103 protein-coding genes and 1 pseudogene (1 of these 104 running past the window's edge) are annotated in these 115,343 nt (G+C 72.5%); 52 read left to right on the top strand and 52 right to left on the bottom strand.

From position 1 onward, the window contains the following. From ACL02T_RS22785 to ACL02T_RS22645, 29 genes are all read left to right on the top strand, one after another. A protein-coding gene (locus ACL02T_RS22785; protein WP_412832776.1) for a thiolase family protein crosses the window boundary here: on the top strand, positions 1-451 show its end. 716 nt of this gene lie to the left of the window's left edge; the window shows 451 of its 1,167 coding nt (coding positions 717-1,167); the start codon falls outside the window, past its left edge; the stop codon is at positions 449-451. After that, complete coding sequence (locus tag ACL02T_RS22780) at positions 451-855, top strand: Zn-ribbon domain-containing OB-fold protein (protein ID WP_412832775.1); 405 nt, start codon at positions 451-453, stop codon at positions 853-855. Before ACL02T_RS22785 ends, ACL02T_RS22780 begins: the two co-directional genes overlap by 1 nt. After that, positions 852-1,610 carry an SDR family oxidoreductase gene (locus ACL02T_RS22775; protein WP_412832774.1) on the top strand — a complete coding sequence of 253 codons (759 nt, stop codon included), beginning with the start codon at positions 852-854 and terminating at the stop codon, positions 1,608-1,610. The genes ACL02T_RS22780 and ACL02T_RS22775 overlap by 4 nt, the downstream gene beginning before the upstream one ends. 35 nt (positions 1,611-1,645) lie before the next feature. Then, positions 1,646-2,422, top strand: coding sequence for an enoyl-CoA hydratase/isomerase family protein (locus tag ACL02T_RS22770; RefSeq protein ID WP_412832773.1), 777 nt, complete (start codon positions 1,646-1,648; stop codon positions 2,420-2,422). A gap of 13 nt (positions 2,423-2,435) precedes the next feature. Continuing rightward, positions 2,436-3,185: an SDR family NAD(P)-dependent oxidoreductase gene (locus ACL02T_RS22765; RefSeq protein WP_412832772.1), complete on the top strand. Its 750-nt coding sequence runs from the start codon at positions 2,436-2,438 to the stop codon at positions 3,183-3,185. A 77-nt stretch (positions 3,186-3,262) separates the two neighbouring features. Next, the gene (locus ACL02T_RS22760; RefSeq protein ID WP_412832771.1) at positions 3,263-4,045 is read left to right on the top strand and encodes an aspartate/glutamate racemase family protein; all 783 of its coding nucleotides are present in this window, start codon (positions 3,263-3,265) and stop codon (positions 4,043-4,045) included. 29 nt (positions 4,046-4,074) lie between these two features. Further along, positions 4,075-5,253 (top strand): acyl-CoA dehydrogenase family protein, encoded by a 1,179-nt coding sequence (locus ACL02T_RS22755; RefSeq protein ID WP_412832770.1) that lies wholly within the window; start codon positions 4,075-4,077, stop codon positions 5,251-5,253. A 10-nt stretch (positions 5,254-5,263) separates the two neighbouring features. Beyond that, complete coding sequence (locus tag ACL02T_RS22750) at positions 5,264-6,439, top strand: acyl-CoA dehydrogenase family protein (protein WP_412832769.1); 1,176 nt, start codon at positions 5,264-5,266, stop codon at positions 6,437-6,439. Positions 6,440-6,700: 261 nt separating this feature from the next. Continuing rightward, positions 6,701-7,912 (top strand): cytochrome P450, encoded by a 1,212-nt coding sequence (locus ACL02T_RS22745; RefSeq protein WP_412832768.1) that lies wholly within the window; start codon positions 6,701-6,703, stop codon positions 7,910-7,912. 82 nt (positions 7,913-7,994) lie between these two features. Continuing rightward, positions 7,995-9,506 (top strand): aldehyde dehydrogenase family protein, encoded by a 1,512-nt coding sequence (locus ACL02T_RS22740; protein WP_412832767.1) that lies wholly within the window; start codon positions 7,995-7,997, stop codon positions 9,504-9,506. A 70-nt stretch (positions 9,507-9,576) separates the two neighbouring features. Continuing rightward, complete coding sequence (locus ACL02T_RS22735) at positions 9,577-10,689, top strand: Zn-dependent alcohol dehydrogenase (protein WP_412832766.1); 1,113 nt, start codon at positions 9,577-9,579, stop codon at positions 10,687-10,689. A gap of 38 nt (positions 10,690-10,727) precedes the next feature. Next, positions 10,728-11,087, top strand: a complete 360-nt coding sequence (fdxA, locus tag ACL02T_RS22730; RefSeq protein ID WP_412832765.1) for a ferredoxin — start codon at positions 10,728-10,730, stop codon at positions 11,085-11,087. A gap of 46 nt (positions 11,088-11,133) precedes the next feature. Beyond that, positions 11,134-12,486 (top strand): FAD-dependent oxidoreductase, encoded by a 1,353-nt coding sequence (locus ACL02T_RS22725; RefSeq protein WP_412832764.1) that lies wholly within the window; start codon positions 11,134-11,136, stop codon positions 12,484-12,486. A gap of 4 nt (positions 12,487-12,490) precedes the next feature. Next, the gene (locus tag ACL02T_RS22720) at positions 12,491-13,450 is read left to right on the top strand and encodes a PDR/VanB family oxidoreductase (protein ID WP_412832763.1); all 960 of its coding nucleotides are present in this window, start codon (positions 12,491-12,493) and stop codon (positions 13,448-13,450) included. Positions 13,451-13,526: 76 nt separating this feature from the next. After that, the gene (locus ACL02T_RS22715; protein WP_412832762.1) at positions 13,527-14,705 is read left to right on the top strand and encodes a thiolase family protein; all 1,179 of its coding nucleotides are present in this window, start codon (positions 13,527-13,529) and stop codon (positions 14,703-14,705) included. Between the two features lie 244 nt (positions 14,706-14,949). Next, entirely contained in the window at positions 14,950-15,696 is a 747-nt protein-coding gene (locus ACL02T_RS22710) for a glucose 1-dehydrogenase (protein ID WP_412832761.1), read from the top strand. A 74-nt stretch (positions 15,697-15,770) separates the two neighbouring features. Continuing rightward, positions 15,771-16,052, top strand: coding sequence for a hypothetical protein (locus ACL02T_RS22705; RefSeq protein WP_412832760.1), 282 nt, complete (start codon positions 15,771-15,773; stop codon positions 16,050-16,052). Continuing rightward, positions 15,980-16,402: a hypothetical protein gene (locus tag ACL02T_RS22700; protein ID WP_412832759.1), complete on the top strand. Its 423-nt coding sequence runs from the start codon at positions 15,980-15,982 to the stop codon at positions 16,400-16,402. Before ACL02T_RS22705 ends, ACL02T_RS22700 begins: the two co-directional genes overlap by 73 nt. Before the next feature lie 750 nt (positions 16,403-17,152). After that, positions 17,153-17,992: an MlaE family ABC transporter permease gene (locus ACL02T_RS22695; RefSeq protein ID WP_412832758.1), complete on the top strand. Its 840-nt coding sequence runs from the start codon at positions 17,153-17,155 to the stop codon at positions 17,990-17,992. A gap of 37 nt (positions 17,993-18,029) precedes the next feature. Then, positions 18,030-18,860, top strand: coding sequence for an MlaE family ABC transporter permease (locus ACL02T_RS22690; RefSeq protein ID WP_412832757.1), 831 nt, complete (start codon positions 18,030-18,032; stop codon positions 18,858-18,860). Positions 18,861-18,914: 54 nt separating this feature from the next. Beyond that, positions 18,915-19,763 (top strand): ABC transporter ATP-binding protein, encoded by an 849-nt coding sequence (locus tag ACL02T_RS22685; protein WP_412832756.1) that lies wholly within the window; start codon positions 18,915-18,917, stop codon positions 19,761-19,763. Position 19,764: 1 nt separating this feature from the next. Further along, positions 19,765-20,991: an MlaD family protein gene (locus tag ACL02T_RS22680; RefSeq protein WP_412832755.1), complete on the top strand. Its 1,227-nt coding sequence runs from the start codon at positions 19,765-19,767 to the stop codon at positions 20,989-20,991. Beyond that, positions 20,988-22,367 (top strand): MlaD family protein, encoded by a 1,380-nt coding sequence (locus ACL02T_RS22675; RefSeq protein ID WP_412832754.1) that lies wholly within the window; start codon positions 20,988-20,990, stop codon positions 22,365-22,367. Before ACL02T_RS22680 ends, ACL02T_RS22675 begins: the two co-directional genes overlap by 4 nt. 2 nt (positions 22,368-22,369) lie before the next feature. Further along, entirely contained in the window at positions 22,370-23,641 is a 1,272-nt protein-coding gene (locus ACL02T_RS22670) for an MlaD family protein (protein WP_412832753.1), read from the top strand. Then, the gene (locus tag ACL02T_RS22665; RefSeq protein WP_412832752.1) at positions 23,638-25,050 is read left to right on the top strand and encodes an MlaD family protein; all 1,413 of its coding nucleotides are present in this window, start codon (positions 23,638-23,640) and stop codon (positions 25,048-25,050) included. Before ACL02T_RS22670 ends, ACL02T_RS22665 begins: the two co-directional genes overlap by 4 nt. Continuing rightward, positions 25,047-26,375, top strand: coding sequence for an MlaD family protein (locus tag ACL02T_RS22660; protein ID WP_412832751.1), 1,329 nt, complete (start codon positions 25,047-25,049; stop codon positions 26,373-26,375). The genes ACL02T_RS22665 and ACL02T_RS22660 overlap by 4 nt, the downstream gene beginning before the upstream one ends. Beyond that, a complete protein-coding gene (locus ACL02T_RS22655; protein WP_412832750.1) occupies positions 26,372-27,664 on the top strand; it encodes an MlaD family protein in 1,293 nt (430 codons plus the stop codon). The genes ACL02T_RS22660 and ACL02T_RS22655 overlap by 4 nt, the downstream gene beginning before the upstream one ends. After that, on the top strand, positions 27,661-30,009 hold the full coding sequence (locus tag ACL02T_RS22650) for an RND transporter family protein (protein WP_412832749.1): 2,349 nt from the start codon (positions 27,661-27,663) through the stop codon (positions 30,007-30,009). The genes ACL02T_RS22655 and ACL02T_RS22650 overlap by 4 nt, the downstream gene beginning before the upstream one ends. Then, positions 30,006-31,061: a peptidyl-prolyl cis-trans isomerase gene (locus tag ACL02T_RS22645; RefSeq protein ID WP_412832748.1), complete on the top strand. Its 1,056-nt coding sequence runs from the start codon at positions 30,006-30,008 to the stop codon at positions 31,059-31,061. Before ACL02T_RS22650 ends, ACL02T_RS22645 begins: the two co-directional genes overlap by 4 nt. A gap of 51 nt (positions 31,062-31,112) precedes the next feature. On the opposite strand, the gene ACL02T_RS22640 is transcribed toward ACL02T_RS22645, so the two are convergent. The 6 genes from ACL02T_RS22640 to ACL02T_RS22615 all read right to left on the bottom strand — a co-directional run bounded on the left by ACL02T_RS22640 (position 31,113) and on the right by ACL02T_RS22615 (position 37,571). Continuing rightward, positions 31,113-32,747 (bottom strand): flavin-containing monooxygenase, encoded by a 1,635-nt coding sequence (locus tag ACL02T_RS22640; protein ID WP_412832747.1) that lies wholly within the window; start codon positions 32,745-32,747, stop codon positions 31,113-31,115. Between the two features lie 102 nt (positions 32,748-32,849). Beyond that, positions 32,850-33,791 (bottom strand): MBL fold metallo-hydrolase, encoded by a 942-nt coding sequence (locus ACL02T_RS22635; protein WP_412832746.1) that lies wholly within the window; start codon positions 33,789-33,791, stop codon positions 32,850-32,852. Between the two features lie 54 nt (positions 33,792-33,845). Next, on the bottom strand, positions 33,846-34,610 hold the full coding sequence (locus tag ACL02T_RS22630; protein WP_412832745.1) for an SDR family oxidoreductase: 765 nt from the start codon (positions 34,608-34,610) through the stop codon (positions 33,846-33,848). Beyond that, the gene (locus ACL02T_RS22625; RefSeq protein ID WP_412832744.1) at positions 34,607-35,758 is read right to left on the bottom strand and encodes a thiolase family protein; all 1,152 of its coding nucleotides are present in this window, start codon (positions 35,756-35,758) and stop codon (positions 34,607-34,609) included. Before ACL02T_RS22625 ends, ACL02T_RS22630 begins: the two co-directional genes overlap by 4 nt. 220 nt (positions 35,759-35,978) lie before the next feature. Then, complete coding sequence (locus ACL02T_RS22620) at positions 35,979-36,320, bottom strand: SDR family oxidoreductase (protein ID WP_412832743.1); 342 nt, start codon at positions 36,318-36,320, stop codon at positions 35,979-35,981. A 120-nt stretch (positions 36,321-36,440) separates the two neighbouring features. Beyond that, positions 36,441-37,571 carry an epoxide hydrolase family protein gene (locus ACL02T_RS22615; protein ID WP_412832742.1) on the bottom strand — a complete coding sequence of 377 codons (1,131 nt, stop codon included), beginning with the start codon at positions 37,569-37,571 and terminating at the stop codon, positions 36,441-36,443. Positions 37,572-37,624: 53 nt separating this feature from the next. On the opposite strand from ACL02T_RS22615, the gene ACL02T_RS22610 reads away from it, so the two are divergent. Next, on the top strand, positions 37,625-38,509 hold the full coding sequence (locus tag ACL02T_RS22610) for a MaoC family dehydratase (RefSeq protein ID WP_412832741.1): 885 nt from the start codon (positions 37,625-37,627) through the stop codon (positions 38,507-38,509). On the opposite strand, the gene ACL02T_RS22605 is transcribed toward ACL02T_RS22610, so the two are convergent. From ACL02T_RS22605 to ACL02T_RS22580, 6 genes are all read right to left on the bottom strand, one after another. Next, a complete protein-coding gene (locus ACL02T_RS22605) occupies positions 38,461-39,684 on the bottom strand; it encodes a cytochrome P450 (protein ID WP_412832740.1) in 1,224 nt (407 codons plus the stop codon). The genes ACL02T_RS22610 and ACL02T_RS22605 overlap by 49 nt on opposite strands. Before the next feature lie 82 nt (positions 39,685-39,766). Further along, complete coding sequence (locus ACL02T_RS22600) at positions 39,767-40,957, bottom strand: LLM class flavin-dependent oxidoreductase (RefSeq protein WP_412832739.1); 1,191 nt, start codon at positions 40,955-40,957, stop codon at positions 39,767-39,769. A gap of 235 nt (positions 40,958-41,192) precedes the next feature. Then, positions 41,193-42,221 (bottom strand): ABC transporter permease, encoded by a 1,029-nt coding sequence (locus ACL02T_RS22595; RefSeq protein ID WP_412832738.1) that lies wholly within the window; start codon positions 42,219-42,221, stop codon positions 41,193-41,195. Beyond that, on the bottom strand, positions 42,218-43,747 hold the full coding sequence (locus ACL02T_RS22590) for a sugar ABC transporter ATP-binding protein (RefSeq protein WP_412832737.1): 1,530 nt from the start codon (positions 43,745-43,747) through the stop codon (positions 42,218-42,220). Before ACL02T_RS22590 ends, ACL02T_RS22595 begins: the two co-directional genes overlap by 4 nt. Before the next feature lie 5 nt (positions 43,748-43,752). Further along, a complete protein-coding gene (locus ACL02T_RS22585) occupies positions 43,753-44,898 on the bottom strand; it encodes a sugar ABC transporter substrate-binding protein (RefSeq protein ID WP_412832736.1) in 1,146 nt (381 codons plus the stop codon). A gap of 332 nt (positions 44,899-45,230) precedes the next feature. Further along, positions 45,231-46,040 carry a crotonase/enoyl-CoA hydratase family protein gene (locus tag ACL02T_RS22580; protein WP_412832735.1) on the bottom strand — a complete coding sequence of 270 codons (810 nt, stop codon included), beginning with the start codon at positions 46,038-46,040 and terminating at the stop codon, positions 45,231-45,233. A gap of 173 nt (positions 46,041-46,213) precedes the next feature. Between ACL02T_RS22580 and ACL02T_RS22575 the strand changes: the two genes are divergently transcribed. The 5 genes from ACL02T_RS22575 to ACL02T_RS22555 are packed head-to-tail and all read left to right on the top strand — an operon-like array spanning position 46,214 to position 51,584. Then, complete coding sequence (locus ACL02T_RS22575) at positions 46,214-47,023, top strand: nuclear transport factor 2 family protein (RefSeq protein WP_412832734.1); 810 nt, start codon at positions 46,214-46,216, stop codon at positions 47,021-47,023. Continuing rightward, positions 47,020-47,973 carry an alpha/beta hydrolase gene (locus ACL02T_RS22570; RefSeq protein ID WP_412832733.1) on the top strand — a complete coding sequence of 318 codons (954 nt, stop codon included), beginning with the start codon at positions 47,020-47,022 and terminating at the stop codon, positions 47,971-47,973. Before ACL02T_RS22575 ends, ACL02T_RS22570 begins: the two co-directional genes overlap by 4 nt. Beyond that, positions 47,958-48,794, top strand: a complete 837-nt coding sequence (locus ACL02T_RS22565) for a 3-hydroxyacyl-CoA dehydrogenase family protein (protein ID WP_412832732.1) — start codon at positions 47,958-47,960, stop codon at positions 48,792-48,794. Before ACL02T_RS22570 ends, ACL02T_RS22565 begins: the two co-directional genes overlap by 16 nt. A gap of 59 nt (positions 48,795-48,853) precedes the next feature. After that, positions 48,854-50,032, top strand: a complete 1,179-nt coding sequence (locus ACL02T_RS22560) for an acyl-CoA dehydrogenase family protein (protein WP_412832731.1) — start codon at positions 48,854-48,856, stop codon at positions 50,030-50,032. 13 nt (positions 50,033-50,045) lie between these two features. Further along, positions 50,046-51,584, top strand: a complete 1,539-nt coding sequence (locus ACL02T_RS22555; RefSeq protein ID WP_412832730.1) for a long-chain-fatty-acid--CoA ligase — start codon at positions 50,046-50,048, stop codon at positions 51,582-51,584. A 5-nt stretch (positions 51,585-51,589) separates the two neighbouring features. Here the strand turns inward: ACL02T_RS22555 and ACL02T_RS22550 are convergent, their stop codons facing one another. After that, the gene (locus ACL02T_RS22550; RefSeq protein ID WP_412832729.1) at positions 51,590-52,504 is read right to left on the bottom strand and encodes an MBL fold metallo-hydrolase; all 915 of its coding nucleotides are present in this window, start codon (positions 52,502-52,504) and stop codon (positions 51,590-51,592) included. Between the two features lie 104 nt (positions 52,505-52,608). Between ACL02T_RS22550 and ACL02T_RS22545 the strand changes: the two genes are divergently transcribed. From ACL02T_RS22545 to ACL02T_RS22525, 5 genes are all read left to right on the top strand, one after another. After that, positions 52,609-53,262, top strand: a complete 654-nt coding sequence (locus tag ACL02T_RS22545; RefSeq protein WP_412832728.1) for a TetR/AcrR family transcriptional regulator — start codon at positions 52,609-52,611, stop codon at positions 53,260-53,262. Between the two features lie 296 nt (positions 53,263-53,558). Continuing rightward, complete coding sequence (locus ACL02T_RS22540; protein WP_412832727.1) at positions 53,559-54,752, top strand: ABC transporter substrate-binding protein; 1,194 nt, start codon at positions 53,559-53,561, stop codon at positions 54,750-54,752. Positions 54,753-54,762: 10 nt separating this feature from the next. After that, complete coding sequence (locus tag ACL02T_RS22535; RefSeq protein WP_412832726.1) at positions 54,763-55,629, top strand: branched-chain amino acid ABC transporter permease; 867 nt, start codon at positions 54,763-54,765, stop codon at positions 55,627-55,629. Then, a complete protein-coding gene (locus ACL02T_RS22530) occupies positions 55,622-57,490 on the top strand; it encodes a branched-chain amino acid ABC transporter ATP-binding protein/permease (RefSeq protein ID WP_412832725.1) in 1,869 nt (622 codons plus the stop codon). Before ACL02T_RS22535 ends, ACL02T_RS22530 begins: the two co-directional genes overlap by 8 nt. Then, positions 57,487-58,218 carry an ABC transporter ATP-binding protein gene (locus tag ACL02T_RS22525; RefSeq protein WP_412832724.1) on the top strand — a complete coding sequence of 244 codons (732 nt, stop codon included), beginning with the start codon at positions 57,487-57,489 and terminating at the stop codon, positions 58,216-58,218. Before ACL02T_RS22530 ends, ACL02T_RS22525 begins: the two co-directional genes overlap by 4 nt. 244 nt (positions 58,219-58,462) lie before the next feature. Here ACL02T_RS22525 and ACL02T_RS22520 read toward each other — a convergent pair whose 3' ends face one another. The 4 genes from ACL02T_RS22520 to ACL02T_RS22505 form a co-directional block, all read right to left on the bottom strand. After that, positions 58,463-59,617, bottom strand: a complete 1,155-nt coding sequence (locus tag ACL02T_RS22520) for an acyl-CoA dehydrogenase family protein (RefSeq protein WP_412832814.1) — start codon at positions 59,615-59,617, stop codon at positions 58,463-58,465. A gap of 24 nt (positions 59,618-59,641) precedes the next feature. Continuing rightward, positions 59,642-59,839 carry a ferredoxin gene (locus tag ACL02T_RS22515; RefSeq protein WP_412832723.1) on the bottom strand — a complete coding sequence of 66 codons (198 nt, stop codon included), beginning with the start codon at positions 59,837-59,839 and terminating at the stop codon, positions 59,642-59,644. After that, positions 59,836-61,068 carry a cytochrome P450 gene (locus ACL02T_RS22510; protein WP_412832722.1) on the bottom strand — a complete coding sequence of 411 codons (1,233 nt, stop codon included), beginning with the start codon at positions 61,066-61,068 and terminating at the stop codon, positions 59,836-59,838. The genes ACL02T_RS22515 and ACL02T_RS22510 overlap by 4 nt, the downstream gene beginning before the upstream one ends. 83 nt (positions 61,069-61,151) lie before the next feature. Beyond that, positions 61,152-61,643 carry an ester cyclase gene (locus ACL02T_RS22505; RefSeq protein ID WP_412832721.1) on the bottom strand — a complete coding sequence of 164 codons (492 nt, stop codon included), beginning with the start codon at positions 61,641-61,643 and terminating at the stop codon, positions 61,152-61,154. A gap of 186 nt (positions 61,644-61,829) precedes the next feature. On the opposite strand from ACL02T_RS22505, the gene ACL02T_RS22500 reads away from it, so the two are divergent. Together ACL02T_RS22500 and ACL02T_RS22495 are read left to right on the top strand one after the other, a co-directional pair. Next, positions 61,830-62,612: an IclR family transcriptional regulator gene (locus ACL02T_RS22500; protein WP_412832720.1), complete on the top strand. Its 783-nt coding sequence runs from the start codon at positions 61,830-61,832 to the stop codon at positions 62,610-62,612. Further along, positions 62,609-63,778, top strand: a complete 1,170-nt coding sequence (locus tag ACL02T_RS22495) for a CaiB/BaiF CoA transferase family protein (protein ID WP_412832719.1) — start codon at positions 62,609-62,611, stop codon at positions 63,776-63,778. The genes ACL02T_RS22500 and ACL02T_RS22495 overlap by 4 nt, the downstream gene beginning before the upstream one ends. Before the next feature lie 64 nt (positions 63,779-63,842). Here ACL02T_RS22495 and ACL02T_RS22490 read toward each other — a convergent pair whose 3' ends face one another. Next, positions 63,843-65,054 (bottom strand): CaiB/BaiF CoA transferase family protein, encoded by a 1,212-nt coding sequence (locus ACL02T_RS22490; protein WP_412832718.1) that lies wholly within the window; start codon positions 65,052-65,054, stop codon positions 63,843-63,845. Positions 65,055-65,258: 204 nt separating this feature from the next. Between ACL02T_RS22490 and ACL02T_RS22485 the strand changes: the two genes are divergently transcribed. Beyond that, the gene (locus ACL02T_RS22485; RefSeq protein WP_412832717.1) at positions 65,259-65,951 is read left to right on the top strand and encodes an alpha/beta hydrolase; all 693 of its coding nucleotides are present in this window, start codon (positions 65,259-65,261) and stop codon (positions 65,949-65,951) included. A gap of 50 nt (positions 65,952-66,001) precedes the next feature. Here ACL02T_RS22485 and ACL02T_RS22480 read toward each other — a convergent pair whose 3' ends face one another. From ACL02T_RS22480 to ACL02T_RS22435, 10 genes are read right to left on the bottom strand one after another with little or no spacing between them, the layout of a single operon-like run. Continuing rightward, positions 66,002-67,141, bottom strand: a complete 1,140-nt coding sequence (locus ACL02T_RS22480; RefSeq protein ID WP_412832716.1) for an Rv3169 family protein — start codon at positions 67,139-67,141, stop codon at positions 66,002-66,004. Positions 67,142-67,152: 11 nt separating this feature from the next. Next, positions 67,153-67,512, bottom strand: coding sequence for a hypothetical protein (locus ACL02T_RS22475; RefSeq protein ID WP_412832715.1), 360 nt, complete (start codon positions 67,510-67,512; stop codon positions 67,153-67,155). Then, a complete protein-coding gene (locus tag ACL02T_RS22470) occupies positions 67,509-68,510 on the bottom strand; it encodes a phosphotransferase family protein (protein WP_412832714.1) in 1,002 nt (333 codons plus the stop codon). The genes ACL02T_RS22475 and ACL02T_RS22470 overlap by 4 nt, the downstream gene beginning before the upstream one ends. Further along, positions 68,507-69,703 (bottom strand): acetyl-CoA hydrolase/transferase family protein, encoded by a 1,197-nt coding sequence (locus tag ACL02T_RS22465; protein ID WP_412832713.1) that lies wholly within the window; start codon positions 69,701-69,703, stop codon positions 68,507-68,509. The genes ACL02T_RS22470 and ACL02T_RS22465 overlap by 4 nt, the downstream gene beginning before the upstream one ends. Beyond that, a complete protein-coding gene (locus tag ACL02T_RS22460) occupies positions 69,700-70,575 on the bottom strand; it encodes a cyclase family protein (protein WP_412832712.1) in 876 nt (291 codons plus the stop codon). The genes ACL02T_RS22465 and ACL02T_RS22460 overlap by 4 nt, the downstream gene beginning before the upstream one ends. Then, on the bottom strand, positions 70,572-72,200 hold the full coding sequence (locus ACL02T_RS22455) for a class I adenylate-forming enzyme family protein (RefSeq protein ID WP_412832711.1): 1,629 nt from the start codon (positions 72,198-72,200) through the stop codon (positions 70,572-70,574). Before ACL02T_RS22455 ends, ACL02T_RS22460 begins: the two co-directional genes overlap by 4 nt. Continuing rightward, the gene (locus tag ACL02T_RS22450; protein ID WP_412832710.1) at positions 72,197-72,961 is read right to left on the bottom strand and encodes a crotonase/enoyl-CoA hydratase family protein; all 765 of its coding nucleotides are present in this window, start codon (positions 72,959-72,961) and stop codon (positions 72,197-72,199) included. The genes ACL02T_RS22455 and ACL02T_RS22450 overlap by 4 nt, the downstream gene beginning before the upstream one ends. Positions 72,962-72,980: 19 nt before the next feature. After that, positions 72,981-73,352, bottom strand: a complete 372-nt coding sequence (locus ACL02T_RS22445; protein ID WP_412832709.1) for a Zn-ribbon domain-containing OB-fold protein — start codon at positions 73,350-73,352, stop codon at positions 72,981-72,983. Positions 73,353-73,354: 2 nt separating this feature from the next. Further along, the gene (locus tag ACL02T_RS22440) at positions 73,355-74,515 is read right to left on the bottom strand and encodes a thiolase family protein (protein WP_412832708.1); all 1,161 of its coding nucleotides are present in this window, start codon (positions 74,513-74,515) and stop codon (positions 73,355-73,357) included. After that, the gene (locus ACL02T_RS22435; RefSeq protein WP_412832707.1) at positions 74,512-75,810 is read right to left on the bottom strand and encodes a flavin-containing monooxygenase; all 1,299 of its coding nucleotides are present in this window, start codon (positions 75,808-75,810) and stop codon (positions 74,512-74,514) included. Before ACL02T_RS22435 ends, ACL02T_RS22440 begins: the two co-directional genes overlap by 4 nt. A gap of 182 nt (positions 75,811-75,992) precedes the next feature. On the opposite strand from ACL02T_RS22435, the gene ACL02T_RS22430 reads away from it, so the two are divergent. Continuing rightward, complete coding sequence (locus ACL02T_RS22430) at positions 75,993-78,065, top strand: acetate--CoA ligase family protein (protein ID WP_412832706.1); 2,073 nt, start codon at positions 75,993-75,995, stop codon at positions 78,063-78,065. On the opposite strand, the gene ACL02T_RS22425 is transcribed toward ACL02T_RS22430, so the two are convergent. The 5 genes from ACL02T_RS22425 to ACL02T_RS22405 form a co-directional block, all read right to left on the bottom strand. After that, positions 78,058-79,176 carry a nitronate monooxygenase gene (locus ACL02T_RS22425; protein WP_412832705.1) on the bottom strand — a complete coding sequence of 373 codons (1,119 nt, stop codon included), beginning with the start codon at positions 79,174-79,176 and terminating at the stop codon, positions 78,058-78,060. The two genes, ACL02T_RS22430 and ACL02T_RS22425, sit on opposite strands and share 8 nt — an antisense overlap. A gap of 246 nt (positions 79,177-79,422) precedes the next feature. Continuing rightward, the gene (locus ACL02T_RS22420; RefSeq protein ID WP_412832704.1) at positions 79,423-81,039 is read right to left on the bottom strand and encodes an amidase; all 1,617 of its coding nucleotides are present in this window, start codon (positions 81,037-81,039) and stop codon (positions 79,423-79,425) included. A gap of 139 nt (positions 81,040-81,178) precedes the next feature. Further along, positions 81,179-81,961, bottom strand: coding sequence for a GntR family transcriptional regulator (locus ACL02T_RS22415; protein WP_412832703.1), 783 nt, complete (start codon positions 81,959-81,961; stop codon positions 81,179-81,181). A gap of 65 nt (positions 81,962-82,026) precedes the next feature. Beyond that, entirely contained in the window at positions 82,027-83,394 is a 1,368-nt protein-coding gene (locus ACL02T_RS22410) for an alpha/beta hydrolase domain-containing protein (RefSeq protein WP_412832702.1), read from the bottom strand. 157 nt (positions 83,395-83,551) lie between these two features. Continuing rightward, a complete protein-coding gene (locus tag ACL02T_RS22405; protein WP_412832701.1) occupies positions 83,552-84,589 on the bottom strand; it encodes an alcohol dehydrogenase catalytic domain-containing protein in 1,038 nt (345 codons plus the stop codon). 135 nt (positions 84,590-84,724) lie between these two features. Between ACL02T_RS22405 and ACL02T_RS22400 the strand changes: the two genes are divergently transcribed. Continuing rightward, positions 84,725-85,528 carry an acyl-CoA thioesterase domain-containing protein gene (locus tag ACL02T_RS22400; protein WP_412832700.1) on the top strand — a complete coding sequence of 268 codons (804 nt, stop codon included), beginning with the start codon at positions 84,725-84,727 and terminating at the stop codon, positions 85,526-85,528. 20 nt (positions 85,529-85,548) lie between these two features. Here ACL02T_RS22400 and ACL02T_RS22395 read toward each other — a convergent pair whose 3' ends face one another. From ACL02T_RS22395 to ACL02T_RS22330, 14 genes and pseudogenes are all read right to left on the bottom strand, one after another. Next, entirely contained in the window at positions 85,549-86,097 is a 549-nt protein-coding gene (locus tag ACL02T_RS22395) for an ABC transporter permease subunit (RefSeq protein WP_412832813.1), read from the bottom strand. A 293-nt stretch (positions 86,098-86,390) separates the two neighbouring features. Then, positions 86,391-86,717, bottom strand: coding sequence for a hypothetical protein (locus tag ACL02T_RS22390; protein WP_412832815.1), 327 nt, complete (start codon positions 86,715-86,717; stop codon positions 86,391-86,393). A 67-nt stretch (positions 86,718-86,784) separates the two neighbouring features. Next, a pseudogene (locus ACL02T_RS22385) lies at positions 86,785-86,907 on the bottom strand (tyrosine-protein phosphatase); the annotation flags it as partial. Positions 86,908-87,041: 134 nt separating this feature from the next. Then, on the bottom strand, positions 87,042-88,508 hold the full coding sequence (locus ACL02T_RS22380; RefSeq protein ID WP_412832699.1) for an aldehyde dehydrogenase family protein: 1,467 nt from the start codon (positions 88,506-88,508) through the stop codon (positions 87,042-87,044). Positions 88,509-88,532: 24 nt separating this feature from the next. Continuing rightward, positions 88,533-89,642 (bottom strand): NDMA-dependent alcohol dehydrogenase, encoded by a 1,110-nt coding sequence (locus ACL02T_RS22375; protein ID WP_412832698.1) that lies wholly within the window; start codon positions 89,640-89,642, stop codon positions 88,533-88,535. A 135-nt stretch (positions 89,643-89,777) separates the two neighbouring features. Beyond that, the gene (locus ACL02T_RS22370) at positions 89,778-91,349 is read right to left on the bottom strand and encodes a helix-turn-helix domain-containing protein (protein ID WP_412832697.1); all 1,572 of its coding nucleotides are present in this window, start codon (positions 91,347-91,349) and stop codon (positions 89,778-89,780) included. 40 nt (positions 91,350-91,389) lie between these two features. Next, positions 91,390-91,899: a hypothetical protein gene (locus ACL02T_RS22365; RefSeq protein WP_412832696.1), complete on the bottom strand. Its 510-nt coding sequence runs from the start codon at positions 91,897-91,899 to the stop codon at positions 91,390-91,392. Positions 91,900-91,913: 14 nt separating this feature from the next. After that, entirely contained in the window at positions 91,914-93,089 is a 1,176-nt protein-coding gene (locus tag ACL02T_RS22360; protein ID WP_412832695.1) for a phosphotransferase family protein, read from the bottom strand. A gap of 30 nt (positions 93,090-93,119) precedes the next feature. After that, a complete protein-coding gene (locus ACL02T_RS22355; RefSeq protein ID WP_412832694.1) occupies positions 93,120-94,139 on the bottom strand; it encodes an NAD(P)H-dependent flavin oxidoreductase in 1,020 nt (339 codons plus the stop codon). Beyond that, on the bottom strand, positions 94,136-95,779 hold the full coding sequence (locus ACL02T_RS22350; protein ID WP_412832693.1) for an AMP-binding protein: 1,644 nt from the start codon (positions 95,777-95,779) through the stop codon (positions 94,136-94,138). The genes ACL02T_RS22355 and ACL02T_RS22350 overlap by 4 nt, the downstream gene beginning before the upstream one ends. Before the next feature lie 30 nt (positions 95,780-95,809). Next, positions 95,810-97,699 carry an AMP-binding protein gene (locus ACL02T_RS22345; RefSeq protein ID WP_412832692.1) on the bottom strand — a complete coding sequence of 630 codons (1,890 nt, stop codon included), beginning with the start codon at positions 97,697-97,699 and terminating at the stop codon, positions 95,810-95,812. Then, positions 97,692-98,480, bottom strand: coding sequence for an SDR family NAD(P)-dependent oxidoreductase (locus tag ACL02T_RS22340; RefSeq protein WP_412832691.1), 789 nt, complete (start codon positions 98,478-98,480; stop codon positions 97,692-97,694). The genes ACL02T_RS22345 and ACL02T_RS22340 overlap by 8 nt, the downstream gene beginning before the upstream one ends. A gap of 683 nt (positions 98,481-99,163) precedes the next feature. After that, positions 99,164-100,504 (bottom strand): MFS transporter, encoded by a 1,341-nt coding sequence (locus tag ACL02T_RS22335; RefSeq protein WP_412832690.1) that lies wholly within the window; start codon positions 100,502-100,504, stop codon positions 99,164-99,166. Positions 100,505-100,592: 88 nt separating this feature from the next. Then, positions 100,593-101,492, bottom strand: coding sequence for a PaaX family transcriptional regulator (locus ACL02T_RS22330; protein WP_412832689.1), 900 nt, complete (start codon positions 101,490-101,492; stop codon positions 100,593-100,595). 117 nt (positions 101,493-101,609) lie between these two features. Between ACL02T_RS22330 and ACL02T_RS22325 the strand changes: the two genes are divergently transcribed. From ACL02T_RS22325 to ACL02T_RS22315, 3 genes are read left to right on the top strand one after another with little or no spacing between them, the layout of a single operon-like run. After that, positions 101,610-102,773, top strand: a complete 1,164-nt coding sequence (locus ACL02T_RS22325) for a 2-hydroxyacyl-CoA dehydratase subunit D (protein WP_412832688.1) — start codon at positions 101,610-101,612, stop codon at positions 102,771-102,773. A gap of 21 nt (positions 102,774-102,794) precedes the next feature. After that, positions 102,795-104,177: a 2-hydroxyacyl-CoA dehydratase subunit D gene (locus tag ACL02T_RS22320; protein WP_412832687.1), complete on the top strand. Its 1,383-nt coding sequence runs from the start codon at positions 102,795-102,797 to the stop codon at positions 104,175-104,177. Beyond that, positions 104,174-105,115 (top strand): acyl-CoA dehydratase activase, encoded by a 942-nt coding sequence (locus ACL02T_RS22315; protein ID WP_412832686.1) that lies wholly within the window; start codon positions 104,174-104,176, stop codon positions 105,113-105,115. The genes ACL02T_RS22320 and ACL02T_RS22315 overlap by 4 nt, the downstream gene beginning before the upstream one ends. A 62-nt stretch (positions 105,116-105,177) precedes the next feature. Here ACL02T_RS22315 and ACL02T_RS22310 read toward each other — a convergent pair whose 3' ends face one another. Further along, entirely contained in the window at positions 105,178-106,542 is a 1,365-nt protein-coding gene (locus ACL02T_RS22310) for an alpha/beta fold hydrolase (RefSeq protein WP_412832685.1), read from the bottom strand. A 186-nt stretch (positions 106,543-106,728) separates the two neighbouring features. After that, entirely contained in the window at positions 106,729-108,387 is a 1,659-nt protein-coding gene (locus ACL02T_RS22305; protein ID WP_412832684.1) for an AMP-binding protein, read from the bottom strand. Between the two features lie 105 nt (positions 108,388-108,492). Between ACL02T_RS22305 and ACL02T_RS22300 the strand changes: the two genes are divergently transcribed. Beyond that, positions 108,493-109,995 (top strand): AMP-binding protein, encoded by a 1,503-nt coding sequence (locus ACL02T_RS22300; protein ID WP_412832683.1) that lies wholly within the window; start codon positions 108,493-108,495, stop codon positions 109,993-109,995. Here the strand turns inward: ACL02T_RS22300 and ACL02T_RS22295 are convergent. Both ACL02T_RS22295 and ACL02T_RS22290 read right to left on the bottom strand, forming a co-directional pair. Further along, on the bottom strand, positions 109,983-110,150 hold the full coding sequence (locus tag ACL02T_RS22295; RefSeq protein ID WP_412832682.1) for a hypothetical protein: 168 nt from the start codon (positions 110,148-110,150) through the stop codon (positions 109,983-109,985). The genes ACL02T_RS22300 and ACL02T_RS22295 overlap by 13 nt on opposite strands. Then, a complete protein-coding gene (locus tag ACL02T_RS22290) occupies positions 110,102-110,353 on the bottom strand; it encodes a MaoC/PaaZ C-terminal domain-containing protein (RefSeq protein ID WP_412832681.1) in 252 nt (83 codons plus the stop codon). The genes ACL02T_RS22295 and ACL02T_RS22290 overlap by 49 nt, the downstream gene beginning before the upstream one ends. A gap of 165 nt (positions 110,354-110,518) precedes the next feature. On the opposite strand from ACL02T_RS22290, the gene ACL02T_RS22285 reads away from it, so the two are divergent. Both ACL02T_RS22285 and ACL02T_RS22280 read left to right on the top strand, forming a co-directional pair. Beyond that, positions 110,519-111,700 carry an acyl-CoA dehydrogenase family protein gene (locus ACL02T_RS22285; protein ID WP_412832680.1) on the top strand — a complete coding sequence of 394 codons (1,182 nt, stop codon included), beginning with the start codon at positions 110,519-110,521 and terminating at the stop codon, positions 111,698-111,700. A 2-nt stretch (positions 111,701-111,702) separates the two neighbouring features. Beyond that, positions 111,703-113,658, top strand: coding sequence for an AMP-binding protein (locus ACL02T_RS22280; protein ID WP_412832679.1), 1,956 nt, complete (start codon positions 111,703-111,705; stop codon positions 113,656-113,658). Positions 113,659-113,707: 49 nt separating this feature from the next. On the opposite strand, the gene ACL02T_RS22275 is transcribed toward ACL02T_RS22280, so the two are convergent. Further along, positions 113,708-114,463 (bottom strand): FadR/GntR family transcriptional regulator, encoded by a 756-nt coding sequence (locus ACL02T_RS22275; protein ID WP_412832678.1) that lies wholly within the window; start codon positions 114,461-114,463, stop codon positions 113,708-113,710. 99 nt (positions 114,464-114,562) lie between these two features. Here ACL02T_RS22275 and ACL02T_RS22270 point away from each other — a divergent pair. Beyond that, positions 114,563-115,343: acyl-CoA dehydrogenase family protein (locus ACL02T_RS22270; RefSeq protein ID WP_412832677.1), on the top strand; the 781-nt coding region annotated here is incomplete at its 3' end.

The following is a 115,343-nucleotide window of genomic DNA, read 5'->3' as shown; positions in this document are numbered from 1 at the left end:
GGGATACGGCGAGACCGCGGCGTTCTTCAGCCTGACCCAAGCGCCCAGCCTCGTGCGCTTCGAGCACATCACCACGGCCGCCGAGCGCGCCGTCACCCAGGCCGGCGTGACCCTCGACGACGTCGACTTCGTCGAGTTCTACGACCCGGCGACCATCGTGCCGCTGATCCTGCTGGAGGACATCGGCTTCTGCGCCAAGGGCGAGGCCGGCGCCTTCGTCGCGGACGGCATGGCCGACCTCGGCGGGAAGCTGCCGATGAACACTCACGGCGGCACCCTGGCGTTCCGGCACCCCGGAATGGGCGCCGCACTGGACTCCGTGGTCGAGGCGGTCGTCCAGCTGCGCGGACAGGCCGGCGAGCGCCAGGTCGCGGGGGCCGAGATCGGGCTCGTGCACGGCCAGGGTAGCTGGCTGGCGAACAACGGCTTCCTGATCCTGGGGAGGGCATGATGAGCGCCGACTCGATCCGGGTGGACCCGGCCGTGGACGTCGACGACTTCTTCTGGGGTGAGTGCGCCAAGCGGGTCTTCTGGCTGCAGCGGTGCGCCGACTGCGAGCGCTGGCAGTACTACCCGCGCACGCTGTGCTCGCACTGCTGGTCCAGCGCGCTGGAGTGGCGCAGGCCCTCGGGCCAGGCGACCGTGCAGACCTTCAGCGTCGTGGAACGCGGCAGCGGCGGGTTCGCGGCCCTGGCTCCCTACGTCGTCGCGCTGGTCGAACTCGCCGAGGGGCCGACGATGATGACCAACGTCGTCGGCGCCGAGCCGGGCGAGATCAGCATCGGGATGGCGCTGCAGCTGGACTTCGACGAGCGCAACGAGCGCATCGTCCCGGTATTCAGGCCGACCGCATGAGCGGGAAGGTTCTCATCACCGGAGCCAGTGCGGGTCTCGGGGAGGGCATGTCTCGGATATTCGCGGCCCGCGGAGCCGACCTGGCCATCGCGGCCCGCAGGCTGGACCGGCTTGAAGAGCTCCGCGACGAGCTCGAGTCGAGGCATCCGGGGCGCAAGGTCGTGCCGATCCGGATGGACATCACCGACGCGGACTCTGTCTTCGCGGCGTTCGACCAAGCCGAAGCGGCGCTGGGCGGTCTCGATCGGATCGTGGTCAACGCCGGGCTGGGCAAGGGGTCCCGACTGGGTTCGGGGCGGTTCGACGCCAACCGGGACACCGCGGTGACCAACTTCGTCGGCGGCATCGCGCAGTGCGAGGCGGCGATGCGCGTGCTGTACCGGCAGGGACACGGCCAGCTCGCCGTCATGACGTCGGTGGTGGCGGTGCGGGGCATGGCGGGCCCGATGAACGTGTACGCGGCGTCCAAGGCAGCCCTGGTCCGCCTGACCGAGGGGATCCGCAGCGACGTCGCGGCGAAGAAGCTCCCCATCACGATCACCCTCCTGCGCCCCGGGTACATCGACTCGGAGATGCAGTCGCGCACCGGCAAGCCGCCGCACCGGCTGATGGTCGACAGCGACCGGGGCTGCCGGGCCCTGGTGGACGCCATCGAGCGGGGCGCGCGGGACGTCTGCGTGCCGCGGTGGCCGTGGTCGGCCTTCTCGCTCGCCCTGCGCGTGCTGCCCTCCGGCATTGTGCGCCGCATCGTCTAGGACGCCTGCTCCTCCGGTCCGAAAGGCAATCACTGATGGCTTTCCAGTACGTGCGACTCGAGCGCATCGGCGCCACGGGTGTCGTCACGATCGACAACCCCCCGGTCAACGCGCTCCATCCCGACGTGGCGGCCGAGATCGAGGACGCGGCCCGCGAGATCGCCGAGGACACGACACTGCGGTCGATGATCCTCACCGGTACTGGCAGGTGCTTCGTCGCGGGCGGTGACATCAAGTACTTCACCACGATCGACAGCGAGGGCGCCGCCCGGATGGCGCTGCGCGTGCAGAAGATGCAGGAGTTCCTGTTCGGCCACCGCGTGCCGGTGATCGTCGCGGTCAACGGGCACGCCCTCGGCGGCGGCCTGGAGCTGCTGCTCTCCTGCGACATCGCGATCGCCGAAGAGCACGCCAAGATCGGCGTGACGGAGGTGCGGCTCGGGCTGATCCCCGGCGCGGGCGGCACCCAGATGCTGTTCTCCTCGCTGCCCGTCGGCACGGCGAAGCGACTGCTGTTCACCGGGGACCGGCTGGACGCGGCCGAGTCCCACCGGCTGGGTCTGGTCGACCAGGTCTGCCCGACGGGTGAGTCCCTGAAGGCCGCGCTGGAGATCGCCGAGCGCATCAACACCGCGGGTCCGCTGGCGGTCGAGGCCGCCAAGAAGTCGGCGAACTTCGAGCTCCGGCACTCCCTCGACGAGGGCCACCGCCGCGAGGTCGAGATCTTCTCGGAGCTGTTCAAGTCCGAGGATCACCGCGAGGGAATCACGGCATTCCTCGAGAGCCGCACCCCCGAGTACAAGCGCCGCTGACGAGAGGATCACCATGACCGGGAACCTTCGGACCGCGGTGGTCACCGGGGGCGGTGGCGGCCTGGGCGCCGCCATCTGTCGCCGGCTCGCCGACGACGGTGTGCACGTCTGCGTCGTCGACATCGCCGCCGATACCGCCCAGACGGTGGCCGACGCCATCGTCGCGGCCGGGCTGAGCGCCTCGGCGCACGCGTGCGACGTCGCCTCGTCGGTGGATGTCGAGGCCCTGGCGGCGGATGTCGCCCACCGCTTCGGTGACGTGAGCATCCTGGTCAACCTCGCCGGTGCCGTGCGCAACGCGGTGCTGTCGAAGCTGACCGACGAGGACTTCGACCTGGTCCTGAGCACGCATCTCACCGCAACCATGCACACCGTGCGCGCGTTCGCGCCCGCGATGAAGCGGCAGGGCTACGGCCGGATCGTCAACACCAGCTCGGTCGCGGCGCGGGGGACCGTCGCCGGGATCAGCTACAGCGCGGCCAAGGGGGGCATCGAGGGCCTCACCCGCTCCGCGGCGGTCGAGCTGGCCCGGCACGGGGTGACCGTGAACTGCATCGAGCCCGGGGTGATCGCCACCGGCATGTTCCTGTCGACCCCGCAGGAGTTCCAGGACACGCAGGTGGGGCGGATCCCGGCCCGCCGCGCGGGGCGACCGGAGGAGGTCGCGGCGTGCGTGGCGTTCCTGGCGTCACCGGAGTCCAGCTACGTCACCGGGCAGACGCTCACCGCGTGCGGCGGCCTGTCGGTCGGCGTCCTCACCTAACACGCGGCGCCCTTTGACCTGGCCCGTCGCGGGCCCTAGAATCGAACGGGCGCTTGATTTATGATCGGAGCAATGACATGCGACTGGCCGTCGTCCACATCAACGCCGAACGTGGGTCCGAGCCGTACACCGAAGCCGTGACGAAGCTGTTCGACCGGGTGAAGCGGCCGGACACCGAGATCGAGCACCGCTGGGCGAAGCTCAAGCGGGCCACGGACACGGTGTTCGGGTACCCGTACCTGCTGAACTCCATCGACGTCATCCACAACCTGCTGGACGCGGCGCGTTCGGGGGCGGACGGCGTCATGGTCGCCTGCAGTGGCGACCCGGGCATCACCGAGGCGCGCACGCTCGTGGACGTGCCGGTCGTGGGTCCGTGGGAGGCCACGCTGCACCTCGCCGCGTCGTACGCCTACCGCTTCGGCGTCGTCACCGTCGAGGACCGGGCATGGGGGGAGACCTGCCACAGCCTGGTGGCCAAGAACGGCCTGCTCGACCGCTGCGTCGGCGTCGAGCGCATCGAGACGCCCTCGCTGAAGGCCTTCACCGAGGGCTTCGGGCCCAACCCCGACTTCGTGGTCGAGGACATCCGCACCCAGGCGAACACGCTCGTCGAGAAGGGCGCGGGGGCGATCGTCATCGGCAGTGCCGGCCTCAGCACGATCGCCGGGACTGCGGGCCTGACGCAGCTCGACGGCGGGATCCCCGTCTTCGAGACGCTGAGCATCGGCCTCAAGATGCTCGAGCTCCGGGTCGACCTGACCCAGAAGGGTGGGCTCCCCCCGACCAGTCTCACCGGGCAGACCCAGCGGCTGGCCGACAAGGACACCGACCGGGTCCGCGCACTGTTCGGGCTCTGACAATCCGGCCGACCGAGGGAAGAGACATCATGACAAGCGACTCTGCCGCCTACTCCCTGCTGACCGAGGAGGAGCGCGAGTTCCAGCGCGTCGTCCGCCAGTTCATGGAGAGGGAGGTCCGCCCCATCGTCGCCGACATGGAGCGTGCGGGCCGTCCGCCCCAGGAGCTGTTGAAGAAGATGGGGGAGCAGGGCATCCTCGGCTGCTTCGCGCCCGAGGAGTACGGCGGCGGCGGCGGGAGCCTGATGACCCGCGCGATCGTCGCCGAGGAGACGGCGCGGGTGGACGCCGGCCTCGACGCCACCCTGTTCGTCAGCATCAGCCTCATCAGCCGCCACCTGCTCAAGCGCGGCACCGAGGAGCAGAAGCAGCGCTACCTGGTGCCCCTGCTCGCCGGGGAGGCCTCCGCCTCGATCTGCCTCACCGAGCCGCACGGCGGGTCGGACGCGCTCAGCCCCAAGACCCGCGCGGTCAAGGACGGCGACCACTGGGTCATCAACGGGTCCAAGACCTTCATCACGAACGCGCCGATCTCGGACGTCTTCATGGTCTTCGCCCGCACCAGCGGCGAGAACCGGCGGGCCAAGGGCGGGACCGCGTTCCTGGTCGACCGGGACACCCCCGGCCTGACCATCGGACAGCCGTTCGACAAGCTCTCGCTGCGCAGCTCGCCCACCGCCGAGGTGTTCCTGGACAACGTCCGGGTGCCGGAGAGCCAGGTCTTCGGCGAGGAGGGCCAGGGCTTCTACTACATGCTCGAGGGCCTGGACTACGAGCGGGTCTTCGAGGGCGCGTCCAACACCGGCATCGCGCAGGCCTGCCTCGACCTGGCGGTGGACTACGCCACCGATCGCCAGGTCTTCGGCGAGCACCTCGCCAGCTACCAGATGATCCAGGACAAGATCGCCCGCATCGCCACCGGCGTGGAGATGTCGCGCGTGATGTTCTACCACCTCATCAGGACCCTCGAGCGGGGCGAGGACTGCACCCGCGCGGCGTCGGTGCTCAAGCTCTACAGCTCCGAGGCCGCGGTCGAGGCCTCGCGGGAGGCCGTGCAGATCCTGGGCGGCTACGGGCTGATGGAGGAGTACCCGGCGGCGCGGCTCTACCGTGACGCCAAGCACCACGAGATCGGCGCGGGCACCAGCGAGATCATGAAGATCATCATCGCGCGCGAGACCCTCAAGGCCGCCGGCAAGGCGAAGTGACGGTGCGCAAATGACGGCCGTCGAGACCAGCAGATACCTCACCGACGAGGTCCTCGAGCTGCGGAAGGTGTTGCGCCGCTTCGTCGAGGACAAGATGCCCCGCGAGAAGGCCGCCGCCTGGGACAAGGCGGACGAGTTCCCGCGGGACGTGCTCGACGCGCTCTCCGAGCTCGGGGTGGCGGGTCTCGCCATCCCCGAGGAGTACGGCGGGATGGGCCGGGACGTCCACGCGACGCTCATGGTCATCGAGGAGCTGTCTCGGCGCAGCATGGCCGTGGCGGTGCCCTACATCATGGCCAGCTGCTACGCGGGGATGACGGTGGTGGAGTGCGGGAGCGAGGAGCAGAAGAAGCGGCTGCTCCCCGAGATCGCCGAGGGACGCATGCTCTTCGCGTACGGCTGGAGCGAGCCCGACATCGGCGCGGACCTGGCCAGCGTGAAGACGACAGCGCGGCGTGAGGGCGACGAGCTCGTCATCAACGGGGCGAAGCGCTTCTGCACCGGCGCGGGCATCAGCGACTACATCTACACGCTGGTGAACTCCGATCCGGGTGGGAAGCGCTACCGCAACCTCAGTGCCGTGCTCGTGCCGCCGACTGCGCCCGGGGTGACCATCACGGCGATGGACGCCATGGGACTCAAGGGCACCAAGACCGCTGACGTCCACTTCGACGAGGTCCGCGTCCCCGTCGAGAACCTGATGGGGGGTGAGGACGCCTGGAACAACGGCTGGTCGCTGATCACGGGCGCCGGCCTGGACATCGAGAAGCTCGAGGTCGCCGCGATGGCGCTCGGCCTCGGCCTCGCCGCGTACGACGACGCGAGGCTGTACGCCGAGGAGCGCTCGCAGTTCGGTGTGCCCGTCGTGCAGCACCAGTCCGTGGCGCACCTGCTCGCGGACATGCGTTCGCGGCTCTACGCGGCGAGGCTCGTCCTCGACGACGCGGCCGCGATGGCGAACCGCCACGAGCGGTGCGGCGTCGAGACCTCGATGGCGAAGCTGTTCGTCACGGAGTCCTGCAAGTCGGTCGTCCTGGACGCCCAGACGGTCCTCGGGGCCTACGGGTACGTCAAGGACTTCGACATCGAGCGCTACGTGCGGGACGTGCTGGTGATGCCGATCATCGGCGGCTCGTCGGCCATCCAGCGCAACAACATCCACAAGTGGGCGCGGACGACCAAGTAGGACGAGCGCGTAGTGCATGTCCGGGACGGCCGATCCGGCCGCCCGGACATGCGAGCGTCCACGGTGAGTACGCGTACCCGTCTGCTCCATTCGGGTAGCGGAGCAGGTAATTTCCACGTCCCCGCCGAGACCGGGCGGTGAGACGGTCATCACGCACACGGGGTTGCTGCTTCCCACTGTCAGTCCCGTCCGTCCACGGCACAAGTCCGCGTAGAGCGGACCGTCGGGCTTCAGATCTCAATGAGGAGAAGCGAGAGGTACATGACCACCACCACTGTCCCGCCGCGCCCGCAGGTGACCTCCCCGGAGTTCGTCGAGGACCCGCACAAGTACTACCGCATCATGCGTGATCACTACCCGGTGCTGCGTGACGAGGCGTCGGGCTACTACTTCGTCTCCCGGTTCGAGGACGTCGCCCGCGTCTACAAGGACTCCGAGGCGTTCAGCAACGAGAACTACGGCTTCCAGATGGAGCCGGTCATCGGGCGCACGGTCATCCAGATGTCGGGCCGCGAGCACACGATCAACCGCAAGCTGATCACGCCTGCGCTGCGTGGCAACTACCTCGAGGAGCTGTTCCCCGAGGTGGACCAGATCGCGCGCGACATGGTCGCGCAGTTCCCCGAGTCGGGCACGGTCGACCTGATCGAGGACTTCACCAAGTGGTTCCCGATCAACGTGATCGTCAAGATGCTCGACCTCCCCAAGGACGGGCTGCCGAAGTTCCACGACTGGTACTCGTCGCTGATGGCGTTCCTGGCGAACCTGACGAACGACCCGGAGATCCACGAGTGGGGCATGCGGACCCAGCGTGACTACCCGGCGTACATCCTGCCGATTATCGCCGAGCGCCGGGCGAACCCGGGCGACGACCTCATCTCTCGGCTCACCCAGGTCGAGATCGAGGGTGAGGTGATGTCGGACGAGCGCATCAAGGCCCTCATCGGGCTGCTCCTCATCGCGGGCGGCGAGACCACCGACAAGGCCATCGCCTCCACGATCAAGCACCTGATGGAGAACCCGGACCAGCTGGAGGCCGTCCGCAACGACCGCAGCCTGGTCCAGGCCGCGATCGTCGAGAACCTCCGCTACCACCCGCCGGTGCAGATCATCCTGCGCACGGCGACGGCCGACGTGGAGGTCTCCGGCGAGGTCATCCCGGCGGGGAGCGTCGTGGGCGTGGTGAACGGCGCCGCGAACCGCGACGAGCGGCGCTTCGCCGACCCGGACAAGTTCGACATCTTCCGGACCGACATCTCGACCCAGAACGCCTTCCTCGGCTCGGCCGACCACATCGCGTTCGCGCTGGGGCGGCACTTCTGCATCGGGTCGCTGCTGGCCAAGCGGGAGGCGGAGACGGCGATCAACCTGGTCCTCGACCGCTTCCCGACGCTGGAGTACGCCGACGGGTTCGAGCCGAAGGACGTCGGGCTGTTCACCCGCGGCCCGGACAAGCTCGTCGTCAAGCTCTGACCCACGCCGCCGGGTGCCGCCTCCTCCGGTCCGGACGGAGGCGGCACCCGATGGCCCGGCTCGTCTCGAAAGGCACGCTGACATGACTGTCCCGCACTACCAGATGTTCATCGACGGCCAGTGGGTCGACGCCGAGGAGCGGTTCCACCTGCTCAACCCGGCCACCGAGGAGCTCGTCGCCACCGCGGCCAAGGGCACCACGGAGCACGCGGACCTCGCGGTCGCCGCCGCCAAGAAGACCTTCGAGTCGGGTGTGTGGCGCGACCAGAGCCCGGCCGCCCGCGCCGCCGTGCTCGACAAGCTGGCGGACGCGATCCAGAGCCGCGGCGCCGAGCTGACCGAGCTGGGCACCCTCGAGGGTGGCTTCCCGCTCAAGCTGTCGGCCGCGTTCAACGAGATCATGCCCGTCGCGAACATCCGCTACTTCGCGGACCTGCTGCGCGGGTACGAGTTCGAGCGGCCCGGCCCGCTCGTCGGCCCGCCGCTCGTCGGCGGTGTCATCCGCCGCGAGCCGATCGGCGTCTGTGCCGCCATCGTGCCGTGGAACTTCCCGCTCCCGCTCGCGGTGTGGAAGGTCATCCCGGCGCTGGCCACGGGCAACTCGGTCGTGCTCAAGACCGACGAGAAGACCCCGATCGGCTCGCTCGAGCTCGCCAGGGAGCTGCAGGCCGCGGGCCTGCCCGACGGCGTGTTCAACGTCGTGACCGGCGAGGGCCGGGACGTGGGCGCCCACCTCGTCGCCCACCCGGACGTGCGGAAGGTGTCCTTCACCGGCTCCACCGACGTCGGCCGCCAGATCGTCCGGGACGCGGCGTCGAACCTGAAGAAGGTCACCCTCGAGCTGGGCGGCAAGGGCGCGAACATCGTGCTCGACGACGCCGACGTCCGCCTGGCGGTGGACGGGTCGATCTGGGCGTTCATGATGCACTCCGGCCAGGCGTGCGAGTCGGGGACGCGGCTGCTGCTGCCCTCGTCGCTGCACGACGAGTTCGTGGCCCGCCTGGTGGAGCGGCTCCAGACGCAGGTCATGGGCGACCCGCTGCAGCTGACCACCGACGTCGGCCCGCTGATCAACGCCGCTCAGCGCGAGCGCGTCCTCGGGTACATCGAGACCGCCAAGGTGCAGGGCGCCAAGGTCGTCCTCGGCGGCGGCACGCCCTCCGGCGAGCAGTTCGCCAAGGGTTTCTGGGTGGAGCCCACCGTCCTCACCGACGTCACGAACGACATGACCGTCGCGCGCGAGGAGGTTTTCGGCCCGGTCCTGTCCGTCATTCGCTACGACTCGATCGACGAGGCGATCAAGATCGCCAACGACACCGAGTACGGCCTGGCCGCGGGTGTCTGGGGCCGCGACCTCAACCGTGCCCTCGAGGTCGGCCGCAAGCTCGATGCCGGCTCCGTGTGGATCAACGACTGGCACCTCGCCAACAGCGCGTACCCGTTCGGCGGCTACAAGCAGAGCGGACAGGGCCGCGAGCTCGGCGCCGGTGCCTTCGACGAGTACACCGAACAGAAGTCCCTGCAGATCGGTCTCGAGCCGAAGCTCGAGAACCGGGCGTACGCGCTGGTCCTGTCCAGCCCCGCCGCCCCGTAACACCCGGCCGAAGCACGTTCGGCCGTCCTCTCGCCCCCGCGAAGCTCGTTCACCCAGTGGAGAACAGACGATGAAGTCCAAGGCAGCAGTTCTGCACGAAGCAGGCAAGCCGTTCGAAATCGAGGAGCTGGAGGTCGTCGCGCCCGACGACTACGAGGTTCTCGTCCGCTACGACTACTCCGGCCTGTGCCACTCCGACCTGCACATGGTCAAGGGCCACCTGCCCTTCCGCGCACCGATGGTGTTCGGGCACGAGGGCTCCGGCGAGGTGCTCGAGGTGGGCACCAAGGTTCGCGACCTCAAGCCGGGCGACCACTTCGTGGCCTCGTTCTTCCCGGTCTGTGGACGGTGCCGCTGGTGCGCCACCGGCAACTCGCGCCTGTGCGACTTGGGGGCCCACGGACTCGACGGGTTCCTGCCCGGTGGCCGGTTCCCGTTCAAGGGCGCCAGCGGCGACTACGGCTCGATGATGACCGTCGGTACGTTCAGCCAGTACGCGACCGTGCCGGTCGACTCCGTGATCAAGATCGACGACGACCTGCCGCTGGACAAGGCGGCGCTCGTCGGGTGCGGCGTCCCGACCGGCTGGGGGTCCGCGGTCAACTCCGCGAACGTCCGCCCCGGCGACACCGTGGTCATCTACGGCATCGGCGGCATCGGGACGAACGCGGTGCAGGGTGCCGCCTACGCGGGTGCCCAGCACCTGATCGCCGTGGACCCGGTGGCGTTCAAGCGGGAGAACGCGGAGAAGTTCGGCGCCACCCACGCGGTCGCCACGGCTGAGGAGGCCCAGGAGCTCGTCACGCAGCTGACCCACGGCGTGGGCGCCGACAGCACCATCATCACGATCGACCAGCTCACGAGCGAGGTCGTCCGGAACGCGGCGGAGGCCACGTCCAAGGGCGGCACGATCGTGGTCACCTCGATGGGGCAGTACGAGGACAACACGATCGAGCTCTCGGGCGTGCAGCTGGCCCTGTGGAGCAAGCGGATCCAGGGCTCGCTCTACGGCGGGTGCAACCCGGTGTACGACATCCCGAAGCTGCTCGACCTGTACCGCAGCGGGCACGTGAAGCTCGACGAGCTGATCACCCAGACGTACTCGTTGGAGCAGGTCAACCAGGGCTACGAGGACCTGGACGCGCACAAGAACATCCGCGGCGTGATCGTGCACGAGCACTGAGTTCGGCCGTCCGGTCCGCCGTCAACGAGGAGGCGACAATGGCCTACGTCATCACCAGTACCTGCATCGACGTGCTCGACAAGAGCTGCATGGACGTCTGTCCTGTCGACTGCATCTACGAGGGCGCGCGCAAGCTCTACATCCAGCCGGACGAGTGCATCGACTGCGGGGCCTGCGAAGGTGCCTGCCCGATGAGCGCGATCGCCTACGAGGAGTCGGTGGCGCCGGACGAGCTGATCCATGTCGAGGACAACAGGGCGTTCTTCTTCGACGTCCTGCCGGGTCGGGAGGAGCCGCTGGGTGAACCCGGCGGCTCTCCCGACGTCGGCAGGGTGGGGGTGGACACCCCGTTGGTCAGCTCCGCCCCCCAGGGGCAGAACATCCCGACGGCGCCGTGACGACGCCGTCGCACATCAGGACACCGGAGCAGGGAGGGCGGCGAGGATGCCCAGCGTGAACGTCGCGGTCGTCGGCTCGGGGCCGGCCGGGATCTACGCGGCCGGCGAGCTGGTCCGCAAGACCGATGCCGCCGTCGACGTCATCGACCGCATCCCGGCGCCGTACGGCCTGGTGCGCTACGGCGTCGCACCGGACCACCCGCGGATCAAGGCCGTGGTCAAGAGCCTGCAACGCACCCTGGAGCACGAGCGGGTCCGCTTCCTGGGCAATGTCGAGTTCGGCCGGGACATCGACCGCGCCTTCCTCGACGCGCACTACGACGCGACGATCTACGCGACCGGCGCGCTGCACAGCAAGCCACTCGGCATCGAGGGCGAACAGCTCCCGGGAAGCCGGTCGGCGTCGGACTTCGTGTCCTGGTACAACGGCCATCCCGACGCGGCGGGCGGGTTCGACCTCGACTCGTCGGCCGCGGCGGTGGTCGGTGCGGGCAACGTCGCACTGGACGTCGCCCGGCTGCTCACGCGCGGGGTGGGATCGCTCTGCGCGACCGACATCCCGTCGTCGGTGCTCGAGGCGTTCGCCGCCAGTCGCGTCCGCGACGTACACATCCTGTGCCGGCGCGGTGCGGCCGACGCCAAGTTCACCACCAAGGAGCTCCTCGACCTGCACGACCTCCGCGGCGTGGGTGTTCTGGTCGACCCGGGCGATCTCCAGGACCTCGGCTCCGGCGCTGCGGACTCCGGCGAGGCCGCCTCGCCGAACGTGGAGCTCTTCCGGGCCTGGGCCGCCGACGCCGCAGCCCAGCAGTCCGAGCCCAGCCGCATCCACATCCACTTCTGGGCCCGTCCTGTCGCGATCCAGGGCGGGGACCGGGTGGAGTCGATCCGTATCGAGCGCATGGAACGGACCGATGAGGGCACGATCCATGGGACGGGTGAGTTCCGCACCCTCGGCGTCGGGCTGGTGCTGAGCTCCGTCGGCTACCGGAGCAACCCGCTGCCCGGGCTTCCGTACGACCTCGCGCGCGGGGTCCTGCCGAACGTGGCGGGTCGGGTCGTGGACGAGGACGGAAACCACATTCCCTCGCTCTACGTCACCGGATGGCTCAAGCGCGGCCCGCAGGGTGTCATCGGCACCAACAAGACCTGCGCCGCCGAAACCGTCGCCGCCGTCATCGAGGATCTCGCGGGCCGGTCCGCGCGGAGCGGGACGGCTGCTGTCGACCACGGGCTGACTGCGCTCGGCGCCGAGGTCATCGACTACGGCGGCTGGCGCCGCATCGACGCCCAGGAGCTGGCTCGGGGACAGGAGTCCGGCCGGGACCGGGCGAAGATCTGCGAGTGGGCGGAGCTCCGGGCCGTCGGCGCGGGGCACCTCGCCGAGACCGGACGGTGACCTCGTGACGACACAGCACTCCGAGCCCGAGCACACGGTGGTCGTCTCCGACCGGCAGGCGGCCGCCGACGGTGTCGTGGCGCTGACCGTGCAACGCGCGGACGGGGGAGCGCTCCCCGCCTGGGAGCCGGGCGCGCACGTCGACCTGGTCCTGGACGCGGGCCTGGAGCGGCAGTACTCGCTCTGCGGCGACCCCGCGCAGGCCGACCGCTGGCGGCTCGGGATCCTGCGTGAGCCGGAGGGCCGCGGCGGATCGGCCTTCGTACACGACAAGCTCGCGGTCGGGGACACCGTCACCGTGCGGGGACCCCGCAACCACTTCCGGCTCGAGCGCGCGCCGTCGTACCTCTTCGTCGCGGGCGGGATCGGCATCACCCCCATCCTGGCGATGATCACCCGAGCGCACCGCGAGGGCGCGGACTGGCGGCTGTGGTATGGCGGGCGGCGGGCCGAGTCGATGGCCTTCCAGGAGGAGCTCGCCGCCTACGGCGACCGGGTGCGGTTCTGGCCCCAGGACGTGCACGGCCTGCTCCCGCTCGACGACGTGCTCGCCGGCCTCGATGCCGACACCCTCGTCTACAGCTGCGGGCCGGAGGCGCTCCTCGAGGCAGTGGAGGCACGCGCCGTCGGCTGGCCAACCGGGGTGCTCCATCTCGAGCGCTTCTCCCCCAAGGAGGTCGGTGAGCCGGTTCGCCGATCGGCGTTCCGTGTCGTGTGCGAGCAGTCCGGTGTCACGGTCGAGGTGACGCCGGACCGCACCATCCTGGAGGCGCTGGAGGCGGCGGGCGTCTTCATCGACTCCTCATGCCGCGAGGGCACGTGCGGCACCTGCGAGACGGACGTCCTCGGCGGACACATCGAGCACCGCGACTCGGTCCTCACGCCCGACGAGCAGGCCGCCGGCGACCGGATGATGGTCTGCGTCTCGCGGGCCTTCGGCGACGAGCTCGTGCTCGACCTCTGACCACCCCACCCATGCTCGCCGACCCCTGGCCGGCGCGCCCTACCGCCTGGGCTGTCCCACGCCCGAAGGAGTACCCGTGAACGCAGTGATCGTCGATGCCGTCCGCAGTGCATCCGGGAAGGGGAAACCCGGGGGGCAGCTCTCCGAGCTGCACCCCGCGGAGCTCCTCTCCCAGGTGCTGCGCTCCCTGGTCGACCGCACCGGCATCGACCCCGCCCTGGTCGACGATGTGATCGCCGGCTGCGTCACCCAAGCTGGTGAGCAGGCCGTCAACGTCGCCCGCAGCGCCGTCCTCGGCGCGGGCCTCCCCGAGCACGTGCCCGCCACGACGATCGACCGCCAGTGCGGGTCGAGCCAGCAGGCGGCCCACTTCGCGGCGCAGGGCGTGCTGTCGGGCGCCTACGACGTCGTCATCGCGTGTGGTGTCGAGTCCATGAGCAGGCTGCCCATCGGCACGGCGACCCTCGGGCAGGACACCCTCGGCCCGGCGGTGGCCCGGCGCTACCCGGACGGCCTGGTGAACCAGGGCGTCTCCGCCGAGCTCATCGCGGCCCGCTGGAAGCTGAGCCGCGCTGAGCTCGACGCCTACTCCGCCCGTTCGCACGAGCGGGCCGCTGCGACGGCCGCCGCGGGCGGCTTCGCGAACGAGATCGTCCCGGTCGCCGTGCCGGGCGCGGACGAGGTCCTGCGGGACGAGACCGTCCGGCCGACCACGACGGCCGAGGGCCTCGCCGGTCTGCGCCCCTCCTTCGTCGACGACGCGCTCGGCGCTCGGTTCCCGGAGGTCGACTGGAGCATCACCCCGGGCAACTCGTCGCCCCTCACCGACGGCGCTTCGGCGGTCCTGATCATGAGCGAGCGCCGGGCCGAGGAGCTGGGACTGCGACCGCGGGCACGGTTCCACGGCTTCGCCGTGACCGGCAGTGACCCCCTGCTGATGCTGACCGGCGTGATCCCGGCGACCGAGAAGGTCCTCGCCCGAGCCGGCCTCGCGGTGAACGACATCGACGCGTTCGAGGTCAACGAGGCGTTCGCGCCCGTCCCCCTGGCCTGGCAGCAGGAGTTCGGGGTCGACCCGGACAAGCTCAACCCGCGCGGTGGCGCCATCGCTCTCGGGCACCCGCTCGGCGCGTCCGGGACGCGGCTGCTGACGACCCTGGTCAACCACCTGGAGCAGACCGGTGGGCGCTACGGGCTGCAGACGATGTGCGAAGGCGGCGGCATGGCGAACGCGACGGTCGTCGAGCGCCTCTGACCCATCTGTTCCCGTCACCGACCATCGGTCGGCAACGAGGAGACGTGCGGGCGCTCGGGCCGTGCACTCCGGCCGGTCCCGAGCGTTCCGATCGTGTTCGACACGGTAGTGAACGTTCGACGCTGCCCTGGTGAACCGGCCCCCGCGGCGGGGATGGTCCCGGGGCGGCGGAGGCGAGGCATCCGGTGGCTCGAGACGGCGGACAGCCGTGTCCGAGCGGGCCGGACGGATCGAAGGAAAGGCGATGAACATGACGAAGCAGCTCGAGAACAAGGTGGCCGTGGTCACCGGTGCGGGATCCGGGATCGGTGCCGCCATCGCCGCCGCTCTCCACGCGGCCGGCGCGAAGGTGGTCGTCTCCGACATCTCCGGGGCGCAGGAGGAGACCGCCAAGGGGCTCGGGGACGGCGCCGTCGCAGTGCACGCGGACGTGTCCCAGGGTGCGGACGTGCAGCAGCTGCTCGACGCCGCGGTGTCGAACTTCGGCACGCTCGACATCATCTGCAACAACGCGGGCATCGACGGAGAGCTGGGCCCGCTCGGCGAGTGCAGCGAGGAGAACTACGACCGCATCATGGGCATCAACGCCCGTGGCGTGTTCCTCGGCATGCGCTACGGCATCCCGAAGCTGATCGAGCACGGCGGCGGGTCCATCATCAACACCGCCTCCATCGCCGCGAACGTGGCGTTCCCGACGATGCCGGCCTACTGCGCCTCGAAGGGGGCCATCGTCTCGATGACCCGGACGGCGGCGGCCGAGTACGGCGCGGCCGGTGTGCGCATCAACGCCATCTGCCCTGGGGTGACCGCGACGGCGCTGGTCGACCGGCTGCCCCAGGAGATGATCGCGGGCGCGACCGCGGTGACGCCGATGCAGCGTGTCGGCACCGCGGAGGAGATGGCGGGCGCCGTGGTGTACCTCGCCAGCGACGCGGCCTCCTTCGTCACCGGCGCGTTCCTCTCGATCGACGGCGGCTACACGACGCTGTAAGGCATCTCGGCATCGGGCACGAGTGCCGAGACCGCCTGATCCGCTGAAGACCGTCGACTGCACAGCGCACACGAGTGACCGCCGGGTTCGAGGACGCGGCGTCTGTCGAGGCGGGCGCGGACGTGGTGTCGGGCCCGGTGTGGGACTCCGACGTCGTGCTGATGATCAACGCGCCGCAGCCGGACGAGATCGGCAAGCTGCGCGGGGTCGACGCTGATCGCGATGCTGGCGCCGCGGTTCGAGAGGAGCGGGTCGCCGCGCTGGTCGAGCGCGGGGTCAAGCCATGGCGGCGGCGCAGGGCGGCGACGTCGAGGGCTCGGTGGCCGGGGACGTCGTCACGACCGACCACGGCGTGACGATCATCGGCTACACCGACCTGCCGGCCCGGCTGCCGGCGCAGGCCTCGCAGGCTCTACGGCACCAACGTGCTGAACCTGCTCAAGCTGATGGCCCCGGCAAGGACGGGCACCTTCAGCTCGACCTGAACGACATCGTGGTCCGGGGGATCACCGTGGCGCACGCGGGGGAGACGCTGTGGCCGCCGCCCCCGGTGTCGGTTTCGGCCGCGCCCGCGGCCCAGCCCGCGGCCGCACCGGTGGAGAAGGAGCCGGAGAAGGAGCGCTCGCCGCTGGCCCGGGCCGCGGTCGGGGTCGTCGGCGCGCTGGCGCTGTTCGGAGTCACGGGGTTCGCCCCTCGGCGCCGCTGATGCTGCCGGGCACTCCTCGCCGCCTTGAAGACCCCCGTCGGCTGACGGAGTCGGCCCCGTCGCGGGTCTGGTCCAGCGGGGATCGTCAACAGCGCACCGCTAGGCCATTCGGGCGAACACAGGTAATTTACACGTCCCCATCCGGCCCTCACGGATGAGATTCTTCTCAGCACGACGGGTAGTCGCTCCCCGCTGTCTCCCGTCATGATCGGCGAACCACCGTCCCCGCGGTACGTCGAACTTCACGGTCTCAATGAAGAGAGGCGAGAGGTTCATGACCACCACCATCGGCCTGTGCGCCCTGCCGCGAGCCTGTACGCGCTCGTCGCGGACTCGTCCGGGTGCTGCTGAGCCGAGCACGGCCCTGTGCGGTCGAGCTCGTCGTCGACGGCTTCGCGCCCGCGCGCGTCGGGCACCCGATGCAGGGACCGCCCGGCATCCCTAGCCGTTCGTGCTCGGTGAGGTGTCCCCTCGCGACCTCCCCGATCCCCGCCGGCGGAGTGTCGCGGTCCCGTCCACGCACCCCCGCTCGTCGGCCCGACGCAGGCTCGTCAGCCCGTCGCCGACGTCTCCCCCTGGCTCGACCATCGCTCCCCACGACTCGGTCGCCCCAGCACGGACTCCGCCGCGCGCGGAGTCCGGTGCCGTCGTTCCCCCGTTCGTGCCCGACCCGAGTTCCCGTCTCGGTCGGGACGGCGGTGGGACGCGACCGCCCACGGCGCTCGAGCTTGAACGACAGGACAGCGCTCCATGACAGTGCATCCCGCAACCGCGCCCGCGGCACCACCCCGACGCCGCCTCCCGCGCCCCGCCGGTCCGCTCCGTGGCCTGCTCGAGCAGATCGGGCACATGGGCGTGCTGCTCGGCCAGCTCGTCTCGACGGCCGTACGCAATCCCCGCGGGTACTGGGCTGACGTCCGTGACGACACCGCCTACGTCATCCGCAAGGTCTTCCTGCCCACGACGATCACGGTCCTCGGCTACGGCTTCCTGATCGTCACCTTCGCAATCTCGATCCTGCTGTTCCTCGGCGCACCGAACCGGCTCGGCGGGGTCTACCTCGGCTTCGTGATCCGCGAGACCGCGCCCTTCCTCACCGGCACCGTGATCGCGGGCGTGATCGGCACGGCCACGACCTCGGAGATCGGCGCCCGCAAGATCCGCGAGGAGTTGGACGCGCTGCGGGTGCTGGGCCAGGACCCCGTCCGGATGCTGGTGCTGCCCCGCGTCATCGCGATCACCGTCGTCACCGCCGCGATGAACATCTACGTCATCGCGTTCCAGGTGCTCGAGGGCCTGCTCGGCACGGTGATCCTCGGCGACACCTCCGCGGGGGCGTTCACCGCCAGTTTCCTGGACAACATCACCCTCGCCGACCTGCTCGCGACGGTACTCAAGATGGCCCTGATCGGGCTGCTCATCGGGGTGGTCTGCGCGAGCAAGGGGCTGACCGCGCGGGCGGGCGCCGAGGGCGTCGGCCGGGCGGTGAACCAGGCGGTCGTCATCTCGGTCCTGGCCGTCTACATCGTCTCGGTCGTCTTCAACATGATCCTTCTCGGGTCGAACCCCGACATCACCGTCTTCCGCTGACCGCTGCGTCACCGGCCCGCCCGAACGAGGACTCATCGTGACTGTCACGGACCCCGCCGCGCCGTTGCGGCGCCGCACCGCTCCCGCGAACCCGTCGAACCTGCTCGAGGAGATCGGCGACCTGCTGCGGTTCTCCGGCACGGTGCTGCGGACCCTGCCGAACGCCTTCCGCTACCCGACCGAGATCCTGCGCCAGGCCGGGATCATGATCCTCTCCAGCTCCTTGATCCTCTGGGCCTTGCTGCTGACCGGCGGGGTCCTGGTCGCCGAGGTGGGGGAGTACCTGCTGACCGCCGTCGGCGCCCAGGGATACATCGGCTTCTTCAACTCGGCGGGCATCAACAAGGTCACCTGCCCGATGTTCTTCGGGTACATCGTCGCCGCCAAGATCGGCTGCGGCATCGTGGCCGAGCTGGGCTCCATGCGGATCAACGAGGAGATCGATGCCATGGAGGTCATGGGCATCGACTCGCGCGCGTACCTGATCGGCACGCGCGTGATCGCCTGGATCCTCGCCGGCCCCTTCCTGTTCCTGATCGGGACGGGGCTGGGCTTCGTCGCCGGCTACGTCACCAGCGTCGAGATCTACGGCACTGCTTCCGCGGGCGCCTACAACGAGACCTTCTGGGCCTTCACCACCCCGGCCGACCTGCTGCTGCGCTCACTGGTCTGGGCGATGCTGCCGACGACGGTGATCATCCTGTCCTCCTGCTACTACGGATTCACCGCGAAGGGCGGCCCGGTCGGCGTCGGGGCGAACACCGCGCGCTCGATGGTCGTCAACGTGATCGTCGTCAGCATCCTGGGCGGCGCCGTGCTCTTCCAGTTCTTCTACGGGACCGGCGTGATCGTTCCCATCGCCAACTAGTCGTCGCCCCCACCGCACACGGCGCCACGCCGCTCCGCTCCCCAAGGAGAGACCATGACGGGGCCCCACCCCCCTCACCGATCTGACCACGACCTGCACACCACGCCGATAGGGATACCGGCCGCGCCGGTCGGCCTGGCCGAGTCCGAACCGCACCCGGTGGAGGTCCGCAACCTCCATCGCGCCTTCGGCTCGTTCCAGGTTCTGCGCGGGCTGGACCTCGTGTTCGCCCGCGACGCCGTCACGACCATCCTCGGCCCGTCCGGCACCGGCAAGAGCGTGCTGCTCAAGCACATCGTCGGGTTGCTCGAGCCCGACGACGGCGAGGTCCGGGTGTTCGGCCAGGACATCTGGTCGATGTCCGAGGGCCAGCGCACCGAGCTGCGCAAGCGCTTCGGCGTGCTCTTCCAGGACGGTGCGCTGTTCGGGTCGATGAACCTCTACGACAACGTCGCCTTCCCGCTCCGGAAGAACACCGACATGTCAGAGAAGGACATCAAGGAGATCGTCACCGCCCGGCTGCAGGAGGTCGGGCTCTCCGCCTCGCTGCACAAGTCGCCCGGAGAGATCTCCGGCGGGATGAAGAAGCGCGCAGGCTTCGCCCGGGCACTGGTGATGAACCCGGACATCGTGCTGTTCGACGAGCCGGACTCCGGCCTGGACCCGGTCCGCACCCGGCTGCTCTGCGAGCTCATCCGCTCGATGCACCGCGAGCACCGGGGCACCTACGTGATCGTCACGCACGACATCCGCACCGCCCGCAACGTCAGCGACTACATCGGTGTGCTGTGGCAGGGCAGGCTCGTGCACTACGGCCCGACCGAGGAGGCCTTCAACTCCCCGGACCCGTTCGTGCGCCAGTTCCTCGCGGGTGACGCCGTCGGACCGCTGGGGATGGACTGAGATGGGGCGCCGAACCCTGTTCGCCCTGGCCGCTGCGGTCGTGGTGATCGGCCTGCTCGCGGGGAGCTTGATCGTCCGCGGGAACTCGTCGACGGTGCAGCTGTCGATGCCGTCGGCCGCGCAGCTCGTCGCGGGCTCGCCCGTCTGGATCGACGGCGCGAAGGTCGGCTCCGTCGACGTGCTGGAGGCCCGGGACGGACGAGCGGTCGCGACGCTGGACCTCGACCACGGCGTCACCCTGCACGAGGGCACGACGGCCCGGGTCGAGTGGAAGTCGGTGCTCGGCGAGCGGGTCGTGGCGCTCACGCCCGGCCCGGAAACCAACGCCGAGGTCCCCGACGGCGGCCTGCTCGAGGTCCCGGCGACCCAGATCGAGGTCGACCAGGTCCTGGCCGCCCTCGACGAGCCGACGCGCGAGCAGCTCAAGGGGCTGTTCGCCCAGCTCGCGAACACCATGAAGGGCAACGAGGCCGACCTGCGCCAGACCCTGGCAACGGCGGGTCCCGCCGTCGACGCCCTCGGCCAGGTGCTGCAGGCCGTCGGCAGCGACGGGCCCGCGATCCGGGCGCTGGTGAGCCAGCTGCGGGAGCTGACCACGGCGGTCAACGAGCGCCGCGACGACCTGGCGGCGACCATCGGTGACCTCTCGACGTTCACCGGCCGGGTCGCAGAGCAGCAGGAGCAGCTACGGGCCGGGCTCGGCGAGCTGCCGAGCACGCTGGACCAGGCCACGGCCACCCTCGGGAAGGTCCCCGGTGCGGCCGAGCAGGTCGTCCCGCTGCTCGACGACCTGCGCCCGGCTACCGCCGGGCTGCCCGGCGTGGCCGCCGACCTCGGCCCGGTGCTGTCGGACCTGCGGCCGGCTGTCGCCGACCTGCGGCCCGCGCTCAGCGCGCTGGACCAGCTGCTGGACTACACCCCCGGCCTGATCGACACCGCCCACCAGGTGCTGCCGCCCGTCCGACAGGCGGTGGACACGCTGCGGCCCGCCGTGGAGTTCCTGCGGCCCTACACCCCGGAGTTCGCGGGCTGGCTCGCCAACTGGAACTCCCAGTACGCCGCCTACGACTCGCAGGGGCACGTGTGGGCGGGTCTGATCGCGCCCGGACCCGCCGGCATCAACGAGAGCCAGGTGCTGCTGCCGCCGCTGAAGAAGCCGCTGGAGCCCCCGCCGGGTGGCGCGGTGAACCAACCCTGGACCGACGCCAACGGGAGCCCGATCTCATGAGCACCGCCCGTTTCCGCCCAGCCGCCCTCCTGGTGGCCCTGGGCCTCGCGGTCACGGCGACCACCGCGGCGGCGACCGCACCGGATTCCGACGAGACCGTCACGGCCGTGTTCACCGACGCCAGCCCGTTGGTGCCGGGCAACGAGGTGCGCACGGCGGGGGTCACCGTCGGTGAGGTCGATTCCGTCGAGCTGCAGGACGGCGTCGCCCGCGTAACGATGACCCTTCGGTCGTCCGTGCTGCCCCTGCACACCGACGCCCACGCCACCATCACCGACAAGGACCTGCTCGGCGAGCGGTACGTCAAGCTCGAGCGCGGGACCCCGTCCGCGCCGACGATGGACGACCCGGTCGTCATCCCGAAGGAGCAGACCGGCCGGGTCGTGGACCTCCAGGAGGTCCTCAACGCCGCCGACGACCCCACGGCCACTGCACTGGCTGCCCTGGTCACCACCTTCGGGGAGGGCGTGGAGGGTCAGGGTGTCGCCACCGCGGACGTGATCAGCGCGCTTGCGCCCGCCATGCGCCAGACCGACGAGCTCGGCAGCCTGTTGTCGGACCAGAACGAGCTGCTGAGCAGGCTGGTCGGCAACGTACAGCCGGTGGCAGGCGCGCTCGCCGCCGACCGCGGCGGCAAGCTCGACAGGCTGGTCGGCTCGGCGGAGAGCTCGCTGAGCGCCGTCGCGGCGGACCGGCAGGCCGTCGAGGATTCGCTGCGGAGGCTCCCCGGCACGCTGGCCGACGCCCGCCGGACCCTGTCCCAGGTCGCCGGCGTGTCCGACGCCACGACCCCCACGCTGGCGGGGATCCGGCCGACCACCGACGACCTGCAGACGATCTCCACCGAGATCACCGCGTTCGCCGACGCGGCCGACCCCGCGCTGGCCTCTCTGCCGCCGGTGCTGGACCGGGCGAAGGCGATGCTCGACGAGGCGCGGCCGTTCGTCGACGACCTCGCGCCCTCCGGCCCGGACCTCGAGTCGATCACCCGCGGATACCGGCCGCTGTCCGACGAGGCGCTGACCGGCCCGCACCTGACCGACCTGATGGAGTTCCTCAAGGGCTGGGCGCTGTCGACCACCGGGTACGACGCCATCGGCCACTACTTCCGGGCCTCGGTCCCGGCCACGCCGAAGGCGCTCGGGCAGATCGCGGGCGGCGCCGTCCCCGGCGCCCCGGTCGCGCCGGTGCCCGACCTGCCGCTCCCGCAGCCGGACAACCTGCCGCTGCCCGGGCACGGCCCGATCCCGCCCGAGGGCCCCACCAGCCCGAACGACAACCACGCCGCGCCCCCCGCCGACGGCACAGACAGCGCCACCGGGCTCACCGGTCGACAGGAGACGGACATGCTGGGCCAACTGCTTGGAGGGCGGTGACCATGGCACGGATCGAGATGCGCCGCGCGCACACCGCACGCGTCGTCGGCCTCGTCATGCTGGGTGCGGTCGCCGTGGTCCTCTACCTCGCCACGACCGTCCACGAAGGACTACCGGGGGCGACCGTGACTGCGGTCAAGGTCGCCTTCACCGACATCGACTCGCTCGAGGTCGGGGACCAGGTACGCGAGAACAGCGTGCGCGTCGGGCGGGTGAGCGACATCGAGCTGGTCGGTGACCAGGCCGTCGCCACCCTGGAGCTCGAGGGCGAGCGGGACGTCTACCGGGACGCGCGCGCCGCAGTGTGGGACCTCTCCTCGCTCGGCACCAAGTTCGTCGAGCTGTACCCGGGTAGCGCGCCTTCCGGCGCGCTGGGGGAGGACGTGCTGCCCGCGGGGCAGAACGTCGACTCCGCCGACCTCTACAAGGTCCTCGACGTGCTCGACCCGCCGACCCGCGAGGCCACCACCAGCGCAATCCGCGAGCTCGGCGGCGGCGTCGCCGGTCACAGCCAGGACCTGCACGACCTGTTGGCCTCCGGCGCGGACCTGCTGACCGACACCGGGACCATCGCCGGAACGCTGTCCGACCCGCAGGCGGGCCTCGTGGACACCCTGCGGGCCACCGACCGGCTCGCGGCCCGGTTCGCGGGCCGGGACCAGCAGATCGCCGACCTGGTCGGGCAGACGGCGGACACCTTCGACGCCATCGCGGTCGACGGGTCGAAGCCGCTGCACGACACACTGGAGACCCTGCCCGGCACACTGGACCAGGCCCGCGCGGCCTTCGCAGCGCTCGACGCCCCGCTGGCCGACACCCAGTCGGCCATGACGGTCGTCCGGCCCGGAGCCGAGGCGCTCGGAACCGCGACGCCGGACCTGCGCGGGGTGCTCACCGAGGGCCCGCGGCCGCTGGACAAGGTGCCCGGCGTGGCCGAGGCGGCGGAACCCGCCGTCGAGGACCTCACCGCCACCTTCGCCGACGCGCGCCCGCTGGCTCCGAAGCTCACCGAGGCGATCCGGGACGTCCGATCGCTGGTCGGGGACCTCTCGCCCTACGCGGTGGAGACCGGCCAGTTCTTCGCCCGCGGCCACAACTTCGTCGGTGACGAAGTGGCCCCCGGCATCCACTACGCGCGCCTCGGCGTCGCCCCGGGAGCGGGCTCCGCGCTCGGTGCCGTGACCGAGGGCGACATCACGGGCCGCAACCTCTACCCCGCACCGTTCGAGGCCCAGAACGACCGCTACGCGGGCCCCTTGGGAGGTGGCCGGTGACCACGCAGACCGTCCAGGACCGGCCCGCTCCGGCAGGCAGGCCGCGCCGACCACGGCGCAGGCTGTCCCTGGGGGCCCTCGGCCTCGTCCTCGTGCTGCTGACCGTCGCCGCGGTGGTCGCGGTGTACAACAAGGAGCGGATCGGCACGGTGCTCGCCGGCGGCGAGACCGTGCACGCCGAGTTCGCTCGCGAGTACAAGCTCACCACGTACCGCACGGACGTGAAGATGAGCGGCGTCGTGATCGGCACTGTCACCGGTGTCGAGCAGACCGAGCACGGCACGTCGGACGTCACGATGCAGATCCAGGACTCCGCGGTCGAGCTGCTCGGCGACCAGCCGACCGCGCATATCCGGCCGACGCTGGTACTCGGCGGCGCCTACTACGTCGACCTCGTGCCGGGTGGCCGGGGGACCTTCGAAGGCACCATTCCGGTCGAGCGCACGGCACTGCCGGTCGAGCTGGACAAGGTGCTCGGCGCCTTCACCCCGGACGCCCGCACAGGCATGCAGGCGGCCATCGGCCAGACCGAGGCCACCCTGCGTGAGGGCGGCGCCGAGGCGACCAACGACCTGCTCGCGCAGGCGCCGGGCACACTCGGCCCGGCGGGCGAGGTGCTGCAGGGCGTGCTCGGCACCCAGCCCGAGCGCGACCTGCGCGACGTGGTCCGCGGGTTCGAGCACACCGCGGACGTGCTGACCCGCAACGACGGCCAGGTGCAGGACATCCTTGCTTCGCTGCACGGCACGACCGCGGCGCTCGCGGCCGCGTCCGCGCCCGTCGCCGACTCGGTCGCCACCCTGCCGGAGACCCTGCGGGTCACCCGGAGTGGACTGGCCGACCTGGACGGCACGCTGGACCGGCTGACCACGACCGCGGAGTCCTTCCGGCCGTCGGCCCGCGAGCTGGAGCCGCTGGTCTCCCAGCTCGGGCCGGTCCTGCGGGACACCCGTCCGCTGCTCGCCGACCTGCGGCCCACGCTGCAGGAAGCCCGCCCGCTCGTCGAGCGGCTCGTGCCGACCGCCCAGGACACCACCGCGGTCCTCGAGGACCTGCGCGGCCCGGTGCTCGACCGTCTCAACGGTCCCATCACCGAGACGGTGATGTCGCCCTGGAAGGGCGAGGGCCCCTACGCGGGTGGCGGCAACAGCGGTCACACCTTCTACGAGGAGACGGCCTACCTGGTAGCCAGGGCCTCCTACATCTACCGCTTCCGCGACCTCAACGGCGGCATCGCGCGGTTGACCCCAGGAACCGGCCTCAACGCCGTGGGCGGCTCCGCAGTGCCGATGAGCCTCGAGCAGTACCTCGAGACGCTCGGGTTCACGCCGCCCGGTCCGGAGATCGACGCGGGGCGCGGCGTCGCCGTGCCGAACCCGCTCGCCGAGCAGCCGGGAGGCACCCGATGAAGGCGCCCACGTTCTCCCCGGGCCGGGCCTGGGAGCGGCTCCGGTCGGTGCCCGGCCTCGGCCGGGACGTCATCGCCATCGCCGCGTTGATCGTGGTCGCGGTCGTCGCGACCGGGGTGATGCTGTCCCGCACGCAGTTCGTGCCGCCCTGGGCGGAGCGGACGCTGATCTGGGCGGAGTTCCAGGAGGCGCCTGCCGTCAACCCGGAGAGCACGCACAAGGTCACGATGGCGGGCGTGGAGGTCGGCAAGATCGTCGACTGGCGCCCGACCGACCACGGCACGGCGGAGCTGCAGCTGCGCATCGAGCCGGGGCACCAGGTCTACGACAACGCCCACGCGGTGCTCCGCTCGGTCAACCCGCTCAACGAGATGTACGTCGAGATCAACCCCGGCGGGCCCCCCGGCTCGCCGCTGCCCGAGGACGGGGTCATCCCTGTGGGGCAGACCGAGCGGCCGGTGCAGCCGGACGAGGTGCTCGCGCACCTCGACGACCGCACCCAGATCGCGCTGACCAGCCTGCTCACCGAGTCGGACGCCGCGCTGGCCCGGGCGCCGCAGGAGCTGCCGGAGGGCCTGCGGGCCACGTCCGACACCCTCGGCGGCGTCCGGCCGGTCGTCGAGGCCCTGCAGCAGCGGCGCCAGCAGCTCGCCGAGCTGACGACGGCGCTCGGGCAGATCTCGAACGCCGTGGGGGGCAACGACGAGCGGCTCGCCCGCCTCGCCGACGCCACCCAGCAGACGCTGGCCACCCTGGCCGGCAACGACGGTGACCTGCGGGCGAGCCTGGAGCAGCTGCCCGGGCTCAACGACGAGCTGCGCCACGCGCTCAGCAGCACCCAGCAGCTCACCGACCAGCTCGACCCGACGCTGGACAACCTGCACCGCGCCGCTGACGACCTGCCGGAGGCGCTCGACCGGCTCACCGGCACCGTCGGGGAGTTCGGGTTCACGGTCAAGGCAGCCCGCCCGGTGGTGGAGCAGGCGCGCCCGTTCGTGGCGGACCTGCGGCCCTTCGTGGAGCAGGTGGACCGCGCGCTCGACGACGCCCTGCCGGTCACCGACAGGCTCGACGGCGACACCGCGATCGTGACCTCGTACCTCAGCGACGTGTCGGCGTTCGTCTACAACACCTCGTCGGTGTTCAGCCTGCAGGACGAGCAGGGCGGATTCATCCGCGGCCACGTCATTGTCGTGCTCCCGGACGGCAACGCGTTGCCCGGCGGCGGGGGCGGCTACCCGCTCGACGAGACCACCGGCGGCTCGCCGGACGACCCGGGCCCGCTCGGCGGCATGCTGCCCGGCACCGAGGAGGGTGGACGATGAGACGACTCGACCGGAAGGCGGGAACGGCCCTGGGCATCACCGGGGTGTTCCTGGCCGGGGCCGTTGCGATCTTCGGCTACCTGCTGACGGGCACCGGTATCCGGATCCCGCTGCTGCAGGCGGAGCCCTACACCGCATCGGTCGACGTCGCGGACGTCGACAACCTGGTGACCGTCGGCAAGGTGCGGATCGCCGGGGTGCAGGTCGGCGAGGTGGAGGAGGTCACGCCGCTCGACGGGAGCCGGGCACGCGTCGTCTTCTCCGTCGACCCCGCGGCGGCCCCGCTGCACGAGGGCGCGGGCGTCCGGATCGGCGAGCGGTCGCTCGTCGGTGAGACCGCGCTGGAGATCACTGACGGCAGCGGGCCGCAGCTGGCGAGCGGGTCGCAGCTGCCCGACGAGGCGGTGCAGGCCAGCACCCAGCTGCGGGACCTGCTGGCCAGCGTCGACGAGCCGACCCGCGCGTCGATGTCAACCGCGCTGGACTCGCTCGGCGCGGGCACCCAGGGCGCGCACGGCGACGTCAGCGCGGTGCTGGCGGGCCTGGGCAAGCTCGGCCGGGAGGGCCACACGGCCACGGACGCGATCGCCGCGCAGTCCGAGGACCTCAAGGCGCTGGTCGCCGAGACCGGCACGTTGATGCAGACCCTCGACGCCCAGGAGGGGCAGATCGCCTCCATGGTGTCCGACGCCGACCGGCTCACCAAGGCCACGGCGGACCAGCGGCAGAGCATTGAGGACACGATGCGCCGGCTGCCGGGCGTGCTGACCACGGCGGGGTCGGCCACCGCTGCGTTGACGGATGTGGCGCACTCGCTGGCCCCCGTGGCGGCGGACCTGAACGCCGCGGCTCCGGGCCTGGACGAGGCACTCCGCCAGCTTCCCGACACCACGCGCGACGTGCGAGGGCTGCTGCCGGCACTCGACGGGGCGCTCGACGCGGCTCCGCCGACGCTGGACCGGGTGCCCACGCTCGGTGAGGACGTCCGGTCGTTGTCCCCGGTGGCGGTGGACATGCTCCGTGAGGTGAACCCGATGCTGAACTACCTCGCCCCCTACGGGCGGGACTTCGCGGCGTTCATCGCGAACTTCAACAGCGTGATCGGCCACACCGACGAGGCAGGTTTCCACTACCTGCGCCTGCAGCCGAGGATCAACGAGCGCTCGATCCAGTCGCCCGTGAACTTCGGGATCAACACCTACGAGAACCCGTACCCGGCACCCGGGGCGGGCCTGGACGTGGGGCCCTTCGAGGGCGAGTACCCGCGCGTGGAGCGTGCACCCCGGTGAGGCTCACGCTGCGGGGTACTCCGCGTGCCCTCGGGCGCCGGGTCCGGCGGCTTCGGCCGCCGGACCTCCGGCGCACGGTGCCCGGGCGGCGGTCGCTGGTCGCCGCGCTGGTGCTCACCCTCGTGGCGGGCACGGTCGTGGCCGGTCTGCTGCGGCTGCGCGCCGACACGGGTCCGGACTCGTTCCTGCCCGCGGGCGACCCGGCGCTCGAGGCGCTCACCGAGACGGCCCGCTCCTTCGGGGGCGACCCGCTCGTGGTGCTCGCGGAGTCCGCGCAGCCGCGGCGGCTGCTCGATGCCGAGCAGCTGCCGAACCTGGTCAAGCTCGAGGGCGAACTGGCGGCCCTGCCCGACGTCGCCGTCGTCTACGGGCCGGGGACGGTCCTCAACCAGCTGGCGGGGGCCGGTCGCAACTTGATCGCGACCCTCGCAGGTCGCCGTGACGCCGTCGTCGCGGAGGCACGGGCCCGGGCCGAGGCCGACGGCGAGGGGCCCGAGGCGGTCCAGGCCGCGGGCGAGGGGGCCGCGGGCGAGTTCGACCGGCGCTACGTCGGGCTGCTCGTCCGCGGTCTCCCCGCCGGGCTGCCGACGCTGCGCAACGGCAACTTCGTCTCGGCGGTGGCGTTCGAGGCCGGCGGGGCCCCGCGCCCGCAGTGGCGGTTCGTCATTCCGAGCCCCGAGGCCGTCGCGATCCTCGTCCGGCCTCGAGAGGGACTGGACCAGGCGGGCACCGAACGGCTGTCGGCCGCCGTCTCCGATGCGGTCGCCGCCGCGGGCCTCGACACCGTCCGCACCACGGTGACGGGCACCCCGGCGCTGGCCGCCGCGCTCGGCGAGCAGGTCCGCCAGGAGATCCCGCTGCTCGGCGGGATCGCCGTCGGGCTCATCGCCGCCTGCTACCTGCTCGTGCCGTGGCTGCCGGGGGCGCGCCGAAGCCGGCTGCTCCCGCTGGCCGCCACCCTCGGGGCCACTGCGGTCGTCCTGGCCGCCTTCGGCTGGCTCGGCCGCCCGCTCACCCTCGGTGTGGTGGCCTTCCTGCCGATCCTGGTCGGCGTCGGCAGCGACTTCCCGGCGTACCTGACCCGGGGTGCCTCGGCACGCCGGGTGCTGGTCACCGCCCTGGCCGCGGCCGCGGGATTCGCCTCGTTGGCGATCTCGTCGGTCCCGTCGATCCGCGAGCTGGGCCTCGCCCTGGCCGCGGGGGTGCTGGTCGCGGTCGGCATCGCCGTCGTGCTGCAGCGGCTGCGCCGTACCGAGGTGGTGGAGGCCGAGAACGGCGAGTCTCCCGTCCCGCCCCGCTGGGCCGCCCGCCCGACCTGGCGGCGGATGGTGCTGCTCGGTGTCGTCGGCGCGGTCGCCGCGTCCGGCTGGGCGCTGCTGCCGCGGCTCGACGTCGAGGCGCGGCCCGACCAGCTCGCGGCGGGCCTGCCCGCGGTCGACGACGCCGAGCACGCCGAGCAGATGCTGGGCTCGGCAGGCGAGGTCCGGGTGGTGCTGCACGGCCCGGACGTCTACACGCCCGAGGCGCTGGACTGGATGAACCGCGCCCAGCAGCGGATCGTGGTCGGGCACGGCGACGAGATGCGTCCCATCGTCGGGCTGCCGGGGCTGTTCGCCTTCCTCGGCGACAGCCCGACCGCGCCGCAGATCGCCGCCGCGCGGGCTCTGATGCCCGACTACCTGACCGCCGCGGTCGCCCGCCTCGACGGCACCGAGGCGGCCATGAGCTTCGGGGTCGGGCTCGGGGACCTGGCGAGCCAGGACGACCTGTTCAACCAGGTCCGGGCCGAGCTCCCGGAGCCTCCGGACGGGTACGAGGCCGAGGTCGTCGGGCTGCCCGTCGCGGTGGCCGAGGGCTATCGGATCGTCTTTGACGACCGCCACCTGGGGAACCTGGTGGGCATCGCAGCGGCCGCCGTGGTGCTGCTGATCGGCCTGCGCCGGCGCTTCGACGCCGTGCGGGCCGTGCTCGCGGCGCTGCTGGCGACCGGGTTCAGCCTGGCGGTGAGCTGGGTGTTGGGCATCCCGCTGACCCCGTTGACCGCGGCGCTGGGCTCGCTCACGGTGGCCACCGCGTGCGAGTTCACCGTCGTGCTGGCCTCGGTCCGGGGCCGGGTCCTCGCTCGGACCGTCGCCGCGGCCGCCGCCGCGGCCGCGCTCGGCTACGCCGCGCTCGCCATGTCCGGCCTCGCCGTGCTGCGGCAGTTCGGCCTGCTGCTCGCGGCCACCGTGGTCCTCTCCCTGGTCGCGGCGAAGCTCGTGGTGACCCTGCTCCCCGACGCGTCCGACCCCCCGGCCGCCCTCGCACCCCGCACCGAACCTGCCCCCGAAGAGGTGACCGTATGAAGATCCCGAGCGTGAGGTCCGTCCGCCTGCCCCAGGGGCGCGTCGGCCGCATCGGCCTGGCCGCCGGTGCGGTCGTGGTGGTGGCCGCGCTGGTGGTGGGCGGCATCCGCTGGTTCACCGCGCTGCCCGCCGACGCCGCCTTCCGGTCCGTGGGGACCACAGTCACCGAGGCGCAGCTCGCCCAGCGTCTCGAGGCCCTGGAGGCCCTCTACGGCATTCGCGCCCCGTCCGACCCGGACGGGGCGGACCGGTTCCGGCGCGAGTCGGCCAAGGCGGTGGCTGTGGACATGGCCGTGCAGCAGGCGGCCGCGGAGCGCGGCATCGTCACCGCCGAGCTGCAGGCGCGCGGCGAGCTCGACAAGATCATTGCCGACAAGGGCCCTGACGGCAGGAAGCAGTTCGTTGCGCTGCTAGGTCAAGTCGGGGCGTCCGAGCAGGACGTCGTGGATGAGCTGGTGCGCCAGGACACCACCCGGCGGCTCTACGACGACGTGACCAAGGGTCTGCCCGAGGTGACCGAGGACGACCTGCACAAGGCGTTCGACGAGCGCCGCGACCTGATGGCGGTCCCCGAACAGCGTCACGTGCGCAACCTCGTGGTGCGGACGAAGGAGGACGCGGACGCGGCGCTCAAGCGGGCCGTCGGCGGCGAGGACTTCGGCGCCGTCGCCCGCCAGGTCACACTCGACGGCAGCACCCGCGACTCCGGGGGCGACCTCGGTCTGGTCGCCGCCGACCAACTCGAGAACGGTTTCGCCGCGGCTGCGTTCGGGGCGGCGCCGCAGGCCTTCTTCGGGCCGGTGCAGACCCGCTTCGGCTGGAACGTCGGGCAGGTCACCGAGATCGTCCCGGCGAAGCCTCTGAGCTTCGAGCAGGTGCACGAGGACCTGCGCACCACCCTCGCATCGGAGCGGGCGCTGTCGACCTGGCAGCAGTTCCTCACCGACCGGATCGCCGACGCGGACATCGAGTACGCCGACGCCTACCGGCCCGCGGATCCGGACAGCCCACCGGTCGCATCGGGCGCCTCCGCCGGCCCCGCACCGCGCTGACGACGCGGATCCCACCCGGCCGGGCCGCCCCGCGTGCCCGGCCGGGTGGCGTCACCCCTGCGAGGAGGAGACCGAGGACGACGCCGAGGGCACCCGCAGCCGGATCCCGCGGTAGCCGTCGGCGGCGACCCGCTCGCAGATCCGCCGGTAGCCGCGCACCCCGCCGACGAAGGGGGTGAACACCCGCGGCTTCCCCGGGACCTCGTCGCCCATGTAGTACGACTTCGCCCGCGGGTAGAGGGTGGCCTCGGCCCGGGTGTTGACCTCGCGCACCCAGTCCCGCTGGGCCTGCTCCTCGGCCTCGATCTCGTCCGCGCCGATCTCGCGAGCGTGGGCCAGCAGGTCAGCCAGCCAATCCACGTGCTGCTCGATCGACAACAGCACGTTGCTCAGCAGCGAGGGGCTACCGGGGCCCGCGATGATGAACATGTTCGGGAAGTCGTGGACCGTGAGACCGAGGTAGGTCTGTGGGCCCGCCGCCCAGGCCTCGCGCAGCGTACGCCCGCCGCGGCCGGTGATCCGCGGCGCGAGCAGGGCACCGGTCATCGCGTCGAACCCGGTCGCGAACACGACCACGTCCAGGTCGTGGGCGAAGTGCTCGGTGGCAAGACCGGTGGGAGTGAACCCGGTGATCGGGTCCGACTTGATGTCCACCAGCGTGACGTTGGGGCGGTTGAAGGTCTCGAAGTAGCCGGAGTCGACGGGAGGCCGTTTGGCGCCGAAGGGGTAGCCGACCGGTGTGAGCAGTCGGGCCATCTCGGGTGACTCGACCTTGTCGGCGATCTTGCGACGGATGAAGTCCGCCGCGGTGTCGTTGGCCTTCTCGTCGAGGATCAGGTCCGGGTACGCCAGCAGGAAGCCGAAGCCCGCGGTCTTCCACTGCTCCTCGTAGTGGGCGTCCCGCTCGGCGGGGTCGACATCCAGGGCCGAGATCTTGGTCGGGACGAAGCCGAGCCCGCTGGGGGAGTTGCGCGCCTGCTCGCGTCGGGCGGCGTACGCCGCTTTGACCCGGGCGTCCTCCTCGTCGCTGATCGGCGCGTTGTTCGCCGGGATCGAGAAGTTCGGCGTGCGCTGGAAGATCGTGACATGGGCGGCTTCGCGCGCGATGATCGGGATCGACTGGGTGCCGGACGATCCGGTGCCGATCACTCCCACCCGCTTGCCGCTCAGGTCGACGCCCTCCCGGGGCCAGCGGGCGGTGTGCAGGACGGTGCCCCCGTAAGCGTCCTGACCGGGCAGCTCCGGGTCCTTCGGCACCGACAGCTGGCCGGTGGCCATGATCAGGTACTGCGCGTCCCAGGTGTCCCCGGTGTCCGTCGCGACCGACCAGCGGTGCGTGTCCTCGTCGTAGGCGGCGTCCGTCATCCGGGTGTGGAAGCGGATGTCCCGCAGCAGGTCGAACCGCTCGACGACGTGGTCGACGTATCGAAGGATCTCCGGCTGGGTGGCGTAGCGCTCGCTCCAGCGCCACTCCTGCTCGAGCTCGGGGGAGAACGAGTACGAGTAGTCGTAGCTCTCGACGTCGCACCGGGCGCCCGGATAGCGGTTCCAGAACCACACCCCGCCCGCTCCGGCACCCGCCTCGAGCACCACCACCTCGAGCCCCTGCTCACGCAGGGTGTGCAGGGCGCGGAGGCCGGCGAACCCTGCCCCGACCACCACCACGTCGATCCGTCGCTGCGTCATGACGACCTTTCCTGCGCCCGCCGACTCGCGTCGGCGCCAGTTCGTTCCCATCGCCAGTCTGAACGTTCGACCCGAGATAGTCAACAGTTGTGTTGATGCCGGTCAGGCGTGGCACGAGAGGGGACGTCCGCCGTTGAACTCCACCATCTCGCGCACCGCGCCCGGGACGTCGATCGGCGCTCCCGGCGCCGCGCCGCGGAGTTCGGCGTAGGCCCGGTGCAGATTGCCGACCAGTCGCTCGCGGTCCAGCCACTCGGCGTACGGACCGAGGTCGGTCCGGCGGGCGAGCTCCAGCGGGCTCAGTCCGGCCCGCTCGCCCTCGCGTGCGATCCGTTCGACGAAACGCAGGTAACCGAGCACGTCGTCGATCAGCTCGGGTCCCGCGACCTCGCCGTGCCCGGGGATGATCGTGGTGGCGCCCAGCGGCCGCAGAACCTCCTCGCACACCCGGATCGCGCCGGTCACCGAGCCCATCACCAGGAACGGCGTGCCGCCGTGGAACAGCAGGTCCCCCGCGAACAGCACGCGCTGCTCGGGCAGCCAGACGATCGAGTCGTTCGTGGTGTGTGCAGCCACACCCACGTGCCGGACCTCACACCGCAGATCGTCCACCCACAGGTCGACGCCCTCGGTGTAGGTGAGGAACGGGGGAGCCAGGACGATCTCGCCCCACTCCACCGGCTCCCAGATCCCCGGCCAGTTCGGGTGCCCCGCCGCGAGCACCTCGCGCCGGGTGCCCTCGTGGCCGACGATCGTGGCGCCCGGGAACAGCCAGTTCCCGTGCGTGTGGTCGCCGTGATGATGGGTGTTGACCAGGGTGCGCACCGGCGCGTCCGTCACGCTCGCGATAGCCTCGAGGTAGGCCCGGGTGCGCCGCTCGGTGGAACACGAGTCCACGCTGACGGCGCCGTGCCTGCCCACCAGCAGTCCGGTGTTGTTGATCCACCAGGAACCATCCGGCTGGACGTAGGCGTGGACCCCGTCCGCCACCTCCACGAGCCGTCCCGGGGCGGTGGCGACGTCGTCGTGCGTGCTCGAGCTCATCGATCCTCCTTCGGTCAACCGCGGCGTTGACAACGGGGTCATCGTCGCACGGCCCTACCAGCCGACGGCACCGCCGTCGACCAGCAGGTTCGCCCCGGTGCAGTAGGACGCGGCGTCGCTGAGCAGGAAGACCGTCGGCCCCACCATCTCCTCGGGTTCGGCCATGCGGTTCATCGGGATGTCCGGGATGTACTGCTTGACGTGCTCCCAGACCTCGGAGGACTTCGCCATCGGCGTGGCCGTGTAGCCGGGGCTCACGGCGTTGACCCGGATGCCCCGCTGCGCCCACTCCAGCGCAAGGGACGTGGTCAGCTGCAGCACGCCCGCCTTCGCCGCGTTGTAGTGCACCTGGGTGAGACCGCGGTTGGCGATCACGGCGGAGATCGAGCCGATGTTGACGATGCTGCCGCCGCCATGGGCGAGCATCGCGCGCCCCTCGGCCCGGCAGGACAAGAACACCCCGGTCAGGTTGATGTCGACGAGCCTGCGGAACTGCTCGACGGACATCGACTCGGCCGGGGCGCCGTCGTTGATCCCGGCGCAGTTCACGGCGTAACGCAGGGGGCCGAGCTCGCGCTCGACACGCGCCACGGTCTCGTCCACCGCCGCGTCGTCGGTGACGTCCACGGGGCAGGCCAGCGCCCGTCGCCCGGCGCCCTCGACGGCGGCGACGGCCCGGTCGAGGCCCTCGCCCGCGCGGTCGGCACAGGCGACGTCCGCTCCCGACGCGGCGAGACCGACCGCCACGGCGGCGCCGATGCCCCCCGCCGCGCCGGTCACGAACGCGACGCCGGTGAGCCCGAAGTCCGGAGCGCTCACAGCAGCTCGAGAATGGTGGCGTTCGCCTGGCCGCCGCCCTCGCACATCGTCTGCAGGCCGTAACGGATCCCGTTGTCCCGCATGCGGTGCAGCATCGTCGTCATGATCCGGGCGCCGCTGCCACCGAGCGGGTGGCCCAGCGCGATGGCGCCGCCGTCCGGGTTCACCAGGGTCGGGTCCGCCCCGATCTCGGTGAGCCAGGCCAGCGGGACCGGCGCGAACGCCTCGTTCACCTCGAAGGTGCCGATGTCCGACAGTGCCAGGCCGGACTTCTCCAGCGCCTTGCGGGTGGCGGGGATCGGCGCGGTCAGCATGAGCACCGGGTCGTCCGCAGCCAGCACCGCGGTGTGGACCCGGGCGAGGGGGCGCAGGCCCAACTCGGCGGCCTTCTCGCTGGTGGTGATGAGCAGCGCGGCGGACCCGTCGGAGATCTGCGACGAGTTGCCCGCGGTGATCACGCCGCCCTGGTCCTGCTCCTTGAAAACGGTCTTGAGCTGGCCGAGGCCCTCCAGGGTGCCGCCGCGGCGGATGCCCTCGTCCTTGGCCACGACGGTGCCGTCCTCGGTGGTGACGGGAGCGATCTGTGCGTCGAACCGGCCCCCGTCCTGCGCCGCCGCGGCCCGCTCGTGGCTCTGCAGCGCGAGCTCGTCGCACTGGCTGCGGCTGAAGCCCCACTTCTCGGCGATCAGCTCGGCCCCGACGCCCTGGTTCGGGGCCACGCCGTAGCGTGCCGCGAAGCGAGGGCCCAACGGGTCCTGGTCGATCAGCGACGAGAACATCGGCACCCGCGTCATCGACTCGACGCCGCCCGCGACCACGACGTCGTAGTGACCGCTGATCACTCCGGACGCGGCGAAGTGCACCGCCTGTTGCGAGGAACCGCACTGGCGGTCGACGGTGGTGCCGGGCACGGACTCCGGCCAGCCTGCCGCGAGCACGGCGGTGCGGGCGATGTCGAGCGTCTGCTCGCCGACCTGCATCACACAGCCCCACACCACGTCGTCCACCGCGGCCGGGTCCACGCCGCTGCGCGCGGCCAGCGACTCGAGCACGTGGGCGGACAGGTCGGTCGGGTGGACTCCCGCCAGCCCGCCCTTCCGCTTGCCGACCGGCGTCCGGACGGCCTCGACGATGACGGCATCACGCACGGTGGTTCCCCTCTGGTAGAGCGACTCGGGAGGGGTCGTTACCCATCCCGTCCTTGTGTAACAGCACGGCCGAACGGAGTCAACATTACTGTTGAATACGCGGCGTCCGCGCGCTCAGCAGCCGACGCAGAGGCCAGGCCGAGGTCGCCCACGGTCAACCGGAATGACGGCGCCCCGCGGCCGCCGTTCGACGGCCACGGCCCTGGTCGGATCAGCATGGCTACCCCGCCCTTCGTGGCCACGTACGGCGCCAGGTTCGGTGCGGCGAAGTGCCCATCGCCGACGCGACGTTCACGATCGCGCCCGGCAGCCCGGCAGCCCGGCAGCCCGGCAGCCCGGCCGCCCGGCCTTGCGCAGGTCTGCCCCGAACAGCCGCGACATCTGCACGGTCCCGGCCGGGGTTCGTGTCCAGCACCTGCCGCCGGTCCTCGTCGGCCAGGTCCTCGAACGCGGCGCGGCGCCTGATCCCGGCGCTGTTGACCAGTCCGGAGGCTACCTCGCCCCGCTCGGCGAGGTCGGCGAACACCGCCGCGCCGTCCTCGTCGAGATCGAGGACGAGCACGGGCTCCCGCGCTCGGCGAGCAGCCGGGCCACCGCTTCGCCGCTGCCGGAGGCTCCGCCCGTCACCAGGACCGGGCCGGTCGTGTCCGTCATCATCGTCTGCCTCCTGCTCGGTCGGGGCTCAGCGCAGCCCGCGGAAGAAGTCCCGCAGGTCGGTGATCAGCGTCTCGGGCTGTTCGAGCCCGGAGAAATGGCCGCCCACGGAGTGTTCGCGCCACTGCCGGATGTCGGTCAGCTTGGGCTCCGCGTCCGCACGGGGCACCCGGACGTGCTCCTTCGGGAAGATGGAGCAGGCGGACGGCACGTTGACCGTGTCGTCCGGCATGCCCTGGAAACTCTCCCAGTAGATCCGCGCCGACGACGCGCCCGCGTCGGGCAGCCAGTAGAGCATCACGTTGTCCAGCAGGGCGTCCCGCGGCACCGCCTTGGCGGGATCGCCCTGGCAGTCGGTCCAGGCGTAGAACTTCTCGGCGATCCACGCGAGCTGGGCGACGGGGGAGTCGGCCAGTCCGTAACCGAGGGTCTGGGGGCGGGTGGCCTGCTGGGTCAGGTAGCCCATGCCGTTCGCGGCGAAGTCCGCCGCGCGCTCGGCTCCCGCCTGCTCGAAGGCACTCAGCCCGCGGTCCGGGTCGGGCTGGGCGGCGAGATCGACCAGCGGGATCGTCATGTGCACGCCGAGCACGTGGTCGGCGTCGACCGCGCCGAGCCGGGCGGTGATGACCGCACCCCAGTCGCTGCCGTGCGCCCCGTAGCGAGGGTAGCCGAGCCGGTCCATCAGCACTGCCCACGCGTCCGCGATCCGCTGGACGTTCCAGCCGCCGTCGGCGGGCTGGGGGCTGAACCCGAACCCAGGCAGGGAGGGGATGACCACGTCGAACGCGTCCGCGGGGTCCGCCGGGTCGGTCAGCTGCTCCACCAGGTCGACGTACTCGCGAATCGACCCGGGCCAGCCGTGGGTCAGCAGCAGCGGCACCGCCCCCGGGTGCGGGGAGCGGGCGTGCAGGAAGTGGATGCGGGCACCGTCGATCTCGGTGGTGAACTGCCCGATGCCGTTGAGCCGCGCCTCGAACGCGCGCCAGTCGTACCCCGAGGCCCAGTACCCCGCCAGCTCCTGGACGTAGTGCAGCGGAGCGCCCTGGGACCAGTCGGCCACGGTCTCCGCCCGGGGCCAGCGGACCCGGCCGAGCCGCGCCCGCAGGTCGTCGAGGTCCGCGTCGGGGACGGCGAGGGTGAACGGTTCGACGGTGGTCATGCCGTCTCCTTCTCCTTCTGGTGTGTCAACTCAATCGTTGACACACTGGGGTCATGCTGGATCCGCGAGCGGTGGGAACGAGTACGTCCGAGGTCCGGGTGGCCTGGACGGCCGACGCGTGCATGCTCTACGCGCTGGGGGTGGGCGCCGGGGTGGACGACCTGGCCTTCACCACCGAGAACACCGAGGGCCGCCCGCTGCGGGTGCTGCCCACCATGCCCGCGCTGTACGGTGCGGGCACCGAGCACTTCGCCCTCGTCGGCGAGTTCGACTGGGCCCGGGTCGTGCACGCGCGCCAGCGGCTGAGCCTGCACGCCCCGCTGCGACCGGGCGGCGAGGCGGACGTCACCACCACGATCACCGGCATGCTGGACAAGGGGTCCGCGGCGATCCTGCAGACGACCACCGCCGGCGTCGACCCGGCCACGAGGCGCCCGGTGTTCACCGGTGAGTCCGAGGTCTTCCTCGGTGGCGCGGGCGGCTTCGGCGGGGAGCGGGCACAGCGGGTGCGGCTTTCCGACCCGGACCGGGCCCCCGACCACACCGTGACCTACCGGACCGCCCCTGAGCAGGCGCTGTGGTACCGGCTGTCCGGGGATCGGCACCGGCTGCACTCCGATCCCGCCTTCGCGGCTGCCGCCGGATTCCGCATCCCGATCCTGCACGGTCTGTGCTCCTTCGGTTTCGCCGGCCGGGCCCTGCTCGCCGCGGTGGCGGGCGGCGACCCGGACCGGCTGCGGATGGTGGAGGCGCGGTTCGCCGCCCCGGCCGAGCCGGGGGACGAGCTGGTGGTGGAGGTCTGGGAGGGCCCGGAGGCGGCCTTCCGGGTCCGCACCGGCGCCGGGACCGTCGTGCTGGCGGACGGCCGGTACCGCTGCGTCCCCGAGGATCAGGCCGGTGTGTACTCCACCCACAGCGACTCGGGTGCCCGGGTGTAGAGGCCCACGTCGCGCGGAGTGAACCCCGACGCGAACCGCATCTCCGGCATGAGGTCGAGCAGCAGGGACACACCGGTCTCGACTTCTGCCTTGGCCAGCATCGACCCCACGCAGAAGTGCCGGCCGTGGCCGAACGCCAGGTGTCTGCTGGACCCGCCGAAGGCCCGGCCGACGTCGAGGTCCTCCCGGAAGATGTCGAAGCGGTCCGGATCGGCGAAGCGCCGCTCGTCCCGGTTCGCCGCGCCGATCACGCAGGCGACCGTGCTGTTCGCCGGGATCGTCCCGCCGTCCGGGATCTCGACCTCCTCCTCGGCCGTTCGCAGCACGATGTTCACCGGTGGGGCAAAGCGCAGCGTCTCCGCGAGTGCGTTCGTGATCAACGAGCGGTCGGCGCGGACGGCGGCCAACTGCACGGGGTTCTCGAGCAGGTTCTTGAAGATGCTGGCGATGACCTTGTCGGTCGTCTCGCCGCCCGCGATGAGCAGCAGGGCGACGAATGACCGGATCTGGTCGTCGGTCATCCGCTCGCCGTCGATCTCGGCGGTGCACAGCCGGGAGAGCAGGTCCTCGCCGGGGTCTGTGCGGCGCTCGGCGATGATGGGGAGGATGTACTCGGGGAACTCCCGCTTGGTCCGCTCGCCCCAGGCGATCACCTCGGGGTCCTGCGTGATGTTCGACAGGAACGCCATGAACGACGAGTACCAGTCGTGGAACCGGCGGTGGTCGCCCTTCGGCAGCCCCAGCATCGACGCGATGACGTTGATGGGGAACCAGCGGGTGAACGAGTCGACGAGGTCGACCCGACCGCCCTCGGGGAAGGCGCCGATCAGGTCCCGCGCCGTCTGCTCGATGACCGGCAGGAACCGGGTTCCGAGCTCCTTGCCGCGGAAGGCCGGGGCGACCAGCGCGCGTTGCGTGGCGTGCTCGCGCCCGGTCATCGCGCCGAGCGAACGGCCGATCACCGGCTCCATCTGCCACTCCTGGTGGCGGGTGGAGAATGCGGCGCCGCCGAGCGCCTCGGAGACGTCGGCGTGGCGGCTGAGGAACCAGAAACCGCTGGCCTCGTGGTGGATCAGCGGGAACTCGTCCCGCATCCGGCGGAAGAAACCGGGCGGGTCCGCCTCGTAGGCGGGGGAGAGGATGTCGGGTGGGCTGGCCGAGACGGGTGTGCTCACGGGACCTCGATGTCCGTCAGTGGGGCTCGCGTTCGGTCCGGGGGACGGCGGCGGCCCGGGGAGCGGGCCGCCGCCGCGAGGGTCACACGCTGCGCGCGGAGTCCTTGGCCGCCCGCTCGGCGGCGTGCTTCTCCTTGAAGGCGTTGATCGCGTCCCAGTGGCGCGCCGTCAGCGGCTCGCGGACGCTGCGGGTCCAGGCCTCGTTCGCGAGCAGTCGCCTGGTGGTGCCGCGGAACTGCGGCGCGACGTAGTTCGCGAACAGGTGGTAGTGGTGCAGCGTCTCCTCCCACGGCGCCCAGTTGTGGGCGAACATCAGGTAGGCTCCGAAGCCGCCCTTGGATTGCTCCTGCAGACGCTCGATCTGCTGGATCGCGTCGTCGACCGTGCCGATGACGCCCATCCCGGACTCGATGACGAAATCGATGCGTTCCTTCGTCGACTTCCCCTCGACCTGGAGCTGTGGGGCCGAGGCGGTGTGCTGCAGGTAGTCGAACCACGCGTCGATGCCGTGGGCCACGTCCTTGATCGCCTGGTCCTTGGTGTCGGCGATGTGCATCGGTCCGACGAGTCGCCAGCCCTCGCGACTGGGGGTGGTGCCGTGCTCCTTGGACATCTCCTCGACGACGTCCCAGTGCAGGGCCAGGGCGTCGAAGCCCTCCTTGCTCATGGTGGCGCCGATGGAGATCATGCCCAGCCCGTGCTTGCCGACCAGGCGCGGGCCCGACGGCGACACGATGGCCGCCGTGGCGACCTCGAAGTGCGGGTCGCTGTAGCAGTCCAGCTGCAGGCGGGCCTCGTGGAGCTTGTAGCGGTCGGTCTCGATGGTGATCGGCTCGTCACTGGTGAGCAGGTGCATGAGGACCGCGACGTCGGTCTCCAGCGCGGAGCGGGTGTCCTTCGGGTCGATGCCCAGCATGAGGGCGTCCGTGGCCAGCGCGCCAGGGCCCACCCCGAGCATCGCTCGCCCGCGGGTCATGTGGTCCAGCTGCGTCATCCGGTCCGCGACCAGGAACGGATTGTGGTACGGCAGTGACACGACGCCGGTGCCCAGCTTGATGTGCTTGGTGACCTGCGCGCAGTGCGCGATGAACAGGATCGGGTCGTTGATCAGCTCGACGCCGCAGGAGTGGTGCTCGCCGAACCAGGCCTCGTCGAAGCCCATCTGGTCCAGCCGGACCACCAGCTCGGTGTCGCGCTGGAGGGAGTACGTCGGGTCCTGTCCGACGGGTACGTGGTGCGGGGGAAGGAAGATGCCGAAACGCATCCGAGACATGCGAGCTCCTTTGCTGACGACCGTGTCGGCCGGTCACCCGACCGCGACGGGCGGGTCGAGCGGGGAGTGGGTCCGCCTCCTCGTGATTCTCGACACGCGTCGAAGGATTGTCAACAGTTAAGTTGATCCGACGGCCCGAGAGTGCCCGAGGGGCTTCCGGATGCGTCCTGCGCGCCGAGTCGGACCAGGACGATCAACCAGACCGTTGATTCTGTGGTTCATGGGGTGCCTACCATCACACAGGGCCGGGCCCCACGGTACGGCGCCGCGAAGCGAGGGCCACCGCGACCACCAGGGCCAGCCCGTTGAAGATGCCGGTCACGAACGCCTCCGCGCCCGCCAGCTGCAGGCCCTTGACCCCGACCGCCAGCAGGTACACCGCGATCACGGTGCCCGGCACGTTGACCCGGCCCGGGTACACCTGGGTCGCGCCGAGGAAGGCGGCGGCAAAGACCGGCAACAGGTACGGCGCGCCGACGTCGTGTGTCCCTACGCCGAGCTTGGCCGCGAGCAGCATGCCTGCCAGCGCGGCGAGCGCCGCCGAGGACACGAGCGCACCCAGCACGAAGCGGGTGGTCCGCAGCCCCGCCAGCCGCGCTGCCTGCGCGTTGCTGCCCGTGGCGTACAGGTAGCGCCCGACGGGGGTGTGCTCGAGCACCACCCACAGGACCGCGGCCAGCACGACCAGCAGCAGCACCGGGACGGGGACGCCGAGGACCTGGCTCTGGCCGAACGCCAGGAAGCCGGGGGAGAACCCGCGGACGATGGGCTGCCCGCCCGTCACCCAGAACGCGCAGCCGGTGATCACGCTTCCGGAGCCGAGCGTCGCGACGAACGAGTTGACGTGCAGCCGGACGACCGCGACGGCGTTGACCAGGCCGATCAGCAGACCGGCGAGCAACGCGACGAGAAGCGAGGGCGCGACTCCCCAGCCCGAGCTCTGCATCTTCGCCACCAGGACCAGGGACAGGGTCATCGTCGACGGGATGGAGATGTCGAACGCGCCGGTCGCCATCGGCACCACCAGGGCGAGGGCGAGCATCGCAGTGATGGCCTGCTGGTCGGCGACCGTGCGCAGCGTCGTGACAGTGAGAAACGTGCTGGGCTGCCACAGTCCGAACACGACGATCAGGACGGCCGCCAGGTACAGGCCGCTGAAACGTCCGAACCCCAGGGAGACGCGGCGGCGCGCCGCGGTCCGTGCGGTCCCGGGGGCGCGGTCGGGCATCGCCGATCCGCGGGACTCGGTGTCGGGCAGCGTCATCGGGACCCTCCTTCGGTGGCGGACAGGCAGGCGGCGGTGAGGGAGTCCGGATCCAGCGGGCGCCGGAGCTCGCGGACGACCCGGCCCTCGACCATGACCAGCACGCGGTCGGCCAGCTCGGCGAGCTCGTCGCTGCTCGAGCACGCCACGACCACGCCCGCCCCGGACCCGGCGAGCGCGCGGATCCGGCCGTGCAGGTCGTGCTGGGCGCCGACGTCGACGCCCTGGGTCGGCTCGTCGAGCAGCAGGACCCGGGGTCGGCGGCGCAGGGCTCGGGCGAGGACGACCTTCTGCTGGTTGCCGCCCGAGAGCGTGCCGATCTCGGCCCCGCCGCGCCGGGGTCGGACGTCGAAGCGCGCGAGCGTCTCGTCGACCTCCCGGTTCTCACGCCCACGGTCGAGCAGGCCGCCCCTGGTGAGCGAGGTCAGGTGCGAGATCGTCAGATTGGTCCGCACCGGCATGCCGATCAGCAGCGCGTTCGCGACCCGGCGCGCCGGGACGTAGGCGCCCCCCGCTGCGATCACCGCGTCCGGTCGGTGGCCGGGCACGGTCGTCTCGCCGATCTGCAGGTGCCCGGTGCGTTCGAGGTCGCCCGCCAGCAGGCGGACGAGGTTCTCCCGCCCCGAGCCGGTGATCCCGGCGATGCCGACGATCTCGCCCGCCCGCACCGCGAGGTCGACCCCGGCCACCCTCGGTCCGGCGATCCCCTCCGCCCGGAGCACCTCGGTCCCGGCGGCGTCCTCGCCGGCCCGGACGCCAGACGACGCAGGCGCCCGCCCCGTCATCAGCTCGACCAGCCGGTCCTCGGTCAGCTCGCCGGTGTCGTCGGTGCGCACCACCGCCCCGTCCCGCAGCACCGTGACGCGCTGCGCGAGGCGGAACACCTCCCCGAAGTGGTGCGAGATGAACAGTACCGCGATGCCGCTCGCCGCCACGGTCTCCACCAGCGAGAACAGATGGTCGATCTCCGGCGCGGGGAGGTTGGCCGTGGGTTCGTCGAGCACGAGAACCGTCGCGGTGCCGTGCCGGTGCGACAGCGCCCGAGTGACGGCGACCGCGGTGCGCTCGCTCATGCTCAGTGAGTCGACCGGGGCGCGGACGTCGATGTGGTCGTAGCCGAGCGTGGCCAGCGCCCGGCTGGCCGTGGCCCGCTCCCGCGGCCAGCTGATCCACCCGGTCGGCCCGGTGTGGAAACCGGGTCCCAGTGCGAGGTTGTCGGTGATGGACAGGGCGCCGACGAGCCCGAGATCCTGGTGCACGAAGCGCAGCCCGGCCGCGCCACCGCCCGCGAGCGGGACGCCGCCCACCTCGACCGAGCCACCCGGGTCCGGGTCGTGCACACCGGCGAGGATCTTGACCAGGGTCGACTTGCCGGAACCGTTCTCGCCGACGAGGGCGTGGATCTCGCCGAGGCGGAGGTCCAGGTCCACCGCCCGGAGGGCGGAGGTGCCCTCGAATGACTTGGACAACCCGCGGATGCGCAGGGCGGGAACGGCGTCGACGGCATCACGTCGCGTGGCGGACACCGCGCTCAGCCGATCCGCCACATGGCCCGGTACGCCTCGTCGATGCCCGGGTAGCCGATCCAGTAGCCGTTGGCGTCGAATACGGCGCCGCCGACGGTCTCCGGGGTGAGCAGCTGCGCGGGGATCGGCGCCTGCTGGGCGCCGGCCAGGTCATCGCCGGTCATCGCCCTGATCATCAGGTCGGTTTCCTTCCAGGCGAGGGCGGGTCCGGAGTCGGTCGCCCAGAAGGCGTCCCGGCCGGTGCGCAGGCCCTCGAACTGGTCCGGTCCGGGGATCGCCCCACCCACCTTGACCTGGTCGGCCAGCCCGGCGGTGCGGAGCGCGGCGTCCACGCCGAGCGTCGACTCGCCATAGCCGAAGATCACGTAAGTGGCGTCCGGGTTGGTCTGCAGCGCGCTGACGACCATGCCGGGGACGTTGGTGCCGATGTCGGAGAACTCGTAGTCGTTGACGGTCATCCGGCACTCGGGGCACCACTGCCCGAGCCACTTCTCCAGACTCGCCTGGTAGGTGGTGAGGATCGGCTGGCTCGGCACCGTCCAGGCCTCGACATTGGCGGTGCAGTTGCTGTCCGAGACCAGGAACGCCGCGGTGAGCTTGCCGATCACGTCGTTGCTCTGCTCGTCCCGGACGGTGCCGACGATCGCCGGATCGGTGTTGTTCGGCACCGACTCGACGACGACGGGAACCTCGCGGTTCAGCGCCTGCTGGAGGGGTTCGCGAACGGTCGCGGGGTCGTAGCCCGAGTAGAACAGCGCGTTCGGGTTCTGTGCCAACGCCTGGGTCATCGCCTTCGCCGGGCCCTCCGGGGTGCCGTCGGCCACGACCCGGTCGACGCTCCAGCCGAGTAGCTCCGCGGCCACGGCGCGGTTGTCGTTGGTGGCCTTGGCGATCGGGACCGGAGTCTCGATCGCGGCGATCCGCTGCGCGGCGGGGATGGGCTTGGTGAGCGGGAGATCGTAACCGACCCCGACGGGGTTCGCGGAGTACTGCGCGACGACCGATCTGGCCTCGGCGAGACCGGGACAGGACCCGGCAGTGGCCGTGGACGAACCGGTGGACGCGCCGGTGCCGCAGGCCGTGAGGCCGAGGCTCGCGGCGGCCAGGGCGGCGGCCGCGATCCGGGCAGGGCGGGAGAGTCGGGCAATCACGTCGTCGCCTCCGTTGGCGTGCACGAGGGGTGGACCTGCCTGGGCCAGGGCGAAGACGGAGTGCGGTGTGGGTGCCCTGGCGATCGGCCCGGATGGATTGTGCGGAAGGTCGCACACCCTGTCAACGATGGAGTTGACCACTCCGGTCCCCGTGCCGCGGGCTCCCACGCGCCGGGCCTCGGAGGGACGCCTCGTTCTCGGGACGGCGTGGAACTCGCTCGCCTTCGCGAGGACCGCGATCGAGGTGAGGCGGCCGATCTCCGTCCTACCGGCCCCGGTGCCGCGGACGTGCTTCGCCCGTCGGTCGCCCCTTGCGGATGAGGACGAGGCGCTCAGCGACCCTGCCACTGCGGGCGTCTGCGTTCGGCGAAGGCCGAGGCGCCCTCGCGGGCGTCGGCCGACTCGACGATCCGGTCGAGCTCGGCCTGCTGGCGCTCCCAGATCTCGGTGGAAGGCCAGTCCGGCGACTCCACGATGATGCGTTTGGTCGCCTCGACCGCGAGGGGGGCGTTCCGCGCGATCCGCGCCGCGAGCGCGACGGCGGCGGCGAGCGCTCCACCGGGTGGGGTCAGCTCGCCGACCAGACCCCAGGTATGCGCGTCGACCGCGCCGAAGCGGTCCCCGGTCAGCGCCAGCCGCATCGCGACCTGCCGGGGCACGCGGCTGGGCAGCCGCAGCAGCCCGCCGGAGCCCGCGATCAGACCGAGGGTCACCTCCGGGAGGCCGAACGAGGCGTCCTCCGCGGCGACGACGAGGTCGCAGGCCAGCACGAGCTCGCACCCGCCCGCCAGGGCGTAGCCCTCGACGGCGGCGACGAGCGGCTTGCGCGGCGGCGCCTGGGTGAGCCCGCCGAAACCACGGCCGGGGATCTCGGGCTTGTCCCCGCGCAGGAAGGCCTTCAGGTCCATCCCCGCGCAGAACGTGCCGCCCGCGCCGGTGAGGACGCCCACGGCGAGGCCGGGATCGGAGTCCAGCAGGGCGAGTGCGGCGCCGAGGGCCCGGCTCGTCTCGCCGTCGACGGCGTTGCGGGCCTCGGGTCGGTCGAGGGTCATGACCAGCACGCCGTCCGCGAGCCGGTCGGTCCGGACCGGCCCGTCCGCGGTGACGGTCTCACTGGTGTCGTCGCCGATCGTCCCGCTCACGCCGACCTCCGCGCTCCGTCGCACCGGCGGGCCGCCGGTGGCTCCTGGACGTCAACGGTGTCGTTGAGCACGAGGGGTGTCAAGCGGTCCGCAGCTTCGCGTTCCGGGGTGGGGCGGTCCGCTGGACAGGACTGGCCGCGTGCTCAACACTAGAGTTGACGACAGGAGGGCTCATGGGCGAGTCGGAGATCGCGATCCACCCGATGGCAGGCCTGATGCGCCGGTTCGCGGTGGACTGGCTGGACCGGGCCGACGTGGCGGTGACCGAGGAGATCATGGCTGCGGGGTACACCGTCCACATCGGCGGCGTGGTCCTGGAGGGCCGCGAGGCCTATGCGCCGGCGACCGCCGGACAGCTGGCGCAGTTCCCCGGGCTGACCATCACCGTGCACGACGTGCTGTACGCCGCGGGCGACCGGGCCGCGCTGCGGTTCACCGAGCACGGCGCATCGGCCAAGGGCGGCGCCGCGGCCTGGCGCGGGATCGGGCTCTTCCGCGCCGAGGGCGGGCAGTTGGTGCACAACGTGGTGGAGGAGGACTACCTGGCGCGGCGCCGCCAGCTCGTCGGCGGGGTCGCGGACCCCGTCGACCCGCCGATGGTGGCCCCGTGGACCGAGCCGGTCGGGGAGCCGGACCCGGACGCCGAGAAGCAGGTCCGGGCCTGGCTGGAGGCGCTCGGGCCAGTCGGCCCCGGGGTGACCTGGGACGACGCCCGCCTCGGGGACGCCCCCGACCCGTTGCTGGAGGTGTCGGGCTGCGAGGTCCGGGAGGTCTTCTCGGCGGGTGGGCGGGTGGCTTTCCACGCCGTCCAGCGCGGTCGGTACGCGGGCGGGCTCCCGGACGTCGACGCCGCGGTCGGGCGGGCGGCCGAGCTCAGCATGGTCGGGCTGGTCGCCCCCGGGCCGGACGGGGTGGTCACCGGGCACGTGGTCCGCGACCGGCTGGGGCTGCGCCGGGTCCTGAGCAAGGCGACCAGGGCGTGACGCCCAGCCGGCGGAACCCGGCGCCGGAGGTCGTGGACCTGCTCGACCGCCTGCGGGACAAGGGTATGCGGACCTATCCCGAGGTCGGGGTGCTGCGGGCGCGCGGGATCGTGGAGTCCTCGCGCTGGATGCAGGGCGAGAGGCGGGACGGCGTCGCGACGCGGGACCTGTTGGTGGGCGGTGCGGCCGGACGGCTGCCCGCCCGGGTGTACGACCCGGGCGTCGGGGCGGGCGCGCCGCTGGTCGTGTACCTCCACGGCGGCGGCTGGGTGACAGGCAGCGTCGCGGTGGCGGACCGGCCGTGCCGCGAGATCGCCGCGGCGAGCGGTGCCGTGGTCGTCTCGGTCGAGTACCGCCGGGCCCCCGAGACGCCGTTTCCCGGCCCGGTCGAGGACGCCCTGGCGGCGACGGCCTGGGCGGCGGAGCACGCGGCGGAGCTCGGCGGGGACCCGGCGCGCCTGGTCGTGGCCGGAGACAGCGCGGGCGGCAACCTGGCCGCGGCGACCGCGCTGATGGCCCGCGACCGGGGCGGCCCGACCATCGCCCGCCAGGTGCTCGTCTACCCGGTGCTCGAACCGCCGGACCCGGTCGCGCACCCCTCGTACGCGGAGAACGCGGAGGGCTTCATGCTCACCGCGGCGGACATGGCGTGGTTCTGGGCGCACTATCTCGACGGCGCGGCGGTCGTGCCGGAGGCGGCCCCGCTTCGGGCGCCCGACCTGGCGGGGCTGCCGCCCGCGTCGATCGCGGTGGCCGGGCTGGACCCGCTGCGCGACGAGGGGATCGTCTACGCCGAGCGGTTGCGGTCCGCGGGGGTGGACGTCCGGCTGCGCGAGTGGGAGGGACTGGTGCACGGTTTCCTCTGGATGGCGGGCGAGCTGCCGCAGGCGGCGGACCTGGTGTCCTGGATCGGCGACGAGCTGAAGGGGGCGACGTGGGCGTCGCGGTGATCGGCGGTGGCACGATGGGGCAGGGGATCGCCTACGTGTTCGCGGCGGCGGGGGTCCCGACCACGGTCGTCGAGCCGGAGTCGGCCCGGGCCGACGTGCTGGTCGGCACGCTGGCCGACCGGGCCCGGACGGGCGCGGAGCGGGGCAGGCTCGACCGGGCGGCGGCCGACGCACTGCCCGGACTGCTCACGGTGGTGAGCTCGGTCGACGCGCTCGCGTCCGGCCTCGAGCTGGTGGTGGAGTCCGTGCCCGAGGTCCCCGCGCTGAAGCGGGAGGTCCTCGCGGCGGCGGAGAAGCGGGAACCGCGGCTGCTGGCCACCAACACCAGCTCGATCTCGATCGACGCCCTGGCCGCGGGGCTGGCTCGCCCCGCGGACTTCCTGGGCATGCACTTCTTCAACCCGGTGTGGTCGCTGCCGCTGGTGGAGGTCGTGCGCGGAGCGGCGACGGCGGAGGCGGCGGTCGTCTCCGCACGGGCGCACGCCGCCGCGATCGGCAAGGAGTCGATCGTGGTCCGGGACGTGCCGGGCTTCGCCACCAGCAGGCTGGACAACATCGCGGCCTTCGAGGCCATGCGGATGCTCGAAGAGGGGGTCGCCGAGGCGGAGGACATCGACAAGGCCGCCGTCCTCGCCTACGGGCACCCGATCGGGCCGCTGCGGCTCAGCGACGTGGTCGGCCTGGACGTGCGGCTGGACATCGCGCGGCACCTGTCGACGGTGTACGGCGAGCGGTACGCACCGCCCGCGCTGCTCGAGCGCATGGTCGCCGAGGGGCGGCTGGGCCGCAAGACCGGACAGGGTTTCTACGACTGGACCTGACGTTGACGGCGGGCCGTGGCCCGCAGTAGCGTCAACAGCACTGTTGAAAGGGAGGCGACGTGGCCGGCGGACGCGTGCAGGACGACCTGCTCATCGACACCGACGAGCGTCGACAGCTGCGGGAGAGCGTGGCGAAACTCGTCGGGCGGTACGGCCGCGGCTACTTCCAGGAGGTGACGCGCAAGGGCGAGAAGCCGGACGCGCTGTGGACCGAGATGGGTCAGGCCGGCTACCTCGGCGTCCACCTGCCGGAGGAGTGGGGCGGCGGCGGTGGCGGCCTCGTCGACCTGGCGATCGTCATCGAGGAGACGTCCGCCCAGGGCTGCCCGATGTTCATGCTCGTCATCTCCCCGGCGATCGCGGGCTCGCTGCTGGCGGCCCACGGGTCGGAGGAGCAGAAGCGGGAGTGGCTCCCGGGGATCGCGGCGGGCACCAAGAAGATCGCCTTCGCGATCACGGAGCCGGACGCGGGCACGAACACGCACAACATCAGCACGACCGCGCACGCGGACGGCGACGGCTGGCGGATCCGCGGGCAGAAGTACTGGACGTCCGGGATCGACGAGGCGGACGCGGTGATCGTCGTCTGCCGCGGTGTCGAGCCGGGCCCGAACGGCAGGCACCCGATCTCGATGTTCCTGGTGCCGACCGGCACGCCGGGGCTGTCCTTCCAGAAGATCGACTCGGCCCTGCAGATCCCGGAGAACCAGTTCACCACCTTCTTCGACGACGTGCCGGTGACCGAGGAGAACCTCGTCGGAGTCGAGGGCGCCGGGCTCAAGCAGGTGTTCGCGGGGCTGAACCCCGAGCGCGTGACCGCGGCGAGCCAGGCCAACGGTATCGCGCGCTACGCGCTGTCCCGGGCGGCGCGCTACGCCGCGGAGCGGACCGTCTGGTCCACACCGATCGGCGCGCACCAGGGGGTGTCGCACCCGCTGGCGAAGGCCTTCGTCGACGTGCAGCTCGCTCGGCTGATGACGATGCACGCCGCCGAGCTGACCGACGCCGGGGCGGATGCGGGCAGCGCCTCGACGATCGCGAAGTACGCCGCCGGGGAGGCCGTCGTCCAGGCGCTGGACCAGGCCATCCAGGTTCACGGCGGCAACGGCCTGTCGAACGAGTACGGCCTGTCCGACCTGTGGTTCACGGCGCGGATGTTCCGGACCGCGCCGGTCAGCCGCGAGATGGTGCTCAACCATGTCGCCCAGCACAACCTCGGCCTGCCGAAGAGCTACTAGTCAGGGGGCGACGATGTCGATGACGACGGACCCGACCACGATCCCGCTGGACGCCTCGCTCGGGGACCTGCTGACCCGGGTCGCCGGCCTCGGCGCGGACCGGCCGGCGGTGACCCTGGGGGAGCGCACCCTGACCTTCGGGCAGCTCGAGGCCCGGGCGAACCAGGTCGCCCGGGCACTGCGCCGCAGCGGTCTGGAGCCCGGCGACCGGCTGGCGGTGCTCCTGCGCAACACCCCGGAGTTCCACGAGCTGCTGTTCGGCGCGGCCCGCGCGGGCGTGGTGCTGGTGGCCCTGAACTGGCGGCTGGCACCGGCGGAGATCGCCGAGATCCTGGCCGACGCCGAGGCGGGTGTCGTCGTCGCGGGGGAGCGGGAGGTGGCCCTCCTCCCGCCCGACCTCGCGGACCCCGTCGTGCTGGGGAGCGGTTACGAGCAGTGGGTCGAGCGGGAGTCCCCCTCACCGCCCGAGCATCGCGCCGAGCCCGACGACGTGGTGCTGCAGCTCTACAGCTCGGGCACCACGGGCGTGCCCAAGGGCGCCCGGCTGACCCACGCCAACCTCGCCTGGACCCCGAAGATGGGCCGCGAGTTCTACGGAATGGGTCCGGACTCGGTCAACCTGGTGCCGTCCCCGTTGTTCCACATCGGAGGGACCGGCTACGGGCTCACCACGCTGGGACAGGGCGGTCACACGATCCTGCTCCCCGAGGTCAGTCCCACCGTGATGGTCGACGCGATCGAGCGGCACCGGGTCACGCACGCCTTCGTGGTCCCGGCGATGATCCAGACCATCCTCGCCTCGCCGCGCATCGGTACGGCCGACCTGTCCAGCCTGGAGTGCATCGCCTACGGCGGGGCCCCGATGACCGAGGCGCTGCTGACCCGGGCGATGGACACGCTGGGGTGTGGTTTCCTCGCGGTCTACGGGATGACCGAGACCGCGGGCACGGTGGTGACCATGGCCCCCGAGGACCACGACCCCGGGGGACCCCGGTCGCACCTGCTCCGCTCGATAGGGCGGCCGCTGCCGTGGATGGAGCTCGAGGTCGTGGACCCGGCGACCGGCACGGTCGTGGAGCCGGGGCGGGTGGGGGAGATCCGGGTGCGCGGCGGGCAGAACATGCCGGGGTACTGGCACCGGCCGGAGGAGACCGCGGCCACCCTCACCCCGGACGGCTGGCTGTGCACCGGGGACGCCGCCTACCGGGACGAGGAGGGCTACCTCTACCTCCACGACCGGATCAAGGACATGATCATCTCCGGTGGGGAGAACATCTATCCCGCCGAGGTCGAGAATGCGGTGGCGGCCCATCCGGCCGTGGCGGACGTCGCGGTGATCGGCGTGCCGTCGGAGCGGTGGGGGGAAACGGTCAAAGCGGTCGTCGTCCCGGTCGCCGGGGCCGAGGTGGTCGAGGCGGAGATCATCGAGTTCGCCCGCGGCAGGCTCGCCCACTACAAGTGCCCGACGTCGGTGGACGTGGTAGACGTGTTGCCGCGCAACGCCTCCGGGAAGGTGCTGAAGAAGACGCTGCGCGCCCCGTACTGGCCGTGAGCCGCTCAGGCGGTGCAATGCAGCGGGCACCCGCCGTTCAGGGTCACCATGTCCCGCATGGCGGCCCGGACGTCGATCCGGGCGCCGGGCGACGCGCCGTCCAGCTCGGCGTAGGCGCGGTGCAGGTTGCCGACGAGCCGCTCGGGCTCGCGCCACGCGGCGTAGTCACCCAGGTCGGCCTCCCGGGCCGCCGCGAGCGGGCTCAGGCCCGCCGCCCGGGCGCGCCCGGCCAGGTCGAGCACGTACCGCAGGTACCCGGCCACCTCGTCGACGACGCCCGGCCCGGTGACCGGCCCGTGTCCGGGGACGACCGTGGTGGCGCCGAGCGGACGGAGGACTTCGTCGCACACCGCGAGCGCACCGGCGACCGAGCCCATCACCGCGAACGGGGTTCCCCCGGCGAACAGGAGGTCTCCCGCGAACAGCACGCCCTGCTCCGGCAGCCAGACGATGCTGTCGTTCGTGGTGTGCGCGGGCCGGCCCACGTGCCGGACCTCGCACCGCGTGTCGTCCGTCCAGAGTGTGATCCCGTCCCGGTAGGTGACGGTCGGCGGCGCGAGCTCGACGTGGCCGAAGTCGATCGGCTCGAACACGTCCCCGCCGCGCGGTGGGCCGGACCGCAGGATCTCGCGCCGGGTGTCCTCGTGCCCCACGATCGTCGCGCCCGCGAACAGGTGGTTGCCGTAGGTGTGGTCACCGTGGTGGTGGGTGTTCACGAGCGTGCGCACCGGGGCGCGCGACACCCCGGCGACCGTCGCGAGCAGGGCGCGGGTGCGGCGCTCGGTGGCGCAGGAGTCGACCGCGGTCACCCCGGACCGGCCGACGAGCAGGCCGGAGTTGTTCACCCACCACCCGCCGTCCGGCTGAACGTAGCCGAACACCCCGTCGGCGATCTCGATCAGCTCGCCCAGTAAGCCCATGTGGGCCAGCCTGCCACAACACATGTGTTGACGCCGGGAGTCGGGGCCTCCTCAGCGACTCCGGCTCGGTATCATCGGCGGTCACGTGCGGAGAGGGAGACCGGATGACGAGCGGCATCGGCAGGCGGCGCGCCGCGGCGCTCGATGAGGGCAGCGCTGCTTACCAGGAGCGCCGGGCCGAGATCATCAGGGCCGCGGGCGCGATCTTCAAGCGGGATGGCTACCGCGGCACCAAGATCGGCGACATCGCCGAGGTCATGGACATGGACCGGGCCACGATCTACTACTACGTGGGCTCCAAGGAGGAGCTGTTCCAGCAGGCGGTCGGGGACGCGGTGGAGAAGAACTGCCTGCGGGCGGAGGCGATCCTGCACGGGCCCGGCACCCCGGCGGACAAGCTGCGAACGCTCGTCACCGAGCTGATGGTCTCCTACGCGGACGCGTACCCCTATCTGTACGTGTACATCCAGGAGGATCTGACCAAGCTCTCGAAGCGCTCACAGTGGGCGCGCTCGATGAGCCGCTTCAACAAGCGGTACGAGAACGCCGTCGTCGCGATCGTCGAGGACGGCATGGAGGACGGCTCCTTCCACGTCGACACACAGCCGTGGGTGGTGGCCTACGGGATCATCGGCATGGTCGCGTGGACCAACCGCTGGTTCAATCCGCACGAGTCCAGCGTGTCCGCGCAGGAGATCGGGGCGGCGTACGCCGAGACCTTGATCGGTGGCCTGGTGCGAGACGTGGGATTGAACTGACCTGAGCCACGTCGTCGGATCCCGTGCTGCGTGCTTCCGACCTTGACAGGGTCGACACCCCTTCCTAGCCTTCCGTTTCGGGAACCGAGATTCGGAAACGAGAAGGCGCCCCACTTCACTGTCCACGGTGGCGCCCCGTACCGGACCGGCCCGACGATCGCGGTGTCCGCTTGGAACCGGCTCCCTCGGTACGCACGGCTCGGCCGTGGGTGAGCGCCGGCCCACACGCGGCCGCGGCCCCAACGACGGGAGACGGGTGAGCGATGAGGACCGGCAGAGTCGGCGCGAGGTGGGCGGTGCTCCGCACCACGGCGGTGGTCGCGATGGTGATCGCCGTGGTCGCGGCGTGCGGAGGTTCGGGTGGTGGGGCTGTCGAGTCCTCGGCCCCGTACAAGGTCGGTGTGCTTCTCGGTCTCACCGGGGCGTACGCATCGGTCTCCGAACCGGAGCAGAAGGCGTTGCAGCTCTACGCGGACCGCGTCAACGCTGCGGGCGGGATCAACGGGCATCCCCTGCAGCTGGTGGTCGCGGACACCGGCAGCAACGAGACCGAGGCGGTCAACCAGCTGCGCAAGCTGGTGACCCAGGAGCAGGTCGTGGCGGTGCTCGGACCGAGCTCCAGCGGTGAGGCAGCGGCCCTGCGGCCGATCTCTGCCCAGCTCAAGACTCCGGTGCTGGCGATCGCGTCGGCGAACTCCATCATCGAACCCGCCGCCGAGTCGACCTACATGTTCAAGGAGTTCCCGGACAGCACCGACTCGCTGCGCGCCCAGCTCAAGTACGCGCAGGAGCAGGGCTGGACCCGGATCGCGATGCTGTCGTCGAACAACGGCTACGGTCAGGACCCGGCGAAGGCGCTGCCGCAGGTCATCGGTGAGTTCCCCGGCCTGCAGCTGGTCGGCTCGGAGGTGTTCTCGCCGACGGCGACGGACGTCACGGCCCAGCTCTCCGCGCTGCGGGGCGGCAACCCGGACGCGCTGCTCGTGTGGTGCGTCAACCCGGCCAACGCCGTCGTCGCGCGCAACGTGCGGGACTCCGGCTTCCCGGCCCACCTGCTCCAGGCCCCTGGCGCCGCCAGCTCGGAGTACCTGCACCTCGGCGGGAGCTCCGTCGAGGGCACCCTGCTGCAGGGCTCGAAGGTTCTGGTCGCGGACCAGGTCGCCGCGGACGACCCGCAGCGCGGCGTGCTCACGGACTTCGTGGCGGCCTACAAGGCGGCCTACGAAGGCGAGGCGCCCTCCCAGTACGCAGCCAGCGGATGGGACTCCGCAATGCTGCTCGCCGAGGCGATGAAGACGATCCCTGCCCAGACGAGCGCGGTGCAGGACATCCGGGAGTCCATCCGGACGGGACTGGAGGGCCTGAAGGGGATCTCGGGCAACCTCGCGGTCTACAACTACAGCGCGCAGCGCCACGGCCCGACGGGCATCGAGGGGCTCGCGATCATCCGGGTGCAGAACGGCGCCTTCACCCTCGTCCAGTCCTACTGATCGGCCTCTCGTGAACCTGCTCCAGGACGTCTTCACCGGTCTGTCGGTCGGCCTCGTCTACGGGATCGTGGGTGCGGGCTTCGTCCTCATCCACCGGATCACGGGCATGGTCAACTTCGCTCAGGGCGAGCTGGCGATGGTCGGCGGGTTCGCCGCCGTCGTCGGCTCGCGGGCGCTGCCGCCGATCCTCGCGGCGGTGTTCGCCGCCCTGGTCGGCGCCCTCTTCGGGCTCCTGCTCTACGTCGCGGTGGTCCATCCGCTGCGCCGCCACGGGCTGCTGGTCCAGACCATCGCGACGCTCGCAGCAGCCCTGGTCGTGCGCTCGCTCGCCCAGCTGGTGTTCGGGTCGCAGCCCTACGCGATGCCGCCCTTCACCGAGGGCGGCCCGCTGCACATCGGCCCCGCGGTCGTGGCCTACCAGACGCTGTGGCTGCTCGGCCTGTCGATCGTGCTCGCGCTCGGTCTGAAGCTCCTGCTGGACCGGTCGACCACCGGGCGCGCGCTGAGCGCGTGCGCGGTCAACCGGTACGCGGCCGGCGTGGTCGGTATCAGCGTCGTGCGCATGGCGATGATCGCCTTCGCGCTCAGCGGGGCGCTGACCGCCTTCATCGGCGCGGTCGGCGCGCCGCTGACCTTCGCCAGCGCCGCCGCCGGTTTGGGGTTGTCCCTGAAGGCGTTCATCGCCGCGGTGCTCGGCGGCTTCGACCGGATCGGGCTCGCCGTCGTCGGCGGCGTGCTGGTCGGCATCGTCGAGTCCTTCGTCGCCTCGTCGATCTCCACGGCCTACCAGGAGGTCGTCGTGTTGCTGCTGTTGGTGGTGTTGTTGATCGCTCGCCCGAGCGGCCTGACACGGTTGCGGGTGAGTGAGCGTGTCTGACCTCTCGACCTCGCCGTCGACGGCGGTCTCGGCGGCGTCGGCGCCGGCCTGGCGACGACCCGCCGGGGTCGTCGCCTACCTTGTGGTCCTCGCCCTGGTGCCGCTGGTCGCGGACCCCTACACGCTGGGCCTCGCCGCCACGGTGGGGATCGACGCGCTGCTGGCGATGGGCCTGGTGCTCGTCACCGGGTTCGGTGGCCAGTTCTCGCTCGCCCAGGCCGCGTTCTTCGGGCTCGGCGCCTACGGCAGTGGCCTGCTGACCGCGAACGCGGGGTGGCCGCCGGTCGCCGCGCTCGTGGTCTCGGCGGCGTTCACCGTCGGCCTCGCGTACCTGCTCGGTCGACCGATCTTCCGGTTGCGCGGACACTTCCTCGCCATGGCCACTCTCGCGCTCACCCAGATCTTCTCGCTGGTGGTCAACAACCTGGGGCTGACCGGCGGCGCGACCGGCTTCGGCGGCATCCCGCCGTTCGGCATCGGGTCCCTCGTCTTCGACGGGCTGGAGAGCCAGTTCCTGCTGGTGTGGGGCATCGTCGGGCTGGCGCTGTGGTCAGTGCTGCGGATCCGGCGCAGCCGGGACGGGCGGGCGCTGCGCGCCGTGCGGGCCCACGAGGCAGCCGCGGCGGCGAGCGGGGTGGACGTCGGCTGGGCCAAGACGCGGGTCTTCGCGGGCTCGGCATTCCTCGGCAGTGTCGCGGGGTCGGTGTTCGCCCACCAGCTGCTCTACCTCAACCCGGCGCCGTTCGACGTGCTGCGCTCGATCGACATCCTCTCCATCGCGGTCATCGGCGGGCTCGCCTCGCCGTGGGGCGCTGTGGCCGGGGCGATCGTGATGACGCTGCTGCGCAACGGCATCGAGACCGCGCTTCCCGCGGTGTTCGGCGCAGGCTCGGTGGGCCCGGCGGAGACGCTGGTCCTCGGCATCGTGCTGGTCCTGGTCCTCGTCATCTGGCCGAGCGGGATCGTGGGCGGCGTGTCGGTGCTGTGGCACGGGATCCGGGCCCGCCGGCGTCCGACGGTGGACGAGACTCCACCCCTGGCGCCGCCCGCCCCGCCGCCCACGGAGCGCCGCCCGATCGGACCGGCCGTGGTGGAGGCACGCGGGCTCGTCAAGGACTTCGGCGGGGTGCGTGCCGTGGACGGGGTGGACCTCGTTGCGCACGCGGGGGAGGTGCTCGCCGTGATCGGACCGAACGGGGCGGGCAAGTCGACCCTGCTGAACCTGGTCTCCGGCAACCTGCGCCCGACCTCGGGGACGGTCAGCCTGGGCGGCACGGCGGTCACCGGCCGCGCAGCGCACGTGTTCGCCCGCCACGGCATGGCGCGCAGCTTCCAGACGCCGAGCCTGTTCGGCGACATGTCGGTGCGGGAGACCGTGATGGTCGGCGCGCACCTGGTGGGGCGGACCGGGATGCTCCAGGCGGCCCTGCCCACCCCGTCCGCCGTGCGTGAGGAGCACCGGATGGGCGAGAGCGCGGACCGCGCCCTGGCCGAGATCGGGCTCGCGTCGCTCGCCGAGCAGCGCGTCGACACCCTGTCGCTGGGCAGGCAGAAGCTGGTCGAGGTGGCGCGGGCACTGGCCCGGGAGCCATCCGTGCTGCTGCTCGACGAGCCGGGCGCGGGCCTCAACGGCTCCGAGAAGGCCGAGCTCGCTGCGACGCTTCTGCAACTGCGGGAACGCGGGCTCGCCATCGTGGTGATCGAGCACGACATGGACTTCGTGATGTCCGTGGCGGACCGCGTCCAGGTGATCCACTTCGGTGCGACGCTGCGCGTGGGCACCCCGGCCGAGGTGCAGGACGACCCCGCAGTGGTCGAGGCCTACCTCGGCGCGTCCCCGACCCGGAAGGCGGCCCGATGACGGCGTTGGAGGTCCAGGACCTCGAGTTCGCCTACGGGCGGGCCGAGGTCCTCCGCGGAGTCTCCCTGTCCGTGCGGCCCCGTGAGATCGTCACGATCATCGGGCCGAACGGAGCCGGCAAGTCCACCCTGCTCAACGTGGTCAGCCGGGCGCTCCGGCCCCGGTCCGGTCAGATCCTCGTGGACGGCGAGGACACCACCGCACTGGCCCAGCCCGCGCTCGTCCGGAAGGGGCTCGTCCTGGTGCCCGAGGGCAGGCAGGTCTTCGCCTCCCTCGCGGTCGAGGACAACCTCGTCCTGGGGCGGTACGTCCGCCGGCGGGAGAAGGGCCTCGACGACGACCTCGAGCACGTCTACACACTGTTCCCGCGGCTGCGCGAGCGCCGCCGCCAGCTCGCGGGCACCCTGTCCGGAGGCGAGCAGCAGATGCTCGCGATCGGTCGGGCGATGATCGTGGCGCCACGGGTCATGCTGCTCGACGAACCCAGCCTCGGTCTGGCACCCCAGATGGTGGAACGCATCATGGACGCCCTCGCCACGCTCCGCGAGGAGGGGCTGACGATCGTGCTGGTCGAGCAGAACGCGCGCGCGGCGCTGGAGCTGGCCGACCGCGGCTACCTGCTCCGCTCCGGCACGGTGGTCCGGGAGGGGACCTCGGCCGAGCTGGCCGCCGACCCCGTGGTGCAGGAGGTCTATCTGGGCGGGTCCGCGGTCCGCGACACCCGCTGAGCGAGCGACTCCGAGGCCGCGGGCCGCGGAGGCCGCGGAGCGAGACCCCCTCCGCGGGCCCGGTGGTCGAACCGGGCGGTGGCTCCGCCGCCGTCACGAGACGACCGTCGGGCCCGTCGTCGTGGGCGCGGGCCCGCCCGACCGGCACACGGATCGGGCCCGGCCCCACGAGGGGACCGGGCCCGTGACGAGGGGAGCCGGCGGGGTGGGCGACACGGTCCCCGTGCCCGCCCACCCCACCGGCTCAGGGACGTCGGGCGTCCTTGACCAGAGCACGCCCGATGATGTGCTTCATGACCTCGATCGAACCGCCGCCGATCCGGGTCATCCGGGCGTCGACGAAGGCGCGGGCGATCGGGTACTCCGTCATGTAGCCCCAGCCGCCGAACAGCTGGAGACACTCGTCCATCACCCGGCCCTGCAGCTGGGTGGTGGTCATCTTGACCTTGGCCGCGTCCACCGCGTCGAGCTCGCCGCGGACGTGCAGCTCCAGGCAACGGTCGACCAGGACACGCTGGGCGAGCGTGTCCGAGTGCAGCTGGGCCAGGACGAACTGCGTGTTCTGGAAGTCCGCGAGGGTCTTCCCGAACATGTCCCGGTCCCGGCAGTAGTCGATCGTCCACTGCAGCGCCGCCTCGGCGGACGAGACCGCTCGCACGGCCTGGACCAGCCGCTCCTGGGCCAGCTCCGTCATCAGGTGGACGAACCCGCGGCCCTCCTCGCCGAGGAGGTTCGCGGCGGGCACGCGCATGTCCGAGAAGAACAGCTCGGCGGTGTCCTGGGCCCGGCACCCGATCTTGTCCAGCTTCCGACCCCGCTGGAAACCCGGGGTGTCGGTCTCCACGAGCAGCAGGCTGACGCCGCGCCCGCCGGGGGTGTCGTTGGTGCGGCACGCGAGCACGAGCAGGTCCGCGGTGTGGCCGTTGGTGATGAACACCTTCTGGCCGTTCACCACGTACTCGTCGCCCTCACGGCGGGCGGTGGTCCGCAGGTTCTGCAGGTCGCTGCCGCCCGAGGGCTCCGACATCCCCACCGCCGTCACGACCTCACCGGAGAGCATCCGCGGCAGCCAGCGCCGCTTCTGCTCCTCGGTGCCGAAGTGCACGAGATAGGGCGCGATGATGTCCGACTGAAGGTAGAAGGTCGGGGCGACCGCCCCGACCCGGGCCATCTCCTCGATCATCACCGCGTGGTACAGGAAGTCCCCGCCCCCGCCGCCGTACTCCTCGGGCACCGACGGGCAGAGCAGGCCGATCTTCCCGGCCGCGAGCCAGACGTCCCGGGGGACGATCCCGGCCTCCTCCCACTCGGCGTAGTGGGGGAGGACCTCGTCGGCGATGAACCGTCGGACGGTGTCGCGGTAGAGGTCGTGTTCGGCCGTGAAGAGCGTGCGGGGTATCACGGGGCTCCTGGTTTCTGCCTGCTAGTCCGTCAGTCGGATGGCCTGCTCCGGGCAGGCCGCCGCGCCTTCGCGCGCCGCGCCCTCCTGCCCGGGAGCGACCGCGACCATGGTGCCGATCGCGGCGTTCAGCCCGTCGTCGTCGAGGTCGTAGACCGCCGGGGCGACCGCGGCGCACAGGCCGTGGCCCGCGCACAGCGCCTCGTCGACAAGGTGCTTCACTCGGTCCGCCCTTCGCGCTCGCCCGGGGTGAAGGTCACCACCAGGCTGTCCATGTTCCGGGCGATCGTGCTGTTGCTGTACACCGGCTCGCCGCCCTCGGCCAGGGCGAGGTCGGGCAGCCTGCGCAGGATCTCCTCCAGGCTGATCGTGGCCTCGAGCCGCGCGATGTGCGACCCGATGCACCGGTGCGGTCCGAACGAGAAGGCGGGATTCACCGCGATCTTGCGCCGGATGTCGATCTCGTGGGGGTTCTCGAAGTACTTCGGGTCCCGGCACGCCGCCGCGAAGGACAGCATCAGGAAGTCCCCCTCCGCGATCGACTGGCCCGCGACCTCCGTCGGTCTGGTCGCCGTGCGCCCGAGCGCGACGATCGAGGCGTAGTAGCGGATGAACTCCTCGATCGCGCCCGACCACAGCGAGCGATCCTCGGCGAGGGCCGCCCTGTCCTCGGGGTGGGTCGCCAGGTGGTGCGCGATCCCGGCGAGCAGGTAGGTGGTGGTGCCGATACCGCCCGCGAGCAGGTCAGTCAGCACATAGAGCTTGTGGTCCCACGAGCAGGGGTTGCCGTCGTGGTCCTCGACGCCGGCCAGGATGACGTCGATGAAGTCGTCGCGCGGGGGCTCCTCCTGGCGGGCGCGCAGGTAGCCGTCGAGGAAGGTCGCGACCGCGACCCACGCCTCGCCGCGGCCCTCCATCGGGCCGCGCATCGCGTCGTCCGTGGCCTTCTGGATCGGCGGCAGCTCGCTGAACGGAACGCCCAGGAAGCTGCCGAAGAACACCCGACCCGGCAGGTGGGCGGCGAACTCCTCGACGAAGTCCACCCGCCCCTTCTCGATGAACCCGTCGATCAGGTAATTGACCTGCTCGCGGATGTTCGCCTCGCGGGAACGGATCGCCCGCGGGGAGAAGTACGGGCCGAGCGCGTTCCGCCACCGGGTCTGGTAAGGCGGGTCGAGCTCGACGGGGTAGAGCTTGGCGCCGCCCTCGCCACCGCGGCCGGGCTCGAACCCGCCCTCGCTGGAGAAGGTCTCCCAGTCCTGGGCGCACTGCCGGACGTCGTCGTACCGGCTGACGACGTAGTAGCCCCCGGCGACCTTGCTGTGTGCGACGGGGCATTTCGCGACCAGGTCGCCCAGGACCTGCTCGTAGTCCTCGGTGAACTCGGGTGAGTCCAGGTCGAAGTCGGTGAAGTGGTCGCGGCCCGGGGCCGTCTCCTCGATCGAGGTCACTGATGGTCTCCCTGCGTCATTGCGTGGTGAGAGGTTTGCTCCGAACGAGTGGCGGCCCGGACGGGCCGGCGGTCGGGCAGGGATCAGGCCGGGTCGCCCCAGGGCATCTCGGTCGTGGGGACCTCCTCGCCGCGCATCTGCTTGATCAGGCCGTCGTTGTCCCAGTACGCGCGCTCGGCCACGAGCCGGGTCGGGTCGTCACCGAAGAGGTAGAGCCCGCAGAACGCGAAGCTGACGGGCTTGCCGGAGGCGGGGACCCCGGCGAACTCGGCGGAGTGGGTGCCGGTGACGACGCCCTCGCGCACCGAGCAGCCCGGCACGTCGTACTCGTGCGAGATCGAGATGTGGATGTCCGGGAGGACGGCGAACAGCATCTCGTAGAAGCCGGCGACGCCCTCGAGGCCCTCGAGGTGGGTCACCCCGGGCACGACGTCGTAGAACACGCCCTCGGTCGCGAAGGTCTCCTCGAGCACGCGGTCCTGCTGCTGCGCGTTCTCGAGACTGATGTGGAGGTTCACGGTCTCGCGCTGCTTCGCGATCCGCTCGGCGTCGGTCCAGGTGGTGGTCGCAGTCATCGGGAACACCTCTCTTCTCGAAGGAGCTTTCAGGATCTCGAACCTAGAGACGCCGCGGGAACTGTGTCAAGGGCCACTGGCGACCAGGTTGGGGGATCCATAACTCGAAGGGGCCTCCGGTTTCTGGAATCGACCGGCTACAATCGGGTGCGTGCGGGATGGGGAAGCGATGCGGCCGGTGGCGCCATGAGCAGCAACGACAGGTACTCACGCACCTTCGACGTGCTGGAGCTCCTTGTCAGCAGGCCCGACGGGATGACGGTCACCGAGATCAGCAAGCGTCTCGATCTGCCCATGAGCAGCAGCCACAACCTGCTCAAGCGGATGGTCGCGGCGGAGGTGGCGGCGGTCCGCGAGGACCTGCGCTACACGCTCGGGCCGCGTGCGGTCCGGCTGGGCATCCGGATCGTGGACGGCCTCGAGGTCCGCGCGATCAGCAGGCGGCACCTCGTCGAGCTCGCCCGCACGACCGGGGACGACGTGTACCTCGCCGTCCCCCTCGGCAGGCGCGTGTCCTACGTCGACCGCTTCCCGGGCTCGCGGCCGGTCACCGTCGACATCCGGCTCGGCCAGTCGCTGTTCCTGCACGCCACCTCGGTGGGCAAGCTCTTCGCCGCCCACGACCGCCAGCTGCGCCGCAAGCTGTTCGCCGAGGAGCGCCCCCGGCTGACCTCGCACACCCTCGTCACCGACGAGGAACTGACCGCCGAGCTCGACCGGATCGTGGACCAGGACTACGCGGTCAGCCGCGAGGAGGCCATCGTCGGCGTCGTCGGGGTCGCGGTGCCGATCCGGGACGACCACGGGGCCGTCGTGGCCGCGATCCACATCTCGGCGCTGAGCAACCAGATGAACGCCGGCACCGAGCGCGAGCTGGTCGACGCCGCCGCGACGGCCGCGACGCAGATCGAGCGTGATCTCGGCCGGGTGCACCCGGCCGCGCCGGAGGGGCGGGTGGCCGGGCTGTGAGCGGGCCGCTCGCCGGGTTCCGGGTGATCGAGTTCGCCGGGGTCGGACCGGGCCCCTTCTGCGCGATGATGCTGAGCGACCTGGGTGCCGACGTCGTGCGGGTGGACCGCCCGGCGGCGCCGGACGCGAGCGACGGGAACGGCACCGAGGGCACGGGGGGCATGGCCTCGGTCACCGACGGGATCATGGGCCGCGGGCGGCGGTCGATCGCGCTGGACCTCAAGCGACCGGAGGGCCTCGCCACCGCGCTGGACCTCGTCGCGGGGGCGGACGCGCTGATCGAGAGCTTCCGACCGGGCGTCATGGAACGACTGGGACTCGGCCCCGAGGTCTGCCTCGAGCGCAACCCGCGGCTCGTGTACGGCCGGGTGACCGGCTGGGGGCAGGAGGGTCCCTACGCCCGGGTGGCGGGCCACGACCTCAACTTCCTCGCGCTCGCGGGTGCCCTGGCGCCGCTGGGGCGCCGCGCCCTGCCGCCCGCGCCGCCGCTGAACATCGTCGGCGACTTCGGCGGCGGCGGGATGCTCATCATGTCCGGGCTGCTGGCGGGCCTGCTGGAGACGAGCCGCTCCGGGCGCGGGCAGGTCGTCGACGCGGCGATGATCGATGGCGTCGCCTACCAAATGGCGATGCCGTACGAGCTGCTGGGCCGCGGGGTGTGGGTCGAGGAGCGGGAGTCCAACGTCAACGACGGCGGCTCGCACTTCTACGACGTCTACGAGACGGCGGACGGCGAGTACGTCGCGCTCGCCGCGATGGAGGACCGCTTCTACGCCGACCTCCTGGAGCGGCTGGGCCTCGCCGGCCGGCTCCCCGCCCAGTGGGACCGGGAGGGCTGGCCGACGGCGACGAAGGCGATCGCCGACGTGATCCGCACACGCACCCGGGACGAGTGGTGCGAGGCGCTGGAGGGCACCGACGCCTGCTTCTCCCCGGTGCTGCGGATGTCCGAGGCCCCCGCCCACCCGCACCATGTCGCCCGTGAGGCGTTCGTCGAGGTCGACGGCGTCGTGCAACCGGCCCCCGCGCCGCGGTTCTCCCGCACCCCGGGCGCCGTGGCGCGGCCCCGGTCCCGCCCGGGCGAGCACACCGCCGAGATCCTCGGCGAGCTCGGGCTGACCGACGAGCGGATCGCCGAGCTGGGTGCCGCGGGCGCCTTCGGCTGACCCGCCCCGATCCCCGCTGGTCCTGTGGACGCGGGCCCGGACGCTCCGGGCCCGCGACCACGGGTCAGCCCAGGGCGCCCTCGGCGGTGAGCGCCCCGACCTCGTCCGCCGTGAGCCCCAGGTCGTCGAGGACGGCGTGGGTGTCGGCGCCCAGGCGGGGCGGAACGGCCGCGGGCGCGATCTCCGAGCGGGAGAACGCGGTCCCCGACCCGGGCACCCGCAGCAGCCCGCCCGCGGGGTCGCCGAGGGTCTGCCAGAAGCCGGTGGCGGCCAGGTGCGGATCGTCGAGCAGGTCCTCCAGGGAGTTGACCTGGGCGAACGGGATGTCCTCGTTCTCGAGCAGCTCGACCCACTCGGCCGTGGGCCGCTTCGCCAGCTCGATGCCGAGCTCGTCCCAGACGAGCGCCACGTTCTGCTGGCGGCCCGCGAGGGTGGTGTAGCGGGGATCGGCCAGCACGTCGTCGCGCCCGACGATCTCGAAGAACCGCACCCACTGCGCGTCGGAGTACGGCATGAAGGCGAGGTAGCCGTCCGCGGTCCGGAAGGGCCTGCGCGCCGCCGTGGCCACGGGCTCGTAGCCCATCGATCCCAGCGGCGGCTCGAACGCGTGTCCCCACAGGTGCTCCGCGCTGGTGAACGCCACCATCGTCTCCAGCATCGTGACGTCCACCGCCTGGCCCAGACCGGAGCGGGCGCGCTCGACGAGCGCGGCGGCGATGGCGAAGGTCGCGTGCACCGCCGTGATCTTGTCGGCGAGGATCGACGGCACGTAGCGCGGCTCGCCGGTCACCACGCGCTGCAGCATCGCCAGCCCGCTCAGCGCCTGGACGATGTCGTCGTAGGCGGGCTTCGGGCCGTACGGGCCGTGGTCGGAGAACCCGGCGACGTGGCAGAAGACCAGCCCGGGGTTGCGGGCGGAGAGCGCCTCGTACTCCAGGCCGAGCCGTCGCGCGGCGGCGGTGCGCACGGAGTGGACGAACACGTCCGCGGTGTCGACGAGCCGGTGCAGCACGTCGCGCCCGCCCGCGGTCTTGAGGTTGAGGACCACGCTGCGCTTGTTGCGGTTGTTCGTGAGGAAGAGCGCCCCCATGCCCTCGGTGCGGCGGGGGCCGATGCGGCGGGTCAGATCGCCCTCGGGCGGCTCGACCTTGATCACGTCGGCGCCCATCGCTGCCAGGTACTGGCAGGTCAGCGGCCCGAGGACGATCGATGCACTCTCCACGACCCGAAGCCCCGCGAGAGGGCCGGACGGGGAGGGGGCGGGCTGCGGCGACATACTGCGGCTCCTTCGCCGATCGAGCGAAATGTCGAAACTTGTTTCGAGACGGTGTAGATCCGACCGAGGGTACGAGTCAAGCGGGATCGCTTGACGCGCCCGCCCCCACAACGGTTGGATCCTTCGAGAAGTCGAGCTGTGATTCGAGAAGCCGAGGCCCGGTGGCTCCGACGAGGCGGCGCCGGGCGGACTGAGGTGAGTGACATGACCAAGCCCGTGCTGCTGGTACACGGCGCGTTCACCGGATCCTGGATCTGGGAGGGGGTGGTGGCCGAGCTGGCGAAGCGCGGGATCACCGCGAGCACCGTCGACCTGACCAGCCAGGGCGCGGACGGCACGCTGGAGCGGGACGCCCAGGTGGTGCGTGACGCGCTGAAGACCCTCGGCGAGCCCGCCGTGCTGGTCGGCCACTCCTACGGCGGGGCGGTGATCACCCGGGCGTCGGCGGACAACGACGACGTGGCGCACCTGGTGTACCTGTGCGCGGCGCTGCCGCAGGCGGGCGAGGCGGTCGGCGACCTGATCGGCCGCGACCCCGAGCCGCAGGGCGACCTCTCGACGGCGCTCGAGCCGCGTGAGGACGGCACCGCGACGATGAAGCGGGAGGCCGCCCGCGCGACCCTGTTCAACGACGTGCCGGACGACGAGGTCGGGGCGATCCTCGACCGCACGGGCCCGCACGCGCTGGGCACCCTGGGTGAGGCGGCCACCGGGCTCGGCTGGCAGCAGCACCCGGGCACGTACGTGATCACGCTGCAGGACAAGCAGTTCTCGCTGGCCCTGCAGCGTGAGTTCGCCAGCCATGTGGACACTGCCGTCGAGGTCGACGCGGGCCACGGGCCGATGTTCACCAAGCCGGCCGAGGTCGCGGACGTCATCGCCGCCGCGGCGGGCTGAGCGAGCGTGAGGAGTACCGACGGGCCCGGGATCGCCCGGGCCCGTCCGGCTCACAGGAAGTCCCAGCCCCGCCTGCCCGCGGTGCAGGCCTCGAACGCCACGGGGTCGATGGTCTGGTAGATGCCGAGCACGCTGGTGCCGTCGTTCCGGGTCACCCGGCAGAGGTGCTCGTCGAGGCCGCGGATGCCGATGCGGGTCTCCGGGCGGGTCACGTCGAATGTCTCGCCCTCGGTCATGGCCGGTCCGTCGTAGCCGCCCTGGTGGATGTCCCCGCCGGGGGTGCCGCCGTACATGCCGCAGCGCAGGAAGGCGGTCTGCTGGCCGATCTTCTCGTAGTGCAGCTGCGCCTTCTCGCCGGTGTCGAACCGGTAGTCCACGATGCCCTCGGCGAAGACCTGCGTGTCTGGCTCGAAGCGCAGCCGCCGGGTGGGCTTGAGGACCTTCGCGCAGCCCTTCCGCTCGTCGCCGAAGGGGTAGTAGAGCCGGTCGCCCCAGAGCGTCCAGTCGTCGTAGGCGACGAAGGCGTTGCCGTTGGTGCCCACGTGCAGGCGTCCTCCGAGGGACATGGCGGGCCCGCCGACGCCGCGCCCGGTGCCCCAGTGCCGGTCGCGGGTGCCGATCGAGCCGGGGGCCAGCGTGATCCGCTCGCCGTCGGCCTCGACCCAGCCGGACACGGTGCCGAAGCACTCGAACCCGCTGGTCACGTCCCCACGGCGACCCGGCGGGGTGCCGGTGGCGGAGTTGGACAGCGGCTCCCGGAAGACCTGCCGGGTGGTGTCGGTGAAGGTGAGGTCGTAGGCGATGCCCCACTCGTTGGGCTCCAGCACGTAGCGCCACTCGCGCAGGCCACGCACGATCCGCGGGGCGATGGGGCCCAGGCGCAGGTCGGCCCGGTCGGCGCCGAGGGGGCGGAAGCTGCGAACGGCGGTGTGTCTGCCGCGGACGTTGACGATGGCGTAGGCCTCGGCGCGGTCGAGGTTGGGGTAGAAGCTGCCGCCGGTGGCCACGACGACGTCGCCGGTCGCGTCGTGGGAGACCATCCAGTAGCGGTCATAGGCGCGGGGGTCCCCGGTCCACATGACCCGCACCGGGTCGGGGGTCTGGTGGATCATGAGGTCGTCGAGCGGGGAGAGCGGGAACTGTTCGGCGAAGTGCTCGTCGTCGGCGGTCAGGCCGGGGTGGTCGGTCATGCTCACGTCCTTCAGGTGGGGTCGGCGGCGACCCGGGCGCGCAGGTGCGCGCCGATGGCCGCCCTCTCGGGCCCGGCGGGGAGCGTGCGGATCCGCTCGGTCAGGGCCGCACGCAGGTGTTCGTTCGTCGCGGCGGCGCCCGCGAGGTCGCCCGCGTCGTCGGGCACCGCGGTGCCCAGGAGCGCGGCCGTGCGGGCGTTGTCGTCCCGCAGGAAGGACAGCGCGGGCCCCCACGAGGTGTCGACGCGCTCGACGAGCCGGCGCGCGTTGCGGACGAGCTCGGCGACGCCCGTCGTGGTCTCCGGGTCCTCCTCGGCGCGGCGCAGCAGCCGGGCGGCCCCGCGGAGCTGTTCGTCGATCGTCGGTCTCACGGGAGGTCCTCCACGGCGTCGAGCAGGGTGGCCAGGACCCGGCGGGTGGGTCGGTAGGGTTCCTCGGCCCGCTCCTCCAGGAACGCGCGCAGGCCGCTGACCTGCATGACCGCGGTCTTGAACGCGGAGAACGCCACCCACCAGGCGAGTGCGGAGCGATCCACGGCGACACCGGTCGTGCGCTCGTAGTGGGCCACGAGGTCTGCCGCCTCCCAGACCACGTCGATGGTGTGCTCGCCGGCGCGCAACGGCTGCGTGACCCAGCCCAGGTCCTCCAGCGGGTCCCCGAGGTGGGCCAGCTCCCAGTCCAGCAGCGCGGTCACCCGGTCACCCTCGAGCAGGATGTTGCCGGGCTTGAAGTCGGCGTGGACGAGCACCGTGCCGGTCGAGCGCGGCGCCCGGTCCCCGAGCACGGTGATCGCGTACTCCAGCTCGGGCCACGGCTCGACCTGGTCCGCGCGCAGAGTCCGCGTCCACTCCTCCAGGGCCGCACGGGCGGCCTCGGGGCCGGGATCGGGCAGCGTCTCGCCGAGACCCAGCGCCCGCCAGTCCACCTCGTGCACCGCCGCCAGCAGCTCGCAGAACGCCCGGGCCAGCCCGAGGCGCTCCGCCTCGTCGCGCCCCGGATCGCGCAGCACGCGGTAGTCACAGGTCCCGGGCAGCCGCCGCATGATCAGCGACGGACGGCCCAGGGCCGTGCCGTCCGCGTCGAGCCAGCGTGCGACGGGAGTGGGCAGCGGGCTCTTCTCGAGCCCCTGCAGCACGGCGAACTCGACCGCGCGGTCCGTGTCGATCAGCCCCCCCTCGGGGTCGGTGCGCAGGATGAGCTGCTCCCGGCCGTCCGGTCGGACGAGGTCGAACAGCCAGTTGTCCCGGGAGCGCCCGCTGCCCGCCCGGCGCACCGCCTCGATCGTGCCCGCGGCGTCGGGCCGGCCGGCGAGGAAGTGGCGCAGCCGCTCCTCGACCAGGCCCGCTTCGGTGGGCAGGGTGTCGGTCATCGGGGTCCTCCCGCTGCGAGTGCCGCGCGGTGCTCCGGTGCCGCGACGGCGGTGAGCAGGGCCGCGCGTTCGCGCAGCCCCCGTCCGCGCAGGTCGGCCACGCCGTACTCGGTGATCACGAAGTCCACGCCCGAGCGGAGAGTGGTCACGGTCGGGGGATCGAGCCTGGGCACGATGCGCGAGTGCCTGCCCGCCGCGGCGGGCAGCGCGACGATGGACCGGCCGCCCGCGCTGCGCTGGGCGCCGCGCAGGTACTCGGCCTGCCCGCCGATTCCGCCGACGAAGCCCGAGGGCAGCTCCTCGGCGTTGACCTGTCCAGACAGGTCGACCTGCAGTGCCGAGTTGACGGCCACGAAGCGGTGCACGTCCCCGGCGGCGGCGGGTCCCGCCACCTCGTGGACCGGGCACACCCGGATGCCGGACTCGGCGACGAACTTGTAGAGCTCGGGCGAGCCCGCCGCCTCGCTGATCACGACCGCGTCCGGACCCTCCCGTAGGGCACCTGCCGTGGCCAGCTCCAGCAGCCAGTCCCCGGCCAGCGTCGACCGCACGCCCAGGCCCCGCCGCTCGGTGAGAGCGTGTCCGATGGCCGTCGGCACCGCACCGATGCCGAGCTGGAGCGTGGCCCCATCGGGTATCAGCGCGGTGACGTGCGCGGCGATGGCGCCGTGCACGTCCTCCGTCACCGTCGGCGGCTCGATCACCGGCAGCGGGCGCGAGGTCTCGAGGCACGCGGCGAACCGGGCGCGGTCGATCTCGGGTGCGGTGGTCCGCGGGAGCTGGGCGTTGACCTCGGCCACGACCAGCCGGGCCCGCTCGAGCAGCGGATAGGTGTGGTCGACGGCCATGCCCAGGCAGTGGCCGCCCGTCGCGTCGATCGCGGTGACCTGGACGGCCAGCACGAGGTCTCGCCCGCGCAGCGGCAGCACACGCGGGAGGTCGTCGAAGTGCGCCGGGATGACCTCGATCCGTCCCGCGTGCGGGGGTCTGCCGAGCGGGCCGAGCCCGCCGAAGGACACCAACGGCATCGCGGTCGGCCGGGTCAGCGCCGCGCTGTGGGACAGGCCCACGAAGGCCTCGACCCCGGGCGGCGCGGCGGCGAGGAGCTGCTCGAGCAGCGGGGTCGGCTCGCCGACCCCCTGCGCCACGACGACCAGGTCGTTCGGCCGCAGCAGGGTCGTCCAGTCGTTCACAGCACCGCCACGGGGGTGACGGGGCTGCCGGTCGAGCCGACCAGCGGCAGCGGGGCGAACAGCAGCAGGAAGGTGGAGCGGGCCTCGGCGGCCAGGGCCTCGGCGAGCTCCGCCAGCGCCAGGTTCTCGACGAGGGGAACGCCGTGGCGGTGCAGCAGGACCAGGTGCGCCGGGAACCCGGGCTCCGAGGTCTGCCGCTCCACGGCGTAGTTGTCCGCCCCGACCAGCGCGACGTCCCGCTCCGCCAGCCAGGCGGCCGACTCCCCGGTGATGCCGGGCTCGTCGGCGAAGTAGTCGGGGGCCGTGCCGTGGGACTCCCACCAGCCCGTCCGGACGAGCACGGCGTCCCCCGGCTCGGGCTCCACGCCCGCTTCGGCGATGCCGTCGCGCAGGGCCGCCGCATCGACGGGCGCCGACGGCGGGAGCGGCCCACCGGACGCCGCGACCAGATCGACGAGGATCCCACGGGTCACCACCGGGACGAGGTGCTCCGCGCCGCAGCGCTGGGCGCCGCGGGTGCTGCGGGTCGACGCCTCCGGATGCCCGTTGTAGAGGTGCTCGCCCGCCCACGCGTGGGACAGCGCGTCCACGTGGGTGCCGCTGTGGGTGGGGACCATGACGGTGTCCTCGGCGAACTTGAACCCGCCGGGGGTGCGCGCGCCGAGGGCGTAGTCCCCGGCGTCCCGGTTCATGAACCGCTGCAGCCCCGGCCGGTGGCCGGGGGACGGGGTGGCGGGTCCCAGCGGCTGCGCCAGCGAGAGCGTACGGCCGCTGCGGACCAGGCCCGCCGCGCGCCGGGTGACCTCTGGCGTGACGAGGTTGAGGGCCCCCGCCTGGTCCTGCGGGCCCCACCGGCCCCAGTTGTCGCTCACGTCCGCGCACCTCCGTCCACCAGAGCCGACTCCACCAGCGTTGCGGCGTCCGGCCGGAGCAGCCTGCGGGCGATCTTGCCCGTCCCCGTTCGGGGCAGCTCGTCGACCAGGGTCACCAGCCAGGGGACCTTGTAGCCGGCGATGCGGCCCTTCGCCCAGTCGCGGATCCGGTCCGCGGTGACCTCCGCCGAGCGGGGGATGACGAACGCGACGGCCACCTCGTCCCGGCTGGGATGGGGCGCGCCCACGACGAGCACCTCGCGCACGTCCGGGTTCTCGGCCAGGAAGCTCTCGACCTCGGCGGGCGAGACGTTGATCCCGGACGTCTTGATCATGTCAGTGGTCCGGTCGACGAACGCGACGGCGCCGTCATCGTCGAGCACCAGCCGGTCCCCGGTCCGGTACCAGCCGTCCGGGGTGAACGCCGCGGCGTCCGCCTCCGGGTTGTCCAGATAGCCCGGCGTGATGCGGCCACGGACCTGGCCCTCCCCGGGCTGCCCGGCGGGCAGCGGGGCGCCCGTCTCCTCGTCCACGATGCGGATCTCGACCCCCGGCAGCGGCGGGCCCTGGGTCGCCATGCGCACGGCGAGGGGCGAGCGGTGGTCGGTGACCGCGCAGTTCCCGTAGGTCTCGGTCGAGCCGTAGATGTTGCAGATCTCGGCGATCCCCAGCTCGACCGCGGCGCGCTCGACGGTGTCCGGTCGCCCGATCGTGGCCCCGGTGCGGAGCGCGGTGAGGCTGCGCATGCGCTCGGCGTGGCCGTTCGCCAGGGCGTCGACCATCGCGGGGAGCAGGTAGGCCGCGGTGACGGCTTCCTTCTCCATCAGTGTGACCGCCGCCTCCGGCGAGAACTCCTCCTGCAGCACCAGGCACGCCCCGTGGGTGAGGGTGGCGAGCGCGGAGTTGGCGCAGCCGTAGCTCCAGAACAGGGGCGACCCGAGCCACACCCGGTCGGCCGGGCCGAGGCCCAGCCGCTCGCCGATGTGGAAGGCGTTCACGATGAGGTCCCGGTGCAGCAGCGGCACGGCCTTCGGCGCGCTCGTGGACCCGGAGGTGTAGAGCACGTACGCCGGCCGCTCCGCCCGGCCCGCGGGCTCGACGACTGGGGCTCCGTCGGCGTGCCGTGCCACCAGGTCCGCCCAGGACAGATCAGACGGTGCCTCCGCGTCGAGCACGACGACGTGACGCAGCCGGGGGAACCGCGCGCTGCGCAGCGGGCCCGCGGCGTCGATCTCGGGGACGAGCTCGCGCACCTGACCGAGCAGGTCGGCGCCCCGCACCCGGCCGGCGAGGACGAGCACCGAGGCGCCCGACGAGCGCAGCAGGAAGTCCAGGTCGTAGGCTTTGGCCCAGGTGTGGAAGGCATCCACGCGGGCACCGCGGCGCAGCGCGCCGAACGCGATAGGCAGCCACTCCGCGATATTGGGCACCATCAGCCCGACGACGTCGTCCGCGCCGACCCCGAGGGCACCCAGCGCACGCGCCGCGGCGTGGCTGCGGTCCGCGAGCTCGCCGTAGGACCAGCGTTGTGCGCCCGCCACCAGCGCGTCCGCCGCCGGGTCCGCCGCGGTCACCAGGTCCAGCAGGGCTGGCAGCGTGTCCGCCGCCGGGGGAGTGGCGCTCATCGTCCGGTCCACTTCGGCTCCCGCTTCTCCGCGAACGCCCGCGCGCCCTCTTTGGCGTCGTCCGATGCCAGGACGGGGGCGGTGATCGACTCCTGTTCGGTGAAGCTGTCCGCGGTGCTCCAGTCCCGTTGCCCGAGGATCACGCGCTTGCTCGCGGCCACCGACAGCGGCGCGTTCGCGATGATCCGCCGCGCCAGCCGAGCGGCCTCGGCGAGCGCTCCACCGGGCTCGGTCAGTCGATTGACCAGGCCGTGGGCGTGCAGGAACGGCGCATCGACCGGGTCCCCGGTGAGCGCCATCTCCATCGCGATCCGCTGGGGGATCAGCCGTGGCAGCCGCAGGAGGCCACCCGCCGCCGCGGCGAGGCCGCGCGTGGCCTCGGGCAGGCCGAAGGTGGCGTCCCGGGCCGCGACGACGAGGTCGCACGCGAGCACCGCCTCGAAGCCCCCCGCCAGCGCGTAGCCCTCCACGGCGGCGATGAGCGGCTTGTCGGTGGGGGTGCGGGCGATGCCCATGAGGCCGCGGTGCTTCACGCGGGTGCTCTCCCCGCGGACGAAGGCCTTCAGGTCCATCCCCGAGCAGAAGGTGCCGCCTGCCCCCGTGAGGATGCCGACTCGCAGGTCGGCCCGGGCGTCCAGCTCGTCGACGGCCGCGCACACCCCGTAGGAGAGGGCGCCGTCGATCGCGTTGCGGACCTCGGGCCGGTTGAGGGTGATCACCATTAACCCGTCGTCCACCTCGACGAGTACGGGCTCGGTCACGGCGTGGGCTCCTCGGGGTTCAACGGATCGTGAAGACGGGGATCGGGGTGCCGGCGCGGGTCTCGAACGCCAGCTGCACGGGCAGCCCGACCGAGGGCGCGACGTCCTCGGCGCACCGGCCGAGGACCCGGCCGCCCTCGGCCATGTCCACCGTCAGCAGGGTGTAGGGCACCTCGTCGCGCAGCCCGGCGTCGAACGCGTGGTGGCAGACGGTCCAGGAGTAGACCGTCCCCGCCCCGGACGCCGTGATGTGCTCGAGGGCGAACGAGTGGCAGGCGGGACACATCGTCTGCGGATAGTGCCGCACCCGGCCGCAGTCACCGCACTTCTGCAGGACCAGCCGCCCCTCGGCGGCACCGGCCCAGTAGGGCGCCGAAGTGAGATCGTCCACGGTCAGGCTCCTTCCAGGATCGCGACGGCGCCGTCGCCCATGTCGCCGTAGCCGGTCACGATGCCGACCCGGGCCCCCTCGACCTGCGTGGCCCCGCCGTCGCCGCGCAGCTGGCGGACCAGCTCCACGACGTGGTTCATCCCGAGCATGTGGCCCTGGGAGAGCAGGCCGCCGTGGGTGTTGGTGGGCAGCGCGCCGCCGTGGCGCAGCCTGCCGTCCTCGACGAACTTCCCGCCCTCGCCCTTCGCGCAGAAGCCGAGGTCCTCGAGCTGGCAGAGCACCACCCAGGTGAAGCAGTCGTAGATCTCGGCGACGTCGATGTCCGCGTGGGACACCTCCGCCATCCGGAAGGCGATCGGGGCGGCCTTGGCCACGCCGACCGACGTCATGTCCGGGCGCTGGGTGATCGCGCTGGGGGAGTCCGGGTGGCCCATCGCGCAGCCGCGCAGCACGACCGGGCGATGGCGCAGGTCTCGCGCCCGCTCGGGGGTGGTGACGATGTAGGCGGCCCCGCCGTCGCTCTCCAGGCTGCAGTCCAGCAGCCGGAACGGGTCGCTGATCATGCGGGACGCCTGGTGGTCCTCGACGGTGATGGGTTTGCGCATCACGGCGTTCTCGTTGTGCACGGCGTGCGAGCGGACGGCCACGGCGATCTCGGCGAGCTGGCGGCTGGTGGTGCCGTAGGTCTCCATGTGCCTGCGTGCCATCGGGGCGTAGAGCTGGGCGGGCGCGAGCGCGCCGACGGGGCGCTCGAACTCGGTGACGTAGTGGAACTGCGGCATCGAGTGGATGCGCACACCCGCCTTCGCCCCGTGGCTGACGTTGCGGCCCGCCGGGACGAGCACGGTCGTCGCGATCCCGGTGGCGACGGCGGCCGCCGCCATCTGGATCGCCCCGACCGCACTCGCGCCGCCGTGCGGGACCAGCCCCGAGAACCGCAGATCGCGCAGGCCGAGGTTGTGGACGTACTCCTCGGCGGGGGCGCCGGTGATCCCGACCGGGATGACGCCGTCGATGTCGGTGGGCTCGAGGCCCGCGTCCGCGATGGCGAGCATGGAGGCCCGCAGCTGCAGCTCCAGGGCGCTCTCGGTGGCCGACCGCGAGTACGCGGTCTCCCCGATCCCCGCGATCGCGGCGGTGCCGTTGAGGCCGTTGAGGGTCATGACCGTGCCTTCCCTTCGAGGAGCTCGGCCATCTGGCGCCGGTAGCGCACGGGGTCGAGCTCCAGGCCGTACCGGGCCGCGGACGGGTAGTGCCGCTGGAGGAACCGCTGCTCGCGGTCGATGTCCGCGTGCATGGCCGCGGGGTCCGGCAGCGTGACGTCCCCGCTCACCGCGGCGGCGACGAGGCGGGACTGGACGTCCATCATCGCGATGTTCGCGCCGCCGGAGACGTTGAAGAAGCCGACGAAGTACAGCCCCGGCCGGTCGGGGTGCACGACCCGCTTGTAGGCCTCGATCCGCCGGTCCACCACGGGCGAGTCCGCCTTCTGCAGGAACGGCAGGTCGATCTCGTAGCCGGTCGCCGCGATGATCGTGTCCACCTCGGCCGTGCTGCCGTCGGCAAACCGGACCGTGCGCCCGTCCACGCCCTCGATCCCCGGCCGGACGTCGATGCGCCCGTAGGACACGTGCGCCATATAGGTCGCGTTGCTGGCGGGATGGGTCCGCGTCTTCGGGGTGCGGAAGCCCCACTGCTCCGGACGGCCGTGGAAGATCCGGCTGACCCAGCGCATGACCTGCCGCTGGACCACCCAGGGCAGCCACGGCCGGTTGATCTTCGCCAGCACCCGGGCGGAGGGCACGCCCAGGATCATCCGCGGCATGATCAGCACCGGCGAGCGCGCCGAGCTCAACGTGCTCGCGGCGAACGGGACCAGGTCGGCGGCGACGTCCAGCCCGCTGTTGCCGACCCCCACCACCAGCACGCGCTCGCCCGTGAAGGGCTCCGGGTCCCGGTAGGAGTTCGAGTGCAGGTAGCGGCCGGTGAACTCGCCCGCCCAGGCGGGGTGCGCGGGCCGCCCCTGGTGGCCGCTGGCCACGACCACGACGTCGTACCGCTCCTCGGCGCCGTCCTCGGTCCGCACGGTCCAGCCACCACCCGCGGCGGGCTCGACGGCGTTCACCGGGGTGCGGAAGCGGATGCGCTCGCGCACCCCGAAGTGCTCCGCCGCGGCCTCCAGGTAGGACCGGACGTCCCCGTGGGCGGGGAACAGCGGGGCGTCGGCGGGGAAGGGGAACCCGTCGTAGGCCGTCGCGCTCGCCTCGGAGTTGATGTGCAGCGACGTGTAGGCGACGCTCAGGCCGTTGTCGTTGCCGTGCACCCAGAGGCCGCCGACGTACGATCCGGCCTCGTAGACGACCACCTCGTGCCCGTCCGCCAGCAGGTGGCGGGCGGCGCTGACCCCCGCGGCCCCCGCTCCGATCACGGCACACCGCTGGTGCCCCGGCCTCGTCATCGAGCGCCCCTCCGTCCGTCGAGTGATTCCAGAAATCGAATCACAATTCCTACACTCGACAACACTGCCCGACGGGCGGGTCACGGTCAAGGCGTCCGCGGGCGTATTGACCCTCCTCGACCGACCGGCCTACTGTCCAGTTCTCGGAGCGGTGTTCGTGTTCTCGAAGCGGGGGTGGCGGCGTGGAGCCCGTGGTGCTTCGGCCGGCGTCCCTCGTGCTGGTCGGGGCCTCCGAAAGGTCGCGCTGGAGCCGGGCGCTGCTGGCGAACCTGTCCCGGCACGGTTTCGCCGGGCCGGTCCACCTGGTGAACCGCGGTGGCACCGCGGTCGACGGACGCGCGGCCGCCCGCAGCTGCGCCGAGCTGGGCGCGCAGGCCGACCTCGGCGTGGTGATGGTCCCCGCGCCCGCCGTCCCCGACGCGGTCGCGGGTCTGGCCGACGCCGGTGCGCGGGCGGCGGTCGTGCTCACGTCGGGGTTCGCCGAGACCGGGCCGGACGGCGCCGCCCGGCAGGCGGAGCTCGTCCGGGCGGCCCGGGGTGCGGGCCTCACGGTGCTCGGGCCGAACAGCCTCGGCTTCCTCAACCTGCACGCGGGCGTGGTCGCGTGGGCGACCCCGATCGAGTTGCCCGCCCGCCGGGACGGGATCGCCCTGGTCTCGCAGAGCGGGGCGACCGCCTTCTTCCTCGCCGCGCTGGCCCAGCAGCAGGACGTGGGACTGAGCCACGTGGTCGCCACGGGCAACGAGGCGATGCTCGACCTCGGCACGGTGGTGCGGCACCTGGTCGACGATCCCGCCGTCCGGGTGGTGGCGGTGTTCGCCGAGACGGTGCGCGATCCCGCCCGCTTCCTCGACGCCGCGGAGGCGGCCCAGGCCGCCGGGAAGCCGCTCGTCGTGCTCAAGGTCGGCAGCAGCCCCGCGACGGCGCGCTCGGCGCTGGCCCACACCGGCGCCCTCGTCGGCGACGACCGGGTGTTCGACGGCGTGTGCGCGCGGCACGGGATCGTCCGGGTCCGGTCCCTGGAGGACCTGCTGACCACGGCGGACGTCCTGGCCCGGACCGGGCGGCTCGGCGCGGGCGGGCTGTGCGTCGTGTCCAACTCCGGGGGCGTCTGCGAGATCGCCGCCGACACCGCCGAGGCGCTCGGCGTGCCGGTGCCCGAGATCCCGGCCGACACGGTGGACGCCGTCGTCGCGGCGCTCCCGGACTACGGGACCCCGCACAACCCGCTGGACCTCACCGGCGGCGTCGAACCCGCCGGCGCGGGCGACGCGGTGGCGGCGCTCGGGCGCAGCGGCGCCTACAGCGCCACGCTCGTCCCCTTCTATCCCGTCCCGGAGGGCACCGCGGGCCTCGCGGGCAGGCAGGACGAGCTGTACCGCCACCTCGCCCGCGGACTGGCGGAGGGCGGGGTCCCCGGCTTCCTGGTGAGCTACACCGCGGGCGGGATCGGTCCCGCCGGCCGGGCCTACGTGCGCGACGCGGAGCTGCCCTACCTCTCGTGCGGGCTCGACCGGGCACTGCGTGCCCTCGCCTGCGCCCGCGCGTGGTCGGCCGCGACACCGCGCACCCGCTCGCTCCCGGGGAGCACCCGGGTCGACGACCGCCCCCGGTCGGAGCGGGAGACGCTGGCGCTGCTCGGGCGTCACGGTGTCCCGGTGGTCCCGCAGACCCTCGCCACCACCCCGGACGAGGCCCTCGCCGCGGCCCGGGCGTCGGGCGGCCCGGTGGCGGTCAAGCTCGCCTCGCCGGACGTGGCCCACAAGTCGGACGTCGGGGGCGTGGTCCTCGGCGTCGACGGCGACGAGGAGGTGCGCGCGGCGTTCGCTCGGGTCACGGCCGCCGCCGGGCCCGGCGTTCGGGTGGAGGGCGCTCTGGTGTCCCCGATGCGGACCGGGGGCGTCGAGCTGTTCGTCGGCTGCTCGGTCGACCCGGTGTGGGGCCCGGTGCTCGCCCTCGGGCTCGGCGGGGTGCACGTGGAGGTGGCCGACGACGTCGTCCTGCGCCAGCTCCCGGTGGCCGCCGACGAGGTGGTGGACATGCTGCGCGCCCTGCGCGGCGCCGCCCTGCTCCGGGGTGCCCGCGGAGCGCCGCCCGCTGACCTGGGCGCGGTCGGCGCGGCCGTCGCCGCGCTCGGGGACCTGGCGCTGGCCCTCGGCCCGGAGCTCGCCGCCCTGGAGGTCAACCCGCTGCTGGTCGCGGGCTCGCGGGTCGAGGCGCTCGACGCCCTCGCCGTGTGGGAGCCGCTCAGCTGAGCCCGCCGAGGCGCTCCAGAGCCTCGCCGAGCTCCTCCTGCAGGCGGTACATCACCTCGGCGACGGTGGTCTCGCCGCGCACCGCGCCCACGGACTGGCCGACGGGGAAGGAGAACAGCCCGTCCGCCCGCGCGCGCACGACGCGCGCGTGCGCCTCGTTGTAGAGGACCCCCTGCAGCGGCGTCGGGAGCACGGCGGGGGCGCCGGGGGCCTCCCAGGCGTCGGACAGCGCGCTGCGGATCATCCGGACGGTCTTGCCGGTGCGTGCGCGCCCGCGGACCGTGCCCTCGGCGGGTGTCTCGATCACCCTCCGGCGCTCGAAGTCGTCGAGCTCGCTCTCCCGGGTGCCCAGCCACACCGTGCCCGTCCACACTCCCTGGGCGCCCATCGCCAGCGCGGCGGCGACCTGGCTGCCGTGCGTGATCCCGCCCGCCGCGACGACGGCCGCCCGGCCCGCCACGGCCGCCACGACGTCCGGCACCAGCACCATCGTGGTGATGTCCCCGGTGTGCCCGCCCGCCTCGGTGCCCTGCGCCACGACGAGGTCGACTCCCGCGGCGACGTGCTTCTCGGCGTGTCGGGCCCGCCCGCACAGCGCCCCGATCAGCCGGCCCTGCTCGTGTACCTGCGCCACGACGTCCGGCGGTGGCGTGCCGAGTGCGCTCGCCACCAGCCCGACCCGGGGATGGGTGAGCGCGATGTCCACCAGTCGCCGCGCGCCGTCCGGGGTCATGGCCCCGCGGCCCGCGGCCAGCTCGCGGCGGAGCCGGGTCCGCTCCTCGGGCGGCAACTCCGGCACCCCGTGCTCGGCCAGGATCGCGTCGAGGAAATCCCGGTGCTCCTGCGGGATCAGTCGCTCCAGCTCCTCCGGCGGTACGTCCGCCCGCGCGTCGTAGGTCGAGGGGACGAGCACGTCCACGCCGTACGGCCCATCTCCGGTGTGCTCGTCGATCCAGTCCAGCTCGCGCGCGAACTGCTCGGGGGTGAAGGTCGACCCGCCGAGCACCCCGAAGCCCCCCGCCCGGGTCACCCCGGCCACCACGTCCCGGCAGTGGGAGAAGGCGAAGATCGGGACCTCGCACCCCAGGGTCTCGCAGATCGCCGTGCGCACGTGTCGCCTCCACCGTTTCGTGTTCACGATTCCAGGTTCGACACTACGAAGCACACGGTGGGGTGTCCAGCCTCGACCTGCGGCGGTCGTGCCCCAGGGGGCATGGACGCCGAGGACACCGTGGAGATCCACGTCCGCCCACCTCAGCCTCGACACCATGCTCGCCGCGGTGGACCCGGACACGGTAGTTCTTCGACTGAGCCGACCGCCCGTCTGCGCGCGCGGACGGGCGGTCGGGGCCGCCGCTCAGGCCCGGAAGACCGTCACCGGGTCGGCGTAGCGCGTCCCGGGGACGTCGCGCAGGCGCTCGGCGTTCGCCCGGACCATCGGCAGGGCGGCGGCCAGCGCGGCGAGCTCGTCGGGGCCGATCCCGAGGGCGGCCTGTTCCAGCATCGCCAGCGCGCCCGCGCTCGGCTCCGGGAGCCCCGCTGGGGGAGCGGCGGCGGAGGGCCGGTCCAGCGGTGCGGGCGCGGGCTCGGGTCGGGCCAGGTGCCAGTCCGTCCGCTCCTGGTAGGAGGCGCCCACCCGGAGCACCGTCTCGTCGGCGAAGGCCGGCCCCACGAGCTGCAGGGCCAGCGGCAGACCGGTCGAGGAGAAGCCGGTCGGGACGGACAGGGCGGGATTGCCGAGGGCGTTCCAGTACGCGGTGAGGTAGGCCAGGTCGGTGCCCGCGAACAGCGACGCCACGTATCCGCCGGCGGCCTCCACCGGGGGAGCGGGGGCGGCGACGGTGGGCGAGGCCAGGACGTCCACCTCGGCGAACAGGGCGGCGACCGCCACCTGGCCCGCCCGCCGCACGCGCTGGGCCTGCACGTAGTCCGCGGCCGAGACGAAGGCCGCCATGCCGAGCCCCGCCCGGGTGGAGGCGAAGTAGTCCGCCCAGCGGTCCCGCAGGTCGGGGGCGTGGTACGCGGCCGCCTCGGCGATGATCGACACCGCGCACGCGGCAGTGACCTCGGAGTACAGCGGGAGCGTGACGGGGACGACCGTGGCCCCGCGCTCGCGCAGGACGTCGAGGGCGGCGTCGGTGAGCGCGTCCAGGCCGAGGTCGCGGGCGGCGCCGGAGACGGCGTGCAGCGGGTCGTAGCCGATGCGCAGCCCGGAGAGGTCGCCCGCGGCGGGCACGGCGAACGGCGGGCCGTCGACCGAGGTCGGGTCCGCGGCGTCGCGGCCCACGAGCACCCCGAGCAGCCGCGCGCAGTCCTCGGCGCTGCGCGCCATCGGCCCGACATGGTCGAGGCTGTAGCCGAGCGGGATGACGCCGGACTTCGGCACCCGGCCGTAGGTCGGCTTGAGGCCGGTGATCCCGCACAGCGCCGACGGCATGCGGACGCTGGCTCCGGTGTCGGTACCCAACGCCCCGAGGAACATCCCGGCCGCGACCCCGGAGCCCGAGCCGGAGCTGGACCCGCCGGCCCAGCGCGTCGGGTCCCACGGGTTGCGCGGGATCGGGAAGGGCTTCGTCGGGTCGGGATCGCCGAGGGCGAACTCCATCGTCGTCGTCTTCCCGACGACCACCGCGCCCGCCGCGCGCAGCCGCGCCGCGACGGCGGCGTCCCCGGCCCCCCAGGCGCGGTCCAGCACGAGGCTCTGCCCGGTGGTCTCGCCGTCCTCGGTCGTGATGATGTCCTTGATCCCGATCGGGACGCCCAGCAGGGGCGCCGCCGAACCGCGAGCCCGCGCCTCGTCCGCGGCCCGCGCGGCGGCGCGCGCCCGCTCGGGGAAGCGGGAGACGAACACGCCCAGCGTCGCGTCGTCGCGGTCCGCCGCGGCGAGGGCGGCCTCGGTGAGCTCGACGCTCGAGATCGCTCCGGTGTCCAGCAGGCGCAGGGCGTCGGACAGGGTGAGAGGGGAGTCGGCCATGCCGGAAGGGTGGGGGCGACCGGTTGCGCCGCGACATCGGCCCGGCTACGCGCCGGATGCGCGGGGTGAGCCGCCGGTCGCAACGCGCTGACCTGCGGTGACGGCGAGAGGTCGCGGGGGTTCCGCGGGGGCGGGGCGGCTATGGGCCGGTCCTGCGCTGCCGGGAGTGCAGCGTCATGCGCCGCCCGGCGGACCGGATGACGGCGACGTTGAACGTCTCGCCCGCCGGGTCGCGGAGCAGCTGCTCCATGATCATGATCGGTTCGCCGGGCCGCACCGCGAGCAGCTCGGCGTCGAACGCGTCCGCGACGCCGGCCTCGAAGAGGATCTCGGTGTCGTCGACGACGAGACCGGCATCGGCCAGCCGCACGTACCAGTCCGTGCGGAACGGCGTGCCCGCGACCGCGGCGGCCTCGGGCATCCGCACGTAGTCGGTGGCGACGACGACCGGGTCGTCCCCGACCGTCCCCACGTAGTCGACGCACAGCACCGGATCCCCGGGCTCGCGTCCGAGCAGCTCCGCGAGCCCGGCGGGCGCGGGGATCGTGGTCTCCTCCAGCACGTGGGAGCGGATCGCGCCGCCCAGCAGACTCGAGGGCGTGGGTCGCTCCACCCCGTGGTACTCGCGCAGCGACATGAGCGCGGGCAGGTCGAGGGTGACCGTGCCGCGGCCCTGGAGGCGGGCGACCAGGCCCTCGTCCCGGAGGAGCCCCAGGGCCTCCCGCACCGCGGTGCGGGAGGCGCCGTGGGACAGCATCAGCTCGCGCTCCGACGGCAGCTTGCGGCCGGTGGCCCCGGCCCGGACCATGCCCGCCCGCAGCAGGTCCCGCAGCCTGCGCACCCCGTGCGCCGTGCGGTCGCGGGGCGCGCGGCGCCCCCAGGCCAGTCGCTCGTGCCCGCGCCCCGGCGGCGTCCCGTCCATCGCACCCCCGCCGATACTGTAGTGTCCCGCGCCCCGCCTGCGGTCCGGTGTGGATGGTCGGACGATCAGCCGGGACCGGGGTAGGCCGCCGCGCCGACGGCGTGGATCTCGGGCAGGTCCTCGCGCAGGAGGAAGCCGGCCGCCGCGGCGTCGTCGGCGGCCGAGGCGAACCGCGCGACGAACTCGTCGCGACCACCGGGGTAGCGCTCGCTCAGCTCGGCGGGCTCGAAGGGCCGGGTCGTGCCGAACAGGAAAGCCATGGGGTCGGTGCCCGCGCCGAGGCCGGACAGGACCGCCATCGGGACGTCCACCCACGGGGTGCGGATGCCGCCCCGGGCGATGCCCGCCTCGTCGGTCACGAAGGCCGCCCCCGCGGGATCGACCTCGAGCGGCGGGGCGGCCGCGGGCGCTCGCCCGGTGCGCACCCACTCGTCGAGCGCGGCGACGGCGGCCTGCGCGACGTAGTGCATCTGCAGGCCGGAGTTGACCGGTGCGGACGTCGGTGCCATCCAGGGGAGGACGGCCGTGGCCGGGGCCGTGAGCCGGACGAGGTCGGCCGCGGTCGTGGCCTCGTCGTGCCGAGGCGAGGCGAGCAGCTGGTAGGTGTCGGCGTGGGCCGAGCCCGCGACCTCCCAGTACCGGAGGGTGGCCGAGTCCGGCTGCCGGGCCGCGTGGGCGCCCATCGCGAGCACGTCCGTCTCGGCCTGCAGGACCAGCACGGGGGCGGCGACGTCCGTGCGGAACCGGACCACGTCCGTCCGGAAGCCGGCGACGACGTCGTCGAACGCGCCCGCGGTGTCCCAGCCGTCGAGCGGGAACGCCCCCGCCGAGCGGCTGTGCACGAGGTAGCCGTCGAAGGGGGCGCCGCCCGGCGCGATCGCGTCGTAGTAGGTCGTCAGTGCCAGGGCGGACTGGGAGACCCCGGCGGCGATCAGCCGCTCCACCGGCAGGTCCCGGAGCGGACCGGCCCCGGCCCGGAGCAGCCGCCCGGCCTGGGTGAAGACGTCGTAGGCGTACGCGTCCCCCGGGTGGTGCAGCGCGCCGTACCGGTCGGGCGCGACCGCGGTGAGGTGGTCGCCCGCCACCAGGCCCCCGCCCTGGATCCCGGCGGCCTGCGCCGAGACGCCGACCCAGGCGTGCCCGGCGCGGCCGAGGTGGCGGTGCACCATCGACCACTCCGGTGCCATGTCGGCCCCGGCGGTCACGTTGATCCACTCGACGACCACCGTCCCGCTGAACCGGTCGGCCTCGGCCGGCCTGCGGACCACGAGGCGGGTCGTGTAGTCCGCCTCCCCGGCGGGCTCGACCTCCCACGTGCCGTCCGGCGATCGCTCGCCGACGAGCCGGTGGCCGGTGGCCCGCCCGATGAGGAACCACTCCTCCTCGACGAAGCCCGGGGGGAGCGGGCGCGGTTGGTCGAGGGGTCCCAACACGGCCGTCCCCTCGACGGGGCTCGCCGTCGGACCTTGTTCAACATCGACCATGACAAGCCTCCGGATCGCGTCGGTGCAGGCGGAGAACGCCCACGAACGATGACAGATCGGGTGACTCGTGTCACGTGTCGGTCCAAGGTGCCGGTCCACGGTGCGGTCAGAGGGTCAGCACGGCCCGCCCGCGGACCTCGCCACGTTCCAGGGCGTCGAGGACGGCCACGGCGTCGTCGAGCGGATGGCGGGTCACGGTCGGGACGACGGTGCCGGAGGCGGCGAGGCCGAGCACCTCGTCGAACTCGGTGCGGCTGCCGGAGAAGGTGCGCTCGGTGACCGAGACGCCGCGGGGGAAGCGGCTCCCGGCGCCGCAGTGCAGGGTGAGCTCGCCCTCGGACATGCCGGTGACCCGGACCGCGCCGAAGGGGGCCACGGTGGCGGCGGCCAGCTCCAGGGTGGCCGCGGCGCCGACGAAGTCGAGGACGACGTCCACGCCGGCCCCACCGGTGAGCTCGAGGATCCGGCCCGCCACGTCCGGGGCGTCGGCGGCCAGCGTGTGGTGGGCGAGGTCGGCGACGGCGGCGAGTGCCGCGGGATTGAGGTCCACGGCCACCACGGTGGCGGCGGTCGTGGCGCGCAGCACGGCGACGGCGGTGGAGCCGAGCCCGCCCACCCCGACGACGAGCGCGACGGCACCCGGGCTCAGGTGGGGCTGGGCGGCGCGGATCGAGCTGTACGGGGTGAGGACGGCGTCGGCGAGCACGGCGGCCACCGCAGGATCGAGGCCGTCGGCGCCGGCGAGCGCGGACTCGGGCACCGACACCAGGTCGGCCATCCCGCCGGGCGCGCTCACCCCGGGGGTCGGCGGGGTCACCGTCCGACCGCCGGTGCCGACGCACGCCTGCCGGCGTCCGGCGACGCAGGCGGGGCAGCGTCCGCAGGCCCACATCGGGTAGACGGCGACGGGGGTGCCGTGCGCCCAGGGCGAGCCGTCGGGCGCCGCCTCGACCGTCCCGGCGATCTCGTGGCCGAGGACGAGGCCGGAGACCGCGCGGTGATCGTGTCCTCGGCGGATGTGCACGTCGGTCTGGCAGACCCCGGCCGCCCGCACCCGTACCAGCACCCGGTCCGGGCTCGGCACGGGCTCGGGCACCTCCTCGATGACGACCTGTCCCGGTCCCCTGTACACCACCGCGCGCATGCCGTGCTCCTTCCGGCCTCCCCCGGCCCACGCGGGGTGGCGGTGACACGCTACCGGCCATATGACAGAATTGCTGACGAAGGCATCGAAAATGTCCAATGATTTGGGGGCCATGTGGACGACGGTGGCGCGGGTGTGGATCTCGGGCCGCGGATCCTGCTGATCCCGCTGGGCAGGCCGGAGACGCTGTTCGGGCTCGGGCCGATCCACGCGACGCTCGACCGGGCCGAGATCCCGATGGCGACGGGTCCGTGGCTGGCCGGACCCGGTGGCCGCCCCTCTGCGGCGGGCCTCGGCGTGCTGGTCGACGACGCGTTCGGCCAGGCGATCCTCAGCCCGCGGGGGCTCGACGGGTGGTCGGTCACCACGGAGCTGTCCCTCGACATCGCCGCCCCGCTGCCCACCGACGGTCGGGAGGTGCTCGCCACCGGCGAGCCGGTGATGCTCGACGACGGCGGCGGCCTCGCCCGCGGCCGGGTCACCGCCGCGGACGGGAGGGTGCTCGCGATCGGCACCACCTGGCACCGCTACGTCCCGGGGGTGCCCGCCTCCGTCCTGGAGCCCGCACCGCCGCCGCCCGTCGCCCCCCGAGGGGCCGATCTCGCCGATCTCCTCGCCGTCGAGCCGTGCGCCGAGCTGGTGCTGCCCGTCCGGCCCGACCTGGCCAACCCGTCCGAGGTGGTGCACGGCGGCATCCTCGCCACCCTGGTGATGATGCTGGGCGAACGCGAGTGGGCGGGCTCGGACCTGGCGCTCGCCGCGGTGAACGTGCGTTACCTGCGGCCCGCCGTGGGTGTGGTGACGTTCCGGACCGTCGTCGAGCACGCCGGGCGGTCCCTGGCCCTGGTCCGGGTCGAGGCGCGCACCGCCACCGGCAAGCTCTGCGCCGCCGGGACAGTCACCGGCCGCACGTCCGTGGCGGCGACCCCAGCCCGGTAGCGGGAGGGGGTGGAACACCGTCAGGGGCCCGCCGCGGTGTCGTAGTGCATGGTGAACCGGATCCGGTCGCCGCGGATCCGGCGGCGGAGGTAGATGGTGGGGACGAGCGCCGGGTCGACGTTGACGCCCTCCCGCAGCATCACCGCACCGCCCGGTGGGAGATCGAGCCGGGCCGCGTCCTCGCGGCCCGCGACGGTCGCGGCGAGCGAGCGCCACGAGTGGCGCAGCCGCAGGTCGTGGTCCTCCTCCAGGATCTGGTAGTCGGTTCTGGCGGTGATCAGCCCCCGCAGCCCGATCTGGACGACCGACGTCGGGTCGGTGAGGACGAGCAGGGGCCAGAAGTACTCGTTCCAGGCGGTGACGAACAGCAGGATCGCCAGCGCCGCGAGTGGGCCTCGCAGCGAGGGCACGACGACGGTCCGTGGTGTGTTCCAGTGCGAGCGTCCGTCCATCCGAGCGGCGTCGAGCAGCTCGCGGGGGAAGTACCGTCTGTGCTGGCGCAGGAGGACCGCGAGCGGGGCGGTCATCTGCGGGACGATCACCCCGGTCAGGGTGTTGAGCCAGCCCAGGTCGGACAGGCCGTGAGGTACATCCAGGCGATCGGCACCAGGCTGAACACCGTGATCGGCGCGAGGACGATGTGGCCCCCGGTGGTGCCTGCGCGGAACCGGCGTGGGGCGGGTCTAGTCATCGTGGAAGCTCCAGCGGTCCATGAGCCACACCGCGCCCCAGGCGACCAGCCCGAACCCGAGGAAGAAGAGCACGCTCGCGGCGGAGGCGAACCCGATGTCGAAGGAGCCGAACGCGGTCTCGTAGAGGAGGTAGTAGAGGTTCGTGGTCGAGTCGCCCGGCCCGCCCCCGGTCAGGGTCTGGATCGTCGGGAACTCAGCTGGGTGGCGGAGAGGATGGTGAGCGTGGTCAGGAAGAGCAGGGTGGGGGAGAGCAGCGGGAGGGTGATCCGCCGGGTGATCTGCCGTTCCGTGGCTCCGTCGGACTGGTCTGCTCCCGGCTCGGTGAGGGTGGTGCGGAGGTGGTCGATCGCCTCGTCGGGCACGCCGTGCCCCACGAGCGAGGACCGGGCGCCCCCGTGCTCGGCGGCGAGCACGCGCAGCAGCGCGGCCATGGACTCGGGACGGGCGCCACGCAGCGTCTCGTCCGTGGGATCGGCGGCACCGGACTGCGGCGGCACCGCGGCGAAACGACCGTCCGCAGGCCCAGTGCGGCGAGTTGGGGGTCGCGGCGAAGTGCGTCGCGTCGGAGCGGAACAGCCGCCCCCATCGAGTCCGGGCCCCGTCGGCGGGGTAGCCGCCGACGTCGCGCAGGGTGTCGGTGGCACCGACCGTGAGCCGGCGGGAGGGGGACGAGAGGGTCACGCCCATATTCATCTAGATGAGAGTGACGCGGTCCCCCTCGATCGGGTGAACGATGCTCGACGGCGAGTGGCCTGGATGAGACGGGAAGCCGCGAGGGCCGGGACCGCACTGCGGTCCCGGCCCCCGCCGGCTCGGACCGCTCAGCCGAGGCGCTCCCGCACCTGGGCGAGCGCGGCCGCGATGCCCTGGTCCACCGCCCCCACGACGGCCTCGGACAGCAGGGCGGAGCCGACCATGCCGTCGGAGATCCCCACCGGCGCGACCGAGGCGACGACCGTGCGCACGTGGCTGAACCGGTCGAAGCCGACCTTGCCGTGGTAAGCCCCGGTGCCGGAGTTCCCGACTCCGCCGAAGGACGCGCCCGGGGCGAAGGCGTGAACGATGCCGTCGTTGCGGGTGACGCCCCCGCTGGCCGTGTGGCGCAGGAAGCGGGCGAAGTCGTCGCCCTCCTCGCCGTACCAGTAGGCGCCCAGCGGCGCCGGGCCCGCGTTGACGTGGTCGATGACCTCCGCCACGTCGTCGTAGAGGTACACCGGCAGCACCGGCCCGAAGATCTCCTCGCTGCTGATCCGCGCCTCCGCGGGCACGTCGGTGAGGATCGTCGGGGGTACGAAGCGTCCGGCCGCGGGGGACGCGGGCACGGCCTCGATCCGGCGGGCGCCGCGGGCGACCGCATCGTCGACCAGGCCGGTCACCCGCTGGTGGTTCCGGTCGTCGACGATGGCCACCGCCGAGGGCGCACTCGCGCCGTCGGGGTAGGGCTGGGCCATCTCGGCGCGCAGCAGCTCCACGAACCGCTCGCCGTGTGCGCGCGGCACGAACACGTAGTCCGGACACAGGCAGATCTGGCCGCCGTTGAGCAGCCGGGTGCCCGCGATCCGGTGCGCGGCCAGCTCGAGATCGGCGTCCCCGGCCACGACCACCGGGTTCTTGCCGCCGAGCTCCAGGGTCACCGGCGTCAGGTTGCGGGCGGCGGCGATCGCCACCTCGCGCCCGATGGCGGGCGACCCGGTGAAGATCAGGTGGTCGAACGGCAGGGCGGAGAAGTCCCGGGCGGTCTGCAGGTCGCCGCCGACCACCACGACCTCGTCCTCGGTGAAGTGCCGCGCGACCGCGTCGGCCAGGACCTTCGCCGTGCGGACGTGCAGGTCCGGGAACTTGATCATGACGCGGTTGCCCGCGGCGAGTGCGGCGAGGGCCGGTTGGAAGGTCAGGATCACCGGGAAGTTCCAGGCCCCGATCACCCCGACGACGCCGAGCGGGCGCTTCTCGAGCCTGCCGACGGACCCGGGGGCATCGGGCAGCGGCTCCGGGGCCATCCAGGTCTCGAGGTTGGCCCGGATGTCCTCGGCGTCGGGCAGCCAGGCCATGACCTCGAAGGACTTCGACAGGGCGGTCGGGCGACCGCCGTAGTCGAGGTCGAGCGCGGTCGCCATGTCGTCCGCGGACTCCAGGACGGCGGCGAGCAGGCGGTCGATGCGGTTGCGGCGCACCTCGGCGCTGGGGGACCCCTCGGCGACGAAGGCGGCGCGCTGCGCGTCGAGCACGCGGCGGAGCTCCTCGGCCGGGACGTTGGGGGCGACGGGGGCGTCGTCGACGACGGTCATGGCGTGTCCTCCGGTCGGTGTGGATCAGTGCTCGTGGACGATGACGCCGCGCACGTTGGCGCCGCCCAGCAGGTCGTCGATGCCCTCGTTGACCTGGTCGAGCGAGTAGGTCTTCGTGATGAGGCCGTCGAGTTCGAGCCGACCGGCCCGGTAGAGGTCGAGGAGCAGCGGGATGTCCGCGGTCGGGTTGCAGTCACCGAGCAGCGAACCCTTGATCGACTTGCCGAACAGCGTGAGCAGCGACCCGGGGAGCTTGACGCTGTCGGCGTCGAGGCGGTTCACGCCGGTGAGCACCACGGTGCCGCCCTTGCCGGTCGCGTGGAAGGCACCGGTGACGATCTCCTCCTCGACCAGGCCTGCCGTCACGATCGTCGTGTCCGCGCCGTTGCCGTTGGTCATCGAACGGGCGATCTCGCCCGCCTCCTCGATCGTGCCGACGGCGTGCGTGGCGCCGAGCTCCAGCGCCTTCTCCCGCTTGTTCGACAGCGGGTCGACGGCGATCAGGTTCAGTGCCCCGGCGTACCGGGCGCCCTGCACCGCGTTGATCCCGATGCCGCCGATCCCGGACACGATCACCGTCTCGCCCGCCTGGACGTCGGCGGTGTGGACCGCCGAGCCCCAGCCGGTCGGGACGCCGCAGCCGACGAGGGCGGCCTTGTCCAGCGGCAGGTCCTTCGCCACCGGGACGACGGAGTTCTCGTGCACCACGTTGTACTGGCTGAACGTGCCGAGCATGCACATCGAGCCGTAGGTGCCCGCCGTGCCGGTCAGCGGCCAGCGGTCGCCCGGCAGGTACCCCTCGAGGATCGTCGCGCCCATGTCGCAGATCGCCTGGCGGCCCGTCGCGCACCAGCGGCAGTGGCCGCAGGAGGGGAGGAAGGAGCAGACGATGTGGTCGCCGGCCTTCACCCGCGTCACGCCGGCGCCGACCTCCTCGACGACCCCGGCGCCCTCGTGGCCCAGGACCATCGGCAGCCGCGCGGGCAGCTCGCCGTGGGCGATGTGCACGTCCGACCGGCAGATCCCCGAGTGCGTGTAGCGGACCAGTACCTCGTGCTCCGCGGGCCCCGAGAGCTCGAGCTCCTCGATCTCGAGCTTGCCCGGCTCGTGCACCACGGCGGCCTTCGTTCTCATCCGGCTCCTCCTCGCATCGTCGGAAAGAAGGCGGAGACGACGCCGGGACCCGGCAGTCGATCTTCCGCCGTCCGAGCGTCCCACCGAGGCCGCGGCCGGAGTGTCCAACTTGTTCGACACCCCGACCGGCGGACCTCAGGGGGCGAGGTGCAGCGCGCGGATGCGGTTGTACAGGGTGGACCTGCTGATCCCCAGCCTGCGTGCGGCCTCCTGCTTGTTCCCGCCGCATCCGCGCAGGGTGGCGAGCAGGAGCTCGGCCTCGGCCCGGTCACGCGGGTCCTCCGGACCGTCGACGCCGCGATGGGAGGAGGGCAGGTCGGCGGGCACGATGTCCCCGACCGACCGCACCACGGCGAGGTGCTCCACGATCCGCCGCAGCTCGGTCAGGTTCCCCGGCCAGCGCTGGGCCGCGAGCAGGCGGAGCGTCGCGGGGGTGAGCCGGGCCCGGCCCATGGACAGCAGCATCGCCTCGGCGAGGCCCGGGATGTCGTGGCGCCGCAGCCGCAGCGGGGTCAGCCCCACCTGCTCGACGCACGCCGACCGCAGCGCGGGGGCGACCGCCTCCGCGTCCGGCACCGCGGTCAGCACGACCGGGACCCGCGTGCCCCGCAGCTCCTCGGCAAGCAGCCCGGACAGCCGAGCCGAGAGCAGGTGGACGTTCTCGACGAGCACCCCGTCGACGCCCGCGGCGCGCAGGTGCCGCCGCAGGTCGAACCACCAGGTGTGCTCGCGGGCCGGGAGCGCGTGCAGGGCGTCGGCCTCGACGCGGCCGGGCCCGAGCAGGGCGCGTGCCTCGGTCGTGCGGCCGGTGCCGGTCTCACCGGTGACCAGCAGCGGCCAGGAGCGGACCGCCCGGGACGAGGGGGACGACGGCGCCTCCAGGACGATCTCGACCAACGCGCCGGTCACGCCGTCGGGCACCGTCCCGAGGAGCCGGGCCTCCCGCCCGGAGGCCAGGGCGACGCGCCGCTCGCGGGACGGCCCCGCGACCAGCTCGCCCGCGAACTGTTGGACCGCCACGTGGTCGGCGGGGCCCAGCAGGTCGACGGCGGCGCGGCTGGAGACCACCACCCCGTCGGCCACGGCGACGAGCGCGGGCTCCCGTCGAGGTCCGAACGTGCGGGTCCGGCGGTCGAACTCGGCCATCAGCCGCTGGTGGGAGCGCGACGAGCCCGCCTCGACCGCCCGCTCGATGTCTCGCGCCGCCCGCCGGACCAGCGCGGCGAACACCGGGTGGTCGTCGCTCGCCCGGGTGCTGATGTTCAGCACACCCTCCAGCCGGCGGGTCAACGGGTTGACGATCGGGTGCCCGACGCAGCTGAAGTCCCGGAACGTCTGGAAGTAGTGCTCGGGCCCGCGGACGGCGAGGCCCTGCCGCAGCTCGACGGTGGTGCCGAGGCAGGTCGTGCCCGTCGTGTCCTCGCCGAACCGCATGCCCACGGTGGCGCCGATCCGCTCCACCGCGGCGGCCAGGGCGGGCTCCCCGCACCGCACGTCCACGATGCGGGCGACCTGGTCTGCCAGCAGGATGCCGCTCTGCGCGCCCGCCAGGTCGTCCTGCAGGGTGGACAGGACCGGCTCGGCGGCCCGGTTGAGCAGCCGGGACCGGTCCACCGCGGCGTAGTCCTCGCGTGGTGCGGCGTCGGCCCGCAGTCCGCTGCGCCCGACGCGTCGCCACGACGAGGCGATGACCTGCCGCTCGGGCACATCGTCGCGGCACGTCGTTCCCTCGCCGTGGCGGGTCACGTCACGCGCACCCGGTCGGCGTGGCCTCCCCGAGGAGGTCGGTGAGCGGCGGTGCGTCGGCCGTGAAGCCCGCACCGCGGTACCAGGACGCCTCGCGGTCGACCTGGCGCGCGGCCACGCCCGCCAGGAGCGTGCCCGCCTGCGCCGCGGTCGACGGTCTGCGGGCCAGCTCCGAGTACCGGCGCGCCGTCTCCTCCTTGAGCCAGCGGGTCCGCTCCTCCACGGCGGCGAGCGGAAGCGCGCCCGCATCCGGGGCGGGCCCGTCCGCGACCTGCTCGGGCAGGGACGGGGAGCCCTCGCCCGCCAGCCTCGCGAACTCCTCGAGCAGGCTCCGGTACTCGTGGTAATCGAGCACCGCCAGCCGGTACTCGTGCTCGTGCGAGTCGATCACCAGGCCGAGGGCGGCGTCGATGAGCATGACCTGCTCGCGGGCGAACCGCGCGTCGGCGGGCAACTCGGGCACCACCGAGTCCGCGATCCGCCGCCGGATGGCCGTGAGCTGCTGGGTCACCGTGGGGATCATCGTCAGGCTCCCGTCACCAGGCGGTTGAGCTCGCGGCAGAAGAAGGCCCCGAGACCCGGGTAGATCGTGTTGTACATGACGTCGAGCTGGGTCATCCGCAGGTCCGCGTTGCGCGTCGCGGTGGCCATCAGCGACACGACGGACCAGTAGAGGTTGTAGACCATGTAGTAGTCGAGGCGGTCGCGGTCCACCGCCAGCCCCGAGCGGCGTTCGTACTCCGCGATGAAGGGCTCCTGCTCGATCAGCCCGGCGTTCAGGAACTCGCCGGACTCGCCGGGTGAGCCCCAGGCGGGGAGCATGGCGTACGCGAGGTCGGAGTGGCGGTCGCCGAGGTAGCAGAGCTCCCAGTCGATGACGGCTCGAATCTCTCCGGTGGTCTCGTCGAAGAGGAAGTTGCCGTTGCGGTAGTCGCCGTGGAGCAGGGAGACGCGGTCGACGACGGGGCGGTGGCGCCAGAGCCACCCGCGGGTCATCGTCAGGGTGGGGTGGGGCTCGGCGGCGTCCTCGTCCCACGCCCGGTCCCAGAAGGCGAGCCGCCAGTCGATCGCGTCGGTCGTGCCGTCCCGCGGGACGTCGAAGCCGGGCAGCTCCGTGCCACGCCACTCGTGAGAGTGGAGCGTGGCCAGGTGGCCCACGAACTGCGGGGCCAGCTCCGCGGCGAGCCGGGGTCCGTAGACGGTGCCCAGGCCGGTGGCGAGCGGCACCCCGTCCGTCGGCGCGGGCACCCCTGCCACGAACTCGGTGACCATGGCGGGGGCGTCGAAGTGCTCCGGGTCCAGGGCCAGCCAGCGCGGCTCCGGCACGGGCAGGACCGAGCGGACCGCGCCGAGCATCGAGAACTCGCGCTCGACGTCGGTCTCGCAGCACGCCCCGTGGGACTTGATCCGCAGCACGAGGCGCTCCCGTTCACCCCCGCGCACGAGACTGAACGAGTACCCCTCGTTCGCCCCGCCCCCGGACAGCTGGCGCACGTCGGCGACCTCGAAGTCGCCGTCGAGCTGCGTGCCGAGGAACGCCGTGAGGCGGTCGGCCGCGACGGTCGGGGTGAGGCCGGTGCGGTCGCCCGCACCACGCTCGCGGCGCCTCCCACGTTCGTCGAGGATCGTCCGCAGGTTTCCCTCCATCGGTCGGGCCTCGCCCGGGGGGCGGTCGTGGTCTGCGTCGACCGTGCTCGTCATGACACTCCTACGGATCAGGGAGGACGGGGCTCAATTCCCGGAGGCGAGCGCGTCGAGGACCTTGCGCGCCTCGGCGGCCATCCCGGGGACGAACTCCGCGATGGTGATCAACTCGGTGATGGCGCTCGCGACCTGGCCGGTCATGACCAGGCTGTGCTCGGTGTCGCCCTCGGTCTGGGCCCGCTGCATGGACTCGATCTTGCGGCGGATCGCCTCGGTCGGGTCGCCGGGCGCGGCGTGCTCCAGCAGGGCGGTGGAGGCCTCGTTGCGCAGGCCGCGGCACGGTCCGTACACACCGTCGAACGCCACGTCGTCGCCCTCGCGGGCGGCGAGCAGCGCCTCGAGGTAGCGAGGGTGCCAGTCCGTGTTGTCGGTCGACAGGATGAACCGGGTGCCCAGGGCCACGCCGTCGGCGCCCATGGCCAATGCCGCCGCGAGCGTGCGGCCGTCCCGTGCGCCGCCGGTGAGCAGCACCGGCACGTCGACGGCCTCGGTGATCGACGGTACGACGACGAAGGTGTGCATCCGGCTGGCGGGGGCGTGCCCGCCCATCTCGAAGCCCGCGGCGAGGACGACGTCGACCCCCGCCTCCGCGGACTTCACGGCCTGCCGGGTCGAGCCCACCTTGTGCTGGTGGAGCATTCCGGCGTCTTTGATCATCCGGATGTACGGCCCGGGGAAGCCTGCCGACGTGGTGAGCACCGTCAGCTTGGCGGCGAGGCCCGCATCCGCCTCGCGGGCGGCGAGCACCTCGCGGATGTAGACGTCGGTGAACTCGACGACCTCGCCCGCGGCGTCGACCCCGACCGGGATGTTCACCGCGAACTGCCGGTCGGTGAGCGAGGCGCACTCCTCGATGTGGTCCCGGAAGGTCCGGGCGCCGGCGCGCAGGTCCTCGGGCATGCCCGGCATGCTCACCGTGCCGAGCCCACCCGCGTTCGACACCGCCGCGGCGATCTTCGGGGTGCGGAAGGGCCCGAGGCCCTCCTGGACGATGGGGTGCTCGATCCCGAGGAGCCGGGTGTAGCGGGTGCTCAGCGGTGCGGTCACGACTTCTCCTTCGACGAGGCGGTGACGACGCCGTCGAGCTCGCCACTGTCGATCCGGTCCCGCAGCACGAACTTCTGGATCTTTCCGGTCGGGGTCATGGGCAGGGTGTCCACGAAGTACCAGTGGCTCGGCGCCTTGAAACCGGTGATCCGCTCCCGGCAGAACGCCTTCAGCTCCTCCGCCGACGGCGGTGCGGTCGGGTCGGCGGGGACCACCACGGCGCCCACCTGCTCACCCCAGTGGGCGTCCGGCACCCCGATGACGGCGACGTCCGCCACACCAGGATGTGAGGCGAGCGTGTCCTCGACCTCGCGCGGGTAGATGTTCTCCCCGCCGCGGATGATCATGTCCTTCAACCGGCCGGTGATCCTCAGGTACCCGCGCGCGTCCATGGTTCCCAGGTCACCGGAGTGCAGCCAGCCGTCCTCGAAGACGTCGGCGGTCTCCTCGGGCTGCTCGAAATACCCCACCATCGTCTGGTAGCCCCGCGCGCAGATCTCTCCGCGCGTCCCGATCGGGACCACCTTGCCGGTCGCCGGGTCCACGATGCGCACGTCCACCAACGGCAGCGGCCTGCCAATGGTGCTCGACTGGTCCTCGGGGGAGTCGTCGAGCGCGGTCTGGGTGATCACGCCGTGCAGCTCGGTCTGGCCGAAGACGATCGTGAACCGGCAGTCGAGCGTCTCCTTCGTACGGACGACGAGCTCCGCGGGCACGAACGAGGCGCCGGACATGACCGTCTGCAGGCTGCTCACGTCGCGGTTCGGCAGGTCGGGGTGCCCGAGTACCGCGGTGAGCATGGTGGGGACCAGCAGCGTGATCGTGCCGCGGTAGGTCTCGATGAGCTCGAGGACCTGACCCGCGTCGAAGCCGGGCATCAGGACGTAGGTGCCCGCGACGGAGAACGTGCCGATCTCGGTGAGCGCTCCGCCGCCGATGTGGAACATCGGCATCGCGTTCACCCACACGGCACCGTCGGTGGCCCCGGCCCCCCGCGCGACGAGCCGCGACGCGTTCAGGACACCGCGGTGGTGCAGCAGTGCCCCCTTCGGGAAGCCGGTCGTGCCCGAGGTGTACTGGATCTGGACGGGGTCGTCCGGGCACACCGTGGGCAGCTCGTGGTCACCGGTCGCCGACGCGAGGAACTCGTCCCAGTCCGCGAAGCTGATGGCCTCGCGCAGGTCGGGGGTGGCGGCGCGGGCCTCGCGCACGGTGGCCGTCATGTCGACGCCCCGGTACTCCGATGCGTGGACGATGCCCGCGGCGCGGGATCGCTGCAGCACGTACTCGAGCTCCATACGCCGGTTCGCGGGGTTGACGGTGACCAGGATGAGGCCCGCGAGGCTCGCACCCTGCTGCAGCAGCACCCACTCGGCGCAGTTGGGGGCCCAGATCGCGAGCCGCTCGCCGGGGGAGAACCGGGCCAGCAGGGCCTGCGCGACCCGCTCGGCCGTCGCGAGCAGCTCGGCGTAGGTCCAGCTACGCCTGCGCGTGGGGTCGGGGTCGGCGTCGACCAACGCGACGCGGTCGGGATGGTCGGCCGCGCACTTGCGGAGGAGGTCGCCGAGCGTCATCTCCCAGAGCTCGTCGGCGTTCTCGGTGGCGGTCCACGAGGACAGCCCGGTCGACAGGGACATCATCGGCTCCAGTGTTCGGGTGGCTGGTCGGGGTTACGGTGCGGGGGCGGGCTGCCCCGCAGGGGTGACGACGAGCGAGATCTCGAACGGGTAGCCGGTCAGCGGTGCGCGGAGTGCGTCCGCGGTCTCGGCGTCCGACACGGTGACGACGGCCCGCGGTCGGGAGCCGCTCTCGTCGAGCCGGACCTCGCCGCCGGCGGTGTGCTCGCGCACGACGCGACCGATCTCGGTCAGCAGCGCGCGCGTGCGGAGGGCGGGTTTCGCGATCTTGCCGACCGGGGTCGTCGGCAGCCGGTCGAGCACGACGATCTCGACCGGCACGGCCGCCCGTTCCCCGATGTGGGCCCGGCAGTGGGCCAGCAGGTCCTCGGGCGTGGCCTCGGCGCCCTCACGCAGCTGCACGAAGGCCATCGGGAGCTCGCCCTTGGACCGGTCCGGCCTACCCACCGCGGCGGCGAGGTGCACCTGGGGATGGCGGACCAGGGTGTCCTCGATCTCTCCGGGGTCGATGTTGTGCCCGCCCCGGATGATCAGGTCCTTCGCTCGGCCGAAGATCCAGACGTAGCCGTCTTCGTCGACCGAGCCCAGATCGCCGGTGTTGCCCCAGCGCCATCCCGCGGGCAGGTCGGCGGGCACGCCGGAGGGGAAGTACCCGCCGTCGAGCGCCGGGTCGAGGTAGCCCGCCATCGCCGTGGGGGTGGCGGTCAGCAGCACCCCGCGCTCGCCGACGGCGCAGTCCCGCACCCACCGCCCGTCGTCGTCGAGCTCCACGGCCTTGACCCGGACGAACGGCAGGGGTCGTCCGGCGGAGCCGACCCGCGGTCGCCGCCCGTCGTCGAAGTGTCCGGTCGTGGTGCCGTGCAGCTCCGTCATGCCCCAGTTCTCGCGGAGCCAGATCCCGAACCGGTCGTGGAAGCGTTCGAGGACCTCCGTCGAGATCGGCGAGCCGCCCACGTGGAAGTCGCGGATGCGACACCCCTGCGAGTCGCCCTGCCCGTGCAGCAGCGCGGTGACGGTCGTGGGGGTGGTCAGCAGGCTCGTCACGCGATAGCGCCGCGAGACGTCCCAGAACTGCGCGACCGCCCGGGTCGACCGGAAGCCCTCGCGGGTCAGCGTGAGCAGGGTGCCGCCGAACAGCAGCGTCCGCAGGCCGAGCGAGACGGCGCCGCCGCAGTGGAAGTTCGGCATGCCGTGCAGGGTGACCGTGTCGGGCTCGTTGCCCATGAGCCCGCCGACGTTCCAGGCGACCGTCAGCTGGCCCGCCTGCGACATGCGCACCAGCTTCGGGGCGCCGGTGGTACCGCCGGTGGGCATGACGAGCGCGTCGCGGCCGGGGTCGTCGTCCGGGGTGAAGGTGAGCCCGCGTCCCGCGAACGGGCGCACCGCGGCGGTGAGGTCCCGGTGCGAGCCCGGCTCGTCGACGGTGAGCACGCGCCGCAGCGTCGGGATCGCCCGGTGCAGGGCGTCCGCGCCGCCCTTGTCCGCGAGGATCTCGGCGGTCGTGACCAGGATCGTCGCGGCGGCCCGGTTCAGGATCGTGGTCAGGGCGGCGGTCTCCAGGAAGGGGTTGACCGGGACGGCCCGGCCCGCGGTCTGCGCGCCCCACAGGGCGATCAAACCCTCGGGGACCATCGGCAGCAGCAGCCCGACCACGCTGTCCGCGCCCGCGACGGCGTGGAACAGGCTCGCCGTGCCCTCGATGCCGGCCACCAGCTCGCCGCGGGTGACCACGCGCACGGGGGTCAGCAGGTCCGGCGGCTCGATCAGGAGCACGGCCCGGTGATCCGGGTCCTCCGCCGCGGTGGCGCGGAGGCAGTCGAGGATGGTGTCCGCGGGTCGCAGCTGCGCCGGGGCGAGCCGCTCGATCTCGGCGACGTCCGCCGGGCCGCGGATACGGCGGCGGACCAGGGTCCGCTCAGGCAATCGAGATCCCGCCGTTCACGCTGATGACCTGTCCGGTGATGCGGCGGGACAGCGGAGAGGCCAGGAAGAGGATCGCCGCGGCCAGGTCGTCCGGCTCGGTGAGACCGAGTCCGGCCCGCTTGACGATCCGGTCGAAGATTTTCTTGCTGAACTCCTGGGACATCGCGCGCTCGTAGGACGCCGTCTTGACGATCAGCGACGGGGTCAGCACGTTGACCCGGATCCCGTCGTTCTTGGCCTCGAGGGCGAGGGTCCGGCAGAACGTGATGATGGCGGCCATCGCCGCCCCGATGCCGGTCTCGCCCGGCGTGGGGACCTTCTCCGCGTCGCTCGCGATGCTGATGATCGAACCGGCGCCCGCGGCCCGCATGACGGGCAGCACAGCCCGCGTCATCAGCAGCGACCCCACGGACTGCTCCACGAGCACCGACCGCAGGTCCGCGAGGGACATCTCGTGCAGCAGCGTGGGCTGGTACGGCGCGACGGTCGAGTTGACCAGCACGTCGATCCCGCCGAGCCGCCGGGCGGCCGCGTCCGCGGCCTCCTGCGCGCCCTCGGGCTCGTTGAGGTCCGCCGACACGAACTCGACCTGGGCCTCCGCCGCGACGGCCTGCACCGCGTCGACGGCCGCCTTGCCGCGCACCTCGTTGCGGCCGACGAGCACGAGCCGTCGGCAGCCGTTGTCGGCGAAGGCGATCGCCGTGGCCAGGCCGACACCCGAGGTGCCGCCGGCGATCACGACCGACTGGTCGGCGAAGTCGAAACGCATGTCCAGGCTCATGGTGTCCTTCCCGAGAGCGTGCGGCACCGCGCAGTGCCGTGCTGGACGAGGGCCGCACCGGGGCGCCAGGCGTCAGCATCGACACGAGATGTGGGTCACCGTCATGTTTGGTCAGACCGTAAACCCAAACTTGGACAGATCGCAACCGTCGAGGTGGATTTCTGTCCAAGGGGATCGTCGGTGGAGTCGACGGATCCGGCGTCCGGGGCCCCGCCGCCACCGGGACGAGCGTCACCGGCAGCGCGGTCATCCGGGGCTGGCCGGTGTAGCGGTCGAAGTGGAGGTCCGCCGCCGACGAGCCTGCTCGGGCTGCTGCCCTCCACCCGGGGATCCACACCGTCGTCGGTGCCGCCGTGTCCGAAGGCCATGGACACCACACCGGGCTGCAGGTGTGGGTCCGCCGTGATGACCACCCGGGTGCGCGCGGGACCGAAGCGCAGGGCGATCTCCGATGGGCCCGGGTCGTCGCCCGCCCGCAGCAGGCGGGCGACGTCGAGAGCCACGTTCCCGTTGCCGATCACCACGGCCCGCGCGGCCTCGGTGGGGACCCGGACGTCCCCGGCGTCGGGGTGGCCCGTGTACCACCGGACGACCTCGCCCGCGGGGTGGCTCCCCGGCAGGTCCTCACCCGGGATGCCCAGCCCGGGGGCCTCGCCCGTGACCCTGGGGTCGCGCGGGGCCGCTCAGACCACGGCGGGCTCGACGACCGCCGCGGACGACCGCGACCGGACGAGGAGCCGTGCCGCCACGGCTCCCGCGAGGCAGAGCAGCAGAGCGAGGGTGCAGGTGGTCCAGACGCCGAACGTGGAGCCCTCCAGCGCGACGGCGACCAGCGGTGCGAAGCCGGCGATCAGGGCCGCGACCTGCATGCCGAGCGAACCCGCGGTGTAGCGGACCGACGGGGGCAGCGCCTCGGCCACGAAGGCCGGGAAGATGCCGTTGACGCACGCGTGGCCGAGCCCGGCGACCGCCAACAGCGCCACGAAGATCAGCCCGACGCTCCCGCTGCGCAGGGCGAGGAAGTACGCCACGAGCAGAAGGCCCTCGACCACCAGCCCGGCCGACAACAGCGTCGTGCGGCCGATCCGGTCCGAGAGCGCGCCCCACACCGGGTTCATCACCACGACGAGGAACGTCGCCGCGGTGACCACCCACAGGATCGTCGGCTTGTCGATGCCGGCCTGCGTGGTGGCATAGCTGAGGCTGTAGACCGTCAGCAGGTACCAGACGGACATCATCCCCGCCATCACGGCGATGATGCCGAGGACCGCGCCGGGGTGGGAGGTGAGGGTCGTGCGGATCGGGTTGCGGACCGGGGCCTCGGCGCGGGCGCGGGTGAAGTCCGGGGTCTCCTCGAGGCCGTAGCGGATCAGGGCGCCGATCAGCACGATCAGGGCGCTGGCCAGGAACGGGACCCGCCATCCCCACGACGCGAACGCGGCGTCCGACGTCGTTGCCGTCAGCACCGCGAACACGACCGTGGCCAGCACCGTGCCCGCCTGGGCGCCCGCGGTGGAGAAGCTGCCGTAGAAGCCGCGCCGGCGTTCGGGGGCGTGCTCGACGGCGATGAGGACCGCCCCGCCGAGCTCACCGCCGACTGCCAGGCCCTGCAGCAGCCGCAGGACCACCAGCAGGACCGGAGCGACCCATCCGATCGAGGCGTAGGTCGGCAGGAGGCCGATCAGGACCGTGGCGGCCCCCATCACGACGATCGTGAGCATGACGGCGGTGCGCCGCCCGTGCCGGTCGCCGATCCAGCCGAAGAGCAGCCCGCCGAGGGGGCGGACCACATATCCGCTGGCGAAGGTGGCGAAGGAGAGGATCAACGCGACCGACGGGGCCACGTCGCGGAAGAACAGGGTGTTGAAGACGAGCGCGGCGGCCGTTCCGTACGCGACGAGGTCGTAGTACTCGACCACGGAGCCGAGGAACGCGGCCGCCGCCGCGCGGCGCGGAGCGTGGTGGGTGGAGGCGACGGGTTCGGGGCCCCGGACGTCGACGGCCGGGGGGTGCTCAAGGGACAAGGGGGCTCCAGGTGTCTGCACCGAGGTGAGATGTGGGTCACCGCAAGTTCGGTCAGACCGTAAGCTGAGCTTGGACAGATGACAAGACTCAGTGCGAGTTGCTGTCCAAAGAGTCTCGGCTGCTCGGCGGGGCCGACTCGACGACGATCTCGTGGAAGCGCAGGTGGGCGGCGGCGGACCACTGCGCGCGGCGGTCGCGGAACCGCTGGGCCGCCGCGCGTCCCACCCACTCCGGCTGAAGCGCTGCGGGGAGCTGCGGGTCCCGCCGCATGAACCGCTGCTGCAGGTTCAGCAGCTCCAGGTAGGCGGTCAGGATCTCGTCGGGCGTCTCGGGTTCCGGGCGCGCGGCGTCCTGCTCGAGGAACCGGCGGTAGGCGGCGTCGAGCTCGGTCAGGTCCCAGGCCCTGGCCACGAGCTCGGCCTCCGGGACACCGAGGTCGACGGCATGGCCGATCATCGCGAGCGAGGTCTGCTCGAGCCCGAGCTCGGAGATGAGCCGGGTGAGCCCGTCCACCCGCTCGGTGTGCGGGGTGATCCACACACCCGCCGTCGGGTTGCCGAAGCCGAGCCAGTTCAGGCCGCCGTACAGGCGCTTGCGCGTGGTCCGGCGGTCCTGGGGGACGTTGACGTGCAGGACCAGCCAGCGCCCGTCCCAGTCCCGGTCGTCGGCGAGGAAGGCGGCCGAGCGGCGCAGGCCCTCGTCGACGAGGGCGCGGCCGCGGGTGTCGAGGATCCACCGGACCGCGCGACCGTCCCGGACGCGGGAGAGCCAGCCGCTGCGCGTCGACCGGGCCAGCAGCTGGCGGCAGGCGTGGTCCTCGACGCCGAGCGTGGCGAAGACCCGCAGCAGCGCGTTGGTCCACGCCCCGCCCGGCTCCTCGCTCACGAGCTCGCCCGCGACGGTGAGCAGGAGGGATCGCGCGCTCGGCGGCGCCAGCGGGGGCGCGGCGGGGTCGGCGACCGTGTCGACTCGTCGGGCGTGCGTCACGGGTCCATCGTTGCTGAGACGGGGCATCGGTCGGAGTCCGGGGCTGCGTGGCACGCCGCAATCTTGTACGCTTCGAGTGTCTGGTTACCCAGACGTGTCAAAGTTAGAGGAGCTCCGATGCCCGAATCGGTTGCCCTGCAACGCTTGCGTGCCGCTGCTCGTGATCCACGGGAGTATGTCGCGCAGTGGCGGGCCCACCACCCCGACCAGCTCGTCGTCGGCGTCATGCCGATGAACTTCCCGCGCGAGATCGCCCTCGCCGCCGGGATCCTCCCGGTCTACGTGCAGGACGACCAGCGCCCCGTCGCCGAGGGGCGGGCATACCTGCCCGAGTTCTACTGCGGGTACACGCGCAACCTCGCCGACCAGGCCGCGACCGGGCGCCTGGACCATTACGACGCGCTGCTGCTGGCGGACCACTGCATCCAGCTGCTCGGCGCGTCCGACGTGGCCCGCGCGATCAGCGACAAGACCGTGTTCTTCGGGATGCTGATCAGCTCGTTGAGCGACGCGTGGGCGCCGACCAAGATCGCCGAGATGATGTGGCAGTTCCGCGCCGAGTTCGAGAAGCTCGCGGGCCGGCCGATCGAGGACGCGGCGCTGGTCGAGGCCATCGAGGCGTACAACGCCGACCGCGACCTGCTGCGCCGGGTGTTCGACGAGCGGGCCGCGGGAGACACCACCTGGTCGCCGGTCGACCTCCAGGACATGGTCGTGTCCGCGCAGGTCATGGACCCGGTGGAGCACCGCGAACTGCTGGTCGAGGCGCTGGCGGACGCGCCGCGCCGCGAGCGGGACGACCGGGTGCGCGTCCACCTGTCCGGGCACCTGTGCCACGCCCCGCGCCGCGAGCTGCTGGAGGTGATCGAGGAGGTCGGCGCCGTGGTCGTCGACGACGACCTCTGGTCGGGCAGGCGTTACCTGCAGACCTCTGTCCCGTTCGCCGCCGGGGACGACCCGATGGACGCGATCGGCCGCTGGTACGCCCAGCGCAACGTCGACCTGCCCTGTCCGACGCGCGTCCAGCACGACGTCGACTGGGACGGCTGGATCATCGACGCGACCAAGCGCAGCGGGGCCGAGGTCGTCGTGCACCTGATGCCCAAGTTCTGCGAGCCCCACATGCTGTTCTACCCGGAGCTGCGCAAGGCCCTCGACGCCGCCGACATCCCGCAGCTGCTCGTGGAGACCGAGCACGAGGGCATCCCGCTCGAAGCCCTGCGCACCCGGCTGGAGGCGCTCGTCGAGCGCGCCCTCCGGCACCGCCCCGCCTACGCGTGACCTCGCCTGATCGGAGACCTCATGCACCCCACCGCTCCGGCCCCCGAACCCCGTACCGAGCGACTCGCCGCCACCCGCGAGGGCGGCAAGATGATCGCGGACTACTGGGAGGACCTGTTCGTCGCGCGTGAGTCCGGGCGCAAGATCGTCTGGTACAACGGCGGCGCGCTCAACCCGATCTTCCAGGCCGCGGGCCTGGCGTGGTGCCACGGCGAGGCGTTCGCGGCGCGGCTCGCCGCGCAGCGGCTCGAGGGGCCCGCCCAGCTCGCGGGCGCCGAGTACGGCTACAACGCCGAGCTCTGCTCCTACTCCCGCACCCACCTCGGCTGCGCGGTGCTCACGCTCCAGGGCAGCGAGGAGCCCGACAGCGGCGTCGTCGGCCTGCACGACCGCCAGGACCTCGCGTCGAAGCTGCCCGCGCCGGACCTTTTCGTGAACAACTACGCGGGCTGCAGCACGGGCCAGCAGTGGGACGAGGTCTCGTTCCGGGTGTTCGGCAAGAACGTGCCGATCTTCAACGTCTCCCACCCCTTCCTGTGGGGCAACCGGCCCGACGCGGGCTACCTGACCGGGTCGGAGTGGGACGAGGCCTCGCGCTACGTCCGTGACCAGCTCGTCGAGCTGATCGACTTCCTCGAGGTCCAGACCGGGAACAAGTTCGACTACGACGCGCTCAGCGAGTCGATGACCTACATCAAGCGGGCGGGCGAGCTGCGCAAGGAGGGTCTCGAGCTGTGCAAGGCGACGCCGTCGCCCGCCACGTTCTGGGACTGGATCTCCGCCATCGCGCCGATCAACTTCCTGCCCGGCAACCAGGCGCTGGTCGACTACTTCCAGCACGTCAAGGACGAGATCCAGCACCGGCTGGACAACGGCGTGTCCGCCGTCCGGGACGAGAAGTACCGCCTGTACTTCGACGGCATCATGAACTGGAACAAGCTCGGGTTCCTGTCCCGCAAGTTCGCCGAGCACGGGGTGGCGGTGCTGGCCGGGCGCTACATCACCAACGCGTTCTGGCAGGAGCCCCAGCTGATCGACACCTCCGACCCGCTGCTCGGCATGGCCCAGCACTACCTGCTGTGCCCCACCAACCACGGGTCGAAGACGCTGGACTACCTGACCCTGCGGGACTGCGAGGAGTACGGGATGGACGGGATCGTCTTCCACTCCACCCGCACCTGCCGGGCGTTCACCGGGCCGCAGCGGCTGCTCGCCAAGTCCGCGCGGGACAACCTCGGGATCCCGTCGATCTTCTTCGAGGGCGACGTCGCGGACGCCGCCTTCTACAAGGAGGAGATCCTCGACAGCAGGCTGGTGGCCATGCTCGAGGCCATCGACGTGGCGCGCGAGCGTGGCGACCACCGCCGCGCGGGTCACGGCGCCGAGGTGGCGTGGCCGGCATGACCGGCGGGCGCCACCAGGGCGCCTACCTGGGCGTCGACCTGGGCTCGACGACGGCGAAGGCCGTCGTCGTGGACGGCGCGGGGGAGATCCTCGCGTCGGCGGTCGTCACGATGGGAGCGGTCTCGCGCGCGGGGATGCAACGCGCGGTCGACCAGGCGCTGGAGCAGGCGGGCCTGACCGAGTCCGACCTCGACGCCACGGTCTCGACGGGATACGGGCGCAGGCTGGTGTCCTTCGCGGGCCGCACCTACACCGAGATCACCTGCCACGCGCGCGGGACCGCGGAGATGGTGCCGGGCGTACGGCTGGTGATCGACGTCGGTGGCCAGGACTCCAAGGCGATCACCGTGGGCGACGACGGCCTGGTCCGGGACTTCGCCATGAACGACCGGTGCGCGAGCGGCACCGGGCGGTTCTACGAGGTGCTCGCCCGCGCCGTCGATGTGTCGATCGACGAGCTCGGCGAGCTCGCGATGCGCGGCTCGGACGACCTCGAGGTCAGCAGCATGTGCGCCACGTTCGCCGAGACGGAGATCGTGTCGATGCTCGCCGAGGACAAGGACGTCGCGGACATCGCGTCGTCGGTCCACCGGGCCATCGCGGCCCGGACCCTGGCCCTCGTGGCGCAGGTCGGCAGGCACACCCCGGTGGTGCTGACCGGGGGAGTGGCACGCAACCCCGCGGCCGTGCACTTCCTGAGCCGGGCGTTGGACGCCGAGGTGACGGTGCCGGCCCACCCGCAGATCACGGGCGCGTTCGGGGCGGCCCTCCTGGCCCGGGACGCCGACCGCAAGCGCAAGGTCGCCGAGGACGTGGCCGGTGCGGACCAGATCTTCCCGCGTCCGCGCGGACACGTCCACACCGGGCCGGACTGCACCGGGTGCGACGGGTCCCTCGCCGCGGGTCCGGTCGACCTGGGGATCCCCGTGCGGCACTGACCTGCGCGAATGGCGGCGGAGGGGCTGGTCGGACCGGCCCCTCCGCCGCGTCTCGCATCGGGTCAGCCCACGCCGTCGGTCGGGACCGGCGGGACGAGCCTGCCCAGCTCGGGGAGCCCGTCGGCGGGTGAGCCGGCGGCCGCCGCGTCGCAGGCGGCACGGTAGGGGGCGACCTGCGCACCGTCGGTCCCGACCGCCTGGTCCAGGAAGTAGGCCAGGGTGCGGTAGAGCTGTGCGGCGTTCGGATGCAGGTTGACGTCGTGGCCCGCATCCGGGACCACGGCTGCGCGCAGACACGACGCCGAGTTGTGCGCCGGCGCCTCCCACTCGCGGAAGGCCGTGGCCTTCGCTTCCAGGGCTTGGGGACCGTCGTCGGTGGTCGCCGTCGTGGCGCAGTAGCGGGCATCCGCACCACAGGTCAGGGTGTCGTACTCGCCGTTCACGACGAACGTCGGCACCGTCTTGTTCTTGATGGTGCCGTCGTACTGCGGCGGCGGGAACGACGCGAACTCCTCGGCGGTGACGGTGCTCGCGAGCTCGTCGTCCTTCGCGATCGCGCCGGGATCGGCGGCCTCGAGGTGGTAGAGCTCGGGGATGGCACGCGTCCCGGGACGCGGCTGCAGGTAGCCGGGGTCCACCGCCCAGGGCTCGCCGGCCGTGGTCGGGACGGCCGCGGCAGGCAGGGTGGTCGCGACGAGGTGCGACGCGTTGAGGGCGTTCGTCCGGTCGGTGTACCCGGTGGAGATCGTCGCGTCGACGTCGTTGTGCAGGGCCGCCTCGTACCACGCGATCGCCGACCCGTAGGAGTGGCCGATCGTCGCGACGCTCCGGAACGGGATGCCGCCGATGCCGCCCGCACGCAACGCGCCGACGATCTGGTGCACGGTCTCGGCGTGGTTCGCCAGCGTGGTGAGGACGCTGAGCGGATGGGCGCTGCGGCCGGACCCCAGCCGGTCGATGTTCAGGGTCGCGTAGCCGTCCTGGATGAGGCTGTCGACGGCCGAGTACCGCTCCGGCTGGTACGGGAAGTCCCAGTACGGCGTTCCGTAGGTGATGCCGTGCAGCAGCACGAGAACCGTCGGCGCGTGGCCGGCGCGAGCGGCCTGCAGTGTCTTCTCGGTCATGCACAGCTCGCCGTGAATCGACGACGGCACCGACGGCTGGGACAGGTCGAGCTGGGCGAGGGCGGGTACCGACGTGCGGGACACCGGCTGGACGACGGGCACCTGGACGGGGATCTGGCCGACGAACGGACAGCTCTTCCCCGGCGCCGCGGTGGGTGTGCCGTAGTCGCGCAGGCTGCCGGACGAACCGAGGTCACCCGGGGCCGGGGCCGGCGGGGTGAGCGCGTTCGCCGCCGACGTCACCCCGCCCACCAGTGTCAGCGCGACGAGCGCGACGATCGCGCCCCGCAGTCGTCTTCTCATGATTCTCCTTCGTTGCGTCCACCGGCGACCGCAGGGCGGACACCTGCATCGACAACGAGGAGAAGGCGTGCGCGGATGTGCTTTTCACCCGATGGTGACCCATTCTGGAATTCATTTCCGGGAATGCCGAAGACGCTTTCCGGGGAATCCTCCGGAAAGCGCTGGGGCGGGGTGGGGCCGGCCCGGTCAGGCCTCCCGGGCCCGGTCGCGGAGCATGAACTTCTGCACCTTCCCGGTGGCGGTCATCGGGAGCTCGTCGACCAGGAGCAGCTTCTCGGGCAGCTTCTGCATCGCGATCCCGCGCTCGCGGAGCGCGGACGTGATGTCCTCGAGCGTCGGCCGCTCCCCGGGCTTCGGCACGACGACCGCACAGGCCTTCTCACCGAGCCGCTCGTCGGGGTAGGCCACGACCGCGACCTGGGAGACCGCCGGGTGCGCGGCCACGTAGCCCTCCACCTCGGCGGCGCTGATGTTGGTCCCGCCGCGGATGATGATGTCCTTGAGCCGCCCGGTCACCCGCAGGTAGCCCTGCTCGTCGAGCCGGCCGAGATCTCCGGTGTGGTGCCTGCCGCGCGCGTCGATGGTGGCGGCGGTGCGCTCCGGGTCCCGCCAGTAGCCGAGGACGGCACCCGGGCCCCAGTAGCAGATCTCGCCCTCCTCGCCGGGGGCCGCGTCGGTGCCGTCGGGGCCGACCAGGGTGATCTGCACGCCCTCGAGCGCGGGGGTGCCGTCCGAGCCCGCGCGGCGTTCGAGCGGGTCGCCGTCGTGGCAGCACGTCCCGGCGAGGATCTCCGAGGCGCCGTAGAGCGGCATGAGCAGGCCGCCCGAGAAGGCCTCGTCGAACTCGACCGCCAGCGCCTCCGGGATCGGCGCGCCCGCGCAGAGCCAGAACCGCATCGACGACAGGTCGCGGTCGGAGGTGCGCGCGGCGTCCAGGGCCATCCGCACGAACGGGGTGGCCGTGGCGGTGGCCGTGCACCGGTACTCCTCGATGCGCCGCAGACCCTCGTTCGGCTCCCAGACGTCGAGCAGGTGGGTCTCGGCGCCGACGGTCAGCGGCACCAGGATCCCGACCACGAGCCCGGTCGCGTGGGCGACCGGTGAGGGCATGAAGACCACGTCCTCGGGCCGGGTGCGGAACACGTCGCGCGCCAGACCCCGCCCCGAGTAGTCCGCGGTGTTCCAGGTGTGCACGCAGCCCTTGGCCGTGGACTCCGTGCCCGAGGTGTAGACGATCAGGTGCGGCGCGTCGGGGTCCGGGTGGGGGCCGAGCTCGGCCTGGTCGGTCTCGGTGGCGCAGGCGTCGTCGAACGCGAGCTCGCCGTCGCCGGCGGAGCCGCGGGCGATCACCAGCGTCTCGAGCGCCGGGATCTCCTGCCGCAGGGAGCGGAACATGGCGGCGTGGTCGTGGCCGCGGAACTCCCCGGTGGTGATCGCCGCGACGGCGCCGGAGTTGCGCAGCACGTGCGCGACCTCGGTCTGCCGGTACACGGTCATGATCGGGACCAGCACCGCGCCGATCCGGGCGATCGCCAGGTAGCCGACCACGAACTCGGTCCAGTTCGGCAGCTGCACGGCCACCCGGTCGCCCGCCCGCACCCCGCGCCGCAGCAGCGCCGCGCCGAGCCCGTGGGCGCGCCTGCGCACCGTGGCGTAGTCGAGCTCGAGGGTGCCGTCCGAGACGAACCGCCGGGTCGGGGTCTCGGCCGCCCAGTGGTCGAGGAGGGCCGCGGCCGAGCCGTCCCGCCACCAGCCGCGTTCGCGGAACAGGCGGATCGAGTCGTCGTCGTAGCGGTCGTGGACCGTCGGGGGGGCGTTCTCGACGGCGGTGTCGGGGCTGGTCATCGTCGTCTCCGCTTCGCTGCGCACGGTCGTCGTGACCGAGGCCTCGACGGTACCGGGAACCTGTCGCCCTTATCAATGGTCAGACCGAAGCCGTACGATGGGTGCGTGCATCCCCGGATCCATGCCGCCGCGGCGCCGGATCGCCCCGCGATCGTGCTCGCCGACACCGCCGAGCAGGTCACGTGGGCGGAGGTCGAGAAGCGCAGCGCCGCCCTCGCCTCCTGGTTCCGCGCACGCGGACTGCGTCCCGGGGCGGTCGTGCTGCTCGCGCTGGGCAACGACGTCCGCTGGGCCGAGATCGCGTGGGCCTGCTGGCGCAGTGGCCTCGTGCTCGCCCCGGTGAACGTCCATCTCGGGGCCGCCGAGCTCCGCCCGCTCGTCGAGGACGCCGCCCCCGCGGCCGTCGTCGCGTCGCCGGAGACCGTCGACGCCGTCCGGGCGGCCACGCCCGGGGGCGCGGCCCTGCTCGTGGTCGGGCGGGACTACGACGAGGCGGTCGCGGGCACGCCCACGGACCCCGACCTGCCGGACACGATGGGTGGGCGGCTCCTGTTCAGCAGCGGGACCACCGGCCGCCCCAAGCCCTTCCGCGAGGACCCTCCCGGGGTGCCGCCGAGCGAGGTCCCGCTGCGCTACGCCGCGATGATGCGGGACCTCGGCATGCTGCCCGGGCCGGGTGAGCCGCCACCCGTCCTGTTCAGCCCCGGTCCGTCGTACCACACGGCGCCGATGGGCTTCCTGCACGCGGTGCACCAGCTGGGCGGTACCGTCGTCACGACCCGGCGGTTCGACGCCGAGGGCGCGCTCGCCGCCATCGAGCGGTTCGGTGTCACCCACAGCCTGTGGGTCCCGACCATGTTCGTCCGCCTGCTCCGCCTGCCCGAACCCGTCCGCGGGCGCTACGACCTGCACACCCATCGGGTCGCCGTGCACGGCGCCGCGCCCTGTCCGCCCGCGGTCAAGCGGGCGCTGATGGACTGGTGGGGCCCGATCGTGCACGAGTACTACGGCTCGTCGGAGGGCTACGGCCGCACGTCGATCGGCCCGCGGGAGTGGCTCGCCCACCCGGGCTCGGTCGGCACGCCGAAGGGCGGCACGGTCCGGATCGCCGACGAGCGCGGCCGGGACCTGCCCGTCGGGGAGACGGGGCGGGTCTGGCTGGTGCGCCCGGACGCTCCCGAGCCGGAGCGGGACCGCGAGGGGGCCGCGGACCTCGAGGCCGCGCCGGGCTGGGGGTGGGCGGGCGATCTCGGCCACGTCGACGCCGACGGCTACCTCTACCTGACCGGCCGCCGCGGGCAGACGATCATCACCGGCGGGGTCAACGTGTACCCGCGCGAGATCGAGGACCTGCTCGCCCTGCACCCGGCGGTGGCCGACGTCGCGGTGCTCGGCGTCCCCGACGAGGAGTTCGGCGAGCAGGTCCGGGCCGTCGTCGCACCGCTGGGGACACCCGCACCCGGCCTGGCGCAGGAGCTGGTCGCCTACTGCCGGGAGCGGCTGGCGCACTACAAGTGCCCCCGCGCGGTCGACCTCGTCGACCGGGTCCCCCGCAGCGACGCGGGCAAGATCCTCCTCGGCGAGCTGCGGCGGGCCTACGAGTCCTGACCGGGCCCCTCGGCACGGCCGACGCGGGCGACCGCGCGGACCACGGCCGTGTCCCCGTCGGCCACGCCCAGCTCCGGCCGCGCGAGCGGTTCCCCGTCCTCCTCGGTCAGCGCGACGACCTCGCCGTGCAGCCGCAGCAGGGCGCCGAGCCGCACGGAACCCGGAACCGGACCTCGAGCTCCCGCAGGTGCTCCACCACGCACCAGTCGCTGAGCCAGGCGGCGACCAGCCCCGCCTGGAACTGGCCCTTGGCGATGACGTCGTCGAAGCCGGCCCGGGCGGCGGAGGCCTGGTCGTGGTGCAGCGGGTCGAGGTCCCCGCCCGCCCCGGCGAACCGGACGATGTCGGTCCGCGTCACGGGGCCGAGCTCGCGGGCAGGCAGCCGGTCGCCCGCGCCCACGGCGACCGGTGGCCGGATCGGTGTGCACGGGTCCGTGGTGGGCGTCGCGCGCCCTGTGGCGACGCCGACTAGCTTTGGTCTGACCGATAGCATATTATCGGTCCAGTCGACGAAGGAGGATCCATGGATCTCGCAGACTCCCCGGAGGAGGCGGAGTTCCGGGGCCGCGTGCGGGCCTGGCTCGCGGAGGCGCTGCCCACCCTCCCGTGGCCGGAGCCCGTCGAGCTGGCCGAGAAGCTCCCGTTCTGGCGGCAGTGGCAGCGGCTGCTGTTCGAGGGCGGGTACGCCGGGATGTCGTGGCCGCGGGAGTACGGCGGCCAGGGGGCGGACGCGAAGATCCGCGCGGTGTTCACCGACGAGGCGGACCGGGCCGGAGCGCCCGAGCGGCTGAACACCGTCGGCGAGGACTTCGCCGGTCCCACGATCATCGCGTTCGGCACCGACGAGCAGAAGCAGCGCTTCCTGCGCCCCATCCTCACCGGGGACGAGCTGTGGTGTCAGCTGTTCTCGGAGCCGGACTCCGGGTCGGACCTGGCCTCGCTGCGCACCAGGGCGGTCAAGGTCGACGGCGGGTGGCGGATCTCCGGCCAGAAGATCTGGACCAGCCGGGCGCACCTGGCGACCAACGCCATCCTGCTCGCCCGCACGGGCGGGTCGGACCTGCCGCGGCACAAGGGCATCACCTATTTCCTGCTGCCCCTGGCGAGCGAGGGCGTGACGATCCGCCCGCTGGCCCACATGCTGGGCGAGGCCGAGTTCAACGAGGTGTTCCTCGACGAGGTGTTCGTCCCGGACGAGCTGGTCCTGGGCGAGGTGAACGGCGGCTGGCGGGTCGCCATGGCCACGCTCGGGTTCGAGCGGGTCGGTATCGCGACCGGCCGGGTCAACACCAAGCGGGCGGTCGACGACATCGTCGACCAGATCCGCGGGATGGCGGACGTGTCGGGGGTGCCGCTGGGCGCGGATGCGACCGTGCGGCGGAAGGTCGCCGACCTGTACGGGCGCGCCCTGGTGCACCAGGCCATCGGCCAGCGGGTGCTCACCATCGCCGCGGACGGCGGGCCGCCCGGGCCGGTGACCTCGATCGGCAAGCTGTACTTCTGCCCGTTGGTCGAGGACCTCGCGGACTTCCGGCAGTCGCTGTCCCCTCTGGGCGGCCAGCTCGCCCCCGAGGAGCAGTCCCCGGCGGAGAGCCGGTGGCAGCGGCTGGCCTACCAGGCCCGCGGCACCGCGATCGCGGGTGGCTCGACCTTCATCCAGCGCAACATCGTGGCCGAGCGGATGCTCGGCATGCCCAGGAGCTGAGCATGACCACCACCTCCGCATCGCCCACCGCGGGCGCCTACGTCTGGGAGCCCGGGCCGGAGTACCGGGAGGGCGCCCGGGTCGCCCGGTTCGCCCGCGCCCACGGCGTCGACGGGATCGACGCGCTGCGTGCCCGGTCCGTCGCCGACGTCTCCTGGTACTGGGACGCCGTCGTCACGGACCTGGGACTGCCCTTCTCCCGGCCCTACACCCGGGTCCTCGACCTGTCGCGGGGTGTGGCGGACCCCGACTGGTTCGTCGGCGGCGAGCTCAACGTCGCCGACGCGTGCCTGACGCGCTGGGCGTCCGACCCGGCGACCCGGGACCGCACCGCCGTCGTGCACGAGGCCGAGGACGGCGGCACGGACCGGCTGAGCTTCGCCGAGCTCGACGACCGCGCGCGGCGGGCCGCCACGGGCCTGCGCGCGCTCGGCGTCGGCCGCGGGGACGCGGTGGCGCTCTACCTGCCGATGGTCGCCGAGGCCGTCGTCGCGTTCTACGCCGCGGCCCGGCTCGGCGCCGTGCTGGTGCCGCTGTTCTCCGGCTTCGCGGCGGGCGCCATCGCCTCCCGGCTGCAGGACGCCGAGGTGCGGGCCGTCGTCGTCGCCGAGTCGACGGTCCGCCGGGGCCGCACGGTCTCGATGCTGCCGCAGGTGCGCGAGGCCGTGGCGCAGACTCCGTCGGTCCGGGACGTCGTCGTCGTCGGAACCCCCGGGGCGGGGGAGACGGCGTGGTCGGACCTGCTCGCGCACGAGCCCGTCGCGGGCCCGGCCGAGCCGATGGCCGCGACCGACACGCTGTTGCTGGCCTACACCTCCGGGACCACCGGGAAGCCCAAGGGCGCGGTGCACACCCACGCCGGCTTCCTGGTGAAGACCGCGTCGGAGGTGGCGTACTCGTTCGACCTCGGCCCGGGCGGCGTGTTCTGCTGGATCACCGACATGGGCTGGATCATGGGCCCGCTGTCGATCGTGGGCACGCACGCGAACGGCGGTGCGCTCGTGCTGTACGAGGGCTCGCCGGACGTCCCGGACCTGACTCGGCTCTGGCGGCTCGTCGAGCGGCACCGGGTGACCATGCTCGGAGTGTCGCCGACCCTCATCCGCACCGTCCGCGGCGTGGACCCCGCGTCCGTCGCCCGCTTCGACCTGTCCTCGGTGCACACGCTCGGGTCGACCGGCGAGCCCTGGGACCCCGAGTCCTACGAGTGGCTGGCCCGCGTGGTCTTCGGGGGCCGAGTGCCGATCATCAACTTCTCCGGCGGCACGGAGGTGGGCGGGTCGTTCCTCGCCCCGTACCCGGTGGAGCCCATCCGCAGCTGCTCGCTGGGCGGGCCGTCGCTCGGGATGGACGTCGACGTCGTCGACGCCCGCGGCGAACGGGTGCGCGGCGAGGTGGGCGAGCTCGTGTGCCGGCAGCCGTGGCCCGCCATGACCCGCGGCGTGTGGCGTGACCGCGAGCGCTACCTGGAGGCGTACTGGTCGACCTTCCCCGGGATGTGGCGCCACGGCGACCACGCGATCGTCGACGCCGACGGGCAGTGGTTCCTGCGGGGCCGCTCCGACGACGTCATGAACGTGGCGGGCAAGCGCCTCGCGCCCGCCGAGGTCGAGGCGGTGCTGGTCGCCCATCCCGAGGTGGCCGAGGCCGCGGTGGTCGGTGTGCCCGACGACAAGAAGGGTGAGGCGGTCTGGGCCTTCTGGGTGCCGCGGACGGGCGCGACCGCGGACGAGGCGGACCTGGCCGAGACGCTGCGCCGCAAGGTGGGGGAGGAGCTGGGCAAGCCGTTCGCGCCGAGCCTGATCCGTCGGGTGGACCAGCTGCCCAAGACCCGGTCGGCCAAGATCATGAGGCGCGCGGTGCGCGCCGCCGCGCTGGGCCAGGACCCCGGTGACCTCTCCGGTGCGGAGAACCCCGAGGCGCTGGACGTCGTCCGGGCGGCGGTGCGCGATGGCTGAGTCGGTCGCCGGACCGGGTGCGGCGGTGTGCCTCGCCGTGGCCCGCGTGTCACTTCTCCTCGGGCACCGCGACCGTCGTCCGCTCGTCGACCTCGAGCGCCGCGGCGGCGTAGGAGTGGACGTGTCGCATCATGCGCCGGACGGCCGCGTCCGGGTCGCGGTCCTTGATCGCCCGGTTGACGGAGCGGTGGGCGCGCACGGTGATGTCGCGGACCTCGTCGTTGACGAAGCCCTCGTTGTTCGTCGTGGTGTAGATCGCCCGCGACAGCGCCATCATGATGCCGGTCAGGATCTCGTTGTGGCTCGCCGTGGCCACGGCGACATGCCAGTCCACGTTGTTCCGCAGGAAGTCCTCGAGGTCGCCGCTGGCGGCGATGGCCTCGTTGGTGAGCTCGAGCCGCTGCAGGTCGCCCGCGGTGCGGTGCTGGGCGGCGAGGCGGGCGCACGAGGGCTCGATCGCCTCCCGGGTCTCGTGCACCGAGGCCAGCCGGATCTGCCTGCCGCGGATGAGGAGCTCGAGGGAGCTGGCCACCGACTCCTCGCCCGGCCGCTGCACGAAGGCGCCCCCCGCCCGACCGGCCTTGATCCGGATCAGCCCCTGCACCTCGAGGATGCGCAGCGCCTCGCGCACGGTGGTGCGGCTCATCCGGGTCTGGACGACGAGCTCGCGCTCCGGGGGGAGCGGCGTCCCTTCCGGGTACTCGCCCGACAGGATGCGTTCGCGGAGCTCGTTGGCGAGCACGTCGGACGCCTTGGGGACCTCCATGGGGGAGAGTCGGATCGCCGAGCGCGCCTCCGCAGCCACCGCGAGCTCCTTTCGTGGTCCAAAGGTCAGACCCAACTTATCATCGGTGGTGGCGGCGGCCGAGCCGTTGCGCACCGGCGAGCCGAGTAGGAGCACGTCATGCGTTGGGAACTCTCCGCCGAGCAGTCCGACTTCCGCTCGGTACTGGCGGACTGGCTGGCCGACAACTGTGCCGCCGAGACGGTGCGGACCTGGCTCGATGCCGGTGATCACGATGCCTTCGAACAGCGGTTCCTCGGCGAGGGATGGCTCGGCGTCGGCACGCCCGAGGAGCTGGGCGGCGAGGGCGGCGGGCTCGTCGAGCTCGCCCTGGCCGCCGAGGAGCTCGGCCGCGTCGCCGCGCCGTCGTCGGCCTGGCTGGGCTCGATGCTGGCCCTCCCGCTGCTGGCCGGGTCGCCCGAGGCGGCGAAGGCGCTGCTCGCCGACGGCGTGACCACGGTGCTCGCGGTGCCCGCGGGGCGGGTCCCGACGGGCGGGAGCGTGACGGTGAACGGGGAGGGTCTGACCGGGCGCATACCGACGGTGCTGGCCGGCTCCCGCGCCCGCAGGCTGGTGGTCCCGGTGGACGGCGCCCTGCGCCTGGTCGAGGTCGACCAGCCCGGCGTGCGGGTCGTGCCGCGGGCGCTCACCGACCGCAGCCGCACCGTGGCCGACGTCGAGCTCGAGGGCGCGCACGGGACCGTGGTCCCGCTCGACGGCGCCGAGGCGGCGACGGCACTCGAGCAGGCTGCCCTCCGGGCCGCGGTGCTGGTGGCGGCCGACGCGCTGGGCGCGATGGAACGGATGCTCGACGCGACGGTGGAGTACACGCTGCAGCGCAGGCAGTTCGGTGTGCCGATCGGCTCGTTCCAGGCGGTCAAGCATGCGGCCGCGGAGATGC

This window comes from Pseudonocardia oceanicola (genome assembly GCF_047200735.1).
Classification (GTDB): Bacteria; Actinomycetota; Actinomycetes; order Mycobacteriales; family Pseudonocardiaceae; genus Pseudonocardia.
This window is presented reverse-complemented; position numbering and strand designations above follow the sequence as displayed.

Bases quoted from the DNA above. Each gene is read 5' to 3' on its own strand.
- ACL02T_RS22780 (WP_412832775.1), top strand. From the start codon at position 451: ATGAGCGCCGACTCGATCCGGGTGGACCCGGCCGTGGACGTCGACGAC.
- ACL02T_RS22775 (WP_412832774.1), top strand. From the start codon at position 852: ATGAGCGGGAAGGTTCTCATCACCGGAGCCAGTGCGGGTCTCGGGGAG.
- ACL02T_RS22770 (WP_412832773.1), top strand. From the start codon at position 1,646: ATGGCTTTCCAGTACGTGCGACTCGAGCGCATCGGCGCCACGGGTGTC.
- ACL02T_RS22765 (WP_412832772.1), top strand. From the start codon at position 2,436: ATGACCGGGAACCTTCGGACCGCGGTGGTCACCGGGGGCGGTGGCGGC.
- ACL02T_RS22760 (WP_412832771.1), top strand. From the start codon at position 3,263: ATGCGACTGGCCGTCGTCCACATCAACGCCGAACGTGGGTCCGAGCCG.
- ACL02T_RS22755 (WP_412832770.1), top strand. From the start codon at position 4,075: ATGACAAGCGACTCTGCCGCCTACTCCCTGCTGACCGAGGAGGAGCGC.
- ACL02T_RS22750 (WP_412832769.1), top strand. From the start codon at position 5,264: ATGACGGCCGTCGAGACCAGCAGATACCTCACCGACGAGGTCCTCGAG.
- ACL02T_RS22745 (WP_412832768.1), top strand. From the start codon at position 6,701: ATGACCACCACCACTGTCCCGCCGCGCCCGCAGGTGACCTCCCCGGAG.
- ACL02T_RS22740 (WP_412832767.1), top strand. From the start codon at position 7,995: ATGACTGTCCCGCACTACCAGATGTTCATCGACGGCCAGTGGGTCGAC.
- ACL02T_RS22735 (WP_412832766.1), top strand. From the start codon at position 9,577: ATGAAGTCCAAGGCAGCAGTTCTGCACGAAGCAGGCAAGCCGTTCGAA.
- fdxA (WP_412832765.1), top strand. From the start codon at position 10,728: ATGGCCTACGTCATCACCAGTACCTGCATCGACGTGCTCGACAAGAGC.
- ACL02T_RS22725 (WP_412832764.1), top strand. From the start codon at position 11,134: ATGCCCAGCGTGAACGTCGCGGTCGTCGGCTCGGGGCCGGCCGGGATC.
- ACL02T_RS22710 (WP_412832761.1), top strand. From the start codon at position 14,950: ATGAACATGACGAAGCAGCTCGAGAACAAGGTGGCCGTGGTCACCGGT.
- ACL02T_RS22700 (WP_412832759.1), top strand. From the start codon at position 15,980: ATGGCGGCGGCGCAGGGCGGCGACGTCGAGGGCTCGGTGGCCGGGGAC.
- ACL02T_RS22695 (WP_412832758.1), top strand. From the start codon at position 17,153: ATGACAGTGCATCCCGCAACCGCGCCCGCGGCACCACCCCGACGCCGC.
- ACL02T_RS22685 (WP_412832756.1), top strand. From the start codon at position 18,915: ATGACGGGGCCCCACCCCCCTCACCGATCTGACCACGACCTGCACACC.
- ACL02T_RS22680 (WP_412832755.1), top strand. From the start codon at position 19,765: ATGGGGCGCCGAACCCTGTTCGCCCTGGCCGCTGCGGTCGTGGTGATC.
- ACL02T_RS22675 (WP_412832754.1), top strand. From the start codon at position 20,988: ATGAGCACCGCCCGTTTCCGCCCAGCCGCCCTCCTGGTGGCCCTGGGC.
- ACL02T_RS22670 (WP_412832753.1), top strand. From the start codon at position 22,370: ATGGCACGGATCGAGATGCGCCGCGCGCACACCGCACGCGTCGTCGGC.
- ACL02T_RS22660 (WP_412832751.1), top strand. From the start codon at position 25,047: ATGAAGGCGCCCACGTTCTCCCCGGGCCGGGCCTGGGAGCGGCTCCGG.
- ACL02T_RS22655 (WP_412832750.1), top strand. From the start codon at position 26,372: ATGAGACGACTCGACCGGAAGGCGGGAACGGCCCTGGGCATCACCGGG.
- ACL02T_RS22645 (WP_412832748.1), top strand. From the start codon at position 30,006: ATGAAGATCCCGAGCGTGAGGTCCGTCCGCCTGCCCCAGGGGCGCGTC.
- ACL02T_RS22640 (WP_412832747.1), bottom strand. From the start codon at position 32,747: ATGACGCAGCGACGGATCGACGTGGTGGTGGTCGGGGCAGGGTTCGCC.
- ACL02T_RS22635 (WP_412832746.1), bottom strand. From the start codon at position 33,791: ATGAGCTCGAGCACGCACGACGACGTCGCCACCGCCCCGGGACGGCTC.
- ACL02T_RS22615 (WP_412832742.1), bottom strand. From the start codon at position 37,571: ATGACCACCGTCGAACCGTTCACCCTCGCCGTCCCCGACGCGGACCTC.
- ACL02T_RS22610 (WP_412832741.1), top strand. From the start codon at position 37,625: ATGCTGGATCCGCGAGCGGTGGGAACGAGTACGTCCGAGGTCCGGGTG.
- ACL02T_RS22600 (WP_412832739.1), bottom strand. From the start codon at position 40,957: ATGTCTCGGATGCGTTTCGGCATCTTCCTTCCCCCGCACCACGTACCC.
- ACL02T_RS22595 (WP_412832738.1), bottom strand. From the start codon at position 42,221: ATGACGCTGCCCGACACCGAGTCCCGCGGATCGGCGATGCCCGACCGC.
- ACL02T_RS22575 (WP_412832734.1), top strand. From the start codon at position 46,214: ATGGGCGAGTCGGAGATCGCGATCCACCCGATGGCAGGCCTGATGCGC.
- ACL02T_RS22555 (WP_412832730.1), top strand. From the start codon at position 50,046: ATGTCGATGACGACGGACCCGACCACGATCCCGCTGGACGCCTCGCTC.
- ACL02T_RS22550 (WP_412832729.1), bottom strand. From the start codon at position 52,504: ATGGGCTTACTGGGCGAGCTGATCGAGATCGCCGACGGGGTGTTCGGC.
- ACL02T_RS22545 (WP_412832728.1), top strand. From the start codon at position 52,609: ATGACGAGCGGCATCGGCAGGCGGCGCGCCGCGGCGCTCGATGAGGGC.
- ACL02T_RS22525 (WP_412832724.1), top strand. From the start codon at position 57,487: ATGACGGCGTTGGAGGTCCAGGACCTCGAGTTCGCCTACGGGCGGGCC.
- ACL02T_RS22505 (WP_412832721.1), bottom strand. From the start codon at position 61,643: ATGACTGCGACCACCACCTGGACCGACGCCGAGCGGATCGCGAAGCAG.
- ACL02T_RS22500 (WP_412832720.1), top strand. From the start codon at position 61,830: ATGAGCAGCAACGACAGGTACTCACGCACCTTCGACGTGCTGGAGCTC.
- ACL02T_RS22490 (WP_412832718.1), bottom strand. From the start codon at position 65,054: ATGTCGCCGCAGCCCGCCCCCTCCCCGTCCGGCCCTCTCGCGGGGCTT.
- ACL02T_RS22485 (WP_412832717.1), top strand. From the start codon at position 65,259: ATGACCAAGCCCGTGCTGCTGGTACACGGCGCGTTCACCGGATCCTGG.
- ACL02T_RS22480 (WP_412832716.1), bottom strand. From the start codon at position 67,141: ATGACCGACCACCCCGGCCTGACCGCCGACGACGAGCACTTCGCCGAA.
- ACL02T_RS22470 (WP_412832714.1), bottom strand. From the start codon at position 68,510: ATGACCGACACCCTGCCCACCGAAGCGGGCCTGGTCGAGGAGCGGCTG.
- ACL02T_RS22455 (WP_412832711.1), bottom strand. From the start codon at position 72,200: ATGAGCGCCACTCCCCCGGCGGCGGACACGCTGCCAGCCCTGCTGGAC.
- ACL02T_RS22440 (WP_412832708.1), bottom strand. From the start codon at position 74,515: ATGACCCTCAACGGCCTCAACGGCACCGCCGCGATCGCGGGGATCGGG.
- ACL02T_RS22435 (WP_412832707.1), bottom strand. From the start codon at position 75,810: ATGACGAGGCCGGGGCACCAGCGGTGTGCCGTGATCGGAGCGGGGGCC.
- ACL02T_RS22420 (WP_412832704.1), bottom strand. From the start codon at position 81,039: ATGGCCGACTCCCCTCTCACCCTGTCCGACGCCCTGCGCCTGCTGGAC.
- ACL02T_RS22415 (WP_412832703.1), bottom strand. From the start codon at position 81,961: ATGGACGGGACGCCGCCGGGGCGCGGGCACGAGCGACTGGCCTGGGGG.
- ACL02T_RS22405 (WP_412832701.1), bottom strand. From the start codon at position 84,589: ATGCGCGCGGTGGTGTACAGGGGACCGGGACAGGTCGTCATCGAGGAG.
- ACL02T_RS22380 (WP_412832699.1), bottom strand. From the start codon at position 88,508: ATGACCGTCGTCGACGACGCCCCCGTCGCCCCCAACGTCCCGGCCGAG.
- ACL02T_RS22375 (WP_412832698.1), bottom strand. From the start codon at position 89,642: ATGAGAACGAAGGCCGCCGTGGTGCACGAGCCGGGCAAGCTCGAGATC.
- ACL02T_RS22360 (WP_412832695.1), bottom strand. From the start codon at position 93,089: ATGACGAGCACGGTCGACGCAGACCACGACCGCCCCCCGGGCGAGGCC.
- ACL02T_RS22350 (WP_412832693.1), bottom strand. From the start codon at position 95,779: ATGATGTCCCTGTCGACCGGGCTGTCCTCGTGGACCGCCACCGAGAAC.
- ACL02T_RS22340 (WP_412832691.1), bottom strand. From the start codon at position 98,480: ATGAGCCTGGACATGCGTTTCGACTTCGCCGACCAGTCGGTCGTGATC.
- ACL02T_RS22325 (WP_412832688.1), top strand. From the start codon at position 101,610: ATGCCCGAATCGGTTGCCCTGCAACGCTTGCGTGCCGCTGCTCGTGAT.
- ACL02T_RS22320 (WP_412832687.1), top strand. From the start codon at position 102,795: ATGCACCCCACCGCTCCGGCCCCCGAACCCCGTACCGAGCGACTCGCC.
- ACL02T_RS22315 (WP_412832686.1), top strand. From the start codon at position 104,174: ATGACCGGCGGGCGCCACCAGGGCGCCTACCTGGGCGTCGACCTGGGC.
- ACL02T_RS22310 (WP_412832685.1), bottom strand. From the start codon at position 106,542: ATGAGAAGACGACTGCGGGGCGCGATCGTCGCGCTCGTCGCGCTGACA.
- ACL02T_RS22305 (WP_412832684.1), bottom strand. From the start codon at position 108,387: ATGACCAGCCCCGACACCGCCGTCGAGAACGCCCCCCCGACGGTCCAC.
- ACL02T_RS22285 (WP_412832680.1), top strand. From the start codon at position 110,519: ATGGATCTCGCAGACTCCCCGGAGGAGGCGGAGTTCCGGGGCCGCGTG.
- ACL02T_RS22280 (WP_412832679.1), top strand. From the start codon at position 111,703: ATGACCACCACCTCCGCATCGCCCACCGCGGGCGCCTACGTCTGGGAG.